Source organism: Mongoliitalea lutea (assembly GCF_014652135.1).
Classification (GTDB): Bacteria; Bacteroidota; Bacteroidia; order Cytophagales; family Cyclobacteriaceae; genus Mongoliitalea; species Mongoliitalea lutea.
Window position 1 is genome coordinate 1 of record NZ_BMYF01000007.1, and the last position, 115343, is coordinate 115343.

Annotated in this window: 87 protein-coding genes and 1 pseudogene (1 of these 88 running past the window's edge); 45 read left to right on the top strand and 43 right to left on the bottom strand. The window is 39.0% G+C overall.

Annotated features, from left to right (window positions below):
* The 6 genes from IE080_RS19630 to IE080_RS06840 all read right to left on the bottom strand — a co-directional run.
* Positions 1–7234 (bottom strand): DUF8202 domain-containing protein (locus IE080_RS19630; RefSeq protein ID WP_189579791.1); only part of this gene is annotated, 7234 nt, incomplete at its 3' end.
* Positions 7235–7835: 601 nt separating this feature from the next.
* On the bottom strand, positions 7836–8819 hold the full coding sequence (locus tag IE080_RS06820) for a PorP/SprF family type IX secretion system membrane protein (RefSeq protein WP_189580194.1): 984 nt from the start codon (positions 8817–8819) through the stop codon (positions 7836–7838).
* A 385-nt stretch (positions 8820–9204) separates the two neighbouring features.
* Entirely contained in the window at positions 9205–9540 is a 336-nt protein-coding gene (locus IE080_RS06825; RefSeq protein ID WP_189579793.1) for a rhodanese-like domain-containing protein, read from the bottom strand.
* Between the two features lie 78 nt (positions 9541–9618).
* Positions 9619–9873 (bottom strand): hypothetical protein, encoded by a 255-nt coding sequence (locus tag IE080_RS06830; protein WP_189579795.1) that lies wholly within the window; start codon positions 9871–9873, stop codon positions 9619–9621.
* The gene (locus IE080_RS06835) at positions 9870–10757 is read right to left on the bottom strand and encodes a sterol desaturase family protein (protein ID WP_189579797.1); all 888 of its coding nucleotides are present in this window, start codon (positions 10755–10757) and stop codon (positions 9870–9872) included. Before IE080_RS06835 ends, IE080_RS06830 begins: the two co-directional genes overlap by 4 nt.
* A gap of 382 nt (positions 10758–11139) precedes the next feature.
* Positions 11140–12576, bottom strand: a complete 1437-nt coding sequence (locus IE080_RS06840) for an MBL fold metallo-hydrolase (protein WP_189579799.1) — start codon at positions 12574–12576, stop codon at positions 11140–11142.
* A 133-nt stretch (positions 12577–12709) separates the two neighbouring features.
* On the opposite strand from IE080_RS06840, the gene IE080_RS06845 reads away from it, so the two are divergent.
* The 4 genes from IE080_RS06845 to IE080_RS06860 all read left to right on the top strand — a co-directional run bounded on the left by IE080_RS06845 (position 12710) and on the right by IE080_RS06860 (position 16849).
* Positions 12710–13312 carry a class I SAM-dependent methyltransferase gene (locus IE080_RS06845; RefSeq protein WP_189579801.1) on the top strand — a complete coding sequence of 201 codons (603 nt, stop codon included), beginning with the start codon at positions 12710–12712 and terminating at the stop codon, positions 13310–13312.
* Positions 13313–13379: 67 nt separating this feature from the next.
* Complete coding sequence (locus tag IE080_RS06850; RefSeq protein WP_189579803.1) at positions 13380–14183, top strand: universal stress protein; 804 nt, start codon at positions 13380–13382, stop codon at positions 14181–14183.
* Between the two features lie 122 nt (positions 14184–14305).
* The gene (locus IE080_RS06855; RefSeq protein ID WP_189579805.1) at positions 14306–15919 is read left to right on the top strand and encodes a S8 family peptidase; all 1614 of its coding nucleotides are present in this window, start codon (positions 14306–14308) and stop codon (positions 15917–15919) included.
* A gap of 330 nt (positions 15920–16249) precedes the next feature.
* The gene (locus IE080_RS06860) at positions 16250–16849 is read left to right on the top strand and encodes a thioredoxin family protein (RefSeq protein ID WP_189579807.1); all 600 of its coding nucleotides are present in this window, start codon (positions 16250–16252) and stop codon (positions 16847–16849) included.
* Between the two features lie 223 nt (positions 16850–17072).
* Here the strand turns inward: IE080_RS06860 and IE080_RS06865 are convergent, their stop codons facing one another.
* Positions 17073–20015 (bottom strand): FAD-binding and (Fe-S)-binding domain-containing protein, encoded by a 2943-nt coding sequence (locus tag IE080_RS06865; RefSeq protein WP_189579809.1) that lies wholly within the window; start codon positions 20013–20015, stop codon positions 17073–17075.
* A 611-nt stretch (positions 20016–20626) separates the two neighbouring features.
* Here IE080_RS06865 and IE080_RS06870 point away from each other — a divergent pair.
* Together IE080_RS06870 and IE080_RS06875 are read left to right on the top strand one after the other, a co-directional pair.
* On the top strand, positions 20627–21400 hold the full coding sequence (locus tag IE080_RS06870) for a YdcF family protein (protein ID WP_189579810.1): 774 nt from the start codon (positions 20627–20629) through the stop codon (positions 21398–21400).
* 107 nt (positions 21401–21507) lie between these two features.
* On the top strand, positions 21508–21897 hold the full coding sequence (locus IE080_RS06875; RefSeq protein ID WP_229800534.1) for a GlcG/HbpS family heme-binding protein: 390 nt from the start codon (positions 21508–21510) through the stop codon (positions 21895–21897).
* A gap of 40 nt (positions 21898–21937) precedes the next feature.
* On the opposite strand, the gene IE080_RS06880 is transcribed toward IE080_RS06875, so the two are convergent.
* From IE080_RS06880 to IE080_RS06915, 9 genes and pseudogenes are all read right to left on the bottom strand, one after another.
* Complete coding sequence (locus tag IE080_RS06880; protein ID WP_189579813.1) at positions 21938–22654, bottom strand: M48 family metallopeptidase; 717 nt, start codon at positions 22652–22654, stop codon at positions 21938–21940.
* Positions 22654–23688, bottom strand: a complete 1035-nt coding sequence (locus IE080_RS19720; protein WP_373295123.1) for a type I restriction enzyme endonuclease domain-containing protein — start codon at positions 23686–23688, stop codon at positions 22654–22656. The genes IE080_RS06880 and IE080_RS19720 overlap by 1 nt, the downstream gene beginning before the upstream one ends.
* Positions 23689–25866, bottom strand: a pseudogene (locus IE080_RS19725) (type I restriction endonuclease subunit R); the annotation flags it as partial.
* A gap of 236 nt (positions 25867–26102) precedes the next feature.
* Complete coding sequence (locus IE080_RS06890; protein ID WP_189579815.1) at positions 26103–27764, bottom strand: DUF8451 domain-containing protein; 1662 nt, start codon at positions 27762–27764, stop codon at positions 26103–26105.
* 76 nt (positions 27765–27840) lie between these two features.
* Complete coding sequence (locus IE080_RS06895) at positions 27841–28599, bottom strand: metallophosphoesterase (RefSeq protein WP_189579817.1); 759 nt, start codon at positions 28597–28599, stop codon at positions 27841–27843.
* A gap of 67 nt (positions 28600–28666) precedes the next feature.
* Positions 28667–29173: a hypothetical protein gene (locus tag IE080_RS06900; RefSeq protein WP_189579819.1), complete on the bottom strand. Its 507-nt coding sequence runs from the start codon at positions 29171–29173 to the stop codon at positions 28667–28669.
* 82 nt (positions 29174–29255) lie between these two features.
* Positions 29256–29828: a hypothetical protein gene (locus IE080_RS06905; RefSeq protein WP_189579821.1), complete on the bottom strand. Its 573-nt coding sequence runs from the start codon at positions 29826–29828 to the stop codon at positions 29256–29258.
* A 199-nt stretch (positions 29829–30027) separates the two neighbouring features.
* Positions 30028–31080 carry a M42 family metallopeptidase gene (locus IE080_RS06910; RefSeq protein ID WP_189579823.1) on the bottom strand — a complete coding sequence of 351 codons (1053 nt, stop codon included), beginning with the start codon at positions 31078–31080 and terminating at the stop codon, positions 30028–30030.
* Between the two features lie 72 nt (positions 31081–31152).
* On the bottom strand, positions 31153–32607 hold the full coding sequence (locus IE080_RS06915) for an NADP-dependent isocitrate dehydrogenase (protein WP_189579825.1): 1455 nt from the start codon (positions 32605–32607) through the stop codon (positions 31153–31155).
* A 226-nt stretch (positions 32608–32833) separates the two neighbouring features.
* Here IE080_RS06915 and IE080_RS06920 point away from each other — a divergent pair, with 226 nt between their 5' ends.
* The 16 genes from IE080_RS06920 to IE080_RS06995 all read left to right on the top strand — a co-directional run bounded on the left by IE080_RS06920 (position 32834) and on the right by IE080_RS06995 (position 55511).
* Positions 32834–33619: an enoyl-CoA hydratase/isomerase family protein gene (locus tag IE080_RS06920; RefSeq protein WP_189579827.1), complete on the top strand. Its 786-nt coding sequence runs from the start codon at positions 32834–32836 to the stop codon at positions 33617–33619.
* A 24-nt stretch (positions 33620–33643) separates the two neighbouring features.
* Positions 33644–35161 carry a lipopolysaccharide biosynthesis protein gene (locus tag IE080_RS06925; RefSeq protein WP_189579829.1) on the top strand — a complete coding sequence of 506 codons (1518 nt, stop codon included), beginning with the start codon at positions 33644–33646 and terminating at the stop codon, positions 35159–35161.
* A gap of 35 nt (positions 35162–35196) precedes the next feature.
* Positions 35197–35631, top strand: coding sequence for a dUTP diphosphatase (gene dut, locus IE080_RS06930; RefSeq protein ID WP_189579831.1), 435 nt, complete (start codon positions 35197–35199; stop codon positions 35629–35631).
* Positions 35632–35752: 121 nt separating this feature from the next.
* Positions 35753–37477, top strand: a complete 1725-nt coding sequence (locus IE080_RS06935; RefSeq protein WP_229800537.1) for a tetratricopeptide repeat protein — start codon at positions 35753–35755, stop codon at positions 37475–37477.
* Positions 37470–38216, top strand: a complete 747-nt coding sequence (gene lolB1, locus IE080_RS06940; protein ID WP_189579835.1) for a lipoprotein insertase outer membrane protein LolB1 — start codon at positions 37470–37472, stop codon at positions 38214–38216. Before IE080_RS06935 ends, lolB1 begins: the two co-directional genes overlap by 8 nt.
* Positions 38216–39457 carry a murein hydrolase activator EnvC family protein gene (locus IE080_RS06945; RefSeq protein WP_189579837.1) on the top strand — a complete coding sequence of 414 codons (1242 nt, stop codon included), beginning with the start codon at positions 38216–38218 and terminating at the stop codon, positions 39455–39457. Before lolB1 ends, IE080_RS06945 begins: the two co-directional genes overlap by 1 nt.
* A gap of 113 nt (positions 39458–39570) precedes the next feature.
* The gene (tatA, locus tag IE080_RS06950) at positions 39571–39774 is read left to right on the top strand and encodes a twin-arginine translocase TatA/TatE family subunit (RefSeq protein ID WP_189579839.1); all 204 of its coding nucleotides are present in this window, start codon (positions 39571–39573) and stop codon (positions 39772–39774) included.
* Positions 39775–39795: 21 nt separating this feature from the next.
* Positions 39796–41226 carry an Asp-tRNA(Asn)/Glu-tRNA(Gln) amidotransferase subunit GatA gene (gene gatA / locus IE080_RS06955; protein ID WP_189579841.1) on the top strand — a complete coding sequence of 477 codons (1431 nt, stop codon included), beginning with the start codon at positions 39796–39798 and terminating at the stop codon, positions 41224–41226.
* Positions 41227–41237: 11 nt separating this feature from the next.
* Complete coding sequence (locus IE080_RS06960) at positions 41238–42635, top strand: transglycosylase SLT domain-containing protein (RefSeq protein WP_189579842.1); 1398 nt, start codon at positions 41238–41240, stop codon at positions 42633–42635.
* Positions 42636–42706: 71 nt separating this feature from the next.
* A complete protein-coding gene (locus IE080_RS06965) occupies positions 42707–43813 on the top strand; it encodes a DUF4837 family protein (protein WP_189579845.1) in 1107 nt (368 codons plus the stop codon).
* A 24-nt stretch (positions 43814–43837) separates the two neighbouring features.
* Positions 43838–46108, top strand: a complete 2271-nt coding sequence (locus IE080_RS06970; RefSeq protein WP_189579847.1) for an NADP-dependent malic enzyme — start codon at positions 43838–43840, stop codon at positions 46106–46108.
* Complete coding sequence (gene ruvA / locus IE080_RS06975) at positions 46105–46704, top strand: Holliday junction branch migration protein RuvA (protein ID WP_189579849.1); 600 nt, start codon at positions 46105–46107, stop codon at positions 46702–46704. Before IE080_RS06970 ends, ruvA begins: the two co-directional genes overlap by 4 nt.
* A gap of 23 nt (positions 46705–46727) precedes the next feature.
* A complete protein-coding gene (gene sov / locus IE080_RS06980; RefSeq protein WP_229800538.1) occupies positions 46728–53957 on the top strand; it encodes a T9SS outer membrane translocon Sov/SprA in 7230 nt (2409 codons plus the stop codon).
* Between the two features lie 53 nt (positions 53958–54010).
* A complete protein-coding gene (gene gcvH / locus IE080_RS06985) occupies positions 54011–54388 on the top strand; it encodes a glycine cleavage system protein GcvH (RefSeq protein ID WP_189579851.1) in 378 nt (125 codons plus the stop codon).
* A 22-nt stretch (positions 54389–54410) separates the two neighbouring features.
* Positions 54411–54770, top strand: a complete 360-nt coding sequence (locus IE080_RS06990; protein WP_229800539.1) for a VanZ family protein — start codon at positions 54411–54413, stop codon at positions 54768–54770.
* A gap of 66 nt (positions 54771–54836) precedes the next feature.
* Positions 54837–55511: an energy transducer TonB gene (locus IE080_RS06995; RefSeq protein WP_189579855.1), complete on the top strand. Its 675-nt coding sequence runs from the start codon at positions 54837–54839 to the stop codon at positions 55509–55511.
* Between the two features lie 31 nt (positions 55512–55542).
* On the opposite strand, the gene IE080_RS07000 is transcribed toward IE080_RS06995, so the two are convergent.
* Genes IE080_RS07000 through IE080_RS07010 form a run of 3 tightly spaced genes read right to left on the bottom strand, consistent with a single transcriptional unit; the run spans position 55543 to position 60949 of the window.
* On the bottom strand, positions 55543–56421 hold the full coding sequence (locus IE080_RS07000; protein ID WP_189579858.1) for a YicC/YloC family endoribonuclease: 879 nt from the start codon (positions 56419–56421) through the stop codon (positions 55543–55545).
* A gap of 16 nt (positions 56422–56437) precedes the next feature.
* Complete coding sequence (locus IE080_RS07005) at positions 56438–59857, bottom strand: BamA/TamA family outer membrane protein (protein WP_189579861.1); 3420 nt, start codon at positions 59855–59857, stop codon at positions 56438–56440.
* Between the two features lie 48 nt (positions 59858–59905).
* The gene (locus IE080_RS07010) at positions 59906–60949 is read right to left on the bottom strand and encodes an NAD(P)/FAD-dependent oxidoreductase (protein ID WP_189579864.1); all 1044 of its coding nucleotides are present in this window, start codon (positions 60947–60949) and stop codon (positions 59906–59908) included.
* Between the two features lie 55 nt (positions 60950–61004).
* Between IE080_RS07010 and IE080_RS07015 the strand changes: the two genes are divergently transcribed.
* The 5 genes from IE080_RS07015 to IE080_RS07035 are packed head-to-tail and all read left to right on the top strand — an operon-like array spanning position 61005 to position 68070.
* Positions 61005–61658, top strand: a complete 654-nt coding sequence (locus tag IE080_RS07015) for an MBL fold metallo-hydrolase (RefSeq protein WP_189579867.1) — start codon at positions 61005–61007, stop codon at positions 61656–61658.
* Positions 61655–62353: a CDP-diacylglycerol--serine O-phosphatidyltransferase gene (pssA, locus tag IE080_RS07020; RefSeq protein ID WP_189579870.1), complete on the top strand. Its 699-nt coding sequence runs from the start codon at positions 61655–61657 to the stop codon at positions 62351–62353. Before IE080_RS07015 ends, pssA begins: the two co-directional genes overlap by 4 nt.
* Entirely contained in the window at positions 62343–65588 is a 3246-nt protein-coding gene (gene porU, locus IE080_RS07025) for a type IX secretion system sortase PorU (protein WP_189579873.1), read from the top strand. The genes pssA and porU overlap by 11 nt, the downstream gene beginning before the upstream one ends.
* Complete coding sequence (gene porV / locus IE080_RS07030; RefSeq protein WP_189579876.1) at positions 65585–66802, top strand: type IX secretion system outer membrane channel protein PorV; 1218 nt, start codon at positions 65585–65587, stop codon at positions 66800–66802. The genes porU and porV overlap by 4 nt, the downstream gene beginning before the upstream one ends.
* Complete coding sequence (locus IE080_RS07035) at positions 66799–68070, top strand: M16 family metallopeptidase (protein ID WP_189579880.1); 1272 nt, start codon at positions 66799–66801, stop codon at positions 68068–68070. The genes porV and IE080_RS07035 overlap by 4 nt, the downstream gene beginning before the upstream one ends.
* Here IE080_RS07035 and IE080_RS07040 read toward each other — a convergent pair.
* Together IE080_RS07040 and IE080_RS07045 are read right to left on the bottom strand one after the other, a co-directional pair.
* Positions 68067–69041, bottom strand: coding sequence for a glycosyltransferase family A protein (locus IE080_RS07040; RefSeq protein WP_189579883.1), 975 nt, complete (start codon positions 69039–69041; stop codon positions 68067–68069). The two genes, IE080_RS07035 and IE080_RS07040, sit on opposite strands and share 4 nt — an antisense overlap.
* A complete protein-coding gene (locus IE080_RS07045) occupies positions 69023–69913 on the bottom strand; it encodes a hypothetical protein (protein ID WP_189579886.1) in 891 nt (296 codons plus the stop codon). The genes IE080_RS07040 and IE080_RS07045 overlap by 19 nt, the downstream gene beginning before the upstream one ends.
* A 325-nt stretch (positions 69914–70238) precedes the next feature.
* Here IE080_RS07045 and IE080_RS07050 point away from each other — a divergent pair, with 325 nt between their 5' ends.
* Entirely contained in the window at positions 70239–70856 is a 618-nt protein-coding gene (locus tag IE080_RS07050; RefSeq protein WP_229800541.1) for an IMPACT family protein, read from the top strand.
* On the opposite strand, the gene IE080_RS07055 is transcribed toward IE080_RS07050, so the two are convergent.
* Genes IE080_RS07055 through IE080_RS07065 form a run of 3 tightly spaced genes read right to left on the bottom strand, consistent with a single transcriptional unit; the run spans position 70853 to position 74109 of the window.
* Entirely contained in the window at positions 70853–71455 is a 603-nt protein-coding gene (locus IE080_RS07055) for a 3'-5' exonuclease (RefSeq protein WP_189579889.1), read from the bottom strand. The two genes, IE080_RS07050 and IE080_RS07055, sit on opposite strands and share 4 nt — an antisense overlap.
* Entirely contained in the window at positions 71452–72933 is a 1482-nt protein-coding gene (gene nhaC, locus IE080_RS07060; protein ID WP_189579892.1) for a Na+/H+ antiporter NhaC, read from the bottom strand. The genes IE080_RS07055 and nhaC overlap by 4 nt, the downstream gene beginning before the upstream one ends.
* A 60-nt stretch (positions 72934–72993) precedes the next feature.
* The gene (locus IE080_RS07065) at positions 72994–74109 is read right to left on the bottom strand and encodes an NAD(P)/FAD-dependent oxidoreductase (RefSeq protein ID WP_189579895.1); all 1116 of its coding nucleotides are present in this window, start codon (positions 74107–74109) and stop codon (positions 72994–72996) included.
* A gap of 83 nt (positions 74110–74192) precedes the next feature.
* On the opposite strand from IE080_RS07065, the gene IE080_RS07070 reads away from it, so the two are divergent.
* Positions 74193–74672 (top strand): Mpo1 family 2-hydroxy fatty acid dioxygenase, encoded by a 480-nt coding sequence (locus tag IE080_RS07070; protein ID WP_189579897.1) that lies wholly within the window; start codon positions 74193–74195, stop codon positions 74670–74672.
* Positions 74673–74871: 199 nt separating this feature from the next.
* Positions 74872–76884, top strand: a complete 2013-nt coding sequence (locus tag IE080_RS07075; protein ID WP_189579900.1) for a monovalent cation:proton antiporter family protein — start codon at positions 74872–74874, stop codon at positions 76882–76884.
* A 1-nt stretch (position 76885) separates the two neighbouring features.
* Here the strand turns inward: IE080_RS07075 and IE080_RS07080 are convergent, their stop codons facing one another.
* Complete coding sequence (locus IE080_RS07080) at positions 76886–79168, bottom strand: patatin-like phospholipase family protein (protein WP_189579903.1); 2283 nt, start codon at positions 79166–79168, stop codon at positions 76886–76888.
* A 122-nt stretch (positions 79169–79290) separates the two neighbouring features.
* On the opposite strand from IE080_RS07080, the gene IE080_RS07085 reads away from it, so the two are divergent.
* On the top strand, positions 79291–79893 hold the full coding sequence (locus tag IE080_RS07085; protein WP_189579906.1) for a DUF4494 domain-containing protein: 603 nt from the start codon (positions 79291–79293) through the stop codon (positions 79891–79893).
* A gap of 53 nt (positions 79894–79946) precedes the next feature.
* Here the strand turns inward: IE080_RS07085 and cdaA are convergent, their stop codons facing one another.
* Positions 79947–80819, bottom strand: coding sequence for a diadenylate cyclase CdaA (gene cdaA, locus IE080_RS07090; protein WP_189579909.1), 873 nt, complete (start codon positions 80817–80819; stop codon positions 79947–79949).
* The gene (gene folP, locus IE080_RS07095) at positions 80816–81700 is read right to left on the bottom strand and encodes a dihydropteroate synthase (RefSeq protein WP_189579912.1); all 885 of its coding nucleotides are present in this window, start codon (positions 81698–81700) and stop codon (positions 80816–80818) included. The genes cdaA and folP overlap by 4 nt, the downstream gene beginning before the upstream one ends.
* A 14-nt stretch (positions 81701–81714) precedes the next feature.
* Here folP and IE080_RS07100 point away from each other — a divergent pair, with 14 nt between their 5' ends.
* Genes IE080_RS07100 through IE080_RS07110 form a run of 3 tightly spaced genes read left to right on the top strand, consistent with a single transcriptional unit; the run spans position 81715 to position 83880 of the window.
* Entirely contained in the window at positions 81715–82260 is a 546-nt protein-coding gene (locus tag IE080_RS07100; protein ID WP_189579915.1) for a DUF1599 domain-containing protein, read from the top strand.
* A complete protein-coding gene (locus tag IE080_RS07105) occupies positions 82253–83353 on the top strand; it encodes a BT_3928 family protein (protein WP_189579918.1) in 1101 nt (366 codons plus the stop codon). Before IE080_RS07100 ends, IE080_RS07105 begins: the two co-directional genes overlap by 8 nt.
* Positions 83350–83880 (top strand): shikimate kinase, encoded by a 531-nt coding sequence (locus tag IE080_RS07110; RefSeq protein WP_189579921.1) that lies wholly within the window; start codon positions 83350–83352, stop codon positions 83878–83880. Before IE080_RS07105 ends, IE080_RS07110 begins: the two co-directional genes overlap by 4 nt.
* Here IE080_RS07110 and IE080_RS07115 read toward each other — a convergent pair.
* Positions 83870–85387, bottom strand: coding sequence for an OmpP1/FadL family transporter (locus tag IE080_RS07115; protein WP_189579924.1), 1518 nt, complete (start codon positions 85385–85387; stop codon positions 83870–83872). The genes IE080_RS07110 and IE080_RS07115 overlap by 11 nt on opposite strands.
* Positions 85388–85458: 71 nt before the next feature.
* The gene (locus tag IE080_RS07120; protein WP_189579927.1) at positions 85459–86895 is read right to left on the bottom strand and encodes a hypothetical protein; all 1437 of its coding nucleotides are present in this window, start codon (positions 86893–86895) and stop codon (positions 85459–85461) included.
* Between the two features lie 126 nt (positions 86896–87021).
* Here IE080_RS07120 and proS point away from each other — a divergent pair, with 126 nt between their 5' ends.
* From proS to floA, 3 genes are all read left to right on the top strand, one after another.
* Positions 87022–88503, top strand: coding sequence for a proline--tRNA ligase (proS, locus tag IE080_RS07125; protein WP_189579930.1), 1482 nt, complete (start codon positions 87022–87024; stop codon positions 88501–88503).
* A gap of 208 nt (positions 88504–88711) precedes the next feature.
* Positions 88712–89128: an NfeD family protein gene (locus IE080_RS07130; protein ID WP_308428153.1), complete on the top strand. Its 417-nt coding sequence runs from the start codon at positions 88712–88714 to the stop codon at positions 89126–89128.
* 3 nt (positions 89129–89131) lie between these two features.
* Complete coding sequence (floA, locus tag IE080_RS07135) at positions 89132–90148, top strand: flotillin-like protein FloA (RefSeq protein ID WP_189579936.1); 1017 nt, start codon at positions 89132–89134, stop codon at positions 90146–90148.
* Between the two features lie 79 nt (positions 90149–90227).
* On the opposite strand, the gene IE080_RS07140 is transcribed toward floA, so the two are convergent.
* Together IE080_RS07140 and hemA are read right to left on the bottom strand one after the other, a co-directional pair.
* On the bottom strand, positions 90228–91796 hold the full coding sequence (locus IE080_RS07140; protein ID WP_189579939.1) for a WG repeat-containing protein: 1569 nt from the start codon (positions 91794–91796) through the stop codon (positions 90228–90230).
* A gap of 76 nt (positions 91797–91872) precedes the next feature.
* Positions 91873–93144 (bottom strand): glutamyl-tRNA reductase, encoded by a 1272-nt coding sequence (gene hemA / locus IE080_RS07145; protein ID WP_189580203.1) that lies wholly within the window; start codon positions 93142–93144, stop codon positions 91873–91875.
* 224 nt (positions 93145–93368) lie between these two features.
* On the opposite strand from hemA, the gene IE080_RS07150 reads away from it, so the two are divergent.
* Positions 93369–94052, top strand: coding sequence for a ComEA family DNA-binding protein (locus IE080_RS07150; protein WP_189579942.1), 684 nt, complete (start codon positions 93369–93371; stop codon positions 94050–94052).
* Here the strand turns inward: IE080_RS07150 and IE080_RS07155 are convergent.
* From IE080_RS07155 to IE080_RS07165, 3 genes are read right to left on the bottom strand one after another with little or no spacing between them, the layout of a single operon-like run.
* Positions 94049–95005: an ABC transporter ATP-binding protein gene (locus IE080_RS07155; RefSeq protein WP_189579944.1), complete on the bottom strand. Its 957-nt coding sequence runs from the start codon at positions 95003–95005 to the stop codon at positions 94049–94051. The genes IE080_RS07150 and IE080_RS07155 overlap by 4 nt on opposite strands.
* Positions 95002–95355: an MmcQ/YjbR family DNA-binding protein gene (locus IE080_RS07160; RefSeq protein ID WP_189579947.1), complete on the bottom strand. Its 354-nt coding sequence runs from the start codon at positions 95353–95355 to the stop codon at positions 95002–95004. The genes IE080_RS07155 and IE080_RS07160 overlap by 4 nt, the downstream gene beginning before the upstream one ends.
* Before the next feature lie 15 nt (positions 95356–95370).
* Positions 95371–95565 (bottom strand): DUF6728 family protein, encoded by a 195-nt coding sequence (locus IE080_RS07165; protein WP_189579950.1) that lies wholly within the window; start codon positions 95563–95565, stop codon positions 95371–95373.
* Positions 95566–95747: 182 nt separating this feature from the next.
* On the opposite strand from IE080_RS07165, the gene IE080_RS07170 reads away from it, so the two are divergent.
* A complete protein-coding gene (locus tag IE080_RS07170; RefSeq protein ID WP_189579953.1) occupies positions 95748–96326 on the top strand; it encodes a YdeI/OmpD-associated family protein in 579 nt (192 codons plus the stop codon).
* 111 nt (positions 96327–96437) lie between these two features.
* On the opposite strand, the gene ispG is transcribed toward IE080_RS07170, so the two are convergent.
* A complete protein-coding gene (gene ispG, locus IE080_RS07175) occupies positions 96438–98417 on the bottom strand; it encodes a (E)-4-hydroxy-3-methylbut-2-enyl-diphosphate synthase (RefSeq protein WP_189579956.1) in 1980 nt (659 codons plus the stop codon).
* 4 nt (positions 98418–98421) lie between these two features.
* Positions 98422–99126 (bottom strand): SDR family oxidoreductase, encoded by a 705-nt coding sequence (locus IE080_RS07180; RefSeq protein WP_189579958.1) that lies wholly within the window; start codon positions 99124–99126, stop codon positions 98422–98424.
* Positions 99127–99254: 128 nt separating this feature from the next.
* Between IE080_RS07180 and IE080_RS07185 the strand changes: the two genes are divergently transcribed.
* From IE080_RS07185 to IE080_RS07205, 5 genes are all read left to right on the top strand, one after another.
* Positions 99255–101522 (top strand): helix-turn-helix domain-containing protein, encoded by a 2268-nt coding sequence (locus IE080_RS07185; protein WP_189579961.1) that lies wholly within the window; start codon positions 99255–99257, stop codon positions 101520–101522.
* A 97-nt stretch (positions 101523–101619) separates the two neighbouring features.
* Positions 101620–104832, top strand: coding sequence for a S41 family peptidase (locus tag IE080_RS07190; protein WP_189579964.1), 3213 nt, complete (start codon positions 101620–101622; stop codon positions 104830–104832).
* Positions 104833–104982: 150 nt separating this feature from the next.
* Entirely contained in the window at positions 104983–105177 is a 195-nt protein-coding gene (locus IE080_RS07195) for a DUF433 domain-containing protein (RefSeq protein WP_189579965.1), read from the top strand.
* A gap of 148 nt (positions 105178–105325) precedes the next feature.
* On the top strand, positions 105326–106135 hold the full coding sequence (locus tag IE080_RS07200) for an OmpA family protein (protein WP_229800542.1): 810 nt from the start codon (positions 105326–105328) through the stop codon (positions 106133–106135).
* Between the two features lie 128 nt (positions 106136–106263).
* A complete protein-coding gene (locus IE080_RS07205) occupies positions 106264–108432 on the top strand; it encodes a S41 family peptidase (protein WP_189579971.1) in 2169 nt (722 codons plus the stop codon).
* Between the two features lie 28 nt (positions 108433–108460).
* Here the strand turns inward: IE080_RS07205 and IE080_RS07210 are convergent, their stop codons facing one another.
* The 7 genes from IE080_RS07210 to IE080_RS07240 form a co-directional block, all read right to left on the bottom strand.
* Entirely contained in the window at positions 108461–109654 is a 1194-nt protein-coding gene (locus tag IE080_RS07210; RefSeq protein ID WP_189579974.1) for a DUF4934 domain-containing protein, read from the bottom strand.
* A gap of 78 nt (positions 109655–109732) precedes the next feature.
* Positions 109733–110653, bottom strand: coding sequence for a SusC/RagA family TonB-linked outer membrane protein (locus tag IE080_RS07215; protein ID WP_189579977.1), 921 nt, complete (start codon positions 110651–110653; stop codon positions 109733–109735).
* Positions 110654–110944: 291 nt separating this feature from the next.
* On the bottom strand, positions 110945–111877 hold the full coding sequence (locus IE080_RS07220) for a carboxypeptidase-like regulatory domain-containing protein (RefSeq protein ID WP_189579980.1): 933 nt from the start codon (positions 111875–111877) through the stop codon (positions 110945–110947).
* On the bottom strand, positions 111874–112428 hold the full coding sequence (locus IE080_RS07225) for a hypothetical protein (RefSeq protein ID WP_189579983.1): 555 nt from the start codon (positions 112426–112428) through the stop codon (positions 111874–111876). The genes IE080_RS07220 and IE080_RS07225 overlap by 4 nt, the downstream gene beginning before the upstream one ends.
* A complete protein-coding gene (locus IE080_RS07230; RefSeq protein WP_189579985.1) occupies positions 112425–113555 on the bottom strand; it encodes a DUF4934 domain-containing protein in 1131 nt (376 codons plus the stop codon). The genes IE080_RS07225 and IE080_RS07230 overlap by 4 nt, the downstream gene beginning before the upstream one ends.
* A 113-nt stretch (positions 113556–113668) precedes the next feature.
* Complete coding sequence (locus IE080_RS07235; protein WP_189579987.1) at positions 113669–113872, bottom strand: hypothetical protein; 204 nt, start codon at positions 113870–113872, stop codon at positions 113669–113671.
* Between the two features lie 121 nt (positions 113873–113993).
* Positions 113994–114545 carry a Crp/Fnr family transcriptional regulator gene (locus IE080_RS07240; RefSeq protein WP_189579990.1) on the bottom strand — a complete coding sequence of 184 codons (552 nt, stop codon included), beginning with the start codon at positions 114543–114545 and terminating at the stop codon, positions 113994–113996.
* A 250-nt stretch (positions 114546–114795) separates the two neighbouring features.
* Between IE080_RS07240 and typA the strand changes: the two genes are divergently transcribed.
* Positions 114796–115343, top strand: the beginning of a protein-coding gene (typA, locus tag IE080_RS07245) for a translational GTPase TypA (RefSeq protein WP_189579993.1). The gene runs 1258 nt beyond the window's last position; only the first 548 of its 1806 coding nucleotides appear in the window; it begins with the start codon at positions 114796–114798; its stop codon lies beyond the right edge, outside the window.

Sequence of the window (115343 nt, forward strand, 5' to 3'; positions counted from 1 at the left end):
CTACCGCTACTCCGTTTAAGGTATCGTTATCCAATACATTAATGCCCGCATCTGATGCACCGGCAAGACCGTTGATCGGTCCTGCAGTATCATTGTTCGCAACTAACACATTGACAGGCTCAGGCGTAACCTCTGATGTATTGTTGCCCGGCGTAGGATCAAACTCAGTAGCAGTAATCGATGCAATATTTGTATAGTCTCCTGTCGCAAGAACTGTAGCTGTAATCTCCAACGTAGCTGTACCGCCGTTTGCAAGGCTACCGATAGTCCAGATACCCGTCACTTCATCATATGTCCCAACTGATGCAATTGCATTTACAAAAGTATAGCCCGAAGGAAGCTGGTCCGTAACAACAACATTCGTCGCTCCGCTAGGACCCGCATTGCTCGCCGTCAATGTAAATACTATATCCTCTCCGACATTTGGATTAAAAACATCAACTGTCTTTAGTATGCTAAAATCAGCCGATAAAGGAGTGATGATCTGATTATCCTGATTATTGGAAGGATTAGTATCAAAGGTAGCTGAGCTTAAAATTTCTGCTAAATTAGTAGCAGAAGGGAGGGTTTCGGCAATAATTTCGACATTGATTAATAGATTAGTGCTTGAACCAGCTGGGATATCTCCTACATTCCAGATGCCTGAAATTGGATCATATGCCCCGCCACTATTATCGGAAACATAAACCAGATTAGAAGGTAATACATCAGAAACAAAAACTTCAGTAGCAAGGTTTGGTCCAAGGTTTTGAACTAATATACTAAAAGTAACCACATCTCCAACATTTGGAGCAGCGTTGTTTACTGACTTAACAACCTGAAGATCTGCTCGTAACGGAACAACCAGAGCCGATGCTGAGTTGTTTCCAGAATTGGGATCTAAAACATCTGATGCTGAAATTACAACAGAATTTGTTACAGATGGCAAAGCATTCTCAGTTACAATAGCACTTACACTAAGCGTAGAAAACTCTCCGACATCTAATGATAAGGTTGACCAAAGGCCAGAGATAGGTGAATAAGAACCCTGACTTGCTTCATGCATAACATAATCCAACCCATTAGGTAATAAGTCAGTCAGTGTTATGCCTGTAGCATTTGCAGGCCCATTATTAAGCACCATAATCTCAAAATTTACAACATCACCAATATTAGGTGAAGGATTATCGACAATTTTGGTAACCTCTAAATCAGCTTTTGCCAACCCAAATACATTATCGCAACTAGCATTATCTACTCCATCAAAAGAAATAGCAAAAAAAGCTGGACTAGTTGTCTGTTGCCAACTGTCAATAATAGGAGATGCAAGTCTAAGGATGTAAGAAACATCAGAAAAATAGCGAATTTGGACATTGTCAAAATTTGCACCTCTCCCGTTATCTGCCATTCCAGCGTTATTAATAGTCCGGAACCTTACTGTTGTGGTAGATGAAACTAAGCTAGCAGGGATAGTAAATGAAAAGGATTGTGCGGTATTATTATTAAAAGATAATATTTGAGTCCAAGAAGCAGGGTTAGCTGATGCCGCAACTTCAACCAAAACAACTCTTGTTGTCTGATTATCTAGATTTACACCCTGATAATCAAATGAAATTATAGGTAAAGAACCCGGGCTAGTACTAGCTCTGGACAAGTCAAAGGTTCTTCTAGCACCTCTATTTTGGTTCCGTATCTCTAATCTATTATTTGCGACCCTAACATTACCGGAACCAAACCCATTAGTTTCTTCAATTTTTACCCATGGATTAATCCAATTAATAGTCCCATTACTTCCTGTAGCCGAACCATTTACGTCAAATTGATCCCTATAAGTCGAATCTTGAGGAAGAATAAATTGAAAATATCCAATATCATTCAAAGTTGAACTTAATGTAGTGGATTCTAATGGTTCACCTGCGTCTAGAATACCATTTCTATTTAAGTCTCTGAAAAGCTGAACTTCTATCCCTCCAATCCCTTCCTCCGCAACTCCTGGTATTCCATTTAAATCAAAATCTCCAAAAACATTCCCACAGATAGTATTAGCCCCATCAATAGTTGCTGGAGAAACTACAACAAACACTCTTGCAATATCACAAACGGTAGTTGCAGATCCCTGAGCACAAACCTGATACTGAAAACTATCCTCGCCAATAAAGCCTGGTCTCGGGGTATACCTAATTGTCCCGTCTAGATTGACAGTAACAGTACCTTCAGAAGGATTGCTGATAATCGCTACACTTAACGGGTCAATTAAAGTCAAAAATGCTCCATCATTTGTCAAAACATTAATATCAATAGGAGTACTTGGGGTGGTATTGGTACGGTCATCAGTTGCAAAAACAAGTTCCGTAAGACACTTTGGTTCCATAGTGTAACCCACATCAATCGCTGGATTTCCAGCAGGCGTTCCACCAAAAGGTCTTTGACCCCAAACAGATGCCATAGGTACATCATCGCAATTATATACAACAATTCCAGAGTTATCATTATTTAAACCAAAGATCAGTTGCGCTTGAAGAGCATTAACAGAAAATGATACATCATAAAACGCACCACAAGGACTTTGAAAAGGTCCAGTAGAAACATTGCCATCATACTTTACATAAATAGTGGTGTTTTCCGCAGGGGTAACCCAAACAGGGTTAAAGTTTCCTGAACCATCGGAACTACCGGGTGCCCATGCTAAAGTTGCAAATGAACTTAATCTACTTTCTGGAATCATATTAAAAGCCCAGTCAAAAGCAGCTCCATCATTATCGGCATCTACAATCCCAACCGCTGTAAATGATTCTCCACCAGCACTCCAAAATCTGGTACCTGTAGCAATATTCATGTTAAAAAATCTAATACCATTATTTGCTGGTATTTCAAAGGACCCAGTGCCCCCAGTTCCTCTTCTCCAATTTATTGTAATTGGAGTACTGTTAGGATTAACAAAATAAGCTACCACTGGGGCATTTGTGTTTGTAGAATATACAGGAGAAAAATAGGAAGGGCCATAGAACTGACTTGGTAAAACAGGAATATTCCGAGTTCCGTAAGAATCAATCCCTCCAAAAACCAAATCAACACCTACATCTTTGTTAGCTCTAAGTCTTGCACCTGCCTTAATATCATTAGCATTGTTTACATCACTAGCAACACCTGGTGTACTACCTGTTCCATTATAAAACCATACTTCCCCTTGGTTGAGCGTGGGAGAAATAACATCAAATGTCCCATTCCCATCATAATCTAGTTCCACAATGGTACCATCTTCCGATGCCCTAACGAAAAGACCCGTATATCTAAACACCGTGGTTGGCCCAGCAGTTACATTTTCTCCAAAAGGTAAAACGAAAAATTGACCGAACCTGGTATTGTCAGAAACATTCGTTTTAACATTTTGAACATCAAATAAAGGTGTGGGTCCTGAGAATCCAGCATCACCTGTAACTTTCGATACAGATATATTCGCTGTTGAATAAATCTTATCCTTTCCGTCAAAAACAATTGTGCTCGTGGGTCTATTCCATGGAAAACTATTATCTAATGTTATAAATCCACCTGGAGGAATAAGGTCGTCTGGATAGCCAGGGGCCACACCATTGGTTAAATCACCATCTCCCCACACTTGAGTGGTAGATTGCTGCGGATTTGTAATATCTGTCTCGTATCCATCTTCCCAATGGTCGTAAATGATTACTGTCCGAGGGTAGGGTATGGAGATGCTGACAATATTTCTTACGTTAGCTGTTAATAAGTTGACACTAGCTGCGCTAAGTAAACTTTGTCTTAGCTGAGTATTGTTTTCTGGAAAAGGTAAGAAATAAGTCTTGGCTTGATTAGCTTCAAAGCACGGATCATCCAAAACTTCTGTCACATCTATGACTACTGTTGCAGTCCTACATTCTACAGGTGAATTGGAACAAACTTGATATACAAATTCATCTTGACCTAAAAATGACCCAAATGAAACATAAACCATTTGTCCATTGACGTTGGTCTGCAAAAAGCCACCTACAGGCTGCTGAACAATGGTTACAGAATTAGGGTTAATATTACATAAATCATTTGCTAAAACATTGAATGCAATAGGACTCCCCTGAGGTGTCATGAAACTATCATCATTTGCAAAAATCACGTCCGTGGTAATCGTATGCGTAGATGTAACAGGGCCATTACATCCAGTAGCAGTTGCTGTTACAATTGATGTACCTGACCAAGAAGCTGCAAAAGTCACTAACCCTGTTGAAGCATTAATAGTATTACCAGCTGCTAAACTTGAGGCATCTAAACTGTAGGAAATACCCGTAGAATTGGCAGCAGTGGCTGTATACGTAAATGAGCCTGCCGCTCTACACCTCTGAGAGTCTCCACCTAAATTGAATACCGGAACTGAAACACTCGGGATTGTCTGAATGGTATGAGTTCCTTCGGGCTCTGTACAGCCCAAAGCTCTTGCTGTAATAACAGATGTTCCACTCCATGTTGGTGAAAAAAACACCTCTCCAGTTTCAGAATTGATGGTGTTTCCCCCAGCAAGACTCGGTTCATCAAGGGAATAAATAAAGGAGGACGCATTTAACGCATTCGCAGAATAAATAACCGATGAGTTACCCTGACAACGCTCTGAGGAACTTCCAAAAACAAAGCTTACTGGTCCAACTTCACACGTAGCAAAGGTGAAATATTGTCCGTTTGAAAAATCAAAATCTGCTTCCCAGTTATCCCCAACCAAAGTCATAGGTACAATCTGTACAGGTGATGAAAAGTTCGAAGAATTACTCACCAACAATACGATACCTTTTGAGGCTTCATCTGGCAAACCATTGGGGCTACTACTGTTTCCGACGCGAACTTTTACAGAACCAACCTGTCCTGTTTCTTGTATCTTCCAATTTCTTGGTAAAAGTTGATATCCAGCAGGAGCGCCCAAAGACGTCCAAGCATTTACTGCACCATTGTTATCTCCCCACAACATTGCGGAGCGATCAAGATCAAAAACTTGACTATTAGCTTGATTAGTTGAAGAAATGGTATTCCCATTACCAATGGTAATTTGGAAACCTGGATTTATTGATCTTGATTGCTTTTGGTTTAATGAAGTAACATCATCTCTTCCAATTCCCGCAATATTATTATTATGGGAAGCATTTGAAGTAGCATTCCAAAAAATAGTCGAACCATCTGCTGCTAAGTAGTTTTGAGGAGTTGCCTGAGATAAGGTCACTCCATATTTGATAGCCAAATAAGAGTTAATTCGCAAACGTTCATTAGCCGTAAGATCTCTATTATAAAGAATTATTTCAGGAATAAAACCATTAAAAAATTCATTCCCACCCACAGCTCCACCGGACCCAATTCTATTGTTAGTTCTATTTATAGTACTTGGGGTAACAAGAGCATTTGAAGATGCAATACTTAATCCATTTGAAAAAACATTTGCTGTTCTACCTATTTGACCACTAGTACCTCCCTGTACGCGGTAACCTAAAATACCTGTTCCATTAGTTGGACTTAATATTGAATTACTTGAAAAAAGAACACCTACATCACCTGGAGTTCCGGAGGTAACTTCAACACCTACGTCATTACTAGAGGCAAATCTAGTAAAGTTTACCATGTTAAAGTTCCCGCTAGTAGATAAATGAAAGATGCGCGACCAATTAGTTGTCGAACCAAAATTGGTATTAACGACTGAAAAAGCACTTACCCCTTGCGTAAAGTTGTTAAATCCTGTAGGAAGATTAAAGAAATTACTAGTTCCATTAAAAGAAACAGATGGGTTAAAGTTAATTCCCTGAGCACTACTTCCAGCTCTAAATTGAGGTTGATTGGTTGATGATGTGGCATTAGCATTGCTACCACTCGCATCCAGCCATGTATTTACTGCCGCTCCATTAGATGTAGTATTGGTGCCAAAATCGGCTTTTAACCAAAGTATATTACCAGCTACTCCTCCAGGCGATGAAGTTACTGTTGAGGAATAAGATATAAGAACTCGACCATTAGCACCATTACCACCAGATTGAGCAGCACCTAACAATCCAAGAATCCCATAACTCCTTGCCCCACTACCTCCTCCTCCGGACAAATTTCCCGAGTTACCTGTTGAACTTGATAAAGAATTAGGAGCCGTTCCTCCATTTCCACCTCCAACTGCAGCACCATTACCGCCGATTTCATTATTCGCATTTCCGCCAGCTCCATTAGATCCAGCTCCACCTCCTCCACCTCGTACACCATTACCTCCTGGAAATAAAACACTTCCAATTGAATTAGCAGTAGACCCTCCAACTCCTCCCGCCCCACTAGTATTGGACGCTCCTCCTAAACCTCCAGCTGCTCTTACTAACGGAGCGCTACCAAAACTAGAAAAACCTCCATTAGTTCCATTATTGTCCCCGGCAGCGCCACCAGACCCAGGAGCGCCTACTACAACAGTATAAACTTCTCCAGGGTTTACAGACAATACACTTCTTGCGTAAGCTCCTCCTCCTCCTCCTCTAGAATCGCGAGTCCCAATTAGGCCACCAGATATCCCTCCACCTCCACCACCAGCACCCCAAGCTTCAACCGTCAAACCAGTAACACCAGCAGGTACTACAAAAGTAAATGTACCGGGTGTGGTAAAGTTGCTTACAGTGGGAGATTGCGCTGTGGCAGGTCTTATTGCCACACCTACAGTTGACCAAGGAGCACTTGTGGAATTTGCTGTCATGGTAGTAGATGTACCGGAGCTTAATCTTACAGACGCTGAACCAGATACACTACTATTGATTGTAGAGTTCCATAAGGATGTCTGTCCAGCAGGAAAAGTATGTGTAGTACCATTATTAAATGCTGTAAGACTATATATTAATTGATCTTGAGCGGAACTTATGTTAACAGACGCGGCTGAACTTGAACCCGATGCAAAAGCAACAGGACCAAAAGGAGAAGTTTGATCGACTCCAGAAAAAGACGTAACCCCAATAACACCATTATCGGATTGGCTGTTATTGACAACAACATTAAAATTACCCACAGGCGGATTAACCAAATACCAGATATTTACTCTTGTCTGACTAGGGTTAAAATGATTAACAAGTGAAGTTAAAGGAATACCATTATAAGTTACACCCGTTACAAAAGCACCAGGTTGCTGCGCAGTTACTCCTACTATTAAAACTTTGTTTGCTCCCGTTGCATTATTAAATGGAATAGTAACAGTACTATTATTATTAAAAAATCCTGTAACAGAAGGGCTTTGTGAGATTTGAGCAAGCAAGCTTAAACTAAATACCAGAAAAACACTCGTTAAAATAATTTTTTTTGAATAAAAATATATAAAAGAACCGTGTCTTTTCATTGAAAAAGAAAAGGTGGCCCTTTTGTTTGTAGTCTTGCAAGTTCTCATACTTGATTTGTAATAAATTGAGACGTTTTCTTCTGATTTGTAGAATTTATTAAATTCTAAAATAAAATATAAATAAAGTATTTTACACTGTTTATTTAGTGAATTTATTATTTTTTACCCCAAAACATTGTATAAACAAAATAAATTTAATACCACTTGTTTTATCTTAACCACCTTTTGAAGTAATGTGGAAATTTTTAGTAAAAGTAACGTAATTCATAAAAGCAAACAAAAAAAAACAAGAATTATTTTACACGTAATGCTTTTTAATTTATTTAAAATACACTTTACTTATTTCAAAATAACAAAGCTAGGCTGTTAAAGAATATTTTAAGTATAAAAATCCTCCAAAAGAAGCGTCTTTTTTAAAAATTAGATCTATTTCAAATGGTAGAAAAACAGCAGATAGCAAACTAATTTTAGCCTATTTTATGCGAAAATTACTGTTTTAAAAATTAGAATTAAACTACGACTAGAACCATCTTGGGTTTTTGAGCTTAACATTTCGAGGTGTTAAATAGTATCCAACAGATAGTTCATGAGAGTTGTTACGAAAAGTATCTAATACATTTAAATTGGTGTCATAAGCGTAACCTAATCTCAAATTATCTGTTGCAAAAATTTCCGCAATAAAAGCTACAGCAGTTCTGTTATTTAGATTTCCTTCTAAATTATCATTCCACAGTTTTATGTTTGAACGGTAACTAGCTCCCAACCATAATCGATCGAAAAATAAAAACATTCCATTGATATCATAGCTGGTTGGAGCACCTTTAACTTCCTTTATCAAAAAACTAGGTTTGAACTCAATTTTTTCATTTAAAGGAATCATCATGCCCGCAGTTAGGTAGTAATGAAAATCATGAAATGCTAAAGATATATCTTCTCTTTCCAGCACTCTCTTTCCCACCATATTAAATGCACTAATACCAGCATAAAATCTGGGAGTATGGAAAAACAAACCAGAATTTAAATTAGGAGTAAAGAGGTTAATCCTTCCATCGGGAAGTAGTGGGTCATTCGCATCTACAGGATTAAGCATACTTCCATCTATCATATACTGACTTGCACCTGCGCTTACACCTAATCCAAGAAAACTTTCATTCCCTAATTGAATTCTATATGTGTAAGTTAACATTCCTGTTGAGGTATTAGTAGGCCCTATTTGATCATTCAACAAAGACAACCCAAAACCCATTTTGCCCTCATTAGCACTTAAGTCGGCAGTAACTGTTAATGTTTTAGGAGCACCAGGAAAACCTAGCCACTGATCTCTGTAAGTACTCTGTATATATCCTTGATTTTTATAACCAGCATAAGCTGGATTAATATGTAAGCCATTAAAAATATATTGACTAAACTGTGGTAACTGTTGTGAAAACAAACTTGAAACAGACAAAACTAAAACAAAAATGAGGAGTAATATCTTTTTTAACCAAACCCTCCAAAGCTCCATAAAAAGCCCATTTTCATAAACAGATGAGTACTTTATTATTGATGTCATTTATTTAAAATCGAATTTTCAAACCGCTCAAATTTCTATTTCTGAAATGATTTAGAAAGTTTATAACAAAAGCCTTAACATGATTAATAATAAATAATTTATTATGCCGTAAATATACATTTATTTGTATTTCAAATCCAACTAATAAAACTACTTTTTTTGAAAAAAAGATTTTTATTGAATGTATTCAACAATTTTAACGATATGAATTGATTTTAAAAACATTAAAAAGTAATGTCGAAGTCAATGCTTTTTAAGAAACCATACAATAAAATTTTAAAAAAAACCACTGCCAGGGTTACTGACAGTGGTTTAATAAAATTTTAATTTACAACCTTTAAACAATCTCAAAAGGCCAACGCATAATCCCACTGGCCAAATTATAAGTAGATTCAAATCCCATATCAGCCATAATTTCACATGCCTGACCACTTCTATTACCGCTTCTGCAATAAATGTAATACTTTTTATCTTTTGGAAGATTCTTTACCTGATTCACAAAGTTTGGATGCATGATATCTATATTTCTAGCACCTTTAAACTTTCCTGAATTGAATTCACCTGCTGTGCGAACATCCAGAATGACAGCATCTTTTTCCTGCATTCCTTTATGGAACTCTTCCGCACCTAAGTCTATGTAATTTTTTGGTTTTGTCTTAAAGAAGTTGAACATGGTTTATTGGTTTTTAATGATTATACACACAAAGGTATCATATGCTATCCCAACGAAAAGTAACCTAAATCACACTGACTATTCTGAACTCGTAGAAGAGGCTTCTTCCTTCTTTAATTTCCCTGTCAACTGTAAGTAAATCAACCGGATCAACAGTACCCATGGTATCCCATGAAACACAAAATCAAACCAATCCAAGAATTCCATACCCTTTGCTCCACCTAGAATCCAACGTACTTTTCCGAAAATATGAGGCTCTGGAACAAAAGGTGCCAGACCAAGAGTTAATGTCAATAAAATAACAAACCTCCAGTTATTGATAGACTGTTTCATAGTTTAACTTTTTGTTTTTTGTTGAAAGGATAGCTGACCTGTTGCCAGAAGGTTTTGGGATATTCTTCCATACCATCAAAACCTAAAGGTTCATCTCTTCCTTCGTGAGGAATATAGTTTGTGCCAAATATGTAATCCCAAACACTTAGTGTAATACCATAATTGACTCCGTATTTTCTATCTTTTGGCAACTCCTTGACATGATGCCACAAATGCATAATAGGATTATTCAAAATATACTTTAATGGACCGTAAGTAATTCTCAGATTTGCATGATTCAAATGCCCAATAGCGGTTGTGAATATATGCACGATAAAGAAATCAGTTAGACCGAACCCAATCATTGCCAAGGGGATATATTGAGCAGTCTTGTATAAAATGGTCTCCATCCAGTGGAATCTCAAATGTGCAGCAAAGCCCATTTCTTCCACGGAGTGGTGTAGTTTATGAAACTCCCATAAAGCAGGAACTCGATGAAGTAAGCGATGCACATTCCACTGTATAAAATCAGCAAGAATAAATAAAAGCAAAAACTGCCCCCATCTTGGCCAAGTATCAATATGAAGTGCAACAATATTTGTTATTCCAAATATCCCTAAGAAATCATTGAATGCCTCCACTGCTACATTGGATATTGCGTTGTATGCAATCAATGAAAAAAGGAAATAATTGAAGAACATGTAAAACCCATCCAGCCAAAAATCCTTTCGGAAAATTGCCTGCTGCTTTCTCCACGGAAACACGATTTCAAGCAACCAAACGACTACCGATAGCCCCAATAACCACCAGAAATAATTTTCCCAAGAAGGATAAAACATCTCATTTATCAGGTAATTAAAGTACCCGTAGTAAGAGTCTGCGATGATTTGAATGTATTTCGACACGGTATTAGTGATTAAGTGATTTGTGAACAGTTAGCAGTGGGTAGTGAACAGTTGAACAGTTAGCATTGACAGTGGGTAGAGCCACGATAGCTGAAGCGGAGCCGAAACCAATAGTGAACAATAAACTCATTGAGACTAAATATCCCTAAATCTGAAATCTACCCTCTAAAATCTTAAATTATCAAGAGTGAACAATTAGCAGTTAGCAGTGAACAGTGCACGATGCGTAACCAGATAATCGAAAGTCCCACACACGCCCTTGTTCTTGATTCTTGTTTCTGGCTTCTCGTTTCTCGTCTCTCGTTTCTTGCGTCTCGCTTCTAAAGAAAAGGGACAATCCACACGACTGCCCCCTTTCGACATTCCCATAAACCACAACTAATTATTTTTGGTTATATTCTTTAATATAGGCACCCATATCAATAACCTTGTTATCTTTTAATGCATTTTGAATAATGCTGGATCCAGCTGCTGAGCGATATCCGGTACCACAATGCACTACCACAGGTTTATCCGTTGGAATCTCCGAAATCCGCTGCATCAATTCCGGTAATGGAATATTGATCGCATTAGCAAACACCTGATGCTGAGCAACCTCTCCTTCATTTCTAATATCTATGATGGTAAACAAGTCAGGATTTGCATCAAAAGCATCTTTATTAAAGAAACTCATGGAATTACCATTCGATTCGGTATAAATGCCTGCACCAGCAATCAATAACTCATAACCTATTTTGGCTGCTTTTGAAATCAGTTCATCCAATGACTCCTGAGTTTCTGCTATTAAGTAATATCGTTCTTGAGGTGAAACCAAACTTCCTAACCAAGTCTCAAACTTGGCCCCTTTCATAATATTAATAGCCTCAGGTAAGTGTGATTGCTTAAAAATATCCTGATTTCGACCATCGATAATGGTTGTCCCTTCTTGTATATCATTCAAATCAGCCAACACCGGAACTGATTCTTTGGAATCAAGGTATGCGGGTGCACCTATTTTATTCAGATCTACATTATATGGGAAATATTGAGGAATAAATGGCTGATCTTGCAATAACAATTCCATAAAAGCTTCCTCACTCATCTCCTGCAAAGCATAATTGGTCAATTTTTCCTGACCAATCGTACTACTTTTGGCATCTGAAATAGCTTTTCCACACAAAGAACCGGCTCCATGCGCAGGATAAACAACCACGTCTTCATCCAATTTCATCAACTTCTTACGAGTACTGTAATACATCATCCGAGCTAACTCTTTGCGCTGCATCATAATAGCACCAGCAGACTCCCTTAAGTCAGGCCTTCCAACATCTCCTATAAATAAAGTATCCCCCGTAAACACGGCCATATCTTTTCCATCTTCACTCAACACAACACTGATTCCATCTGGTGAATGCCCTGGTGTAAACATAGCTCTCAGGGTTACTCCATTACCCAAATCGATGATATCACCCTCATCAAAAGTTTGATGAGGATAGTTGGCTTCTGCTAACTTACTAATGTAAATGGTTGCTCCTTTTTCATGGTGAATCTGTAGATGGGAGCTTACAAAGTCAGCGTGTGGATGTGTTTCAACAACACCAACAATGGATGCTCCGTGCTTCTCTGCAAAATCATAATAGGGTTGAGGGTTTCTTCCAGGATCCACCAAAATTACTTGATTACCAACAAGTATAGCATAGCTAAAATGTGCCAAGCCATCATCTTCAAATTGGTGAATAATGGTTTTCTGTGGCTGAGCAGGTTGAATCAGTGGTGTAAATTGGGCCTTTGCAAAACCGAAACTCAGAAGAAAACTTACTATAACTAATATGTATTTCATAAGGTGTGGTTTAATTCGAATAATCAAAATTAGGAAATCAGAGAGGCATTAATTGTGACTCAAGTTACATCTCAAGACAAGGAATATTGAATACTTTTGAAGACAACAATGAAATACTACTAACGAAAAACTTATGAACCCGGACTTTTGGAATGAAAAATTCTTAGCTGCAACCAATCTTTATGGCGTGGAGCCAAACACATATTTTAAAGATAAAATTGATCAGTTAAGCCCGGGGAAATTACTTTTACCTGGAGAAGGGGAAGGCAGAAATGCACTGTACGCTGCATCTTGTGGATGGAGTATTGAAGCTATTGACCAAAGTGAAGTTGCCAAAAATACTGCTCTATCACATGCAAAAAAGTTTGGATTGTCTTTCAATTACCATGTTTGCGATATTCAAAAGTTTATTCCAGAAATTGCCTGCTATGATGCATTAGGGTTAATTTATTTTCACCTGCCTAAAGACATTATCGAAACTGTTTACACAAAATTGGCAAAATCACTCAAAACAGGAGGAAAATTGATTGTTGAGGGCTTTGGAAAAAATCAGCTTCAATACACCTCTGGAGGACCCAAAAACATCGACATGCTGTATGAACTGAAGAATTTAAAATCCATGCTTCCAAACTTTTATTGGGAAGAGGAGTTTGACGGGATCATTGAATTAAATGAGGGAACTGGACATGTAGGGAAAGCACATGTTATTAGATTACTGGGAATAAAAATCAGTTAAACTGATTTTTATCAGCTTAAAAAATGCATTTATGCTGTATATTTAAGCATCAATAAATCCCAAAATTATGAAAATCCTTGTCCCGACCGATTTTTCCGAAAATGCCTCCAATGCGCTGACATTTGCAAAGAACATTGCTAGAAAACAAGGTTCTTCCATTACCTTGTTCTATGCATTTTATGCTGTGTATGATTTTGCTGCTCAAGCCACTGAAATCATCGCACAAATTGAGGATGATGCTAAAAAAGCCATGAAAAAACTGGTAAAAGAGGGCATAGAAGAAGGATTGACGATTGACTACAAAATCCAACATGGCTCCATAGCTACGGCTGTGACATCCTATGCCTACCAAAACGACTATGATCTTATTATCATGGGAACCCAAGGAGCCAGTGGAATTAAAAAAACTTTAATGGGCTCCAATACTGGTCATGTAATCAAAGAAAGTATGGTACCTGTTATAGCTGTTCCTGCATCTGCATCCTTACCAAAAGAAAATAAGGTTGCCGTGGCACTTGAACTCAAAAAAGAATCGAAAGAAAACTTTCAAAAGCTATTCCGTCTAACAGAAGCCCTAAGTTTACCATACGATTTTTTCCATGTGGGCGAAAAACTAAGCTTCGACCAAGAGATTGAATTCAAAGGACTGGAGTCTTACTTAAAAAGCAATCATCCAAATAAATCTTTTGAATTTACAACTATTAAGGCTTCAACCATTCAAAGTGGCATACAAAATTATCTAGAAAATAATGGAAACTCACTCTTGGTCATGTTTTCAAAACAAAAATCCTTTTTCGAATACCTTTTCAATAAAAGCGACACACTTGAAATGGCTTATCACACCCATACCCCTTTATTAATAATCAAATAATTAATATAATAAAAACATATTTGAGCTCCTTCGGATATTTGTTGTTTTCATGTCTAAAGACAAAGTTTATTCATCAAATTTCTAAAAATTTAACCAACTTGTGGTTTCGAAAATATTAACACATGATTAAGCGTAACAATAGCCTTCGGGCACAACTCAAAAATGGATTGGCCCTGCTGATTCTTGTAGGTTTTTTAGCATCCTGCGGTGGTTCTAAAAGTATCTTTGACAAAAACCCAGAAGCCATACAATCATGGGCACACCTAGACCCAAAAAAAGATAAAGTCCCCGGAATGTCTGTGGATAAAGCTTACAAAAAAATCATCAAAAATCAATCTGTAAATCAAGTTGTTGTTGCGGTGATTGATTCGGGAATTGACTTGGGGCATGAGGATTTATCCACCGTTCTTTGGACAAATACCAAAGAGATAGCAGAAGATTTGCAAGACAATGATGGAAATGGGTACATCGATGACATTCATGGGTACAACTTTTTGGGTGAATCCTATAATGAACAATTAGAGGCAACCCGTATCGTTAACTTGGGGATTGGAGATGCTTCTCTACAAGAAAAGGCCCGTGCACGCTTTGAAAAAGATTTGACCAAAGCAGCCTCATCTGCGGAAGAAATGCTAATGATGAGTCAAATTTTCCAAATAACGGATCAACTCATCAGGAACAAACTAGGAAAAAACTCCTACACAGTTAGTGACTTAGAAAACTTCCCTACAGATGCGGAAGTCACGCCCATGCACATCGAGCTGATGCAAGAGATTCTAACAGAAGAAGGATCTATTCAGGTGGTCTTTGATCAAATCGATGAGGCCATCAAATATTACAAGGACCAATTGGACTACAATCTGAAGTTGGACTTTGACGGAAGAGCCTTGGTAGGCGATGATCCTTATGACATCACTGATACCAAGTACGGCAATGGTGACCCTATGCATCGGGTAAAAGACGAAAGTCATGGAACCCATGTGGCAGGTATCATTGCGGCAGACAGAAACAATAACCAGGGTATCAAAGGAGTTGCCAATAACGCCCAAATCATGGCTATCCGAGCAGTACCTAATGGAGATGAATACGATAAAGACATTGCATTAGCCATTCGTTATGCAGCTGATAATGGCGCTAAGGTAATTAATATGAGTTTTGGAAAGCCTTTCTCTCCCAATGCAGAGTGGGTTTATGAGGCTATTAAGTACGCCGCAGAAAAAGATGTACTCTTGGTACATGCTGCTGGAAATGACGGGATGGACTTGGATGACCCTGAAAATCCTAATTTCCCGAACGATCACAAATTATTGAATGAGCCAGAATTCGCTCCTAATGTAATTACGGTAGGCGCCTTAGCTCCTTCGTGGGGTAAAAATATGATTGCTTCATTCAGCAATTATGGCCGATTGAATGTGGATGTATTTGCACCTGGAGCAAGAATCTACTCTACAATGCCTGAAAATGAATATGAGTTTCAGAGTGGGACCTCCATGGCTGCACCCGCTGTAGCTGGTATTGCGGCCAAAATCAGGGGGCTCTACCCAGAACTGACAGCTGTTCAAGTCAAGCAAATCATCATGCAATCTGGTATTAGTCCCAAGTTCGAAGTTTTTGTTAATGGAGATAACCCTCAAAAAGTAATGCTCAATCAAGTTTCCCGTTCAGGCAAAATCGCCAACTTATATGAGGCATTGAAATTGGCTAAAGCTGTAAATAGTGGAAAAGCTGCACTATGACACATAAATATTGATCGCATAATGTAGTGACTTTTCCAAGGTTTTGACAATACCTTGTAAGCCAATCAAGACCTTTCAATAAACTTTGGAAAAGCTTATCACAGCTATTAAAACTGATCATCTAGATTTTAAAAGCTTATAACACCCTCAACAAGTAGGCTTGGCTTATTTGGTTGAGGGGTTGTTTTTTTATTTAATGCTGACAGGTGACTCTGTATTTCCAGAACTTTTTCAATGTGTTTTTTGAACTTTCATGCTAATCAAGTGATTTATCAAGGGTGATGGAAAAATCCTTATCCATAAAAACAAATTACTAAACCAACGAATAGAATGAATACCGAACAGTATCTCGCTTACATGAATGCTATTGTCCAAACTAATTTGGAAGACCAAGTCGCCCCTTATGCTAAAGCTGAATATTTAGAATACACGCGGTTAAATACCAGCAGGCAATCGCGGTGGATGAAAACTCAGACCGTATCAGAAGACTTACAAACTGTCTTAAAAGAAATCAAAAGTCCGCAGCAATGGTTGGTAATCACCGAACCTTGGTGCGGAGATGCAGCTCATGTGAATCCATTTATCATGTTGGCAGCTAAAGAAAACAGCCTCATCAACCTCACATTTGAATTGAGGGATTCTGCACCTTTTAGCATAGAGAAGTATCTGACGAATGGCTCGAAATCTATCCCGAAATTGATTATCCGAGATGAGCATGGAAATGATTTGGCTACTTGGGGGCCACGACCTGCAGGTTGCCAAGCGGTTTACAATGAATTGAAAGAGCGCAATGCAGGTTTTGATGAAGTATTGACGGCTGTTCAAAACTGGTATAACAGCAACAAAGGTCAAGAAATCCAAGAGGAATTGACTAAGCTGCTAAATGAGGTAATGGTTAGAGTTAAAGCTGTTGAACTGAACTTGGTATAAAATAAATCCTAGTCTAGAATAGTTTCTGATAAACATCGCCTTGCAATTTAAATCTAAATCTTATCAAGTTAGTACTCTAAAATTCCTTGTGTCTTTGAGCCTTTGTGGCAATTTAAATTTGTTTATAGCCACAAAGGCACTAGGACACAAAGCGTTTAGCGCTAAACTAAAGCATTGTTAGTAAAACCATTTTTAAACATTACCTAAAAGAAAGCCAATTTTATCAAAGCAATGCTCCATAAAGCACCTCCACGGGATGCAAAGCCTTTCGTTGGGTACCGTCTGCGATCTGATGACGGCAGGAAGTTCCAGGAGCTACGATTATTGTCTCTTCATTTGCGGACCTCACCGCAGGAAATAAGACCATCTCCCCTATTTGCATGCTTAGTTCATAATGTTCTACCTCATAACCAAAAGATCCGGCCATGCCACAACAACCCGAAGGAATCGTTTCAACGGAATAATTCTGAGGTAGACTTAATAACTTTTGGGTCCAGTTTAAGGATGACAACGCCTTTTGATGGCAGTGCCCGTGCAATTTGATGGTCTTGGATTCTTTTGTAAAGGATTCAGCTGTGATATTACCAGCCGCAATCTCGCGACCGATAAATTCATCTATCAATAAGGTATGAAACTTGACTTTCTTAGCAGCCTCCACCAAATGCTTATCCACCAAGCGTGGGTATTCATCACGGAAACTCAAAATTGCTGATGGTTCGATTCCTACCAAGGGACGATCTCCGCTGACCAAATCTTTGAAGGTGTTGATATTTGCATTCGCATGTTTCTTTGCTTTTTCAAGCAGTCCCTTCGATAAAGCTGAGCGACCACTTTCTTCATGGTCTACCAGCAGCACCTCATAACCCAATTTCTTCAATAACTTCACCGTAGTAATGCCAATACTAGGCTCATTGAAATTGATAAACTCATCTACAAAAAGGTAAATTTCTTTAATCACTGGCTGTTTCACAGGTATGCTGCTGGCAGATTTTTTCAGCCACTGACGAAAACTCTCTTTGGAGATAGCCGGCAGTTCCCGTTGAGGCGCAACACCTAGAACTTTTTTCAGTAAGCCTCCGGTCAAGGAATTACTTAAAGAAAAATTGGTGAGTCCTGGAACCAACGAACCCAATTTATTCAATTCATTGATATGCGCAAAAGCTTTGGAGCGAAGTGGAACGCCATGCGTTTGCTGATATTGGTACAAAAATTCCGCTTTCATGGATGCCATATCCACATTGGAAGGGCACTCAGCGGTACAGCCTTTACAGGAAAGACACAAATCCAAGGCCTCTTTGATCTCGGGATGATCGAAAGGATTGGAAGGCTTGTCCTTGGTCAGAAACTCCCGTAAGGTATTAGCACGTCCACGGGTAGTATCTTTTTCATTGCGGGTAGCCTGATAACTTGGACACATGGTTCCACCTGAACTTGGTAGCTTTCGGCAATCTCCACTTCCATTGCACTTTTCTGCCATGCGAAGAATCCCTCCCACCTGAGAAAAATCCAAGGCTGTATCATGCTCTGGGGTTTGCATACCAACTTCATACCTCAGGGAAGTATTCATTGGAGCAGTATCCACTATTTTCCCTGGATTGAAAATATTATCGGGATCCCATGTGTATTTGATGCGTCTGAACAACTGATAGTTTTTCTCCCCAACCATCATTGGGATAAAAGGTGCTCTTACACGACCATCTCCATGTTCGCCGGAAAGTGAACCATTGAATTTCTTGACCAGCTTTGCGGAAGCTTCTGAAATCTTATAAAATTCCTCCACATCTTCCGCCTTTTTCAGATCCAAAATTGGACGCATGTGGATTTCCCCTGCACCCGCATGGGCATAGTGAACCGGATCTTGATTGAACCCTTTAAGGATTTCATCCAGTTCGTCAATATAATCGGCTAAGTCCTCGATATCCACTGCTGTGTCTTCAATACAGGCAACTGCCTTAGGGTCACCGGGGATATTTGCCAACAACCCCAAACCGGCACTTCGAAGCGCCCAAGCAGCTTTGGTTTTATCTGGACCAATAACTGGATAGGCATACCCTAAGCCACTAGCTTTTAAATCCTCAATCAATAATTCTCCCTTCGCCCTTGCTTCCTCCTCTGTTTTACCCGTAAACTCTATCATCAAGAGGGCCTTCGGATCACCTTCCACGAAGTACCGGTTTTTACTGTATTCAATACTCTCCTTGGTGCAATCCAAAATAATTTTATCCATCAATTCCACGGCAGTTGCCGGATGCTTCATGGCCACCTGGGCTGCCTTCATGCTTTGATGAATACTTTCAAAGTGAGCTGCAACGACGATTTCTATAGGATCTGGAAGCGGATCCAAACTGATCTTTATTTCCGTGGTAAATGCTAGAGTCCCCTCAGATCCACTTAATAACTTACAAAAATTAAAAGGTTCATCTCCTTCGAATAGCTCAGACTTGAGAAGTTCGTCTACAGCATAACCCGTATTTCTTCGATGAATACTTTTTTTGGGAAATTGTTCATGAATTTCTTTCCTGGCTTCTTCCGATTGGAGTTCTTCCCAAATCTGCTGATATACTTTTCCTTCTAGATCGGACTGATTTCGTTTTTGTTCAAATGCTTCCAAAGTCAGTGAACCAAAAACCGCAGGACTCCCATCACTCAAGAGCACTTGAAGTTCCATGACCTTATCTCTGGTAACTCCGTAAACGATGGAAGTAGTGCCGGATGAATTGTTACCCACCATCCCACCTATCATGGCACGGTTAGCGGTAGATGTGATCGGGCTAAAAAACAGTCCATGAGGTTTCAAAAAACGATTCAACTCATCTCTCACCACCCCCGGTTGTACACGAACCCATTTTTCCTCTGCATTAAACTCAATGATAGAAGTAAAATGCTTGGAAACATCCACCACAATACCATTGCCCACGCATTGACCTGCCAAGGAAGTTCCCGCTGTACGAGGAATCAGGGAGGTTTGGTGTTCTTTGGCAAAGGCTATAAGCAGCTGAATATCCTTTTCAGACTTTGGAAAGGCCACTGCCAAAGGTATCTCACGATAGACGGAAGCATCCGTAGCATAGAGGGTCTTACTCAAGGAATCAAACTTCAATTCTCCTTCCAAAGAAGAGGCAAGTGCTTGCAAAAAAGGCAATAGGTTTGTGGAATTTGTACTCATGTGTCAAAAATACACAGAGAATTTTGTGAGTATTGAAAATTAGGGAATTATTTCTCGAGGAATACTCGGAATTCACAGAAAAAATAGGATTGTTCAAGTCTAAAGACTTGGACTAAAATTATTGCAGTTTTCAGACTGCTGGTAAACAGTCTGAAAACTATTAAAAGTGTAGGCCAAAGACTAAGTCTTGAACCAATGTAAACTTACGCTTTGTTACTTTATGGTCTATTCAACTTATAGCTTTGTTTTTCTTAGTAAACTGCCTTATAAAATCGATATTAAAAGACTGAATTTCAGGATTTAATATATCTCAATCCATCAACGATAAATCAAGCGTTAAAAGAATAGCCAATTCATCAAAATATTATCCAAAAAAAAATAGAAAGGCTACATAAACCAGAAAGTAAGCCCGACTATCTATCTTACACTTATAGAAGTGCGCACACTTATAAAAGAGCGGAATAACTGAAAGGCATTCAGAAAAATTGAGTCAAGAGTATTTTTATTAATAGTACTAAAGACTCTGCTTCCTAATTTATTCTTCAATAAATTCATTTTTCAGGAGTTTAGTTTTTATTGATTGATTACATTTGATAATAAATCAACAACCTATGTTTTTCATACTATCTCAATTACTTAGTTTCTTGATAATGCCACTATCACTTGTGTTCATAGGTTTGATATCAGGATACCTATTACGTGCAAAAAAAACTGGCAAAAGATTAATTATCATCAGTATTTTATCCCTATACCTTTTTAGTAATCAATTTATTATCAATGTAGTACTTCTTCAATGGGAATATAAAATAGTACCAATGGCTGAAGTTCCTAAGCATGACTTTGCCATAGTACTAACAGGTGTTGTAAACCTAAGTAAAACAACAGATGACCGCACATTTTTCCATAAAGGAGCAGATAGAATAACCCATACATTGCAATTATATCAAGATAAAAAAATAGACAAAATACTGATTACTGGTGGCCAAGGATTTAACCCAATAAATGACAACACTGAGGCCAAGCTTTTAAAAGATTTCTTATTGATGGCGGGGGTTCCTCAAGAAGCAATCATTATTGAAGATAAGGCTAAAAACACATATCAAAATGCCATATTTACAAAAGAAATATTAAACGAATTGGAAATTCTGCAAGAAAAATCCTCATTCATACTAGTAACTTCAGCCTTTCACATGAAAAGGGCGAAAGCTTGTTTTGACAAAGCAGGAATAAAGACATTCCCTTTCCCCACTGACTATTACACCAGTGATGTAAAATGGGACCTGCCGCATCTTTTATACCCAGACCCAACGAGTATAGCTAAATGGCACACATTATTTAAAGAAATCGTTGGTCTAATAATGTATAAAATCGCTGGATATATTTAATTATGTTCTTAATCACAATCTTAAATCATATGAAAAGACCACTTATTCCCTTAATCATAATTTTCACCTTTATTATTATAAACACGAATGCGCAAACCCAGGAGACTATGAATTTGGACTGGGCTACGAAAATTGCGGATGCTGCACAGGAGAAGGCTGTGAATGAAAACTGGAATGTAGTGATTGCAATTCTGGATCAGGGAGGAAACCTTATTCTGCTCAAAAGGATGGATGGTACCCAGATAGGTAGTATTGAAATTGCTCAGTTAAAAGCAAAAACAGCCTTCGAATTCAAACGCTCGACGAAAGTATTTGAGGATATGATCAAAAATGGGGCTGTTCACCTGACCACCATGCCTATAACAGCTGTGGAAGGTGGCTTGCCGATATTCAAAAACGGAGACCTTATTGGCGCTATTGGTATCTCAGGAGTCACTTCTGCTCAAGACGGTATCATCGCTGAGGCAGCGCTGAAGGCTGTGGGTTTGATGGAATAGCGATACTTAATTGAAAACTAATTTTTGGAGAAAAATTCGATTAGGCGAGTATTTTCTCCAGTTTTGATTTCCACTTTTTCCAGTCTTTCATTTCCCTCGTCTGCAAATCTAAAAATTTTTGGGTGTGGTCATGGTAAACCAGATAACAAAGCTCATGAACGATAACATACTCAATACTTCCCTTAGGTGCTTTGATCAATTCGGGATTTAAAATTATTTTCCCTTTAGCTGTACAGCTCCCCCAACGTGTAGGCATTTCGCGAATAGACAATTGAATAGTAGGAATTGATAACTTATGACGAATTAGGAAAGAATCGATTAAGGGGCTAGCTATCTCTTTTAGCTTCTGCTCTGCTTTCTTACGATACCAGTTTTTGACTAATGATTCAGCTTTTTGTTTTTCTAATGTATACACCTTCAAAAAACCACCTTCTAATTTTACTCGTTCATTATCAATTCCTAATTCATCATTATTAATTAACAATCGGTACTGTCTGCCAAGGTACAAATGGGTTTCCCCGCTGATATATTTACGCTGAGGGGTTTTAGGATGGAAAGAAAGGAAATAGCTTTGTTGTTTGATGACCCAAGGTGCTTTCTTTCTGATTTTTTCTTTGATTTTGTCAATGCCCGTATTATAAGGAGCTTTGACGATTACTTCCATGTCCGGAGTCACAGTAATCCCTAGTGATTTTCTATCTGAATATTCCAAATGAAAGTCAATGGTTCTACTTCCAAATACAATCGTCTGTTTCATTATTTGTATCGGATTTTTGCCACTTCAATACAGTCGTCTGCAATTTTATCCATTTCTTGGAATGACAATTCAAGGTTGTATTTGTCTCTTACTTCATCGATCAGATGATCCCCAATATCTATCAGCAATTTGCCAGTGATATTGGTTTTAAACTGCCAATCAATAATTGGCTTGCCATTATCCAATACAGATTCTTGAATAAGGTTATCAATTTGTAAAGCTGTTTGGATTGAAACTTCCCGCAAAATTACATAATCATTCGTTTTTTCTTTAAGCGATTCAATTGTCAATCCATAAAAGGCCTTAGCAACATCTCTTGATTTTAATTGCTCAGGGATCTCATTATCCGTATGAGCCAAGACATTGTCCATGATCTCCTGAACCCTAGTCAGGTATTGTGCTTCATTGATTCGTTTGGCTTCATATTCGGCAATGGTGTCTTTCAGCATCTGGGAGAACTTTTTGTAGAAAGCAGGATCCTCATCCATTTTTTCTGAAATATGCTTGGCTGTTCTGCTGGCGATTTTATCTGCTTTTGCTTCTTTTTCAATAGTATTTTCGAGTTCCTGTTGGAATTTGTCCTTATCGAATATGTTTACCAGTTCTATAATTGTATCAATTTTCTCTACGGTAATATGGGTGTCAATCAATTTTTGAATTTGACCTTCATATTGTTTATAGTCAATTTCATCACTGTATCGCTCCACAACAGCTGCCCGTAGTTTCATAAACATCTTCAAATCATCCCTGTAACGGTTGATGGTTTTTTCGTCTACATCCTTGTGGAATTGAAGGGAGGATAAAGCCAATTTCAAACTCTTGGCAAATGCAGCGAGTTTGTCATAAAATAAAACCCTGATGGCTTCATCTTTCAGCAGTTGTTGGTAGGCCTCAGCATCTCTTTTATTGGCAATAGTTTTGAAAATATCCCAGAGGTCAGAATGCTTCTGGGGGAGTTTGTTGACTTCATCTGTGATGTTGGTAAGGGTGCCCGCCAAATCTTCTTCGTCGAAATCTTCAAAAGAGGAATACATCTTCAGAGCATCATCTAAGTTTTCAATAACCCCATAATAATCGATGACGTACCCAAACTCCTTGTCAGGATAGATTCGGTTTACTCTGGCAATGGCCTGTAAGAGTTTGTGGCTTTGTAAATTCCTTGTGAGATATAAAACGGTGTTTTTTGGTTCATCAAATCCAGTAAGTAGTTTATCTACTACAATAATGATTTCCGGGTCTTTTTGATTCTTAAATCGGCTGATGATATTTTTCTCATAGCTTTTTGCATTGCCATGTTCGTCCATCATTTTTTTCCAAAACCGATTTTCCTTTTCAGTTGACTTTTCATAAGCACTGTCTTCTCCCTCACGCTCATCAATGGATGAAATCAAGACTTCCGTACTCACAATACCAATTTCGTCAAGAAACTCTTTATACTTGATGGCATTGATTTTTTTGTCACAAACCAACTGGGCTTTGAATCCTGTCCCTTGCCAGTTGTCTCTAAAATGTCTGCTAATATCCCAGCAAATGGCATATATCTTTTGCTCCGCGCTATTCAATTGATCGTAGCGTGAAAATTTCTTCTTAAAGTCGGCTTTTTGATAATCAGAAAAGGGCTCCGTCACTAAATTAAAATACGTGTCCATGGGTCCCTCATTTACATGCTGTATGGCCACCCTTCCCTCATAAAGTAGTGGGACAACAGCTTGGTCAATCACAGCTTGGTCAACGGTGTAGGCGTCTATAATGCCTCCAAACTTTGCTGCGGTGCTTTTGTCCTTTTTGAAAAGTGGCGTTCCGGTCATGGCTATGAAACAAGCATTCGGCAAGGTCTTTTGCATGTCAATATTGAACATGCCATGTTGGGTCCTATGGCCTTCATCCACCAGCACAAAAATGTCATGACTTTCTAAGGGCTTACTGATTTTTTTTACAGCAGCATTGAATTTATTGATAATGGTGGTGACTACTGCATCGCTGTTACTTTCCAATAATTCCACCAATCGCTGACCTGTGGTCGCATTTTCCACAAATTTCCCGCACTTTCGGAAGGTTTTGGTGATCTGATCATCCAAATCTGTCCTATCAGTCACGAGAACAATTTTTGGATTACGAATACTTGGTTCCATGGCAATTGCCTGAGCCAGCATCACCATGGTTAGAGACTTCCCACTTCCTTGGGTGTGCCAAATAACACCACCTTTTCTTTTTCCCTCCTCTACATTTCTGACACGGTGAAGTGACTTCTTAATTGTAAAAAATTGCTGATAGCGTGCTACCTTTTTGGTGCCATTATCAAATAAAATAAAATTGAAGATTATGTCCATCAATCGCTCAGGACTACAGAGACCAAAAAGATAATTGTCTTGTTCTGTGGGAAGAATTTGTTGCTGTTCTAAAGCATCAAAATATTGGCGAACATACCTGAAGCGATCAGAAAACAATTGCTCTTTTACTTTCTCAGGTAATGGCTTATTCTTAAGAGCAAGTAACGTCTCACTATTCTCTTTTTCGTTTTCACTTTCTTTCCACTTTGCCCAGAATTTTTCAGGGGTTGCATTGGTGGCATAAGAAGCTTCTTGAGTGGCTATGCTCAAAGTCAATTGCGCATACACATACAAATTCCTGATGCCATCTTCCTGCTGATTGCGCAAATGCTGGCTGATAGCCTGCTTTAGAGGCTCCTTCATATCCGGACGCTTGCATTCGATAATGCAGAGCGGAATACCATTCACGAACAAGACCAAGTCCGGACGATAATGGTCCTTGGTAGTACTCCGCATCACACTGAACTCTTCCGTTACATGAAATTTATTGTGATGGATATTTTTCCAATCGATGTACTGTAGGGTAAAACTCTTTTTGTCTCCATCCACACTTTGTTCCAATGCATGTCACAAAGTCAGCAGGTTATAGGCTTTTTCACTGGCAGCAATGTAGCCTTCGTTCATGGGAAGGTTTTTCAATGCCTGGATGCCGCGTTCGATATTTTCATCCGTAAAAATACTGGTCTTGCTGGCACTTACCCGTATGCTGTTGATTTCTTTCAACTGTTTCCGCAGCACTTCTTCCAACAAGACATTTGTCGTTTTTCCACCCCTAAGACGGTCCGTTTCTACTGGATTTATGTATGTATAACCCAAATTCACCAGCATCTGCAATGCGGGTATCTGGCTGATATGGTCTTCTTTAAAGCTTGGTGTTTCCATAACTTTTTAATTTTTTAAAGAATTGGATACCTGATACAGAGAATCATTAACGGTATATAGATAATTTGTTGCTTATTCATTTCTTCAAATTGAGTTTCTAATTTCACTCGATTTATTAGAACCTCCTTTTTTCTAGTTCATTGTTTTTCAATTTTATAGCTACTTTTCTTATATCAACTTTCCCTTAAATCTTCTCTTAAATTCTCTCTTAAATTCTCTCTTAAACCATTACTATGTCACTTTTTAAGAGACCATTTTGGCTTACTAAAACTTCCTGTATTTTGAATCTTTTCTTTCATTCGCAACTCTGACAGCAAGTTCCCTATCTTATTTTTTTTCTGCTTTTCATCCATCCAATCCGGCAGCTTATTCCATAGCAACTCATCTACATCACTTCTTTCTAAACTTGTATGTTCTCTTATTGCTTTTTCAATTAAATCCAGATAATAGCTCTTATCAAAAGCCTTATTTTTAGAGTAAGCAGCTTTCTGACCTGTTTTTTCAACTACTTTTAATCCGATGTAATAATTAGGCTTTCTGCCTTCAATCAGCTTTTTGCTCTTTAGGTGCTTTTCTTCAAATTCAGTTAAAATCTGTTTTTTCTGCACTTTGTCCAGCATGATGATTTCTTCCAAAGTCAGGTCTTTGTTTCTGGCCAGCAAGCGAGCATATTCCATGTCAAGAATCTTACCGGAAATGGTCACCTTAACCTTACCACCGGAAAGATCGTAATCCGGCATTGGGAAAAAGCGTTCACGTTGGTAATTGAAAATCTTCTTAATTCCACCCCCGGCAGTATCAACCATTTTGAGGTTGAACATAGCTGAGGCCAAAAACCTATTACGGTAATGCTCTTCTGGAGCATCTTCTTTCACCACTTTCTCTACACTTCCGGGGATAAAAGACCCAAGATTGGTAAATATCAATTGATCATCCATCTCAACTACATTGATGCGACCATGTTTGGTATAATCCTGATGGGCTATGCAGTTGTTTAAGGCCTCTCGAATGGAGTAAGGCTCATATTGATTTACTTCGTCTGGAAATAATGTTCCGTCTTTGATGTAGCGGTATTTCAGGTTACGGATTTTAGCATATACTTTATCTACCGCCAAAATAAGTGGACAACCAAAAATGGCATAGTCTTTATCATTACCCTGGGCATCTTTCAACAGCCATCTTACTTTAGCTTCGGCAGGATTGATAAAATGTTCTGATTCTTCTTTCCCTAGTAGAATAATAGCTGTACGGGTAATCTTCCCTTTAATGGTAATTTTCGCCTTGTTTAAAAAAGTAATGTTGTCCCACACTTCAACCTCACTGGCTTTTTCAGGAAATTTATTCTTAAAATTTTTTCTGGCTAATGCAATGGCTTCTTCGTCTAAATCATCAATAGTAGCATCGGGTACCAAAGCCGCACTCCAGTCTTCAGTAGTAGCTTGTGCACGAATGCGTTCAATTTCTTCTAAATTCAATGGTGAAAGCTCTTCATCATCCCGGCCGTAGTAATGCCCATCAAAAGCAATAGGAAAACCTTTGGGAGCAGCCGGTATTTGAAACATCACTACACGACCATCAGGCTCATTTAGTTCATAGATTTCAATAAACGTAATTCGGTTGGTGGTTTTATTAGCTATCTCACTTTTCAGGCTATCCAAATCTTTTCGCTGTTGGCGAAACTGACTTCCTACTATACTATGCTTCTTATTTTCCACACCAAAAACTAACCATGCATAGGGCTTACCCTTTAGGTTGGCCTCGTTGCTCAAGGCAGAAAAATACTTCCCCAATTTTGTAAAGTCATAGCCTGTTTTGGCTTCCTTAAACTCCACAATTTCATTCTCTGCCGTGAGATTGCGGAGTGAGTCTAGTGTATGTTTTAGTTCTGCTATAGTCATAGGCATTGTATTTTTCGTTTTTACATAATAAAGCCAGCCACTTTTTTGTGCAGATTTTGCTTTATTATTCTGATTTTCATATCTCAATCACTTTATTTGGTTCAAAAAGCAAATGCTCGTTTCTCTGTACGTAGCCTAACTGATTGGTCAATAGCCTTGTGTCTCCAATTTGGAATGCAGCGGTATTGCTATGATGATGCCCATACACCCAAGTGTCTATTCTGGATGTATCAATTAGGTCGTACAGCTCCACTGCAAAGGCTTCATTGAGAATACTATCCTTGTATTGTTGAGGATAATTGAGAAAGGTTGGACAATGATGGGTAAAAACAGCTACCTGGTCCACTTTCCTGTCATTTAATTCATCGGTCAAAAACTCCAAACTTTCCAAATGCAGCTGATTGTATTTCTCCGCTGAAAGACGATAACCTTTATTTTTGATCACATGAAAATCACTCAAGCTACGTTCAATCTGCCATTGATATTCTGGACTAATATGACTCCACAGGGTAGAGAAAATAAGCTGCACATGATCATGAACTACCGAAGTATTGTTCACCAAAGACACGTTACTTCTAATGGTTTCATGCAACACACCACTTTTTTGGGCTATATCAAAATGGTAATATTCGTGATTGCCCGGTAGCCAATAAGTAGCTTTAAAATGATCCGAAAGAAAACTAAAAAACTCCTGATGCTTAACCATGAGCACAAAAGGGACAATATCTCCCGACAATACCAAAACATCTGCCATTGGCTGCAAAAGATTCCTCTTCAAAAATTGCTCGTTGGCAGGGAATTCTAGATGAAGATCTGAGGCATATTGGATTGTCATAGTTAAATATAATATTCGTTTAATGATTGATTATCCAATTTTTTCAATGTAACATTCAAAGTAAACCTTAGTCAATAATCCCCCAATGGCGCTTCAAGTCTTCCAATTTCTTACTATCCAAAAATGAACGAAGCCTAAAACGCATAGTTACCTCTTGACCATTAGTAATAAACGAAAGATGATTCCATGAACCACTGGACCGCATAGGATATTTAACCAAAAAGACATAACCTGTATTATCCCTTCCCTCATAGTCATAACAAATAAGTTTGGTTATTTTGACTTCATCTATCCTAAAAACTTCTCCATCTAAGTTAAATCTATCGGAATAAAAGTTCAATTTAACTGGAAATGATCCAAATACCTTTTCTTTTTGCCCCCATTTTAAAAACGCTTGAAAATAGCAAATTGAAAATATAGAAAGACCTATGGCCAATCCAACAAAGGCATAATCAAGTATGAAAAGTAGTACAGCTAGTAAAACGAAAAACCAACCAATTAAATTTTTTCGCTTATCCAACAACTCTAATCGTTCACTTGGCTTGAAAACATGAGCTTGAACTATTTCTGACATCAGATTTAACAAATCAATAAGATAAATTTTCAGAATAATCTAATATGCAAAAGATTAAATTGACTGAATTGAAATTCAGCAATTAAGCAACATCCACCTCCCGCAAAATCCTCCTTGCCTCTACTACCAAAGGTTCCTGTCTAGTCTTCCAAATTCGATAACCAACATAAGCAAAAATGAAGATTACTAACAAGAATAAACCGAAGACCAGCCAAAAGTTGACCCAATTTAAGTCGTCTCCTTTAGGATTGTTGACTACCAAAGATAATGCGGCTCCTATACTTAGCAATGGAGGAATGAGTGCTACAATTTGACTGCTCCGTATATCAAATCGCTGTATAATCAAGGGTAAAAGCTTAGCTGCAGCAACATCATAGCTGAAATTTGCCTTTTTTCTCTGCTCCCAAAAAAGATACCCTAGAAAGTAGCCAATTCCAAACAAGAAAGAATATGCAATTGCACGGTCATATGTACAATCGCAGGATTCAAGAGATACAACCCAAGTTGCTAAAAGTGCTATCCCTCCAAACAGGCTATACACCCACTTCATGGTTTTCGAACCGGCAGAATTGTAAGCATCTTCTTGCCTACAAGCTTCAATTAGCTTTTCTACAGATTCCGTCAAAGAAGTCTCATTTGAGTGCTGTTGATTCATCTCCCTATAATCTCACCATTAAAAACACAAACTAAATCCGAGTTCACGCAGCGGCCGCAACGACACGCGCTACGACCGCAGCATACTTCAATATACTCTCTCAAATAATTTTGACGATTTTCAAGTGTCTCTCGATTCTCGCCTCTCGCTTCTCGTCTCTCCCAACTCGATCCTGCTTGCAGCAGGCAAGTCTAGTATCTCAATGCTTCCAATCCCACACATCCATCTCCTCCAGACATGCTTTCAATAAGCGGATTGAATTTGCAATATCATCCTTATGCGCCATCTCAATCACCTGATGCAAGTGACGGGTGGGGATGGAAATAGCGCCTGCAATTGCTCCCTGTTTACCCATACGCTGAACACCCGCGGTGTCTGTCCCTCCGGCGGTGAGGATTTCGGGCTGCCATAGAATCTGATGCTTATCAGCAGTAGCTTTCATAAAAGCCACCATGCGGTAATCGCAAATAGTCATGGCATCCATGATTTTGATAGCTGTACCTTTACCCAATTCGGTCACCTTCTCATGTGGCTGTGCACCTGGCACATCAAATGCTATGGTAGTATCTAAAGCAATTCCAAAATCAGGATTGATCTGATGGGCTGCTACATTGGCTCCACGGATACCCACTTCTTCCTGCACCGTAAAGGCAGCATACACATCATAAGCAGGATTTTCCAATTGTTTCAATGTCTCCAATTGAATATACACAGCCACTCTATTATCTATAGACTTACAGTTCACACAATCCCCCATCTCAATCAATTCTCGATCTCGGGTGATAGGGTCGCCTATACTGATATACTTTTCCACTTCGGCTTTGGACATCCCCATATCTATGAAAAAGTCTGTCACCTGCGGCATTTTGGTTCGCTCCTCAGGAGACATCACATGGATTGGCTTGGTACCCATGACTCCAATCAGGTCTTCCTTTCCATGCACAATTACACGCTGAGCAACCAATGTTTTGGGATCAAATCCACCTAAAGTGTGAAATCTCAAGAATCCATTTTCATCAATATGCTTTACTATAAAGCCTATCTCATCCATGTGTGCGGCTAACATCACACGTTTCCCTTCAGGGTTATTGGATGCTTTTTTGATAGCAATCACATTCCCTAGATTATCCACTTGAACCTCATCCACAAATGGACTCACTTGCTCTATAATAAAATCGCGAATTCTTTTTTCAAAACCTGGAGCACCTGCGATCTCACAGGTTTTACTCAACAATGAAACATCTATATTCATGTTCTTTAATTTTTCTTGACCAACAATGATAAAAAAAAGCTCCGAAGATTAACTCCGGAGCTTCCTGTTTTTTTATTCTCCTTGTGCCAGACTATATCCTCTGACACCATCGAAGGTATATAAATGCTCTGTTTTGATAAAGTCAAAACCAAGGGCTTTTATTTGTTTCAATAATTCCAACACATCATCGTGAGAAATAGCACGCTGATCGTCTGTCTTGAATCTGCATCTCCAATGATCCGTGCAGAAAGTTTCAGGCTGTCCTTCAGGGAATACTTTCACACCTCTATTGGTGATTAAGTGCAACTGTAGGCCGTTTGCATTGGCTTTTCTCAATCCTTCACCGATTACATCCGGATTTCTACCGACTTCGTCCCAATCGATAAATACATCTACACCTACCAACTCTTTCTTAGCCTTAGTTACCGGTCTTAATTTAATATTGATTGGGGTAGTGTCTGATTTATCAAACTTAGCTGGAACCATATTCACAGGAACTTGACCCAAGCGATCAATTACTGCTTGCGCAAAAGCTTTAGTACCTACTTTCTGGGAAGAAAGCCCCTCTTGATAGATATCACCGGTATGAATACCATCTTCCAAAGTCTTCATCCAAGCATTAGCAACTTTCTCAGCCACCTCAGGCTGACCGATATGCACTAACATAGAAATAGCACCATTCAACAAACCGGAAGGATTGGCCATATCCATACCTGCGATATCAGGAGCTGAACCGTGGATAGCTTCAAACATCGCTACTTCAGCACCCACATTCGCAGATCCTCCCAAACCAACAGAACCAGTTACTTGAGCCGCAATATCAGAAATGATATCGCCGTACAAGTTCAATGTAACGATCACGTCGAAAATCTCTGGTCTTTCAGCGATCAAGGCAGAACCTATATCGATGATTTTGTGATCTGTTTCGATTTCAGGATATTCTTTAGCGATTTCGTCAAACGTTTTATGGAATAGACCATCAGCCAATTTCATGATATTGTCCTTCGTCATACAGGTTACTTTCTTTCTGCCATATTTTTTGGCATACTCAAAAGCATATCGAACAATTTTTTCAGAACCTGGCTGAGAGATCAATTTCAAGGTTTGATACACTTCTTCGGTTTGTCTATGCTCAATACCTGCATATAAATCTTCCTCATTCTCACGGATGATGACCATATCCGTTTTTGGGAAATGGGTTTTTACGAAAGGATGGTAAGCTTTACAAGGTCTAACATTGGCAAAAAGTCCAAAAGATTTTCTGGTAGTAACATTCAAACTTTTGAAACCTCCACCTTGAGGGGTAGTGATGGGAGATTTTAAAAAAACTTTGGTATCTCTCAAGGACTGGAACGCCTTAGGCTCCATGCCTGAACTGATTCCCTTCAAATATACTTTTTCACCGATTTCGATAACATCATATTCCAACTGAGCTCCTGCCGCTTCCAAGATATCCAAGGTCGCTTGCATGATTTCCGGTCCAATACCGTCACCGTAGGCTACTGTAATTTTCGTTTTTGAAGACATATATAATTGGGTTTTGTGATTTTTATTTGGCGCTGCAAAAATACAAAATTTAAGCAGAAAGGCAGGGTAAACCTATGATAAATTAGCAGTTAAACGAAAGAAATGTAAGGTAGCTGTTAATATTCATTTTAATCCGTTTGCTTCTCAATCATTGTATTTTTCTAAGAAATCCTTTGGGAATGCTCGCCTCACTCGTATATTTGACCTCCAACATTCACCTTTTATCATGGCTGAAAGTAAAAACATCTTATCGGAAGAACGTGACGGGATTTTATATTTGACCGTCAACCGTGAATCCAAATTGAATGCACTCAACTTTGCAACTCTTGAAGAACTACGTACAATTTTCGAAGAGGTTGTCGATAACAAAAACATTAAAGCAGTCATCATCACTGGTTCTGGTGAAAAAGCCTTTATCGCAGGTGCAGATATTAGTGAAATCGCAGAATTGAGTGAGCTAAATGCTCGAAAATTTGCTGAAAATGGTCAGGAGATCTTTAGCCTAATTGAAACTTGCCCTAAGCCGGTTATCGCTGTTATCAATGGTTTTGCCCTTGGTGGTGGTTGTGAATTGGCTATGGCCTGCCACATGCGTGTAGCAGCTGCTCATGCGAAATTCGGTCAACCGGAAGTAAATTTGGGTATCATTCCGGGATATGGAGGAACTCAGCGATTAACTGTCCTTGTAGGAAGAGGAAAAGCCAATGAGTTGATGATGACGGGAGATATGATTGATGCTACCGAAGCAAAAGCACTAGGTTTGGTCAATCATGTTTGCGATACCAAAGATGATGCAATGGCAAAAGCAGAAGAAATCATCCGTAAAATCATGAGCAAAGCACCGCTCGCCATAGGGATGATTGTCGATTGTGTCAATGCAGTCTACAGCACCAATGAAGATGGCTATCAAATTGAAGCCAATAGCTTTGCTCGCTGCGTGAAATCAGGGGATTACAAAGAAGGAACAAGCGCATTCCTCGAAAAGAGAAAACCAGTCTTTAAAGGGGAGTAATTTCCCCTTTTTTATTTTTAAACCATGGGTCAATTAAAAAAACTTGCTGGCCAAACGGCTATCTACGGCATCAGCAGCATCCTTGGCCGCACAGTCAATTTTTTACTCATACCTCTATACACTGCTTACCTTTCCAAGGACGGAATGGGTGCTTACACGGCATTGTATGCTAACATTGCGCTATTCAATGTTATTTTCACCTACGGTATGGAAACCACCTATTTCAGGTTTGCCACGGGGAAAGGTTTGGATCCTACCAAAGTCTATCATCAGATCCAATCATTATTGATTACCAGTTCGCTAAGTTTGGGCGCATTGATCTATTTTTCTGCACCCTGGTTGGCAGAGGTTATGAATTACCCGGGCCAAGAATACCTTTTTCAGTGGATTGCCTGGATTTTGGCAATTGATGCAATTTTAGCGATTCCCTATGCAAGACTCAGAAAAGAAAACAAATCCCTGCAATTTGCACTGACCAAATTCTCCAATATTCTTATCAACGTTGGTCTCAATATTCTCTTTATTGTAGTCTTTCGAAAAATCTATTTAGGCGAATGGCTTTCAGTCTTGCAGCCTTCCATCAGCAGTTTTTACAGACCTGATTGGGAAGTCGAATACATTCTCCTTTCCAATTTGATCGCCAATGCATTGATGATTCCAATACTTTTTAAATACATGGGGAAATTTAGTTTCCAGTTAGACCGCAGTTACCTATCGCCCATGTGGCATTATGCTTTCCCGCTTTTATTTATGGGCCTGGCAGGAGTGGTCAACGAGGCGATGTCACGAAATTTATTTGAATACTTGGTTCCTGAAAATTTCTATCCCGGACTTACAGGCAGAGAGGCTGGAGGGATTTTTGGAGCAAACTTCAAGCTAGCGATCTTAATGAATCTGATCATTCAAGCATTCAAATATGCTGCTGAACCCTTTTTCTTTAATCAAAGTGCAGACAAAAACAGTCCTGCACTGTTCGCTCGTGTCATGCATGCATTTATCATCTTTTGCAGCACCTTGATGATAGCTGTTTCGGTCAACTTAGGGCTTTTGGGCAATTTATTACTGAGAAACGAAGGCTATAGTATGGCTACCCATATAGTACCTGTTTTACTCATGGGCTACTTATTGTTAGGGATTTACTTTAATTTGAGCATTTGGTTTAAATTGACTGATAAAACAAAATACAGCTTCTACATTACGTTCATCGGTGCTTTGGTCACTATGATCATCCTATTTACAGCCATACCTATCCTTGGCTTTATGGGCGGTGCTTTGAGTACTTTAGGCTGCTACTTAGTCATGAGTATCCTGTGTTATTGGTGGGGACAAAAGCACTTCCCTATCCCCTATCAGACAGGTAAGGGGATTTTATATCTGCTACTAGCCTTTGGTCTAAGTTATGCGGGATATTTTATGAATTTAGAAAATCCAATCGTAGAATTCATCAGTCAAAATAGCCTCGTACTACTATTCTTAGTACTGGTACTTGTTATTGAAAAGGAGGAAGTGAAGACCATCCTCCAACGATTCAAGAAAAGATAAAACTCCTTTAGAACCTCATTTTCAATTTTAAACATATGAAAGTAAACGTAATCAACCGATCTAAACACGAATTACCTGCCTATCAGACTGAAGCTTCTGCGGGTATGGATCTTCGTGCCAATTTAGGAGAGCCCGTGATTTTACAACCGTTGGAAAGAAAATTAATCGGTACAGGTTTATTTATCGAGCTTCCTGTGGGTTTTGAAGCTCAGATCCGTCCTAGGAGTGGATTGGCTTTCAAACAAGGGTTGACTGTCCTCAATAGTCCAGGTACAGTGGATGCTGATTATAGGGGTGAAATCAAAGTGCTCTTGGTGAACCTATCCCAAGAAGTATTTGAAATACAAGATGGGGAGCGGATTGCACAAATGGTCATAGCCCGACATGAGCAAATTTCCTGGCAGCTAACAGACAGCTTATCAGATACCGAACGCGGAGCTGGAGGATATGGAAGCACAGGAAAATCCTGACGCTAACATCTTTTATGATTTTGCTAAACAAAAAGGCATTAAGTTTGCGTTAGAAAAGAAATTAAGGGCTATGCTGTACAAATGTCAATAGCCAAGAAACCATACTTAATAGTTGCTACGAGTGAAAATCCTTCAAATCAGTATATTTTTAATTATCACCCTATCATTTCCCTCCTTGCTTTCGGCGCAACAGCCTACACGGAAAGCCAAGAAAAAGGAATTGGAACAGATCAGGGCCAATAGGCTATTTATCGATGGTCAGCGCTACATGATGCTGGAGGACTTCGATCGTGCGTATTTTTATTTCAAAAAATCACTTGAAATTGCTCCAAAAGAGCCAGCCACAAACTTCAAGATAGCAGAAATACTATTACGTGCCAATCAAGTGGATGAAGCTTTGGATTATGGAATGAAAGCAGTGGCAGCTGATCCGGGCAACAAGTATTATCGTTTGGTCATGGCTGAAGTTTACACCAAGCAGGGCCAACCACTCAAAGCAGCAGAAATCCTAGAGGATTTGATGGCCAATACTACGGAAAATCAAAATTACATCTTGGATTTGGCTTCTTTGTACCTATCAGCTGGAGACATGGATAATGCCTTAAGTGCATTGGACAGAGCTGAGGAGTACTATGGAGTGATTGATCAGCTTATTTTCCAAAAGCAACGCATTTACTTAAGGAGGAATAATTTGAAAGCCGCTGTAGAAGAAGGTAAAAAGCTTATCAATTCCAGCCCAGGTAATGCACAATATGTAATCAGTTTGGTAGAAATTCTATTCAACAATGGCAAATCAGATGATGCCATAGCTTTGATCGAAGAAAATCTAACTGCTTATCCCAATCAGGCAGAATTACAAATGGCCGCTTATGCCCTCTACAGGGAAAGAGGTGATATACCCACAGCAGAAGATTTTATCAAAACAGCATTTGCTAATCCTGATTTGGATCCATCTATCAAAGCGAAGGCATTCGCCGAAATCTTGCAAGAAATGCGAACGGAAAGAAGAGAGCGTTTGCTGGATAATTTGCAAGAGTCTATGCTGGCACACAATTCAACCGATGCAGATATATTGACTGTGGTAGGTGACCGACTGCTCTTTTCAAACAAAAAAGAGGAAGCTCTAGCGCTTTACAGAAAATCTCTTCAGATCAACCCTTCCAATGCGCAAGTATTGCAAGGCGTTATTACGAATCTTTTTGAATCCACTCAAGATTTTGCCACGATAGAAACCTATACCATCATGGCTGTAGATGAATTTCCCGAAAGACCGGAGTTTTGGTTCTTTGATGGCACAGCAAAGCTTGCGCAAAAAAAAGGAGAGCCTGCTGTAGAATCCTTGGAAAAAGCGATAGAATTGAATCGTGGAAGAAACAAACAGCTAGAACTTCTGGCCAGGGCTTCTTTGGGTGATGCATTGCATCAAGCAGGAAAAAAAGAAGAAGCATTTGAAGCCTATGACAAAGTATTGGCAGAAAAACCTGACGATGAACATGTGCTGAACAATTACGCATATTTTCTTTCTTTATCGAAGCGAGACCTAGAAAAAGCAAAAAAAATGTCTGAAGGGTTAGTGAAACGATTTCCTAAAAATGCTACTTATTTAGATACACACGCTTGGGTATTATTTCAGTTGAAAGAGTATGAAGATGCGAGAAAATACATGGAGCGAGCCTTGGAAAATGAAGAGAGCCCCAGCGGAGTCATGTTTGAGCACTATGGGGATATTCTATACCATTTAGGCAAAAGAAACGAAGCACTTACCTACTGGAAAAAAGCAGAAGGTGGAGATGATATCTCCGAGTTTTTACACAAGAAAATTAGAGATCAAAAGTATTATGATTAAGCAGTGGTTTCGCGGACTTTTGATGTCCGGACTTGTATTAGTTATCTTCTCCTGCGCCAAAAAACCTAACCTCTACACCTCAGATGAGATTATGCAGGAGTTTGAAGGTATTTACTTTGATTTCACTTACCTGAGTTCAAGGGGCAGGATTGTATTGGAGGAATCCAATGGAAAAGTCACTAAAGGCACCATCAATTTCCGAGCAAAAAAGGATAGTGTGATTTGGTTTTCTGTCACCCCTGGCTTAGGACTTGAGGCCCTGCGCGGCATTGTCACCAAAGATTATATCCGAATCAAAGACCGCTTGAATGGAGAGGATGTAAACATGAGTTTCGCCGAGCTAAAAGATCGATTTGATTTAACTCTTTCTTTTGATTTGATTCAAAACTTAGCTTATGCCAATGTTCCCCATGAATTCAGCTACCGAGATCGGCTAATTCGTATAGGAAGCTCTTTTGATTTGACACAAGTCAGAGAAGGCGTACGCTATCATTCCAAAATCAGTACAAGTCATGGTAAAGTTACCGAACTAACCAGTAATCCTCTCAATGAAAAGGGAGGATTAACAGCAAGTTATCGTACCTTTGAAGATGTTGATGGACAGCCTTTCCCAAATAATATGCTTTTCAAATTGATGTTGGGAGAAGGCACTGATACGCAGAATACAATCGTACACTTGGAAATATCCAGAATCGAGCGAAGTAACAATTCCTTGACCTTTCCATTTCAGTTTAACTAATGAAGAAGCTTTTTCTTTTTCTTTTTTTGGTATTCCTTGGGTTCTCTATTCAAGGACAAAACATCGTTCAGACGAAAAAATCACGTGCAGAACTCGAACGGGAAAAAGCTGAGATTCAAAAAAAACTATTAGAATTTGATAAAATCTTAAAGAGAACAACTGAAACCAAAAAAGTATCTGTTGGACAACTGAACGCGGTCAACCGACAACTGCAAGCACGAGTCACCTACATCAACACCCTTAGCAGAGAAGTACAGCTGATAGATAGAGAAATCACCAATACCGAACTCAAAATCAAAGCCTTGGAAAATGAACTTCAAAGCTTAAAAGACGAGTATTCGAAGATGATTTACACAAGTGCTAAGCTCAATCAAGGGATGACCATGACTGCTTTTGTATTTAGCTCGAACACTTTTAAGCAATTTTATATGCGCTTAAAATATCTGAAACAATACTCAGATGCCCGTAAAAAGCAAGCAGAACAAATCGAAAAGGTTACAGACGAATTAGTAGTAGCACGCGAAAATCTGGCCTCTAAAAAAGAAGAAAAACAACAAGTTCTACAAAAAGAGCAACAGCAGAAACGAGAACTTGATAAAGCGAAGCAAGAACAACAGGGGATCGTAAATACACTCAATAAGCAGGAACAAGACCTGAGGCGACAAATTGAAGCTGCCCGTAAACAACAGGAGAACCTGAACCGATTGATACGTTCCATCATCGAGGAGGAAATTAGGAGAGCAGAAGCAGAAGCTAAAAAAGCAAACTCGACCGCTACACGAGCCTCCGGAAGTTCCATTCCGCTTACACCTGAGGCGGCAGCCCTTTCGACTTCATTTGCAGGGAACCGAGGGAAACTTCCATGGCCTGTGGAATCTGGCTTTGTTTCTAAGCGATTTGGTAATCAGCCCCATCCTACCCTCAAAGGTGTGGTGGAACCTAATGATGGTATTGATATCCAAACCACTCCAAATGCTAATGTAAGAGCAGTGTTCGATGGAGAAGTCACCAAAGTCGCTACTGTACCAGGTTATGGCGGTACCATCCTGATCAAACATGGGGAATATTACACCCTTTACAGCAAGCTGAAAGTCATTTCGGTCAAAACAGGTGATAAAGTGAAAGCCAAACAAGTGATTGGCCAAGTTTACACAAATAAGGATGGGGTATCTGAGGTCCATTTCGAAACTTGGAAGGGTCTATCTCCTATGGATCCATCCATTTGGCTAGCAGGACGATAAAATAAATAATCCGTATATTTACAAAAAAAGAAACAGTTGTGACAAGCTTTCCTTTGTGTTAGCTCTCTAGTTCTGTATCTTTGCAAGGAATATTCATCTAAAACAGATCTATTATGACTACATTAGGATTTATCGGAGGAATGAGCCCAGGTTCTATGATTCTCATCCTATTCGTGATTCTTCTTTTGTTCGGAGCAAAAAGAATCCCTGAATTAGCGAGAGGATTGGGTAAAGGAATCCGTGAGTTCAAAGACGCTACCAAGGAAATCCAAAATGACTTGGAAGAAGGACTCAATGATAAAAAGAAAAAAGACTAACGCTTAGCAATTATTTTGATTTTGGAAAAATTTCTTTCTTTTGACGATATACAAAAATCGCTGGAGAATGGGGAAACCTCTGTGACCGCGATTGTAAATTATTATCTCCAAAACATTCAGACGAAGGCGCACCTCAACGCCTTCGTTGAAGTTTATACGGATTCAGCCTTAGCTCAAGCAGCTGCGGTGGATCAAAAAATTTCAGAAGGCAAAGCAGGCCGATTGGCAGGTATGGTCATCGGTATCAAGGATGTGTTGGTCTACAAAGACCATGAGGTCAATGCCTCAAGTAACATCCTCAAAGGCTTTGTATCACAGTTTACCGCTACAGCTGTACAACGCTTAATCGATGAAGACGCTGTCATTGTCGGTAGACTTAACTGTGATGAATTTGGAATGGGTAGTTCCAATGAAAATACTTGCCATGGAAAAGTACTGAATGCAGCTGACGAAACCCGAGTACCAGGTGGTTCTTCGGGTGGTTCTGCAGTAGCCGTTCAAGCAAATCTTTGTACTGTTTCCTTGGGAACCGATACAGGTGGATCTGTACGCCAGCCAGCAGCATTTACAGGACTTGTAGGTATCAAGCCTACCTACTCCAGAGTTTCTCGTTGGGGTTTGATTGCTTATGCATCTTCGTTCGATACCATCGGTATTTTTTCAAGGAATGTCAAAGACAATGCCCTAGTCATGGAAATTATGGCAGGACCTGATAATTTTGACAGTACTTCCTCCAAAAAGCCCGTCCCTCCTTACAGTGAACTTTTACACTTCGATAAACGCGTAAAAGTTGCTTACTTGAGAGAAACTATCGAGTCTCCAGCCTTGCAACCGGAAATCAAGGCTAATACATTGGCTTTGTTGGATAAATTGAGAAAAGAAGGACATGAGGTAGAGGAAGTAGAGTTTCCTTTACTGAAATATGTATTGCCCACATATTACATCCTAACTACAGCCGAAGCCAGTTCGAACCTGTCCCGCTTTGATGGCGTAAAATACGGTTATAGAACCAGTGCAGCTCACAATTTGGAGAGCATGTACAAAAAAACACGCTCAGAAGGTTTCGGTGAAGAAGTTAAAAGAAGGATCATGTTAGGCACTTTTGTATTGAGTGCAAGTTACTATGATGCTTACTTTACCAAAGCCCAAAAAGTCAGAAGATTAATTAAGGAGTTTACAGAGAATTTATTGAACAAATTTGACTACATTGTTATGCCGACTACGCCTTCTACAGCGTTTAAGTTTGGAGAGCATAGCAATGATCCAGTAGCGATGTATTTGGAAGATTTATTCACTGTACAAGCTTCTGTTTCCGGAGTGCCAGCCATTTCTATTCCAAACGGAACAGACGAAAAAGGCTTGCCGATCGGAATTCAAATTATTGCTAACTCCTTTAAAGAAGCAGAGCTATATGCTTTTGCAGACTATTTAATGGACATTAATCAAGCTTAAATTCAATGCGCATGAAAAAATCTATCTATCTCTTCGCCTTGACATGGTTTACAGTTGTCTTGACAAGTACAGATATCCTTCATGCGCAGGAATTATATGGTTTCAATGAGATTGGCCTCGAGGAACCACTATTACAGCCAGTATACAGCTACGACTACATTCCTGATTTCACTTATGACCAAGTAGCCAAGCGCGTACGTGCCATGGAGACGAGTATGCCATTCGAATTGAATGAGCGGGTATTTGCTTTTATCAATTATTTCGTGGTAAGAAATAGAGATTATACCCGCATGGTCATGCAGCGGCAATACACTTATTTTCCGCTTTTTGAAGAGATCTTAGAGGAACATGACATGCCAGACGATATTAAGTATTTGGCAATTATAGAATCAGGATTAAATCCAAAAGCAAAATCCAGAGTTGGCGCCATGGGTTTATGGCAATTTATGCCAGCTACGGGAAAAATGTACAACCTGAATGCAAACCGTGACATTGATGATCGCATGGATCCAGAAATGTCCACAGAAGCAGCCGCCAAATACTTGAAATCGCTTTATCGTATGTTTGGAGATTGGGAGGTTGCCTTAGCTGCTTACAATTGTGGTCCAGGAAATGTACGAAAAGCAATTACTAGATCCGGTGGAAAACGTACATTTTGGGAAATCTACAACTGGCTTCCAAGAGAGACTAGAAGTTATGTTCCTCAAATCCAAGCTATGATGTATATTTTCCGGTATGCCGACGAACATAACCTGGCTTTGGAGAATCCGACCTTCCCTATTGCTTACGACCGTATCAAATTCAATCAGGAAATTGATTTGGAGCAACTTGCCCAATTGGCAGATATCTGCTTAAGTGATCTGGAAGCACTGAATCCGTCCATTCAAAATAAGCTCATTCCAAGCAGTAATAAACACATGGCAGTAAGAGTGCCAAAAACCAAATCCACCTATATCACAGAAAACAAATCGCTGTTTAAGGAAGCCATTGAGTTAAAACCTGAGCGAGCAGTAGCCCTTCGTACCTCCACGCCTGTGAATCCCACAGTCGCAGCTACCTCCACAGCAGGACAAACAAGAATTGCTTACAAAGTACGCTCAGGAGATGTGCTAGGGAAAATTGCTTCCAATCATGGTACCAGCGTACAAAACATTAAAAACTGGAACAACCTGAGTTCAAATACTATCCGTGTTGGGCAGACATTATATATTTACACAAACCAACCCACGAACTCAACCATTGCCGACAACTCACCCAGCGGCAGTCCTAAATTCTACACCGTTCAGCCAGGAGATTCCTTGTGGACGATATCCAGAAAATCCAATGGTTTATCCGTGGAACAAATCAAACAATTGAACAACTTACAAAACACTACCATCAAGCCAGGTCAAAAATTAATCATAGGTTAAACTAAAAAAATAGTAAAAAACTTTTTATTCCTCGGTTGATTCTTTACCTTAGAGCGGTAAACTAGTGTCTTATGAAAAAAATCCTTAGTATATCCAGTTTGTTGAGCCTATTCTTAGTAATGGGTCTTTTGAGTGCTTGTGAACCTGAAGGTGAGGGAGGGTCCTCCTCTACCAAGCCAAAAGCAAGAGGTGCCATCGGAGAAATCATTTTAGCCATTGATTCTGCTAAATGGGAAGGTCCCGTTGGAAAAGCGTTAAAAGAAGTATTCCAAGAAGACCAAAAGGGCCTCATCCGAGACGAATACCTTTTTGATGTTCGTAAAGTTGATCCAAGAGGAATGACCAGAATCCTCAAAATGGCCACTAACATTGTCTATGTCACCACTTTTGATGACAGAAGTTCAGCTAGTCAAAACATCAATGCTACCTTCACCAAAGAAGCGAAAGAAAAGGCAGCAGCTGATCCAAGCTTATACATGTTACGAAGTAAAGATGAGTTTGCACAAGGGCAAGAGGTGGTGTATCTTTTTGGAAGAGATGAGGAAACATTGATTCAAAATATCAAGGAAAACAAAACCAGATTACAAAATCTTTTCCAGGTTAGAGAAAGAGCTCGATTGGAAAAAATTCTTTTATCCCGTAAAAACTCTGCCGCAAAGGTGGCTGGAAGAGAATTTGGATTGGAAATCAATGTCCCTGCATCGTACCAAATTGCCAAATCAGATAATAATTTTCTTTGGTTGAGACAACCAACTCCCCGTAGCGACAAGCCGGATATTAGTCTGTTTTTCTACAGTACAGACTATACTTCTGAAGATCAGGTCTTTCCACAAAACGTATTAGCACTCAGGGAAAGTATTACGAAGCAACACATTTTTGGAGACCCCAGCAATCGCAACTCATACATTGTCACAGAGCGTGTAGATCCAAGCCCTGTTTTTAATAACTTCAAAATAAATGATAATTTTGCGGTCGAAATCAGAGGAGGATGGAAAACAAACAACCTAAGTATGGGAGGTTCGTTTCTAGGCTATTTACTGGTGGACAATGAAAATGGTAAAATGTATTACATGGAGGGTTTCGTGTATTATCCAAATGAAGCACACAGAGAAGCTATCCGTGAAATTGAAACTATCTTGCTAGCGACAGAACTCTCTAATCAGCTGGCAACAGACTAAGAAACTATCAAACAATAAACCTATATGGCAATTAAAATTCGTAAAGAAGACGCCCTTAATTACCACACTCAAGGAAAACCCGGAAAAATCGAAGTGGTACCTACAAAACCACTTTCCAGCCAACTAGACTTGGCTTTGGCTTATTCACCAGGAGTTGCAGAACCCTGTCTCGAGATAAAAGAAAATAAGGAAAACGTTTATAAATACACCTCCAAAGGCAACTTGGTAGCTGTTATCTCCAATGGTACTGCTGTACTGGGATTGGGAGATATTGGCCCTGAAGCATCTAAACCAGTCATGGAAGGTAAAGGGGTTTTATTCAAGAAATTTGCCGGTATCGATGTATTTGACATCGAAATCGATGAAAAAGACCCAAAGAAACTTATTCAGATAATCAAATCACTTGAGCCTACGTTTGGCGGAGTGAATTTGGAAGATATCAAAGCTCCTGAATGCTTCGAAATCGAAACTACCTTAAAAGAGGAAATGAATATTCCTTTGATGCACGATGATCAGCATGGAACTGCCATCATTTCGGGGGCTGCATTATTGAATGCATTAGAAGTAGTTGGGAAAAATATCGAAGACATTAAGCTTGTGGTTAACGGTGCAGGTGCATCTGCTGTTTCTTGCACCCGTTTTTATATGAGTTTAGGTGTCAAAAGAGAAAATATTGTCATGTGCGATAGAGATGGTGCTATCCGTGCTGATCGTGATAACCTGGATGCAATTAAAAGCGAATTTGCTACTACTCGTGATGTCAACACACTTACAGAAGCATTAATTGGTGCTGACGTTTTTCTTGGTTTATCCGCAGGTAATATCATGCAACCGGAGCAAATCCTACAAATGGCTGAAAATCCAATTGTATTTGCTTTAGCAAACCCGGATCCTGAAATTGCCTATGATTTAGCAATGGCCACGAGAGATGATATCATCATGGCTACCGGCCGCTCTGACTTTCCTAATCAAGTCAACAATGTATTAGGATTTCCTTATATCTTCAGAGGAGCTTTGGATGTAAGAGCGACAGCCATCAATGAAGAAATGAAATTGGCAGCTGCTAAAGCAATTGCTGCTTTAGCAAAAGAGCCTGTTCCTGAAATTGTCAACAAAGCTTATGGCAACCAAAAACTTTCCTTCGGTAAGTTTTACTTGATTCCAAAACCATTTGACCCACGTTTAATCACAACCATCGCTCCTGCTGTAGCCAAAGCTGCTATGGAATCCGGTGTTGCCAAATACCATATCACAGATTGGGAATCTTATGAATTGGAATTACAAGAGCGTATCGGTATCGATCAGCGATTGATGCTTCGTGTGATTACCAGAGCTAAAAAAGATCCAAAACGTGTTGTTTTTGCTGAGGCTGATAATGTTAAAATTTTGAAGGCAGCACAACTCCTTTGGACAGAAAAAGTGGCTATTCCAATTTTGTTGGGTAATAGTGAGAAAATTGACCGATTGATCGAGGAGCATGGACTTGACTTATCAGGAGTCACTATTATTGATCCTTACAAAGAAGAAGAAAAGCTTCAGCATTACGCTAATATCCTACATCAAAAACGCCAAAGAAAAGGCTTGACTCCTAGAGAGTGTCTACGTCTGATGAGAGACCGTAACTACTACGGTGCCATGATGGTGGAATTGGGTGAGGCAGATGCCTTAATTTCTGGTTTGACCAAAGACTATCCAAAAACCATTCTACCGGCATTGCATGTGATTGGTGTGAAAAAAGGAACTGACCGTGTGGCAGGTATGTACATTATGAACACCTCTAAAGGTCCTTTCTTCTTCTCTGATACTACTGTAAATGTTAATCCAAATGCAGATCAATTGGTGGAAATTATCGGTCTGACAGCTAAAGGTGTAAGATTCTTTGATATCGAACCCCGAGTAGCTGTTTTATCCTACTCTAACTTCGGTTCTGCCAAGGGTGAGATTGCCAGCAAAACAGCAGAAGCAACCATCAAAGCAAAAGAGAAATATCCAAACCTCATCATAGAAGGAGAAATGCAAGCGAATGTTGCGTTGAATGAAGAAATTCAGCGTGAAAATTATCCGTTCTCTTCCTTGATTGGCCAAAAGGCAAACACCTTGATTTTCCCTGATTTAAGTTCCGGTAATATCGCGTATAAGCTACTGGCTGAACTTGGAAATGCGGAAGCAATTGGTCCAGTACTCTTGGGAATGAACAAACCTGTGCATATATTACAGCTTGGTAGCTCCATCCGAGAAATCGTGAACATGGTGGCCATCGCAGTAGTAGATGCTCAAAGTCAGGAACAATTATGATCGCCTATCTCAAGGGAAAATTAGCTTACAAGGATCCAACATTTGTAATCATTGACATCAACGGTGTCGGTTATCAAGTCAAAATATCCTTACAAACATATTCAAAGATTAAGGATGAGGAGCAGGTGATGCTCCTCACCTTTTTACATATCAAAGAAGACGCCCATACGCTCTATGGGTTTAAAGAAGAAACAGAAAAAAAACTTTTTTTACACCTCTTATCTATTTCCGGAGTTGGCCCTAATACAGCCTTGATGATTTTATCTTCCTTGAGTTCAGAAGAACTGGAAGTTGCTATTATTCAAGGGGATGTACGAGTGATTCAGGGAGTAAAAGGTGTAGGTGCAAAAACTGCACAACGGATTATTTTAGAACTCAAAGACAAAATAGGAAAAGAGACGAGTTTGGATACTGCAAGTCTTGGAAAAGGATTTGACGTAACGCATACGAATTTGAAAGAAGAAGCGTTACAAGCCTTGGTTACTCTTGGTTTTCCAAAAGCTGCCGCCGAAAAAAATATTGCCTCTGTACTCAAAAAAACAGGTTCAAATATTTCTTTGGAAGAATTAATTAAGGCATCTTTAAAGACAACTTAACATCTCTTAACATTTCGAGTCTTTTGCATTACCTAGATTTTTTTTTAAAAGACAGCTTCGCCAAGCATCCATCAGTACAGATAGTATTGTTGGCATGTATGTTTTTGTGTATTTCAACCGAGACTTTTGCCCAACAAACAAACGTAGATAGTCTGAATATCAGTAGAGTAGACTCTCTAGAACGAGGAAGAATCCAACTACGTGAGCAAGCGCGCAAAGATTCTATTGAGAGAGCTGCCCTCGAACGAGCGAGATTAGACTCCTTGGAAAGAAGAACACGCATTCCTTCTTACCTACTATGGCCTACGTATAGAACGAACCCTTTATTCCCAAATACCAATCCTTATAACCCAAGTTTTTCACCTTTTTATCCGAATTCTTCATTTGAACAACGTGTTCGTGTAGAAATAGACTCCACATTACTATACAAAATTCAAGACGAATTGGATAGTTCCCTTGTCAATCAAGGGGTCATGTATGATTTTGATGAATTTTCGAGGATTCAAGAGTATAAAATAAGGCAGGAATATTGGCGTAGTAGAGCTAGAGGTAGAGATGGAAATAGCCCTGTGGGTGGATGGGATTTAATTCCTCCTTTGGTAATGACCCCTGAATTTGACAGACTTTTTGGAGGGGATGAAATCAATATTACACCGAATGGATTTGTCAATCTAGACTTAGGTGGGATTTTTCGGAGAATTGACAATCCCGCGATTCCTATACGGCAACAGCAGAACGGGAACTTTAATTTCAATCAGCAAATTCAAATGGCTGTCACAGGAAATATTGGAGAAAAAATCCGATTAGGTGCAAACTTTGACTCCAACAACTCATTTGACTTTCAAAACCAGCTGAAATTAGAGTACAATGGCTTTAAGGAAGACATCTTGAAGTCAGTAGAAATTGGTAATGTGAGTATGCCTGTACAAAACAGTTTGATTCAGGGAGCTCAAAATCTCTTTGGGGTAAAAACTCAAATGCAGTTTGGCAATCTCTTTGTCACCGCCGTTGCGTCAACCCAACGAGGCCGGAGGGATGAATTGGTATTGGAAGGTGGTACGCAAGGAAGAATGTTTGAAATCCAAGGCTCTCAATACGATGAAAATAGACACTTTTTCTTGGCTCACTTTTTTAGGGATAATTACGAGCGTTGGCTGAGAGGCTTACCGCAGATTCTTTCAGGTGTAAACATTACTCGTGTAGAGGTATATGTGATGAACCGCGCAAATAATACTGAGACCCTTAGAAATTTCATGGCATTTATGGATTTAGGGGAAGGTCGAAGAATTTTCAACCCTAACAATCCAAATGTGGGGCAAGGTACTCCTAACGCACCTGCTGGTAATTCCGCTAATTTACTTTTTCGAAACTTAACAAGTAACACTGCATTTAGACCTTTTGATACAGGAGCTGGAGCAATTGAAAGCAATTTAAATATTATTAGGGGGGTTGATTACGAGCAAGTAAATGGCGCACGACTTCTCGCACCTTCTGAGTATATTTTTCATAGGGAACTAGGCTACATAAGCTTAAACCGAAGACTTCAAAATGATGAGGTTCTTGGGGTTTCTTTTGAATATACCTTCAACGGACAGGTTTTCAAGGTAGGTGAACTTTCTGAGGATTATCAAAGCAGACCTGCCAATGAAGTGATTTTCTTAAAAATGCTTCGTCCCGCAAGAATCAATATACGCATCCCTACTTGGGATTTGATGATGAAAAACATCTACAATCTTAACGCCAATCAAATACAGCAGGACGGTTTCCAGTTGCAGGTAATCTACAGAGATGACCGTACAGGTTTGGATAACCCTACCCTATTGGAAGGCGAAAATGTAAGAAACAGACCATTGATCCGATTGATGGGTTTGGACCGGTTAAATCCTCAAAATGACCCCGCTCCTGATGGAAATTTCGACTTCATCCCAGGTATTACCATTTTCCCTGATAGGGGTTTAATTGCTTTTCCAGTACTGGAACCTTTGGGTCGAACTCTCAGTGATCTATTCCTACCAAACGAAGCCAATTTAGTCGATAGATATGTCTTTGACACCCTATATAGGACAACTTTGGCAGATGCAGAGTTGGTAACCCGATTGGATAAATTCTTTATCAAAGGAAGATTGACAGCAGGTTCTGCTTCAGAAATCCTACTACCAGGTTTGAATATTTCGCCTGGTTCTGTCATTGTATCAGCTGGTAATATCCCTCTAACGGAAGGAGTTGACTACACTGTTGATTACAATATAGGCCGGGTAAATATTATCAATGAAGCAATTTTACAATCTGGTAAACGAATCACTATTGGTTTTGAAAAAGCAGATTTGGTTTCTTTCCAAACTCGAAGCATGCTCGGAACACGTTTGGATTATATGGTCAATCCAAAACTTAATGTCGGAGGCACCTTCCTTTACCTCAACGAACGGCCAAACATTACCAGGATTGCTGTAGGCTCGGAAACACTTCGCAACAGCATGTGGGGCCTAGACGCCAACTTCAATGATGAATCGCGATTCCTGACAAAATTAGCGGACGCCTTGCCGTTTACTAATACCAAAGAAAAATCCATCGTACAATTCAGTGGTGAGTTTGCACAATTACTCCCAGGAACATCTGTACAAGTACAAGGCGAGCCTGCCATCTATATTGATGACTTCGAAACGGCAATTACACCGTTTGGACTGGGAAGTGCCGCTGCTCAAACATGGCATTTGGCAGCAACTCCCAAAACAGATAATGATGCTTTTGATCTCAGTAACCAAACAGAAGATAGACTTGGAAATGCATACAGAAGAGCTAAAGTAGCCTGGTATAATATCGATAACATCTTCTACAGGGAAGGAGGACAAGGCGTACCCGGAAACCTAAATAGAGAAGATCGGCAAAATCATTATGTACGAAGGGTTATTCCACAGGAAATTTTCCAGCAACGGGATCGTGATCAGATTATAGTTCCAGAGCCTCTTTTTGAATTAGCTTATTTTCCTCATGAAAGAGGAATGTACAATTACAATCCGGCATTGACCACTAATGGACTATTACCAAATCCTAGACAAAATTATGGAGGAATAACAAGAGCTATTACCACAGAAGTAGATTTTGACAGAACCAATATTGAATATATAGAATTCTGGCTTCTAGACCCTTTTATTGAAGGACAAAACGGCCGCGTTTTGGATGGGATTTTCAATCAAAACAACACTACTGGAGGTACTTTACGCTTCAACCTAGGAGAGATCTCAGAAGATGTCATTCGAGACGGTAGACATGGATTCGAAAATGGATTGCCTGCCGATGGAAATCCACTCGATGCCAATACCACCGAATGGGGGCGAATCACCAGAAATCAGTTTTTACTACCGGCTTTTGATAATTCCCCTGAAGCTCGAGCCAATCAAGATGTGGGATTGGATGGTTTACGAAATCAGGACGAAGCGGAATTCTTCCGTGATCGATTTATTAATCGATTAAATGTCAGTCAGCAAGCTTTACAGGAAATTATCCGTGATCCTTCGGCAGATGATTTCAGATATTATCTAGATGAGCGCTTTGATCAAGAAGACGCAAAAATTCTTGAAAGACATAAATTCTTCAACGGTATGGAAGGCAATACTCCTGTTGCAGGAAATGTCAATCTAGGCTTTACCCCAGCAGGATCCAACTTGCCGAATAATGAAGACTTGAACAGTGACAATACTATCAATGACTTAGAAGCATACTATGAATACGAAATCGACCTCCGCCCAGGACAATTAGAAGTAGGAAGAAACTACATTGTAGATAAAGTAACTACAGTACCCATCAATGGACAACAAGTAGACTGGTATTTATTCAGGATTCCTATCCGTACCCCTGACCGTGTTCAGGGAGATATCAGCGGTTTCAAGTCGATCCGATTTATGAGAACCTACTTGACAGACTTTGAGCAGCCCGTGGTATTGCGTATGGCCAACTTCCGTTTGGTAGCAAGTCAGTGGCGTGTATTCCAAGAGTCCTTGTTTGAAAGAGGTTTCTTTGAAATCCCTGAACCGGATAATTCCAACTTGGTAGTAGGTGTGGTCAATATTGAAGAAAATAGCCAAGGAGGTCCTGGACAAAGTCCTTATGTACTTCCTCCTGGCATTGTCCGGGATAGAGACAACTTAGCGGCAGTAGAGCGGCAATTGAATGAGCAATCCCTTCGCTTATGCGTTGATAATCTACAAGCAAGGGATGCCCGAGCTGTATTCAAGAATGCCAGTTCCTTGAATTTGGTACAGTATGAACGTCTACGGATGTTTTTTCATGCAGATTCTGATGATGCGCAGGATGGTGAATTGACCGCCTTCTTACGATTGGGAACGGATTACACAGACAATTACTACGAAATTGAAGTACCGCTATTGATCACACCAAGAGGGACACGAAACCCGCGTGATATTTGGCCTTTAGAAAACGAAATAGACTTAGCTATTTCTGAAATTGTCGGAGTCAAAGTAGATCGTGATGCTCAACGGGTACCATTGAATTTGGCCTTTACACAAGATATAAGACAGTACAAAGTAACTGTTGTGGGAAGGCCTGAATTGAGTCTTGTACAGGCCCTAATGATAGGTATTCGAAATCCCGGGGAGACTGGCACAGCCTCACGTTCAGTATGTGTTTGGGCTAACGAACTACGCGCCACAGGATTCATTCAGTCCAGTGGATGGGCTGCAAACGCTATATTAAATGCCCAAATTGCAGATGTAGCTACAATTTCGACATCCATTCGCCATAGTACAGTTGGATTTGGTGGCTTAGAAACTCGACTTTCACAACGGAGCTTAGCAGATATGACACAGTATGATCTATCCGCTAACGTTAGCATTGAAAAGCTTTTACCAGAAGGGTTGAATATGACTATCCCTATGTATCTAAGCTTAGAAAATTCCATAATTAGACCAGAGTTTGACCCTCTAAATCCAGACGTCCCTTTGAATTTAGCCTTGAGCAAATTTGAAACAGATTCAGAGAGAGCACTATACCGGGAATTAGTTTTAGACCGTGTAAAACGAAGAAATATAGGTTTCTCAAACATTCGAAAAAATAGAAACCCAGAAGCAAGCGGAGCTCCAAAGCCTTGGGATATTAGTAATTTTTCGGTATCCTACGCTTATGGTTCGGTTAGACAAACCAACATAAATACAGAAAGTTATTCATTTGAAACTTATTTGGGGAACATTGCTTATATCTACCAGCCTAAACCACTTGTATTGGAACCCTTTAAAAATTTCAATATACTCGGTGGAGAAAAATTTAGACTAGTCAGAGATTTTAACTTCAATTTTGTTCCAAGTTCTATTGCAGTCCGCGCAGATGTTGATCGAAAGTTTATGCGAACTCAATTCCGAAACGACCAATTAACTACGGATGGGGTTGATCCATTTGTTCAAAAAAGCTTCTTTTTAAACAGAAGTTATAATCTAAATTGGGACTTTACTAAAAATCTCCGGGTTGACTTTTCATCAAGAGTACTTGCAGTCATTGATGAGCCTGAAGGAGATGCCTCAAGAGATATAGCGAGGGATTCCATTTTAGTTAATCTAAGAAATTTTGGCAGGCCAACCAACTATAGCCATAACCTGAATGCAAACTATAAACTTCCCTTGGATAAGGTTGAAGCGACAAACTGGATCAATGCAAATTACCGCTATGCAGCAAACTATGCTTGGCTGACAGGAGCTATAGGACAGCGAGATACTTTAGGAAACGTTATCCAAAATACGCGAGAACAATCGATTGATGGAAAGTTAGATTTTGTGAAACTTTACAATAAAAACGCGAAAATCAGGGCACTAAATGCTCCTAGGAGACCGAGTATTCCTGGAAGAACCGTGGTCACAGCAGAGGATACCATTGGCACCCCATTTACTAGAAGGTTGCTGAAATTCGCTACTATGGTAAAAGATATTAACTTTAGGTACTCTGTGATTGAAGGGACTTTTCTACCAGGTTTTATGCAAAACACTGGCTTAATGGGACTTGATAGAAGCTTTTTGAACCCTGGTCTAGGTTTCATTTTTGGTGCACAAAATCCAGGAGTAAGAACAGATTTTGCAGACAGAGGAATTATGGCTCCAAGTCCCGAGCTAACTCAGCAGTTTAGGCAAAACATGACTAAAAACCTCAATATAAATGCGCTGGCAGAACCATTTAGGGATTTTAGAATCACCCTAGAAGCTGCGAAGAGAGAAACTGGTGAATATTCGGAAATATTTAGAGCTTCCGAAGAATTCCCAGGGGAATTTAACTCTTTGAGTCCGAATAGACTTGCTGGATACAGTATTAGTTATTCTATATTACGAACTACATTTGCCCGAGATGATAGGAATAACAACTCTCCAATTTTTGAACAGTTTGCAAGAAATAGATTTATTATTCAAGAACGATTAAATGCAGCGAACCCTGGAGGGGAGTTTACCCTTAATGGTCAAGATGTCATGACATTAGCGTTTCTTTCAGCCTATTCAGGTAGAAATGCTAACAAAATAGAATTAAACCCATTCCCTCAAATCCCAATTCCTAATTGGAGAATAGATTACAAAGGTTTATCAAACATCCCTGCATTGCGAGAGTACTTTTCTAGTATCAACTTAATGCATGCTTATCGGTCCAGCTATGAAGTTAGTAATTTCAGTAGCTCCCTCCTCTACCGAGACGGCTTAGAATTATTTAATCGTGTGAGACAGATACCTGGGGCTACACTAACCAATGAGTTTGGTGAATTTATTCCTGTTTTTATTCTGAATCAAGTGATCCTTACAGAAGGATTTTTCCCTTTGGTACAAGTGGACTTATTAACCAAGAGTCGACTCAACATTACCATGGAATACAATACAGAGCGCACCTTAGGTTTAAACTTCTCTAACGCGCAAGTTACAGAACAAAGCAGTAGAGATTTTGGATTTGACTTGGGATATACCAAAGCTGGTGTTAAAATCCCTTTTAAAATACAAGGTAGACAAGAAGTATTAAAGAATGACCTTCAAGTTCGGTTAAATACCCGTATTGTGGATACCAGACAAATACAGAGAACATTAGAAGAGGGATCAACAGTCACCAATGGAAATCTAAATCTTCAAATAAAACCTACGGTGAGTTATATAATTAATCAAAATCTAAATATCCAATTTTATTTTGATCGAATCGTCAATGATCCACGAGTTACTACTGCCTTCCGAAGAAGTTCTACTGCCTTTGGTGGACAATTGCGATTTAATTTAGCACAATAGGTTTTTAGATTTGTTTTATCCTTGTATTTTTGGAGACCTTAAAAAAACCAAATATGAATTTTCCTCAAGAACTAAAGTACACCAAAGACCATGAGTGGGTACGAATCGAAGGCGATGTGGCTATTATTGGCATCACAGAGTTTGCTCAAAGAGAATTGGGTGATATTGTGTATGTAGAAGTGGAAACTGTAGGTGATAGTATTGCCGCTGGAGAGGTATTTGGAACTGTGGAAGCAGTAAAAACTGTATCTGACCTCTTCATGCCATTAGAAGGCGAAATCATTGAATTCAATGAGGAACTAGAGTCTTCACCAGAAATGGTAAATGAATCCCCTTACGAAAAAGGGTGGATGATTAAAGTCAAAATCACAGGAAATCTTCCTGATGACTTATTGAGTTCTGAAGAATATACTGAACTCATTGGGGCTTAATCAGCAACGAATCAAACCATACGTGGCAATTGGTTGGCTTATTATTGTCAACCTTTTGCTTCTCACACCTGGGCATAATCTCCCGAAAGGACCTTCTATACCTCATTTAGATAAAGTTGTGCATATTAGTGTTTTTGCAGTTCTAACATTCTTATGGGCACAGGTGGGTACGGTGGATTCACAAAAAAAAATCATTTGGGAAAAATTATTGACTAATTTATTAGTATTTACAATAATCTTTCCTATCTTTGTTGAGTACGTACAGGCTTATGTTCCAAATAGGTCGTTTGAGTATGAAGACATTGTTGCCAATTTAATTGGCGGTACAATTGGGTTTATTGGTTTCATAATTTTATATAAGGTCAAACCTTCGCTTGTATAATTGAAAATTAATAACTACAATTGTTATTCGTAACCGTGAAATTATTAACCTTTATAAAGTACAACCATGGAAGCTAAAAAGACGCCACAAGCGGATTTATCCAAGAAGTCAAGTATGTTCTTGAACTTGGGACTTCTAGTAAGCGTTGGTATCGTTCTATTTGCTTTCGAATACAAGTCATATGATGACAGAAATTTGAAAGACTTAGGGCAGCTAGACGTTGAAATAGAAGAACTGTTAGACATCCCAATCACAGAACAACCACCACCGCCACCGCCGCCAGTAGAGCAGCCTGTGATCCAAGAGATTCCAGATGAAGTGGAAATCGAAGAAAAAATCGAAGTTAATTTCGACGTCGATGTTAAAGAAGAGACTGTAATCAGAGAAGTTGTTATTGCTGATGCTCCAGTAGTAGAGAAAGCAGACGAAATCTTCGATGTAGTAGAAAATGCTCCTGAATTTCCAGGAGGTATGGAAGCTTGGTATCAATACTTGAGCAAAAATCTAAAGTATCCAACTCAAGCTAGAAGAATGGGTATTGAAGGTACAGTTTATGTGGTATTCGTTGTAAATACAGATGGTTCCATCCAAGATGTAGAATTATTGAGAGGTATTGGAGGCGGATGTGACGAAGAAGCAATTAGAGTAGTTTCAGCTGCACCAAAATGGACACCTGGTAAGCAAAGAGGTAGACCTGTACGAGTTCGTATGAGACTCCCTGTGAGATTCAAACTAGGATAAAAAAAGAGGGGTTTTGAAACCCCTCTTTTTTTTATAGAATATTCAAAGCTTGCTCTTTGATTTTTTCGAGCTCATCTTTCATAATAACCACTGATTGCTGCATCTCTGCATCATTCGCTTTTGATCCGATTGTATTGATCTCTCTTCCGATTTCTTGTGAAATAAAACCCAACTTTTTACCTTGATTCACTTCCTCTATCAGATTTTTCTCAAAATAGTTCAGGTGCATTTCCAATCGGACAATTTCTTCGGTAATATCAATTTTCTCAAAATAGTAGATCAATTCCTGTTCGAAACGATTTTGATCAAAACTATTTTCCTCTAACCAATCTTTGAAGTTATTACGAATCCTTCCACGTACACGTTCTTTCCTTATGGGGTCTAACACCTTTACTTGCTCTAGATTCTTTCGAATGATAGCCACATTGGAAAGAAACTTCTCCTGAAGGGAATGTCCCTCATCAATTCTAAACTTATCACAATTGAGCAAGGCTTGATGAATTGTACTTTTAAGACTATTCCACTCATCCTCAGAGGATGACTTCTCCACTACTGAGGTCATTACATTAGGAGATTGTAATGCTAATTTGAAAAGATCTACAACCTCTACTCCACTCCTCTCACCCATTTCTTGGTACTTCAGAACATAGGATTGGAATAATTCATGATTGAATGAAACTGGAAGATCTACTCCAGCTTTTTGAACCAATTCAATAGTCAAATTGACTTTCCCACGGTCCAATACCTGTCCAACCAAATTCCTAATCTCTAACTCTTTGTCAGAGTACTGACGAGGACTTCTGATGGTTAGGTCTAAAAACTTTGAATTAAGTGTTTTTACTTCTGCGGTGATGATCAGTTCATCATTTTCATACATTGCCTGGCCGTAGCCAGTCATAGATTTAATCATAAGTGATAGGGGTAACTTAGAAATTATACCCTAAGGTAACATAAAATCTTACATTTTCTGTTTCAAAGTTCCTTACAGGTCTTGCTACATCTAGCTTACAATAATAATTCAAGAAGATGGTACGCAAACCAGCTCCATAACTTTGTAACCACGCATTACCAAAATTATTCAATGTAATGACAAATGGAGAACCTGGAGTTCGAATAATTTCTGTATTTCTGTCGTTGTTTCTTTCCCAAGGAGCGGCTTCATTCCATGCAGATCCGACATCATAGAATGCAACCATCTGGAAATTTTTAATAAAATTAGAAGTTATGTTACCTCTCGATAGATAAGAGAATAGTGGTAAACGCAATTCACTGGTAAAGGTAATTACATTTCTTCCCCGGATTTCGTCAAAAAGGAATCCTCTCAAATCCACAAACTCCGCAAAAAGAATATTAGAATTTTCTGCTCCCTCTGGATTACGAACAGGGGACTGTTCTGGCCTATTGGCAGGCGGTGTTCTAAATTGATTAAACAACCAATTATTCATTCCTCCTACAAGGTAGTTCTGAGGATTTTGCCCAAAGAAAGAGCCGGCAAATACACGAGAAGCAAAAATTATGTTTTTATGGATCTTTTGATAATTTCTAAAATCAAGATAGAAGTTCGAGAACGAACGCTCCCCTAAATTGAGCCCTTGATAATGTCTGATACCAACCTTACCCTTCATACCTTCTTGAGCAAAGAGACCAATTTGTTGGGTTTTATCCAATACAAATTCAGCTGTACCCCCCACATAATTTACATCCAAACGATTTCTATCGGGGAACTGTCCACGCAAAATAGAATCAGGATTCAAATTGAAATATTGGGTGCGAGCCAGGAATGGAGCAGCAGTAAATCTTGCATGTACACTTACTGGGTAAGAAAAACCAAATTCTGCTTTATTCAATACGTATCGTTGGAATGTCAAATCACCTTGGCTAACCTGAATTGCTCTTCGGTCATACCGGAAACGGGCATCTACCCGTTGCTTCAAATATTCATATTCAAAAGAAATATCACTTCCTGATCTAAAGTCCAAAGGAGTCATAATTGAACCTCGGAATACATGGTTATCCAATAAATCGGTCATTTCTCCATTTAACCTAATACCAAAGCCACGTAGAGGATCTACTATCCAATCAGTATTCAAACTGCTGGTGATAAATTGCTGTTCCATTCTTCTCGGTCCAATCACACGCTTTTGCAGACCTTGTCTACGGAAACTTTCCAATAAATTACTTCTAGCTGTTGTTACTTGATTTCTAGAAGCTTCTAATAAAGTAGTTCCCGATGGAATCGTGTCAAAAACATAATTATCAGTGTCAATAGCACCACTTCTTTCAAATCGTAGTCGATCTACATTAATACTACCTGTTAAATTTTGAGGAATTGGCAGGGAGTCTGTTATTACAGGAGGAATTGTATCAGTGAGTGTAGTGACAACTACTCTGTCTCCTTGGCTAGTCACCCTTCCACTCATAATATCTTCTAGTGTTACATTAAGTGTAGAATCTGGTTTTACTGTACTGGGACGTACATTTCGCTCAAACATGGGTCGTTGTTCTTCAACCTGTGATCGCTCTTCTGCATCCATTTCCGTTCTCCTAATGGATATACGTTCGGATAAATTTTTAGCCTGCAATAGCTGAACCCGAGGAGTACTTGGTGTAAACTGATCTGCATTGGAAAAACTCTCCAAAATTAACTTACTTTGATTGCCATCCCTTACAGCATAAGCAATTCTATTGATTCTCGAGCTGTAATCAAAGGCTTCAATACTTTTATTGAAAGCAGAAACCTGACTCATTATTCCATTAGATATGGTCAAGCGGTTCAGGTTCATAATACCACTTTGATCACTTAAGACCAAAATATTGTTACTATTCAGTACCTTGGGTTTACTATTGATATTGTTCTGATTAGTCAAGCGCTGCATCTGATTGGTCGTATCATTCAGATCTACCTTGTATAGATTAAAATAATCCGGCAACAACTTCACATCAGGTGTGCGCGTGAGCACAGAATCAGGTAAATCTGTGCGATTAGATGCGAAAATTACTGTAGAATCATTCAGGAATACAGGATAAATATTGTCAAACACATCATTGGTCAGCCTTCTACCCACCCCGCGAATATTGAGTGTATAAATATCTGTTCTTCCATTGGAGATGGCAGACAACACCATATTCCGTCCAGTGGAGTTGAAATCCAAATTGAGGATTTGAGTAATATTTCGTAGAAAAATTCTGTCTTGATAAGAACCATCGATTGCTCGTGAACGAAGGGTGGTAGTACCTCTTCTAAAAGTGGCAATAGTCAAGTTTAAGGTATCTCTCCAAGCAATAACAGGCGAGGTTAGATTAGCAGGTTGGTCTGGAGTTGAAGATCCTCCTGAGAAAATCGTCCGCTCTCTTCCTGAGGATATTTCCCTTACTTGAACTCTATATTTTCCACCATTATTAATCACATATGCTAAGTGCTTTGCGTCAGGACTGAATTTTATATCGTTGATTGCTCCTGTTACGTTTGGTTTGGTGACATTAATCTGATTGGATTTATTGATATCCTTAAAGGAAGAAAACACAGGCTCACTTGTAGAAACATAGAACTGTCTCCATTGCTCCTGAAAAGACTTATAGTTTAAGCCAATCGTATTGGCAATCGAATTTTCTTCATTTCTATTAATTCTGCTTAAGTTAAGAATACTTGAAACATAGCGACGTCCATATTTTTCTACAATAAAGTTCCAAACCGATTGCCCAATCAAGGCTGCTTCTTTTTCTTTCAACTTATGAAGCTTTATGTTTTTGTTTCCTTTAAAATAATGTCGGACGAAATCATCCATATCGCTACTCCACCCATAACCTATGTATCTGGCTGCTCCTTCAATATACCAATCTGGGAAACTATTGATTAAATTTGATTGAAATGCATCTACAATAGTGGAACCGTAAAGCATTTCTTCAATAATAATTTTAGAAGTAGTGTATAGGAGGTCTTTTTTAAATTTTTCCCAGGTTCCTTCAAAGGCTACTTCTCCTATCAATCGGCTAAAATAGGTCTGCCCATCAATCGTATACTCATCTTTATTAAGATTCAAGTTACTTTGGAGTAATTCCTCAGGAGAGTTGTAGATAAATACCTTAGGTTTAGTATAGGCAACGTAACCAATCATCTGGGTTAGTCGATCGAATTCACCTTCCAAAAAATCAATCGCCATTCTGGCATTATTCATTCCTCCACCAAAATAATATACCTCAAAATTATTAGATGAGTACAAATACCATTCGATATTTTTGTGCTGCACACGGTTTTTACCAAAACGCTCTCTATCAAATTGGGCTAAGACCAAGCTTGGAGCAAGGAAAAATAGAAGTATGAAAAGAGGTAAAGTTCTTTGTTTCATGTACCAATCACATTGACTTTTAAATATACTTAAAAAATCCACTTATGTTTATTTCCAACGGCTAATGTTCACTTCTTTTTCAGGATTCTTTCCGCGAAGCAATAAATCTGCCATAACCCAACTGAAATATGGGGTCAAAGATACGCCTTTAGCACCAAATCCATTGAACATATAAACGCCTGAATGCTCGGGATGTTTTCCTAAAAAGGGCTTTCTGTCTTTTGTAGCAGGACGAATACCCGTACGGTGCTGCATAAGCACTTTTTCATTAGAAATAATTAATTTGTCCAACTTCTCAAAAATCTCTTCTTTCGCTCGTTCAGTAGGCCCAATGTCCAAATCATGCCAAGTGTATGTGGAACCTACTCTCAGTTGCCCGTTTGGTAAAGGAATTCTGAATACCCCACGATTAATAATTTCATCTGGAACAAAATCCTGTTGCAGGTCCAAAATCTCCCCTTTTACTGGAGCAAACGGAGCGTTTGGAAAAAGCTTGCTTTCCATAGCGCCTAGACCATTGCAGTAAATGACCCCTTGAGCATGAATATCTTCATATACAATTCCTTCAGATAAAAATTCAAGTCTGGATTCCTCAAATTTCTCTTCTCTGTATGCGTCAAGTTTGATCAAATAATCCCTGTAAGCATCTAAATACACAGGAATATCCAAATATCCTGACATGGAAAGTAATATACCTCCAAAAGGATTGAGTACTTCTGGAAACAAAGAAGTTTGATAGATTTGTTTGAAATATCCTCGGAAACTCTCCTCCCCACTGTAACCCATCCACTCATTTTGTTCCTCAATGGATAAAAAGGGTCGATAAATTGATTTTTTGTATAAAAACTTAACCCCAAGCTCTTTTTCAAGTGCTTCATAAAAGGGTTCAATTACTGGAAATAATTGATCTCCTTTCCATGTTTTGACCATTTTCTTACCTGTAATAGGATTGTATAAGCCTGCCGCAACCCTACTGCTCTTATTTTCATGCGGAAGGTCCATGACCATCACTTTACAGCCTTCTTTGATCAATCGATAGGATAGCGCAGAACCCGCTAGTCCTTGCCCAATGAGTAAAAAGTCAATTTTCATACCCAAAAATAGATGCTTTCTTCGTTATTTTGAGTTTTCTAAGAAACAATTGTCCATGCTCTATCTTAAATCCTTCACATTTAATCCCTTTCTGGAAAACACGTACATCGTATATGATGACAGCAAAAAGGCCGTCATCTTTGATCCTGGCTGTTATGAAAAATACGAAAGGGATGAGTTGACATTTTTTATCCATGATCAAGAATTAGAAGTAGTCGCTTTGATCAATACCCATTGCCATATAGATCACGTTTTGGGAAATGCTTTTATAAAACAGACTTATGGAGTCCCTTTATGGATTCACTCCAAAGAAAAACCTGTTTTAAAGTCGGTTTCTGTATATGCCCCAAGCTATGGTTTTCATGCCTATCAAGAAACAGAAGCCGATGAATTATTGGATAATCATCAAACCTTCAAAGTAGGCAATGAGGAATTAGAAATAAGGTTTGTGCCAGGTCATGCTCCTGGTCACTTGGTGTTTCACCATGCTGGTACAGGCATATGTATTGCAGGTGATACGCTTTTTCAGGGAAGTATTGGTAGAACGGATTTACCTGGAGGTGATCATCAAACCCTCTTGCAATCAATCCGACAAGAAATGTTTACATTGCCAGATGAAACCAAGGTATATCCTGGTCATGGTCCTTCAACTACCATTGGATTTGAAAAAATCCATAATCCTTTCGTAGGCAAAAACGCACGATTTTGAGCATCAAAAAACATATCCCCAATAGTTTAACCAGTTTAAACCTATTTTCAGGCATGGTAGGTATATACTTTGCCAATACTGGAAATTTGGAATGGGCAGCTTATTGCATTTTTATTGCAGCGGTTTTTGATTTCTTGGACGGGTTCGCCGCCCGATTGCTTAGCGTGAGCAGCGAAATAGGCAAGCAATTAGATTCGCTAGCTGACCTCGTTACGTTTGGTGTACTACCAGCATTTATCTTATTTCAACTTATCCAAACTCAAACTTCCATTGATTATTTGCCCTTTGCAGCATTTCTAATTGGAATTTTTTCAGCTATCCGATTGGCGAAGTTTAATATCGATGAGCGGCAATCGGATCGGTTTATAGGTGTACCTACCCCTGCTAATGCCTTATTGATAGCAACCTTACCATTTTTAATTCAGCGATTTGGAGCTAGTGTTTCCTTTTTGGAAAACCCCTTTGTACTAGTGCTACTAGCGGTTATCATGTCTTTGTTATTGGTGGCAGAATTGCCCCTAATTGCGTTGAAATTCAAAACAAAAGGATGGAAAGGCAATGAATTTCGGTTCATACTGATTGGCTTAGGAGGATTATTTCTTGTCAGTCTAGGCTGGGCAGGTGTTCCTTTACTAATTATTACTTATATTGTGTTGTCTGTAGTGGAGGGAATAGTACATAAGAATGCACAGTAGCTTACGATTTTGTTTCATAGTTTGGGCCTGTTGGCTAGGCACCTTGGCTAGGGCTCAGGAAGTTTTTGTGAAATTTCCTGTTACGGCAGAAGGCATGTATGCTATTAGCTTGGATGATTTGCGCCAACAAGGCTTTCAAAACCTATCGGAAGTAGGTATTTTTGGTCAACATGGACCCCTTGAACAATTGATAACGGAAGAATTCAGGGAACTGAATCAACTCCCAAGCCAAATCTTGGGGAATAGAATCATTTTTTATGCACAAGGACCTCACCGGATTGAATCTTCTGAACACTCACTGCATCTTCATGCTAATCCATACTCAGACACCTTATATTACTTGGTAGGCAGGACAACTCAACCGAGAAGAATCACCCTTGCAGCAAGCCCCATATCTAATAGCCCTGCAATCAGTCAGCTTTCTTTTGTTCAGTTTCGGAAATGGCAAGAAGACAACATTCTAAATTCAGGCAGAAGTTGGTATTCCCGTCCTTTCTTTGGTGGACAGACTTTTACGTTTACACTAGCTCTGCCAAGCAAGCTGGGGAATACACACCAATTATTCGTGCAATACTTAGGACAAGCGATTTCAGAGAACCGTTTTCAAATAAGTATTGCTGGTCAAAACTTTGAAACATTTACCATACCCCCAATCCCAAATACTACCTTTGGTATAAAAGGTATTGAATCAAAATTTCAACGTCCAGTAACTTTTTCAGGTCAAGAACTTCAGGTTCGGACACGTTATGAATCTGCTGACTTCAATGGTGCCGGCTTTTTAGATTTTGCTATACTGGATTCACAGACGCCAATTAGTAATCTTACCAACGCCGTCTACTGGCATAGGGGAAGCCCGGGTAGAATTGTTACTTCTGAGAATCACATTTTTTGGAAAATTCGCCCAAATTTTGATGTATCATTAATTGAAGGTGAAGCCGAATTACAAACAAATGACCGTCTTGCTGTTTACCAAGAAAATCAAATTCCAGTCATTCGAAACTTTGTCAAGGTAAATATGGAGGCTAGAAGATCGCATCAACAAGCCGAATTACTAATTATCACCCATCCAATCCTTTTAAGTCAAGCTAGCCGATTAGCCAATCATAAACACAACCGGGGTGTGTCTACATCTGTCGTATTAATTCAAGACATCTTCGACGCATATGCTTATGGAAATAAAGATGTCACAGGTATTCGTAATTTCATAGCTGATAAGTACCATTCAAGTGGCAATGTCAGCAATGTACTGTTTTTTGGTAAAGGCACTTATGATTACAAAGGACTCTTTCAAGGTAGACCAAACTTGATCCCAATATATACCTCAAGAAATAGCTTAAACCCCCTGACTACCTATAGTTCAGATGATTACTTCGGTATGTTAGAATTAGGCATGGGTGCTTGGGAAGAATCAATAGCAGGAGATACACCCATGCAAATTGGTGTGGGTAGAATACCTGCTATTAATACCCGGGAAGGACGGGAGGCAGTAGATAAAATTATTTCCTACGAAAACCCTGAATTAGCGCTAGGCAATTGGAAAACTCAACTAGCTTTTGTGGCAGATGACGGAGATAACAATATCCATGTAACAGATTCAGAAAACCATATTCGTTATTTGGAAGAAAACCATCCTGAATTTTTTATACAGAAAATCTATTTAGATAGATTTGAACAAACCCAAGATGCGTCAAACAGGCAGCGATCCCCTCAAGCCCAAGAAGCCTTTAGAGAAGCTATTGAAGATGGAGTTTTATTTTTAAATTTTATCGGACATGGAAATGAAAACACTTTAACAGCAGAAGAGATTTTTACTGTTTCACAATTAAACGATTGGAGAAGGCACCCCCACTTCCCTTTGATTATTACGGCTACCTGTGAATTTGGCAGGCATGATAGTCCGCTTTTACGTTCTGCTGCTGAAGAACTACTATTTGCTGATGGTAAAGGAGCTATAGGCCTATTGACCACCGGCAGACCTGTATTTTCTTCCATCAATTTCCGCTTAAATAGTGCATTTATCCAAGCAGTCTTCAAACAAGATGATGGAGAATGGCGTGATTTAGGCACCGTTTTTAAACTAACAAAAAACAATAGCCTCAATGGAACACTCAACAGAAACTTTTCTTTGTTAGGCGACCCGTCCCTCAAACTAGCTTTACCTGAATTGAGAAGCCGGACTGAACAAATCAATGATATCCAATTGGAAACAGAAATATCAAGCGTATCTGCCGGGCAATTGATTAGTGTTAAAGGTTCTATTGTAGATCCTTTAACCAGTGCTCTCATAGGAAATCAACATGGAGCATATGAGTTATTGTTCCTTGATAGAGCTTCTGAGTTTAGTCTTTTAGGGAATGAAAACCCACCAATGACTTTAAAAGAACGAAATAATTTTCTTTTTCAAGGGAAAGGCCAGATTATAGATGGAAGATTTAAAGCAGAAATTTTTATCCCAAGCCATATGGATGAAACATTAGCGAATGGACAAATAAAAGTATTCGCTAGTTTAAACAATGGTATGGAAGCATTTGGCCATGACGAAGTGGGTTTAGAAGGAAGATTTAAAAATGATGGTGATAAAGAGGGCCCTCAAGTGGTCATGAAGTTTGGTCTTGAAGAAGACCCTTCTGTCCGAGTCTTTGAAACAGCATTTATTCCAATATTGATTGAATTGGAAGACCAAAGCGGTATCAATGTACTCTTTACAAACCCAACAAAAAATATCGTGTTAACAATTAATGGGGATCGATCTATCATCTTAAATTCTGAATATAGGGCACTGGATAATCAGTTTAGGAAAGGTATTATCCGGACAGCCTTAAATGGTTTAAGAGATGGTATAAATGAACTGCAATTAGAGGTCTGGGATAATGTAGGTAACCAAACAATTTTCAATCTATCAATAGAAATTAAAAACACCAACCAGCTTAGAATAATCGAACTACTGAATTACCCAAACCCATCAACAACATTTAGTAGATTTAGAATTGTACAAAATAGACCAGGCGAAAACCTAATTCTAAATTTGCGTGTTTATTCTTTGTTGGGACAAGAAATATATACCGAGGAAAAACGTTATATTGGAGCTGAATTTGTGATCGATGATTTGGAATGGAAATTTTTCCAAAGACAGACAAAATTTCCAGCGAAAGGAACTTATATTTACAAATTACAGCTGACCTCTGAACTCGATGGTAGTTCTGACAGTAGGTCTGGAAAAATACTGATTAGATGAAAATAAGTAATAAATCATTTCTGAAGGGTTGGATTTTTTTTGGAATCACATCACTTTCTTTTGCTGTGAAAGCACAAAACTCTTCTTTGATTTCGGGGCAAGACCCAAATAACCGCGTTATTACAACGGCGGTTCCATTTTTGAATTTTGCTCCAGATAGCAGACACTCAGCAATGGGTGATGCAGGTGTAGCATCTTCCCCAGATGCATTCTCTGCTCATTGGAATGCCGGTAAATTAGCATTTATTAATAATGATATGGGATTTTCATTGTCTTACTCGCCTTGGCTAGGAAGGCTTGTTAATGACATGTCTGTAAGTTACTTAACTGCCTATAAACGTATAGACGAGGTATCTGCTTGGGGCTTAGACATACGTTATTTCAACATGGGTGAATTACAACTCACTGACGGTAGAGGAAATGAATTGGGGGAGTTTACTCCAAGAGACATTGCAATTGGAGGAACATATTCAAGAAAACTTTCTGATAAACTTGGCTTAGGGCTTTCTGCAAGATTCATTCATTCGAACTTATCCGGCAATATTTCATCAGCGGGTGGAGCTGAAAGTAGACCAGGTATTACCGTTGGTACAGATGTGGGGCTTTACTACTCCAAAGACATCTATCCAGGCGATAAGTCAGGCACCTTTTCTTGGGGTTTGACCATTTCAAACATAGGTCCAAAAATCACCTATAACAGTGCTGAGGATTTGGATTTCATTCCGACCAATCTTAGAGTCGGCGTAGGTTACTCCATCAACATGAATGATTTCAATAAAATCACCTTCTTATTTGACGTAAATAAATTGATGGTACCTTCTCCTCCTATCTTTAGAAGAGACGAGAATGGCTTGATTATCATGAGACCTGATGGTACCCCTGATATAGAAGCAGGAAGAGACCCTAACAGACCTTTACTTTCAGGTATGTTTGGTTCATTCTTTGATGCTCCTGGTGGATTCAGAGAGGAAATTCAGGAATTAATGATTTCTGCAGGAGTAGAATTCCTACACAAAGAAATGTTTGCATTGAGAACAGGGTACTTTTATGAAAATCCAAATAAAGGTGGGAGACGTTTCTTTACTATGGGGGTAGGTTTTAAATACCAAGAAAAATTCAACTTTGACTTCTCTTATTTGGTTCCACAAATTCAAAACCACCCGCTTGGAGAAACATTGCGTCTTTCACTAAGCTATAATATTCCTACTAGATGAGTTTAGACAGATCTATTGCTCCTGCATTTGTCATACCGGAGGAGATATCATTCATACAACCGATGCAAAGGACTCTACCCAATGGAGTCCGTTTGTATTTTAACCCTACACCTTCTATTGGAGCTGTAAGGATCGAAGTTAACGCAGAGTCTCTTCGAGGTGAACTGAAAATTGCTAAAAAACTGGTTTCTTTCTTTACCCTCCACATGTTGTTAGAGGGAACTAAAACCAAGACAGCTTCCGAATTGGATGACTTTTTTGATTACTATGCATCTGAAGTCGAAATTATATCCAGCTTTGAACATCAAGGCCTTGCCCTACTGACTACCAAAAAACATTTTTCTCAAGTTTTCCCTGTATTTAGAGAGCTGATGACTGAGGCTGTTTTTCCTGAGAAAGAACTTCAAAAGCGAAAGTCTCAAAAAGCACTTAACATCAGCATACAATTCGAGAAGAATGCAATCCGAGCTTCTCACCTGTTTCGCCAACAGCTCTTTGGCGACTCTCATCCGTATGGGATGATTTCCACTGAACAAGATGTGGAATTGATTGAGCGAGAAGATTTATTGGATTACTATCAAAACTATTTATGGGTCAATACAGAGATTTTCGTTACTGGAGATTTATCAGAAACCGACTTACAGTTGATTGAATCCATGCTGGGAGATTTACCTGTGCACATGTATGACAGCACTCCATCGGAATTCAGCAACATGGGTAATGAAATCTTTATTGAAGCTCGTGAAAAGTCCGTACAATCAAGTATTCGGCTAGGGTGCCATTTAATCCCCAAATCTAACCCTGATTATCATGCATTAGCTGTATTTAACACTTTTTTGGGAGGTTACTTTGGAAGCCGATTAATAAAAAATATCCGGGAAGATAAGGGGCATACGTATGGCATTTATAGCAGTATTGGTAGTCTTAGAAGTGCTGACTATTGGTTAATTGCAGCAGACGTTAAAAAAGAATTTACATCAGAAGTAATCGATGAGATTTACAAAGAAATCGAAATCCTTCAGCATCAAGCCATCCCAAAAGAAGAGTTGGAAACAGTCAGAAATTACTTGATAGGGAATCTGCTATCTTCCTTCAGTTCCTCATTTGAACTCATCACCCGATTTAAAGGAATTCATCAAGCTGGATTAGATTTGAGATTTTATGAAGATCGCTTTGAATTTTTGAAAAAATTCACTGGAGAGGATATTCAAAAAGTTGGAAAACGTCTGATTCAAAAAGATTGGTTTGTTGGAACTGTGGTAGGTTAACTCTTCCACAGCCTTTGCTTCCACTCTATCACTAAAGATAGATCCCATTGAATCTGGCTTATCAATCGGTACCCTAGCAATTGAAGGCTGGGTATACCTAGCTCTTCGGCTAGTCCAATCAAATCTTTCGCAACTTTAAAATTCGCAGAAAAAGCTGCCATTTTCAATTCATACATCACACGAACTTTTAGAGCTTCCTGCTCTTCCTCATTTCGATTCATCGCTAGGATTTTTCTGCAAACTTGATAAGTAGAAGGTAACATCTTAGACTGCCTTGCCTGGTACTGCTGGGAGGAAAAAGAAAACGGATGGATGTTCTTCTTCACACCAATTTCTCCTGTATAAAAAAGAGGATACTTTCTGCTCATACGCACCATCAAATCAAAATCTTCGTAGTTCAATGATTCATCATAAAACCCTTCTTGACGAAATTTCTCCGAGGAGATAACCAAGGATACAGATGATATGGGATTACCCTTAACAAGAGATTGATAAATATCACCTTCAAGAACTATACTATTCAACGTACAATCATAAAACAACTTGGTTTGCTTTGTTACTTGATTCACTAATTCAACATTGGAGAATACAGCCCAAGCATTAGGTTTTTCAAGTAACTTCTTGACAGATACTTCTACATGTTGTGGAAATAACATATCATCCCCAGAAAGGTCAATAAAATAAAGACCTTTAGTTTTTCTGAATACATTATTAAATGAGTAACAGTAGTTTTCAGTATTTGAATATGAAATTATTGAAAAGCTTATTGTTGAAGGACATTCTTCCAGTACTTTTTGGCAAACATGTATACTGGAATCACTGCTGCCATTATCTATTACAAATAATTCAATCGAAGGATAGGATTGATTAAAAACACTCCTCAAAGAAGCTTCAACAGTCTTTTCTTGATTAAAAACAGTACAGATAATAGATACAAGCGGAAGCTTTTGACTCACAGGTTCTTGCTCCATATAGATTTTGTTTGATAAGTATTAGAAAATTTACTTTTAAAAAAAATTAGGGAATGATTTGCATGTTTACCCAAATCAGATGAACCCAGGTCTATAAAATCTACTTTAAGGGTCTTGCCTAATTGAACTAAATACTCTAACATATATTCTCCTAAATTTTTCACAGGAACATTAGAATCAAAACCCGAATATGCATAATAAAGTGAATTTGAAGTTAGTTGGACAGCAAGTGTATGTGCTACCATGTTACCTTTATAATTAAGCGAAATGTGGAAGTACCGCTCTGGAAACTGTGAAATTTGAATTGCCAAAAGTTCTATTGGAATCAGCGAATCATATCTTTTTTGTTGATTCCATAATTGTATCTGATTCAAAAATTCCAAAGATATTACTGGCCCATATGAAATTTCAAGTTTTTCATTTCTAGACAGTTTTGAACCAAATTCTTGCGCAAGCTTCTGTACATTTTTTTTCCCTTCAATCATTTGATGTATAACCATGCTTTTGAATTCAAAGCCTTGGATATGAAATATGTATTGGATTAGGTCTGAATGATGCTCATAAGCTAAAGGAGGCTGTAGAATAGTAAGCTTTTTACAGGATAGATTTTTAAGTTCTTGGCAAATATATGCCAACCAGTTCTCCAAAATTAAAGAACCTACTTTTCCGATAACCCAAACCCCTCCAAAAGGAAGATTTGGTAAAGAAATTGCTTCTTTTTCAATAGAAATAGAGATGTAGCAAAAGGCCCTCACTTTTCCATTTTTCACTATTGTAGCCTTGTAAAGTGGTTGCGGACTAAATTGGATAAGAAAAAAATCTTCTTTTTGATTTATTACCTTTTCAAATTTAAAATCAATTCCAATATTCATAATGCTTCTTTAATTGAATGATATTCTATTTTCTTCAATACAATTATATTCCTCAAATCGCAGATCATATTCAGCACTAAAAGAATACCAGATTTTCTTTCAAAGATGAAGGTACTCCTCAATAGTACCTATTGGAGGAACTTTAATCCAAAATTTCAGATTTGCTGTCATATTAACCAAGTTTTCTTTTCTATAAATGAGATAGATCCTATTGCATTTGCTTAATGAGGAAAGTCAATCAAGTAAGGAGTTTAAAACTTAATTCATAGCTTAAAATTACGCTTATCAGAGAATAAATGGCTTAAAAAATTCTTAATTCTTACTTTTGCATGCACCAATTATCAAAGCCTTGGAAGCAACAGATAGTTACCTAACCTTAGCAGGCACATCCGAAGCCATTTTCAAAGAGAAGGGAAGCAAGTTTCTTGCCTTTGCATTTCCTGTAACCTCAGAGGATGACATCAAAGAAGCCTTGGAAGACCTTCGAAAAAAATACTTTGATGCAAGGCATCATTGCTATGCCTATATGCTAGGGCAAGAGATGAAAATATTCCGGGCAAATGACGACGGTGAACCCAATCACTCCGCAGGCGACCCCATTCTTGGACAGATTCGTTCACATAATTTGACTAATGTATTGATAGTGGTGGTCAGGTATTTTGGGGGTACAAAATTAGGAGTCAGCGGATTGATTCAGGCTTATCGTACAGCTGCTGCCGATGCAATAGCAGCAAATACCATTATCACAGAAATCGTCTGTGCTACCATTACTTTTTCCTTTGATTACATTGAAATGAATGCCGTTATGAAAATCATCAAAGACTATCAATTAGAGATTATTGATCAGATTTTTGATAATACCTGTCAAATGAAAATCAAGGTGAGGGAGGCATTAGAAGGAGAGGTTCTCGCAAAACTTGAAGAAATTGCTAGGGTAGATTAGCGATTAAACAAGGTATCTAAATAGCCTTGGTACTGCAATTTTTTGTAAATCTCCAGACATGCCCAAGCATCTGTTGCCGCGTATACTTGCTGTTTGCTTGTCAACTCTAAGGCTTCCCAGTTGGACACCTGCTCATTTTTACTGATCCGGATATTCAAAACCATTCCGCAGAGATTTCTCACACCTACATTTTCAAAACCAACTTTCTTCAATTCTTCGTTGAGGTCAAAAAAACTCTTGGGCTCAAAACCAATGGAAATTTTTTTCAAGGCCCGCAGGTCATCTAAGACCGCTGCACCAACTTTGACAATTTCAGGATTTTCCAAAATTCGTTGGATGGGCTTGGGAAGCCCAACTTTATTGAGCCTGAAAAGAAAAGCCTGATCTGTGGTAGCCAATTGTAACAAGGAAACCTGATACTGAACTCCTTTACGGAATGCAGGCCTTGTCTCCGTATCAAAACCCAAAATTTGTACACCTCGAAGCTGTTCTAAGACTTCCTCTACCTGATCTAAGGCTTCGACAAGGATGATTTCACCTTCAAATTGACCAAGGGGTAATTCATTAATCTCCTCTTTGCTGATACGCATAGGAATCATACCGCAAACTCTTTTTTAATCTCCAACATTTCCTCCTCCGAGTAATAGTTAATTCCCAATTTCAAATACCCATAAAGAATTGTCATAAAGGGCGATATGATATTGAAAAAACAATAAGGTGCATAGGTTAGCGTCGCTACTCCCAGCACAGAGGCCTGTGTAGCTCCACAGGTATTCCACGGAATCAATACAGAAGTTACTGTAGCCGAATCTTCCAAGGTACGGCTCAAGTTTTCTCCTTTCAATCCTTTTTTACGATAAATATCTGCGTACATTCTTCCAGGAACCAAAATCGCCAAGTATTGATCCGATGTGGTGACGTTGAAAAACATACAAGTAGCAGCTGTAGAAGCAATCAAGGAACCTATGGAGTGCACTTTTGCGATCACGGCTTCTGCCAGCACTCTCAACATGCCACTTTCTTCCATAATCCCTCCAAAAGCCATCGCACACAAAATCAACCATATAGTATTCAACATTCCTGACATACCTCCCGTCACCAACAATTCATTGACTACCTCGTTACTCGTCACGATACTAATCTCTCCGTACAATGCCATCATCACCGCTTTGAAAGAGTGAAACGCATAATCCACCGCTTCTGTATTGGAAATTGTCAGGATAATTTCGGGTTGGAAAATAATGGCAAATACACCACCTAATACTGCACCCGAAAGTAACGCAGGAACGGCAGGTACTTTTTTGATAATCATCCCCAACACCACCAATGGCACAATAAATAGCCATCCATTGATATTGAAGGTATCCACAATGATGGCTGAAATTTCTTTTACCTGATCCACAGAGCCCTCTGCACCTGCTGTAAACCCAATTACACCAAAAATAACCAAGGTGATTAAAATGGATGGGAAGGTAGTTTTGGTCATATGGCGTATATGGGTAAATAAATCTGTTCCCGCCATAGCAGGGGCAAGATTGGTGGTATCCGAAAGCGGGGACATTTTATCTCCAAAATAAGCACCGGAGATAATCGCTCCTGCTATAATCCCTTCTCCAAAACCCAATGCTTTCCCGATTCCTAAAAGTGCTACTCCAACTGTAGCAACTGTGGTCCAACTACTTCCTGTAGAAATCGATACAATCGCAGAAACGATACATGCAGCAATCAAAAATATGGTAGGATTAAGAATCTGCAAACCATAGTAAATCATCGCAGGTACTATTCCACTCAATAACCAAGTACCCGCCAAAGCCCCTATCAATAACAAGATCAAAATACTGGACATGGCTGAAGAAATACTCTTAACAATCCCATCCTGCAGATGCTCCCACTTGATTTTCAATCGGAAAGTAGCAACCATGGCTGCTACTGCTGATGACAATACGAGTACCACTTGATTGGAACCCGACAATCCTTCTGTACCAAAAATCCAGATGTTGACTACCAATAAAATGATCAAGAATAAGATCGGAAAAAGCGCTTCCGACAAGGTGGGTTCTTTCCGTTGAACAGCCATTCAATAGGTTTTAAAATTTTTGAAAACTGAAATTAATAAAATTTTACCAATGTAACACGATTAAAGTAAATCTACCAACTCACTTGCTGTCTGCCAACCGATCGCCACACCCATTCCACCAAGTCGTACAGCACAGAAGGTGCGCTCATTAATTTGTTCAATGATAGGCATTTTGGTAGAGCCAAAAGCCATAATACCTGTCCACTCAAGATCTATCTCTATTGATTGATTGGGTAGAATTACTTCATCCAGGAGTTTGACCAAATAATCATGAATAAGCGGATTAATTTCAAAATTTTCTGTTTGTTCGCCTGTATAGTCCTTGTTTCTTCCTCCTCCCAGCAGTAATCGATTGTCAATACACCTAAAATAAACATATCCTTTATCATAGTGAAACGAACCTGACCAAGGCAATGGATTATCTAATGGCTTGGTTACAAAAACCAGCCCTCTTCCAGGAACAAGTTCCAAATGGCTTAGAAATTTCCGCGTAAATGCATTGGTACAAATCGCAAGTTGATTCGCTTCAAAAGTCCTTTCTCCGCCATTCGCCTCTTTTACAATCAACAGTCCTTCCTCCTGATCAATATCCATTACCTCGGCACCAGTAAGAATAAAAACACCCAAACGCTGAGCTTCCTGCCAAAGACTTTGGATAAATTTCCCCGTGTCCAGCTCTCCTTCAAACTGATTTTTGACTACAGCTCGGACAGAAGGACCGAATCTAAATTGCCCGATATTTTCCACCTTTGAAAAAACATCTGCTTGAAACAGCGGAAAAAGAAATTGATTGATTTTCTTCATGCTATCCAAAGCAGGCATTTCGGCATCGGTAAAGAGTTCAAAACCACCTGTATGCTGATAGCCCAAGGATTCATCTCCAAATCTTTCCCGAATAGCACACAATCCCTTGTATCTTTTTTCTACTGTGGCCAGTACCAACTCATCATTCATCACCTGCAAGTCATCTAGTATCTCTGTGAGACTGCCAAAACAAGCAAATCCCGCATTTTTGGTACTTGCCCCTGTTGGCAAGAGGCCTCTTTCCAGCACCAAAACCTTTCTTTGGGGATACTTTTCCTTATATTGGATAGCTGTGGACAAGCCAACAATGCCGGCACCTACGATCACCAAATCGTATTTTCTAAAATTTTTCCATTCCCAATAACTCCACATACAGCAATATATTTCAATTTGTAAAGGTGATTGTTTAACTTGTAAGCTATTCTACAAATAAACTCAAAATCACCTGATAACCCATGAGAAAAATTGATGATTTACTGCATGAATATGGTTTAAGTCACCAAAACGAAACCAATAAATTAATCCATTGGATATGCGTGCCTGCTATTTTCTTTAGTATCGTTGGTTTGATTTTCTCGATCCCAGCAGGGCCTTTACCAAATCTACTCCCTTTCTTGCACGGCTTTGCTAATTGGGCCACGATTACCTTGATTATTGTCCTTTTTTATTACGTGTCCATTTCTCCTCCATTAGCTTTAGGAATGTTATTCTTTTCAGCTATTTGTTTAGCATTAGCCAACTTTATCCAGCTTTCACTTGATATTCCACTATGGTTAGTCAGTGTAATTATTTTTGTACTAGCATGGATTTTCCAATTTTACGGCCACAAAATCGAGGGGAAAAAACCATCGTTTCTAAAAGACGTGCAATTTCTCTTAATCGGCCCTGCATGGTTAATGCATTTTATCTATAAAAAATTAGGCTTGGCTTATTAAGCCCATTTAGTAAAGCTGCAATAAGCAGTAAGCCTGGTAGTTTACATCATAGAAGAGGACAATAAGCTCAAAATTCTAAGTAGAAAACTACCGGGGTTTTTACTGATTTTTTAAAATTCGAAGATTTATCCTGCACAGATTAGCCTATTCCCCGAGAAAGCTTGTATTTTTAACATTAGTAACCACAAATTTTTATTGCATGCTACAATTAATACTCGCAGCCGCAGAATTACCCATGCTTTCAGATCTAGTATGGATCTTTGGATTAGCTACTTTGGTAATCTTGGTCTTTATGCGCTTCAAGGTACCTACCATTATTGGCTTTTTATTTACAGGAGCTCTCGCAGGGCCATATGGCTTATCACTCGTACAGGCGTCAACGACAGTTGAGGTACTTTCAGAGATAGGAGTCATCTTATTACTATTTGTGATTGGAATGGAGTTTTCCCTCAAAAGCCTGATGGCCATCAAAAAAGCAGTTTTTATTGGGGGGTCCTTGCAGGTATTTATCACAATTGCTGTGACCACCTTTGTATCCTATTTTTTAGGATTTGACTGGAATGTGGCTGTTTTTATTGGCTTTTTGATCTCACTTAGTAGTACCGCGATCGTCTTAAAACTCTTACAAGAAGCAGGGCAAGTCAATACGATTTCGGGAAGGACAACACTCGCTGTTCTCATTTTTCAAGATATTGTCATCGTACCTTTGATGTTATTAACTCCCATGCTTGCTGGAGAGTCTGATAATGTGGCTTTATCATTGGTATTGATGCTGGTAAAAGGAGTTGCCGTCATAGCAATTACCATCTTAAGTGCTAAATACTTAATGCCTCAATTGCTGTTCAGAATTGCCAAGACAAGAAATGAGGAGTTATTCCTATTAAGTATTATCGTCATCTGTTTTGCTATTGCTTACTTGACTTCTTTGTTGGGATTGTCTCTAGGATTAGGAGCATTCCTTGCTGGATTGATTATTTCTGAATCGGACTATTCCCATCATGCTACTGGTAAGATCTTACCATTTAGGGAGGTATTTCTCAGTTTCTTCTTTGTATCTGTGGGGATGCTTTTTGACATTACTTTCCTGTATTCCAACATTCTAATTATTTTAGGTTTAACTGCCCTGACATTCTTCGTCAAATTTATCATTGCAGTAGTATCGGTCAAGTCAATCGGTCAAAATCTGAAAGATTCTCTCATCGTCGGTTTTTCAATTTTTCAAATCGGTGAATTTTCCCTTTTGTTAGCAAAAGAGGGTATGCGGTATAATCTCTTAGACCCAGAGACCTACCAGTACTTTTTGGCTATTTCCATTCTTACAATGACCCTGACTCCATTTCTCCTCAATAACCGGGAGAAATTAGCCTTCAAAATTATTAACCTACCTGTTTCGAGCAGACTTAATAAACGCTTCAATATCAATCCAGCAACCACGATTGCCATCAATGAGGAAGAACTGAAAGATCACTTGGTAATCATAGGATATGGCTTAAATGGAAGAAACCTATCTTTGGCAGCCAAATCAGCCAAAATCCCTTATGCCATTATTGAGATGAACCCGGAAACAGTCAAGGTGGAATCTTCCAATGGTGAACCTATTATCTATGGCGATGCGGGCAATGAAGCTGTATTGGAGCATGTAAATATCAATAAGGCTAGGGTAGCAGTCATTGCAATCTCAAACGCAGATGCAACCAAACGGATTGTAGCCACCATTCGACATATGACTTCCAATCCTTATATCATCGTAAGGACTCGTTATGTCAATGAAATTGAAGAAAACATCAACCTTGGTGCGGATGAAGTGATACCAGAGGAGTTTGAAACATCCATTGAAATCTTTTACAGAGTTCTGGATAAGTACTTAGTGGCCAGACATGACATTGAAAACTTTACCGAAGAAATCCGCTCTCATAATTACGAGCTTTTCCGAACTCCCCTTAGCCCTAAACCTCAAATGAAAATCGATCTTCCAGACATTAATTTTGTTTGTCTGAAAGTTGAAAAAGATAGTGGTCAATACATCAATATTCCCTTGAAGGATGCAAGACTACGAGATAAACTCGGTATCAACATCGTAGCAATCAAGCGAGATGGGAAGACGATTACGGATATACAAGCTGACCAAGAGCTCCGCTATGGAGATGCCGTGTATGTAGTTGGCAAACCAGATGCTATTGAGGAATTGGAAAATGAACTTGAGGTAGATTGATTTAATCCATCCACTTTACTTCTGACACCCTTCTGAGGGATGCTTGGTTGAATGGATAATGAATCGTTTCCAAGATTGATTTCTTTTCCTGTGCTGTTAAGCGCCAGTTTAGAGAAGCCCGTTGAATGTCTCGGAGATTAGTGGGAACCTCACCACCAGCATCGACAATCCCTCTTTCTCTTAAAAACTCTTCTGTGGAGTATTCAAACTCTATACGTTGTATATGAAAAGGGGCTTTTTCTTTAAATCGCGTAAACAAGGCTTCATTATGGAGTGTCTGCACGTTATCCCAATTCACATAGATATTTTGAAGAGGTGTGAATAACTTTTGAAGAAACCTTGGGTTGGGCTTTTCCTTGATTTCTGTAAATTTCTCAGAATCCCTGATGGTCACTAAGATTACTCCTGAAGTATTTTTGGTAATCCAATCTCGAAAGATATGCATAAACTTCAAGGCATCCTGTACACCGAAATTATCAGACAAGCCAGCGTCCATCGTCTCCATCCGAGGATTAGTAGGTAACTGCACATTAGGTGTGATAAAGGGAAAAGAAGCGCCCATGCGTAAAGCAGAAATGAAGCGTAGCTGCATCGCATCCTTTTCAACAAAAAATCGCTGAAAATCTATTCCCTGATTTTTTTCATTCCACCCTTCCAAGCGTTCATCCGAAATCGCCAAAAAAGACATGGGGGTTGGTGAAATAATGAGTTTTCTTCCATCATTGGTAATCAAAGGGGTGATCGGCAATAAAGGAATAAGCGCTTGCCTTTCCGGACCTTGATAATCCGAAATCGGCTTATCCAAGACCCCTTTTGTATTGATGCTCAACTGATTTTCAAAAGCAAAGCCTCGATCTTTTAAATATCGCTTCCCATCAAACTCAGCATATTGAGTTCTGAAAATCAAATCATTGACCAATAAAGAGAAAATGATAGGATTGAGATTATCTGCTGCAATTTGATCCAAAAACTCCGGTGTGAGATAGGAACTAGTAGGATTTAATTGGTGTCTCAAATACAGTTCTCTAAAAAATGCCGCTCCAATCATGCCACCTGATGCGCCAGTGACCATTTGGGTATGCTTAAAAAGATTTTCATCAGAAGCGAGCTGCATCTGTTGCAATACATGCAAAGTCCATAAGGCTGAACGCTGCCCTCCCCCGCTTGTAGCAATAAAAACCATTTTGGGATTTTTATCCGCAGGAAACTTCCCTCTCCAATTATTCAGAACCTTCAACATGTACTCCTTATCTAATTTGACGGAATCCTCATGTAAATGTGCGCGGATTTGGTCCATATTGTATGCTAACGGCTCACCGCTATAATCCATCCCGAAAGCAGCATGTGGACGATTGAATAAAGGGATGTCAGAAAAATAATTGAATAAAATCAACGCTCCCAGTACGGCAGGAATCGCCCAACTTCTCAGCCAAAATGTAATCGCTCCTATCATCATGGTCAAGATAGCCATCAATAAAATAGCGCTCGCAGCAGCAGGAATCTGAACATATGGATTTTCCCTAAAAATACTCAGCAGGAATATGGAGCTTATCAATACTGTCTGTATAATGACCAGGTTTAGGTGATTTTGATCAAAAACTTTCAACAATTTTTGAGCTTCAAACTTGGACAAATCCTGACGAACAGGAATGAAGTTAAAACTGATATCGAAATAATAAAGTACTTTATCTCTGCTATGTTGCGTATCTTTAATTCTACGGAGCATATTCGCTCGTGGTATTTTAGTTTTCCGCAGTCTTTTTTCTACCGAATCTGCAAATAAGATGAAAAAATCTTTGTTGGTAGCCCCAAAATAGACAAGCAAGATGATGTAGGTAAATAAATTACCTATAAGAAAGCCTAAGATCAATTTCCAAACCGCTTGTTGGGTATCTACCTCATTATTTTGCTGAAATTGAAAAATCGCGATCAAATAGATGACATGAAAAATTACAGGGATTATAGAATTATTCAGACAAAATTGTAAAAATGGCCGATTAGAAACAGCCAGAAACTTAAATCTAGCACCATCCAAAATATAAGTAGTCATCTGAAAAGCCATGGTAAAAATGGCAAGGGTAACACCCACAATAAAGAAGCTTCTCCATGAAACCTCATTGAGGTATTCAGGATCTAAAAAGAGGAAAGGAATACCTAGCACCGTCCCAAAGCTCTGTACTACAATTAGAAACAGTACAAACCAAAAAGACAGCAACAGCAGGTTCTTTTTTAGGTGTAAAAAGAATAACTGCACAGGAAAACTGTATAAAAACTTATCCCACATGTACACTTTTGATCATATTGGAATATACGAGAAAAGTTTAAAATAAATCTATTGGATTCCTTTTGTTTTTCATTGTGGCTTTTCACATTATGCCTTACCTTCGCTTCCTTAAATGAATAAACATGAGAGTCTGGTTTTTGTGCAAGGTAAAATACGCCAAAGAAAATGAACAAGGGTTGCTTAAAAATGTCTCTGAGCAATATTTGGTAGATGCAGTATCATTTACGGAGGCAGAGGCACGTATTTATGATATGTTGGGTTCCACTATCCGTGGAGATTTTCAAGTCACCAATATCAGTAAAAGTAATTTTGTCGATGTTTTTCCTTATGAAGACATCGATATTTGGCATAAGTGTAAAATCACCTACACCGTAGCAGACGGAGATAGTGGAAAAGAAAAAAAAGTAACCCAATACATGTTGGTTACCGCTCACGATGTGAAAGAAGCGTATGAGCGTATTCACGAAAGTCTCAGCAACATGTTGGTTACATTCCGTGTACCCGATATTACTGAAAGCCCAATTGTGGAAGTTTTCCCTTACGAACATGAGGATGAAGAATTATTGCCTCCTCCCCCATCCAATTTGAAGCCTTTGAGCGAAGTGAAAGCAGAGCAAGAGCGAAGAGAGGCAGCAAGGCAAGAAACACAAGAGCGTTTGGAAGCTATAGAAGAGCCAAAACTCGTTGAATATGAAGAAGAAGAGGAGGGAAATTTAGATAATTGATTTTTCGTCCACCTATGAAAAAAAAGGGAGCTGATTGATATCAGCTCCCTTTTTTAGTTACTCGTCTTCACAGCAGATTTTTTGAACTGTGGACGTTCGTACACAGAAATTGGATCAAATTTATCATCAATATCAACTCCTGAAAGGTAATCGTTCAAAAACTCCCTTACCTCTTGGAAAGATAGGTTATGAAGAATCTTGCCATTTTTTGCTAATGAAACCTGTCCTGTTTCTTCGGACACTATCAATACCAAGGTATCTGTAGCTTCAGACATCCCGATTGCTGCCCTATGACGCAATCCAAACTGTGCAGGCACATCCCGCTCAGTCACCGGAAGAATACAGCGTGCTGCTTTTACCTTTCCATTGTAAATGATTACGGCACCATCGTGTAATGGACTGTATTTGTTAAAAATGGATATTAGCAAACGCTTGGAAAGAATAGCATCCATCAAGTCTCCACTTTCCGAATAAAACTTAAGCTCAGAGTTTCTGGAAAGTACCATCAAAGCCCCTGTATTGGTTCCTGAAAGTGACTTAGTGGCTTCTATAATCGGACTGATATTAAATGCATTAGACTCCCGCTTTCTCCAAAATAACAATTCTTGCCAGATACTTTCATTGGACAGAAAGGAAGACTTTCCGATAATTAATAAGAACTTCCGAATTTCCGGTGCGAATATGATAATGGCAGCAATCACACCCACTCCCATAAACTGCCCTAAAATGATGGTAAGCAGCTCCATTCGAAGGGCATTGACAAATAAATAAACCAAATAAATGGATAAGAATCCAAGAAAAATCTTGATGGCTACGCTTCCACGCAACAGCTTATATACTTGATAAATCAAGATACTGACCAACGAGATATCAATAAGATTCACGATGGAGATTTCTAAAAATCCTATTTTAAATAAAAAGATCAATGGTATACTTGTTTATATAATTCAATGGTTTGTTTCGCTTCCAATACGTCGTGTACTCTCAAAACTTGTGCCCCACTTATCAAAGACACCATATGAAGTGCAGTAGTTCCATTTAACGAATTTTCAGCATTCACACCTAATTTTTTGTAAATCATAGACTTCCTTGAAAGCCCTACTAAAATTGGCCGTGAAATATTCTTAAAATAAGATAAATTTTTCAGAATCCAATAGTTTTGCTCTAAAGTTTTTGCAAATCCAAATCCTGGATCCAAAATTATATCCCGAATTCCTGCTGCGATACATTCCTGATTTTTTTTGTGAAAAAACAGCAACATCTCTTTTAGAATATCCTCATATGTTGTCAGGTTTTGCATGGTCTGAGGATTGCCTCGCATATGCATAGCTATATAGGGAACGTTCAGCTGACCAACTGTTGGGATCATGGCTGAATCCAATTCTCCGGCAGCTATATCATTTACGATATCTGCACCTGCATGGACTGCTTCTTTGGCAACTTTGGCACGAAAAGTATCTATTGAAATCCATTTTTCTGGAAATTTTTCTTTGATCAAGGATACCGCCCAAACTGTACGCTGACACTCTTCATCTTCTGAAACCTCTGATGCACCAGGACGAGTACTGTATCCACCAATATCGAAAATATCAACGCCCTCTTCAACCATTTGAGTAGCTTTCTGTAAAAGTGCAGCTTCTTCCAATTTAACTCTACTACCTTCAAAGAAAGAGTCAGGAGTCAGATTTAGAATCCCCATTACTCTGGGCTCATCCAACAAAAAAAGCTTTCCTTTGGATTGAAGTGTTATTTTTGATGTAAAAGATTTATCTTCGATTTTCGAAGAAAGAAGAGAATTTGAACCCATTAAACTGAAAACCTTTGAAAACGCAAACTATCAGCGAATATAATGAAGTTATCACCCATTGTAAAGAACTTTTTAAGAAGAAAACCTTGGATTATGGAACTGCCTGGAGAATCCTAAGACTTCCATCTATTACAGATCAAATTTTTATCAAGGCACAACGTATCCGGTCCATCCAAGAAAAAGGAAACCAAAAAGTAAATGACCCGATTGCAGATGAATTTATCGGCATCATCAATTATTGTATCATCGCATTGATTCAATTGCAACTCCAACAGGATGAACGCTTGGAAATTCCTTTTGATGAATTGGAACCACTTTATGACCATTGGGCCAATGCAACCCGAGGCTTGTTAGAAAATAAAAATCATGATTACGGAGAGGCTTGGCGAGATATGCGGGTATCTTCCATTACTGATATCATCTTAATGAAATTGTACCGGGTAAAACAAATTGAAGACAATTCCGGTAAAACCTTGGTATCAGAAGGCATTGAAGCCAACTACCAAGATATGATCAATTATGCAGTTTTCTGTTTAATCAAATTGAAAGACCATGCTTAAAAATACGGCAATCTTACTTGTACGCTTATTTGTCGGAGGCGTTTTCATCTTCTCAGGAATGATCAAAGTCAATGACCCTGTGGGCACTGCCATTAAGCTAGAGGAATACTTCGATGTATTTTCCAATGACATTGCCTCTTTCTTCCACATATTCAAAGATATCGCCTTACCATTAGCAGTATTTTTGGTGGTATTGGAGGTTGTATTAGGGGTCATGATAATCGTAGGTTCACGGCTAAAATGGACTTTGTACACGTTATTAGCTTTGACAGTCTTTTTTACATTTCTGACATTTTACTCTGCCTATTTTAATAAAGTCACCGATTGCGGATGTTTTGGAGATGCCATCAAACTCACTCCTTGGGAATCTTTCACCAAAGACATCATACTTTTGGTCCTACTGGGTTTTCTATTCATTTTCAGAAAAGATCTAGGCAACAACAGTCCTACCTGGGCATCCTGGACCACACGAGTAAGCTTGGTGCTTTCGTTTATTTTAGCAATCACCGCCATTCGAAACCTTCCATTCATCGATTTTCGAGCATACAAAGAAGGGGTAAACATTCCTGAAGCAATGTTACCGTCTGCTCCATTGCAATACGAATATGTTATGACCAAGGATGGAGATGAATTTGTATTTGAATCTTACCCTATGGAGGACGGATACGAGTTTGTTGAAATGCGCCTTGTAAATGAAGATGCACTACCAAAAATCACTGATTTTGCTATTTGGAATAGTGAGGGAGATTTTACGGAAGCGATTCTGCAAGGAAATCAAGTCTTGATTTTGATTGCTAATAGTAGGAAATTAAATGTTGCCGACTTAAGAAAGATGAACGATTTGGTAGAAGAACTCGCCAATAGTCCCATTCAGGTTTCGCTGATTGCTGCATCTTCTCAGGAAGAAATAGATGCGCTCATGCGTCAGATGAAATGGGATATCCCTACCTATCAAGGAGACGCTACTGTAATCAAAACTATCATGCGACCCAATCCAGGAATCATGTTGCTTCAAGACGGTACAGTTTTAAAAAAATACCATCACAGGAACACTCCTTCTGGCTATGATGTCAAAAGTCTATATGTTCAATGAATCGACCAACCCTTAAAATCGTTTTGGTAGGCCTTCCTGGCTCAGGAAAGTCGACTTTTGGAAAAAAATTGGCGATGGAGCTCAACTTCGCCTTTATTGACTTAGACGAATATGTGGAGGCGAAAGAAGGTAAAAGCATTCCAAGTATCTTTTACGAACATGGTGAAGGTGCTTTTAGAAATCTAGAAACTAAGTATTTAAATGAAACATTAGATTTAATTGAAGGCTTTGTTTTATCAACAGGTGGTGGCACGCCATGTTTTAATGACAATATGGAGCTCATCAATACAAAATCAATCTCCGTTTTCTTAGATATTCCGATCGAAACAATTCACAAGCGACTATTGCATTCAGAAGGTGACCGCCCACTTTTTAATGGTCTCGACAGTACCGAACTTAAAACCAAGCTAGAAGACTTGGCACAGATACGAACACCTTATTACAATCAAGCAAAAATAAAGCTCAGTGGAGAAGAAATCTCTACTGAGCTTGTACTATCTGAGCTTTTAGGATTTTTTAAAAGTTGATTCCGAAAGTTAAACTTCCCGAGTTGATCGTATTCCTAATTTCTGTTATTGGACCTATGTTAATTCCGTTCTCAATAAAAGGAAAGGAATTATACAATTGATCAAACATCATGACTGAATACGAGAAGTCAATATAAAACTTATTGAATCGTACGCCAGCACCACCAGAAAATTGTTGTGCAGATCTATCGAAGTCTGAGGTTCTAAATGGATCTCCATAGAATCCATAACCACCTCTTAATCGGAAAATATCTTTTCTAAATTCCCCACCGAAACGGTAATTCACTGTCTGACCGTATAAGCGTCTTATCTCCAAATTGTCATCTGATGGATTAAAATCTCTGGAATTTATTCTGGCTGTACTATAATCTAAGAAATCAACGTCTGCCGTCAAAAACCCATGCTTTCCAACAAAGAAGGTAGCTCCACCGCTCACTCGTAAAGGAGTATTCAAGTTAAAAGTACCCAAAACTATATCTGTCCGCGCCTCTTCTCTTCCAAGCGTAATGTTTTCAGGCTCAAAAAAGAAGTTGTCAAACAAATTCACCATGCCTGCTTCATATTGCTCATTGAATCGATACCAAGTAGGTGATTGGAAATTAAATCCAATATTCACTTGATCTATCGGCTTGTAGATTGCACCAAAATTCAAACTCACTCCACCTCCGGTCATTTCCAGAAACTCTGTAAGGGTTGAAGTAATCAATGGTTCATTAAAGAATTCTTCTGTATACCTTCTATCTCTTCGGAAGTTAGCAGCTGTAAACATTACCCCTGCCCCTACGAACAGTTTGTTGTAAAAATTGGCTCCATACGAGAAGGTCGTTTGAGAAGTTCTACCCGTAGTTATGATCGTTTCATCCTGAAATGGAAAGCCGAGGACAAATGAATCATACTGAGTAGGGTTTGTGATAGGACTACCACCTTGATCCACAGTTATAGGGTTAATCAAAAAAGTTTCGTAAGCTAGGCCTGTTAATCCTGCATTTTGGATCTGGCTTTCAGGAATTCCATTAGACCTTTGTAGGAAAAAGTCAATGATTGAAATATCCCCTTCAATATCTGAGAAATACCCAAAGTCTGTATTGAAATAATTACTTCTATTGAAGCTGATACCAAAGGAACCACCTCTAAATGCTCCGCTTTGTAAGGGACCTTTTGGGTTAGCAATGACTACTCCAATATTTGGTAAGGCAAAATTGCTTGTTCTATTTTCCTGTACTTGATCCAAAAAATTGGATTCTGTGATCCAATTATTGATCGTAGGAGTCATACTGAATTCTGATCTTCTAAAGAATCCCAAACCTGCGGGATTCATATGAATATTAGAAATATCTCCTCCTAAGGACATTTGAGCTCCTCCTAAGCCGTTGATACGGGCGGAACCTGAGGAACGAAACTGACTGAAACGTAAAGCATCTTCAAAATATCCGAATTGTGCAAATGCCTGTTGATAATCAAAGACATACATCACAAGGATCAAAAAAAAGATTTTTAAGATTCTCATATAGGTTAATGAATAGTATTGGTTAGTTTTCTTACTTGTTGGGGCAAAATTCGAGCCAAAAAAAGGGGGAATTAATTCCCCCTTCCTCCTCGTGAGCCTCCGCCACCGCCGGAGCTAACACCTCCGCCGCCACTTCTCATTCCGCCACCGCCGGAGCTAAATCCTCCGCTGCTTGCACCAGAACTTCTGGATGGAGCAGAACCAAACGATGAGCTTCTATTAGAAGGAGCTGTCATACCTGATGACCTGGAAGGTGCAGCCTGTCTTTGGAAGGAATTGGTATTTCCTCTATTGTACGAAGGACTTGCACTTCTAGTGTTTGTTCTATTATATGAAGGACTAGCTGAACGGTTTGCTGGCATAGCACCTCTATTGTTAAATCCTGTGTTATTACCTCTTGCAGCCGCTGGATTAACAGCTGAACCTCTGTTTCCAGCTGATCTAGTATATGCTGGATTAGCGCTATTTACTGCTGAATTTCTGCTTGGTCTAGTTGCAGCAGCTGAACTAGTAGTTCTATTTCCTGCTCCCGGAGCACTAGCTACTCTACTTCTATTGCTGTAAAGATCGTTTTGAGACCTTGCGAAATCTCTGTTAGAGTTCACTCTATTATTAGGTGTGGAAGCGTTTGCGCTACTTGCAGCATCTCTTCTTGCAGCTCTAGCAGTAGCTGGAGCGCCAGAAGTTGCACCTCCTCTATAACCTGGAGCCATAGAAGCACCTGTTCCTGGACGAGCACCTCTTACAATCCTACGCTGTCCTTCAGCACCACCCCATCCTGGATTTACTACGATCAAACCTGGAGCTCCCCAGCCCCATCCTGGGCCAAAGCCTCCCCAGCCAAAGCCAGGTCTCATCCATGGGTTACCCCACATACCGCCCCAACCAAAGCCAGCATGCATACCCCAACCTGGTCTCATACCCCAGCCCCAACCTGGACCAAAGCCCATGCCGAATCCAGGACCGAAGCCCATACCAGGCCAGAATGGATCCCAGAAAGGATCCCACATGCCCATCATGCCCATGCCTCCCCAGCCCATGCCAGGCATCATCCATGGATTGCCCCACATACCTCCACCAAAGCCAAAGCCAAGACCAAGGTTGAAGTTCATTCGGGGTTGATTCCATCCCATGCCATTAGCACCGGCACCATAGAAATTATTGTAGACATTTACATTTGGAGCAGCCTGCGTTTCAACGTCATCAAAATAAACAGTCTCATTGTCTTGGACATTTTGTTCTGAATAACGTGCGATGTACTCAGGATTCACATTTCTTGCCGAAAAATTTTCTTGCTGAAAACTCTCCTGCGTCAGAGAATTGAAAGATCTGAAGTTTTCTGGATTGTTGTTACGTACAGCGAATTCAGTTGCCACACGAGCATCTGAAGCCATGAAGTAAAGGTCGTCAGTTTCACCACCTTTCATGGCATTGAATGAAGTACTACAGGATGTTAATGCGATCACTGCAGCTACTCCAAAGGGCAAGAAATTGTTTAATCGTTTCATTTGTTTGGCTTTTACTTGTACTCTTTTTATACGAGGCAAATACCTGAGGGTTGTAATATTTCCCATATATTTGCCTGAAATATAGTTGAGCGAATATAAATAGATTTTTCAAATCAAAAAAATACTATGAGCAAAGGATTGCCAAAAAGAAGTGAAGACTACTCTTTGTGGTACAATGAATTAGTAAAAAGGGCTGATTTGGCAGAAAACTCTGCCGTCAGAGGATGCATGGTCATCAAACCTTATGGCTATTCTATTTGGGAAAAGATGCAGGCTGAATTAGACCGGATGTTTAAAGAAACCGGTCATACCAATGCCTACTTCCCTCTCTTTATCCCCAAATCATACCTCTCTAAAGAAGCTAGCCACGTGGAAGGCTTCGCAAAGGAGTGCGCTGTAGTCACCCATTACAGACTCAAAAACTCGGAAGATGGTAAAGGAGTAGTCGTCGACCCTGACGCTAAATTGGAGGAAGAACTGATCGTAAGACCAACTTCTGAAACAGTTATTTGGAGTACCTATAAAAATTGGATTCAGTCTTATAGAGATTTGCCTTTATTAGTAAATCAATGGGCAAACGTCGTAAGATGGGAAATGAGAACCAGGCTATTCTTACGTACGACTGAATTCCTTTGGCAAGAAGGTCATACTGCACACGCCTCTAAGGAAGAAGCAATAGCTGAAACAGTACAAATGATGAATGTCTATGCACAGTTTGCAGAAGAATTCATGGCACTTCCTGTCGTGAAAGGTGTAAAAAGTGAAAATGAGCGCTTTGCAGGTGCAGAAGACACCTATTGCATTGAAGCTTTGATGCAGGATGGAAAAGCATTACAGGCAGGGACTTCACATTTCTTGGGACAAAACTTCGCGAAAGCATTTGATGTAAAGTTTGCTACTAAAGAGGGTGGATTAGACCATGTCTGGGGTACAAGCTGGGGAGTAAGCACACGCTTGATGGGTGCTTTGATCATGGCACACTCTGATGACAACGGATTGGTATTACCTCCTAAATTAGCTCCTATTCAAGTAGTGATTGTTCCTATTTATAAAGGAGAAGAAGAACTACAAAAAATCTCTGAAAAAGCTCATGATATCATGAAGCAACTCAGAAGAGTAGGTATCACAGTAAAGTTTGACGATCGGGACACGCACAAGCCAGGATGGAAATTTGCGGAATATGAACTAAAGGGAGTGCCTTTGAGAATTGCGATGGGACCTAGAGATCTGGAGAACAACACAGTAGAACTTGCCCGAAGAGATACATTGACAAAGTCAACACTTTCTTTAGAAGGTATTTCTATCACAGATTACATCTTAGACTTATTGGATGAAATTCAGGCAACGATTTATTCCAAGGCCTTAAATTTCCGCACAGAAATGACTAGCGAAGCCAATTCTTGGGAGGAATTTCAAGAAATATTGGAATCTAAAGGTGGCTTTATCGCTGCCCATTGGGATGGCACAACCGAAACGGAAGAAAAAATTAAAGAACTGACCAAAGCAACAATACGCTGCATTCCAATTGATGCAAAAGAAGAGGAAGGCGCTTGTATTCTTACAGGTAAACCATCAAATAAGCGAGTCCTATTTGCAAGAGCTTACTAATCGTATTCGGTCATAATTAAGACTACATATTCAATTCACGCTTTAAAAAATTAATTCAATTTAAACGCCGGACTTAAACGTCTGGCGTTTTTTTTCGGATAAAATCCCTATATTGGATTGCTTTTCAAAACACGTCGTGTGTTTCACCTTTAGTTGACTGAAAATGACTTGGTTTATTTTAATTAGCCTTTTATCAATTGGGCTAATCTTGGTAGTAGCAGAAGTTTTATTTGTGCCGGGCACCACACTTGTTGGTATCTTAGGTGCTTTAGTAACGATCGCAGGTGTATATTATGCCTTTATCAGCTTGGAAAAAAATATTGCTTACGCAGTAACAGCAGGAGCATTGACAGTTAATCTGGCAGCCCTAGTCTACGGTTTACGTTCAGGGGTTTGGAATAAATTTGCGTTAAAAAATTCCATGCAAAGCAGAGCTTTTGACAACCGTTTGGATGGTTTATACGTCCAAATGGAGGGTGTTGCCACATCCGACATCAAACCTATTGGAAAGGCAGAATTCGCCGACAAAATTTATGAAGTGAAATCCGACGCAGGATTTATCCGGGTCGGCACCAAAGTTTGGATTAGTAAATTAGAAAATAATACAATCACCGTAAAAGTATAACTTATGGAAATAACCAATTCAGCATTTATATTATTTGCTGCCTTTGCAGGCTTAACCCTGCTTTTTATCTTCTTGTACTTTGTCCCTGTTAACCTATGGATTACAGCCATATTTGCCAATGTAAAGGTAGGTATTGGAGAATTGATCGGGATGCGTATCCGAAAAGTACCACCAAGTGTAATCGTAAATGCTATGATTACAGCCACAAAAGCAGGGCTTGATTTGACAACCAATGACCTTGAAACGCACTATTTGGCAGGAGGGAACGTCCCTAATGTAATCCGAGCACTGATTTCTGCAGATAAAGCGAATATCAACTTGAGTTTCAAACAGGCTACCGCTATTGACCTTGCAGGTAGAGATGTATTCGAAGCGGTACAAATATCTGTAAATCCAAAAGTAATCAACACGCCTTCAGTAGCGGCAGTTGCAGCAGATGGTATTCAATTGATTGCCAAAGCTCGTGTAACCGTTCGCGCTAATATTGCTCAGTTGGTCGGTGGTGCCGGTGAGGACACCATATTGGCAAGAGTTGGTGAAGGTATCGTAACTTCCATCGGTTCTGCTCAAAACCACAAAATGGTTCTTGAAAACCCGGATAAAATCTCCAAACTAGTTTTGGAAAGAGGTTTAGATGCAGGTACCGCTTTTGAAATACTTTCTATTGATATCGCAGATATCGATGTGGGTACCAACATTGGCGCAAAATTACAAATAGATCAAGCCTCTGCTGACTTAAAAGTTGCAGAAGCCAAAGCAGAAGAAAGACGTGCGATGGCCGTTGCATTGGAGCAGGAGATGAAGGCTAAAGCCGTTGAAATGAGAGCTAAAGTTATCGAAGCTGAGGCAGAGGTTCCAAAAGCTATTTCAGAAGCCTTCAGATCAGGAAATTTAGGAGTAATGGATTATTACAAAATGGAAAACATCAAGTCTGATACTGAAATGAGGTCATCAATTGCTGACCCGGGAAGTAGCAGTTCATCTTCTTCCTCTACTTCCAGTCTAGACCCGAACAAATAATAGTTTCTACCTAGATTAAAAAAAGCCAGTCAAATAAAAATTGACTGGCTTTTTTCTTTTTAACAACTATACATTTGGATTACGAACCCTTTCTTTTTCTTCCTTGAGTTGATGGAGCAGCAGTAGCTGCGTCTTCAACTTGAAACTGATAGGAATCTTCCGCAAGAATCTGCTGGGAGCCTTGATCGAAAATGATATTCCGATAATAAAGTGGAAGCAAAAACTCTCCATCTTCATTTAGAATTCCAAACTTATCTCCTTGCCTGGCAATTATCCGATCAAACTCTTCTCTTCTAATCTCCTGAAAGGCCGTCTCTGCGATAACTTTCCCTGATGGTGCTAGCAATCCAAGCAAGCCGTCTCGCTCTGTTAGGTAATAATTGCCTTCGGTTGGAAATATTCTATCAAACCCATGCTCAAATAACAGCTGTCCATTACTATCCAAGAGGTTAAATAGACCTTGATCCTGCACAATCGCAACTCCTTGGACAAAGCCTTGACCTTGATCAAATCGAAAATCCGTTAACGTTTCTCCTTGGGCATTAATAAACGCCCATCTACTTCCAGAGCGTACAGCTGCCTTCCCTTGATTAAACTGCCCTGCCTGATCGTAGGAGGGCTGAACTACCCATCGCCCTTGTTTGTCTATAAAGCCTACTTTGCCACTTTTATATGCAGGGTATAGCCCTTCTGAACCGGGAAGTATTTTATCAACCTGCGAAACTGGGCTGACCTCCCAACCTTTTGGTCCTAAAAGCCCGATTTTAGCATCTCTTAAGCGCACATTGTAATGCTTCTCTCCTACGCTTGTTACTTCCTCCATGCCCACTTGATCTAAAAGAATCCCATCATAATTCATGACTCTTCTAAGCTTACCGTGGATGTATTCCAATATCACATCATTTTCTACTGTAATCTTGTGGTAAGAAGTGTAACGAATATCTGCTTTTCCTTCCCTGCCTCTTATCAGCATGTATTGATTACCGTCATAACCAAAAAAATAATCCCCGTTCAAATGCTCCAAACGATCAATTACAGGCTCTAATACATAATCCCCCTCTCTATTGATCAATCCATACCCGGTGGGTTGCTGAACAAACAAGAAATTCTCATTGACTTGGGTGATATTTTGAAAGCTTCTATCAGGATTACTCGATAAAGGCAAGAAGTACCCCTGGGAGTTTTTAGCAACCACTTGCCCATTTAAAGCCATAAATGCTTCCTCGAATACCCCAATCTGCTTAGTTTGCTTGGTCGCATGATCATATACAAAATACCGATTCCCTTTTTTTGCAAGTACTCTGGTGAAATAGGTTTGAATATCATCATAGGTAGTCGGGAAAACTTCAATTCCATACTCATGAAATGCTCCCATACCTTCATTCCCCTTGACTACGATCCATGGCTGATCGTAAGCAATCACCTGATTTGCTTTTAAGTCGAAATAGGGCTTGTACTCTCTACTCAATAATTTCAACTCATTGTTGACTGTACTGATGCGTACTGCCTCTCCCAAAACATTGATTTGGTCGTATTCTACCCTGAACTTAAGCTTCAGGTCTTTATCAAAAACCTCGTATGTCTGAGCGTAAGAAACGAACACCGACGTCCACGCTAACAGCACCAATGATGCTTTTTTCAATCCCATAATTCCTATTCTGATTAAAAAGTAAAGAAACAAGATTGCCGTGGGATTTCAATAAAAAAACTGGAGAAGCTCCAGTTTATTTTTTCTCATCTGAGACTTTTTCCAAATCAAATAGATCTGTAATGATATCTATCATCTGATCAGCATCATCTCGTTGACATGCAGCTCTTAATTGTACCACAGGTACCTTTAAGATCTTTTGCATCATGCTTTTTGTAACTTTCTCAATGATAGCAGCCTCTTTCTCGTCTACATTTTTCAGGTATCTAGACAACTCTTCTTGTCTGATTTGCTCTAAGGCATTTTTCAATTTATTGATGGTAGGGAATACCATCATTTCTTTTTTCCAATTGAAAAAGTCAGCAACAGACTCATCAATGATTTGTTCGACCATTGGGATAGCTGCCAAGCGCTTTTCTAAGGTAGCGGAAGCCTTGCTTCTAATATTATCAACATTGTACAACAATGCTCCTGGAACTTCTTCTATAGATGTTTCTATACTTCTAGGCACAGAAAGATCTACAAATAGCTTGTAACTAGGGATGTCCAAGGATTGAACCAATGCTTTGGTAATAAATGGCTCAGATTTCATGATAGAACATACGATAACATCCGCCTCTTGCACATAATCAAAGCACTTGTCGAAAGGCACTACTTCAAAGCCTAATTCATCTGCCAAAGCCTTTGCTTTTTCAAAAGTCCTGTTGGTAATGGTAACTTTTGCTTCAGGAATATGCACCATATTTCTGGCAACATCTTCACCAATCTCTCCCACTCCTATAAGCAAAACTCTAGGTTGGTAAGTATTGGATGTAATCTCTTCAATCAATTCAACAGCAGCATATGAAACAGAAGCAGCACCATCACGGAAAGCTGTCTCTTGAACTACTCGCTTGCTTGTATAGAATACGGAATGCATCAAACGATGCAAGAAAGGTCCAGCCATGTCCAAATCCGCAGATAACTGATAAGCTTTCTTCACTTGACTTGCAATTTGCTGATCACCTACTACCTGAGCTTCCAATCCCATAGACACTCTAAATAGATGATTAATAGAATCTTGATCATCGTTCATCACCTTAAAGTAATGCTGATATTCAATAATATTAGTCAATCCCTTTTCTAAACCAATTAGTTTGATGATCTCAGTACTAAGATCCAATTCATGAGAATAGTAAACTTCTGTGCGGTTGCAGGTAGATAAAATCAAGGTGTCCTGAATACTGAAAAATTCTTTAAATTTTACCAAAAGTGAATGAATAGAACGTTCATCTAAAGCAATGACCTCTCTTATTTGAACAGGAGCACTCTTATGAGATAAACTTATAGCTCTAAACTTATTGGACATTTGATTAATTTTTAACATACAAATTTATATCAGAAAGATGAGAGAGGAAAACCGAGAGTATTGTATTACACAATTTATAATTTGTCTAAATAATTATTCCTGTTCATAAATTCTGTTTTGAGATACAAAATTCGTGAAAATTGGAAAATTATTCCAATTGTATTAACTTATGACTCATAGATACGAGCAATGATGGGTGATTGGATTTCCAACTTCTCAATTTTATGAAAAACAAACTGCTTTTTTGGCTTAAAACCTATCTAGGGTTTTCCAAACGGGAATCCCAAGGCTTTGTTTTAGTTTTGCCTATTTTAATAGCTCTTTACACAATTCCTAAAATTTACGACAATTATATCCTCCACTCAAGTGAAGCGGATTACCTAGTCTATCAAGGGACCGTCGACAGCCTTTTGAAGGCAGGATTTGTAATTTCTCCCATTAAAACTACAGAGCCCGGACAAGACAGCAGTAGAAAATCAACCTCGTCTCCTAGGCTAAGAACAGCTACTCTAAATAAACTTGATTTTAATGAAGCCGACTCTATAGTCCTGCAAATAGTACCCGGAATAGGTCAAACAATGGCGGGAAGAATTGTTAAATTCAGAGAAGGACTTGGCGGCATGTGGGAAAAAGAGCAACTCTTGGATGTATTTGGTATGAGCCCAGAAGTGATGGAGCGTGTTTTTGATTATTTTGAGTTTTCCCCAGGCATCTATCGAAAAGTAGCCATCAATGAATGGGATGCCTCTACCCTAGCCAATCATCCTTATATCACTTATGGTGCTGCTAAAGTAATTGTAGCCTACCGTACACAGCATGGCCCCTATCAGCAAGCAGAGGATTTGATGAAAGTGAAAATTTTCACAGAAGATTGGGTGGAGAAAGTGAAGCCTTACTTAGAATTCTAAGCAAAATTCAAAACAGCTTCTTCATCCCATTGCAAGAAAACAGCATCCCCTATAGCAAAGACTCTAGACTGATCCTCTAAACGCCACTGAACACCATCAGCTAACTCTACAAACAACTGATTATAGTGAATCAAGTATTGCACATCGGTGACTTTAACTTTCAGACCCTTTGTTTTGAATAAGCGCACTTCGGATGGCCGTATATAAGCGTCCTTAGTATTAGGAATTGGATTCAAATGACTGAATAAATGCGCTGCATATTTATTGGCAGGAGACTTAAAAATCTCCGCAGCAGTCCCTCTCTGTATTAATTTTCCATTTTTTATCAGCGCCAGTTGGTCGGTCAATTGCAAGGCATCATCCAAATCGTGAGTAACGAATACCACAGTCACACCCAACTCCCGAAACATAGTCTTCAACTCTACTAAAAGCTCTCTGCGCTGAATGGTATCCAAACTTGAAAAAGGCTCATCTAAGAGAATCAGTTCAGGCTCCAAACTTAGTGCCCGTCCAATGGCTACTTTTTGTTGTTGCCCTCCTGACAAGTTACGGGGTAACTTATCCTTAAAGGATTCAAGCTTCAACAATTTCAAAAGAAATTTCACACGCTTTTCACGATAAGCTTTGTCATACAACAACAGGGGTCGTGCGATATTCTCCTCCACCGTAGCATTGGGATAAAGCTTATAATCCTGATACACCAACTGCACTTCATCATATCCCGGAACCAAGCGCTCCGAAGGATTAGCTATTTTTAAATCGCCCACATAGATTGCTCCTGCATCCTTGTTTTCCAAGCCCGCAATCATTTTCAAAAGGGTGGATTTCCCCGACCCACTTTCTCCAATCAAGGCCAACAAGGCTGATTTTTCAACTGTTAAAGAAAAATCCTTGATAACGCCTTTCTGATTAGGGTAATCTTTTTTTACATGCTGGATTTTCAGAAAACTCATAGATTGAAAAGTTCTTGTTGGAGTTTCTTAGGTAGCGATTTTACGACTAGTTCATAGGAGTGGTCAACCAACTCTAAGATTTTTTTATCAGAGACTGATTTATTAAAAAATACAGTATTCCAGTGTTTTTTACTCATATGATACCCTGGCACGATGTCTGAAAATTGCTCCCTAAGTGCAATCGCATATTCCGGTTCACATTTTAAATTAACGGATTCGAAAAGCTCAATATCAATGATTGCAAATATTTTACCTACCACTTTAAAACATAGCGTATTAGCATCGAAGGGAGTATCTTCGGTAGCACCTTTTTTGCTGAGGCAATACTCTCTGAAATAAACTATATCCAATGGATTTTAAGCTAGTTACAAAATCACTTTTCGTATAAAGATAATGATCAGGGCGCCTAAAAACATCAAAATAGAAATTTTATTAATTCCATGCATCATGCGAAGGTTGAAATTACTTGGCTTGGATGGATCCGGTTTTTGAAACATCCTGATAAAATAGTTGCCTACTTCTCCTAGTTTGAAAAACTCTTTCACTCTACTATTTGCCATGGGATTATTGGTTTAATTTTTTTAAGAACAAATACAAAACATACTTCTCAATAGTTATGTTTCACATGTGATATATTTCTTTTGGTACAAATGTACTATAAAAGATCAAGGGAAAATCAACCAAACACTTTTTTAGCTCATATGCTTATGGCTGTCAGATATGCAATGAATAACAACAAGCAATGATTCAAACAGATAATTTTAAAAAAGTGGAAGTCAGTTCCCAACAGGACCTGAGAATTTGGCTTGAAAAACATCACCAAAAAGAAGAAAGTGTCTGGTTAGTAACCTTTAAAAAATCAGTTCCTGAAAAGTATGTATCTACTTCGGAAGTTTTGGACGAATTACTTTGTTATGGCTGGATTGATGGCATCCGAAGAAAGCTTGATGAAGATAGAACCATGCAATTAATATCACCCCGTAAAGCAGAACACTGGGCAAAAAGCTATAAAGATCGGGCGGCAAAGCTAATGGAAAATGGAAAAATGACCGAAGCAGGCATGAAATGTATAGAACTCTCCAAGCAAGCAGGGTTATGGGATTTCATGGATGATGTGGACAAGTTAATTATACCAGAAGATTTGCTGAAGGGCTTAAATCAATATCAGGGAGCTGAAGAATTTTTCCATTCCATCAATGACTCCAGCAAGCGATTTGTCCTGAGATGGTTGAAACTAGCAAAAACCGAAAAAACTCGAAATACTAGAATACAACAACTCTCGGAACTCTCTGCCAAAAGAGAAAAACTCAAGGGGAGCTAAGGATGAGTTGGAAATGCCCAACGTAAAATACCTGCAAACAAATGTCCACAGGTATTTTAAATTTATTCATAATATGTGTAGGATAAATCAAAAGCTTTTTCAAGTTTCTATTTAAACCTCCGGCTCTATCCACATACCATCTTTTCGGATAATCTCAATCAATTCATCTACTGCTTTTTCGGAAGGAACAGATTTCTTCACCACTTCTTTTCCCTTGTAGAGGGTAATTTTTCCTTTTCCAGAACCCACATATCCATAATCCGCATCGGCCATTTCTCCCGGTCCATTGACAATACACCCCATGATTCCAATTTTTACTCCCTTTAAATGATCGGTACGCTTACGAATCATTGCTGTAGTTTCTTGTAAATCAAATAAGGTTCTCCCACAAGAAGGACAGGAAATGTATTCGGTTTTGGACATTCGTGTTCTTGCTGCCTGTAATACTCCAAAGCTCACAGAATTATGCAATTTGATCTGAGCTTCTTTTTCAGCCCTCTCTACATCATTATAGGTATCCGCACTGATGAAAATCCCTTCGCCCAAACCATCAATCAGCAAACCTCCTACATCCGTAGCCGCATGCAACATGGTTTTGTCTTGAGGCTGTATAGCATACTGCACCTTCACGACTACAGGAGTCATCAAATGCGCTTCCATCATGCTCACAAATGCTCGACGAAGTGCAGGTAAGTTAGGGTCATTATCACTACTTAAGATAACTACAACATCCTTACGATTTTCCAAGACTGGGATAGCCGCCTCAACTTCAGTATCCTTGATAGCTAAGAAATTTAATCCGTAATGGATTTCTTCCGCTTGTTTAAACTCTTCCAGTGAGAACAGTGGAAACTTGTTGGTTTTATCCTCTACAGACTGCCAAACAGCGTAATCTTGGATTTCCTTCATGCCATTTGGCAACATGAAAGGAATAGAACTTTTCCCCGAATACACATAATCAGCTCCCTGATCGTTCATTTTCCACTTATCCAATTCAGGTAGATAAAAATGTCCCACCGCCTTCATCTCCTTCTCAGTAATGTTTGGCATGATGGAAATATCCGTGATCACACGAGGAACATTTCCCCCTCCAAAATTGAATACCTCTACACTCTCACGCTTGTTGTATTCAAAAGGAGTAATTGGATAATTGACAATCGGCTTGATAACGGCATGATTCCCTCTATCTAGGTAGCGATCCACTAATGCTTGAGCAACCGGAGGCTCAAATTCTGGATCTTCTGTCAAGGATACACGTACGGTATCTCCCAAACCATCCTCCAACAATGCCCCGATACCTACAGCAGACTTGATTCGTCCATCTTCTCCATCTCCGGCTTCCGTCACACCCAAATGCAATGGATACGGCTTGAATCCTCCTTCTTCTAACTTCTGCACCAACAAACGATAAGCCTGCACCATCACCTGAGTATTGGAAGACTTCATAGAAATGACGATATCATGGAAGTTTTCATCCTCACAAATGCGTAAAAACTCCAAGGCAGATTCCACCATACCCAGCGGTGTATCACCATATCGGCTCATGATTCTATCCGACAAGGAACCATGGTTGGTACCGATACGCATTGCGGTACCATGTTCCTTGCATATTTTCACCAATGGCAAAAAGCGTTCACGGATCCTATCTAACTCCTCCTGATAGCTCTCATCCGTATATTCAATGACTTCGAATTTCTTCTTATCCGCATAATTACCTGGATTGATACGTACCTTCTCAACTATCTTGGCCGCAATCTCAGCAGCATTTGGAGTAAAGTGAATATCGGCAACCAAGGGCGTTTGAAAGCCTCTTGCACGGAGCTCTTTTCTGATTTCACGAAGGTTTTCAGCCTCTTTGATGCTTGGGGCAGTAATTCTGATCAATTGACAACCTGCCTCAATCATGCGAATACACTGCTCCACAGAGCCCATGGTATCCATGGTATCCACCGTTGTCATGGACTGAACCACGATAGGATTGTCTCCCCCGATGACTACATCTCCCACTTTGACAGGAATGGTTTTTCTTCGCGAGTACTGCGTAAGGCTATTACAATACTTAATGCTTGCTAAAAGGTCCTTGGTGTGCATAGGTTTATATATCTCCTAATTGAGGTCTAATGATCATTTCTTCAACTACTGAATAAGCAGAAAGGTTATACGCCGCCCAAACAGCCTCTGCAACATCCTCTGCTTTCATAAATCGATCCACAGGCAACTCTACTCCTTCCCAACTAGCTGTGTAAGTAGCTCCGGGAAGAATAGAAGTCACTCGGATATTAAATTCTTTCAACTCTTGTCTGAGGCATTTGGTAAATCCTAACATGGCCCACTTCGATATGGCATAAGAGCCACCATTGGCATATGCAGTAATTCCTGCAATGGATCCTATGGAAAAGATATGTCCAGACTTTCGAGTAATCATGTCTTCAGCAAATGCTCTAGTCAAATGATACGCAGAAAAAAGATTGGTCTGCATCATGAATTCCAGATTACCCTCCGGTTCATTATGAATAGACCCTGGTAAAAAAACGCCTGTGTTATTGACCAAAATATCCGGAGTAGTCAGTTCTTTGACTGCTGCTGCAAAAGCTTTCACCTCATCCATTTTAGATAAGTCAGCTTTCATCGTAAAAACCTGAATAGAAGGAAACTGAGCTAACAGTTCTTGTTTCATAGCTTCCAAACCTGCCGCATTTCGGGCGCAGGTGTAGATATCGTAACCCTCTCGGGCAAATCGCTCGACGATGGCGCGGCCAATACCTTTGGTACCACCGGTAACGAGAATTGATTGAGGCATTTGATTAGTGCTTTAATAGTTAGTATAACAACTATCTTCAGGAGACAAAGTTACATTTTTTTAAAAACTTCCCACATTTAAACGTTTATTTCCCCGCGCATCCCAAATCCATTCCTTAATTTTAGTCCATGGAATTTGAACTGACCGATAAAATTGAAGTTGCTGCCCAATTTGTCAACAGCACCAATCGCCCGATTTTTCTCACCGGAAAAGCCGGAACGGGTAAGACTACCTTTTTGCGAAAGCTCACCAGCATCACGCATAAAAATTTCATCATCGTAGCTCCGACTGGTATTGCATCATTAAATGCCAAGGGTGTAACCATACATTCTCAATTTCTTTTGCCCTTTGGTTCCTTTATTCCAAGTAAAGAACCTGAAGGAAATTTCTCCCAATCAGGTAATTTTTATTCACAATTTACTTTGGGAAGAAGGCACGCACTCAACGGAACCAGAAGAAAGGTTTTAAGGTCGGTTGATTTAATTATCATCGATGAAGTATCCATGTTGCGGGCAGATATTTTGGACGCGATCGACTATCGTATGAAAAGCCTCAAACGTAATTTCGATGAGCCTTTTGGCGGCGTGCAGGTATTGATGATTGGAGACTTGTTTCAGCTCCCTCCTATTGTAAAAAATGAAGAATGGGCTGTGCTAGGGAAATTCTACAAGGGCATGCACTTTTTTGAAGCATTGGCTATACAGAATTCAGGGATGGTTTATATCGAGTTGGACAAAATTTTCCGTCAAAAAGACCAAACCTTCATCGATATTCTCAACAAACTGCGACTGAATAAAATCGAGCGCTCGGATGTAGACTTTTTGAATCGCTTTTTCAAAACTGAGGCAGAAATAGAAAAGGAGAAAGAAGTCATCACCATCACCACCCATAATTACAAAGCAGACCAACAGAACCGGAAAGAATTAGACGCCCTACCTGGTAAACCTCAGTTTTTTGAAGCAGTGGTGGAAAAGGATTTCCCGGAATCCTTGTATCCCGTTCCTTACAGTTTGGAACTCAAGGTTGGTGCCCAAATTATGTTTATCAAAAATGATTCCAGTGGAGAAGGTGCCTATTACAATGGGAAAATGGCCACAGTCACCAATATGGATGATGAAGGCATAGAGGTAAGGATGAGTGACAGCCGAATAACCTATTACCTAACGCGCGAGGTATGGGAAAATAAGCGCTATGCCGTGCAAGATGACACCAAGGAAATCCAAGAAGAAGTCATTGGGACATTTCAGCAATACCCCATCAAATTGGCTTGGGCAGTCACGGTACACAAAAGCCAAGGGCTGACGTTTGACAAGGCCATCATCGATGTGGGGCAGGCATTTGCACCGGGACAGGTGTATGTGGCCTTATCCCGCTTAAGGAGTTTGGATGGGCTAATCCTCCGTACCAAAATCCAACCAACAGTTATTTCATCAGACCCAGAAGCCAGTCAATTTACCAAAAGTACCGAAAGCCAAGAACCCTTGGATAGTTTATTGAGCAAAGGGCAACAGGCATATATGTTGGATATCTTGGAAAAGACATTCAATTTTTACGAAATCATGTTAGGTATCCAAGAATTTCAAAAGGATTCGGACAGTAGCCTAGCCTTTGAAGATGAGGAAATGAATACAGCTATCCCTCAATTGCTGAGTTTATTGGCTACTGAATCTGAAAACACACTTAAATTCCAACGGCAATTAGCTTACCTCGCCCACCATCAACAGCACGATCATTTGACCGAACGGTTGGAAAAAGGAAGTGCGTACTATCAGAAATTCCTCTTGGAAGCACTTGCTGCCCTTTACAAGCATATGTCCGAGGTGGAGCGCTTTAGTCAGACCAAGCAATATTTGGAAAAACTGGAGGAAATCGATGTATTGATTTTTAGAAAACTTTTGGAAATACTCCGAACCAATACACTCGTGGCATGCATCATCAATGGGGAGGAAATTCCAAAAATGGAACATTTCTCCCGGGAGCTCAGCAACCAAACCAAGGACATGCGAAATGCAGCAAAGGAGACTGCTAAGGCCAATCCAAAATTCACCAAAAACAAAACTGGTAAAAAGAAAAAAGAGGGCGGTCCCAATCTCAAAAAAGTCAAAGGAGAAACGTATGAAATCACCTTTGAACTGCATGATGCAGGTCTCAATTTTCTTCAAATTGCCGAAATGCGGGGATTAGCTGAATCCACTATCAAAACTCACTTGGCCAAAGGAATCCAAGAAGGACGCGTGGATATCTCCCAACACTTTTCAGAAGAATACATTGACGAACTCAAAAAACTACTCGTCATTCATGACTTTGATTTGTCGGCAATTCGACAAGAGTATCCAGGCAAATATGATTTCGGGAGTTTGAAAATGGTCTTGGCTCACATCAATCAGGAAGAATAAGGGCTTTAAATGGTTTTTTGCTGCTTTGTATGATTGCTTTTGCAGAGCGCTCAGATTAGGGGTATATTCCCACTTGTAATTGTAATCTGAAGCAATCATGAAATTCTTACTAAAAATTGTTTGTGCCATTCTCCTTGTTGGGAGTTTGCAAGCCCAAGAGATGGGCTACTATATGCAACCTTCCATTCATGGAGAAACCATTGTATTTGTGTCCGAGGGGGACCTTTGGAAAGTATCCACTACTGGAGGAAAAGCAATCCGCTTGACCACTCACCATGGGGAAGAATCCTCTCCAAAAATCTCTCCTGATGGGAAATGGGTAGCTTACGCCGCTTCTTATGAGGGCCCGACCGAGGTCTATATCATCCCTATCGATGGAGGCTTACCCAGAAGATTGACTTACGAAACAGCAGCATCCATCCCAACTGCCTGGAAGTCTGCAGAAGTGGTTGCTTACACCACCAATCAATACGCCACCTTACCCAGGTTACAAACGGTAACTGTGAACATCCAAACCGGAAAACGTGACATCCTTCCCTTGGAGATGGCGGCAGAAGGCAGTTTCACAGAGGATGGCAGCACCTACTTTTTCGTTCGGCCAACCTTCCATAACAATGTCACCAAACGCTACGAAGGTGGAACAGCCCGTCAAGTATGGAAATACACGGAAAATACTCCCGAAGCCGTTAAACTGACCAAAGATTACAAGGGAGAAGATCACCACCCTACTTTTCATCAGGGAAGAGTGTACTTCATTTCCTCCCGTGATGGTATCCAAAATGTATGGTCCATGACAGCCGATGGTGCAGATCTCCGTCAACACACCAAGCAAGAAACGTATGATGTGCGAGAATTTTCCCTTTATGGCAATTCTTTGGCTTATCGAGTAGGCGCAGATATCCATGTAATGGACCTGAGTGCCAATACCGACAAGCAACTTGCCATTCACCTGAGTTCTGATTTTGAGCAAATGCGGGAAAAATGGATCAATAATCCTGAATCCTATATCACAGGCATTTCAGTCAGCAACGATGGACAACATGTAGCCTTGACTGCAAGAGGAAGAAGCTTTGTACTACCTGCCAAAGAGGGTAGGATTGTGCGCTTGGACAGGAAGGATGGGGTGCGCTTGAGAGACGCAGAGTTCTCCCCGGATGGCAAGAGCATTTACGTATTTTCAGATGAAAGTGGTGAATTTGAAATCCATCAGTACGATAGTAAAGGTATGGACAAAGGAAAGCAGCTGACCAAAGACGGTAGCACGCTACGGTTTAACCTAACTCCCTCTCCTGATGGAAAGAAACTTGCCTTTACAGACCTGAACAGAGATTTATGGATTTTGGAACTTGCTACGGGTAAACAAGTAAAAGCCTCCACCAATCGAGAAGGCATCAGCGGATCCATGGCTTGGTCTCCTGACAGTCAATGGCTGGCATTTTCCCAATCTGCTTCCAATACTTTTAATCAGATTTTCGCTTATGAATTTGCTACAGGCAAGCGCATTGCCATGACTTCAGATCGGGCCAATAGTGTCAGTCCACAATGGAGTCCTGATGGCAATTGGTTTTATTTCCTCTCTGATAGAAATTTCGAAACCAAAGTGGGTTCGCCATGGGGTACCCGTCAGCCGGAACCTTATTGGCACAAGCAGATGAAGATTTACCACATATCCTTGAAAAAGGGCCTCATCTCCCCTTTCCATTTCAATCATGAATTGAAAATAGAGGAGAAAAAGGCAGAAGGCCCAGTAAGAGTAAGCATTGATGAAGACGGCTTGATGCAGCGATTGAGAGAAGTGCCCGTACCTGCCGGGAATTACCGTAATTTGGTGGTTACCGACAAGGCCCTTTATTACCTCAACGATGTCAACGATGATGGTAAAAACAACATCACGATGGTTACCATCGGTTCGAAGGTAGAACCAAAGACTTTCATCGATAATGTCAGAAGGTTTGTCACTTCGGCAAATAACCAATATATGTTGGTGACGGTAGGTAGTAATCACCATGTGGTAGAACTCAAGACCTCCCCTATTTCTAATTTGGCTGAATTTAAATTGGATTTGAGTAAGTGGAATTTCTCCATCGATCCAAGAGAAGATTGGATTCAATTATACACCGATGCTTGGAGAATGGAAAGAGACTATTATTATGACCCCAATATGCATGGCGTCAATTGGGATAAGATGTATGAAAAATATTTACCGCTTGCCAAGCGCGTAACAACTCGTTCAGAATTATCCGATGTCATGGGTGAATTGATTGGTGAATTAAGTGTATTGCACGCAAGTGTTGGGGGCGGGGACCTGAGAAGAGGTCAAGATCAAGTGACCATGGGATTATTAGGTGCTAGGCTATCAAAGAATGAGCAACACCAAGGCTTCCAAATTGATTACATCTATCAAACCGATCCTGATTACCCAGATGAACAATCTCCACTTTCCCATCCGGATATTGATATTCCTGTGGGCACCATCATTACGCACGTTGATGGTCAAGCAGTTGCGGGAGCCTACGATCTGAATTATTTCTTGAGGGATAAAGCCGGCAAGCAGGTAAGGCTATCGTTGAAAAACAGTACAGGAGCCACCTTGGATGATAAAATTCTAATACCCATGAATGCTAGGGCCGAATCCAACCTACGCTACAACGATTGGGAATATACCCGTAGACTGGAAGTAGAAAAGGCCTCAGATGGAGCGCTGGGCTATGTGCATTTACGAGCTATGGGAGCCAGCGACATCAATCAGTGGTTTAGAGATTTCTATCCACAATTCAAAAAACAAGGCTTGGTCATCGATGTCCGACATAACAGAGGAGGAAATATTGACAGCTTTATCCTATCAAGATTGATGCGAGAAGCCTTCTTCTATTGGAAAAACCGGGAAGGTGAGCCTTACTGGAATATGCAATACGCCTTCAGAGGACATTTAGTACTGCTAGTGGATGAGTTTACGGCTTCCGACGGAGAAGCCTTTGCCGAAGGTTTCCGAAGACTCGAACTAGGACAAAGCATCGGTGCGAGGACATGGGGCGGAGAAGTGTGGTTATCTGGGGTCAATACCCTATCCGATAATGGTATTGCCAGAGCGCCAATGATGGGGGTCTATGGGGAAGAAGGAGAATGGTTGATTGAAGGAGAAGGGTTTATTCCAGACATCGAGGTAATCAATTTGCCCAAAGCCACTTTTGAGGGAAAAGATGCTCAACTGGAAGCAGCCATTGAGCATTTGAAGGAATTGATCAAAAAAGACCCACGACCGGTGTCAAACCCTCCAGCCTATCCAGATAAGTCGTTTAGGAATAATTAGTCAATTAAAATTGAAATAATTTCATCTAGAAGCTGGGACCTTTTCCTAGCTTCTTCTTGTTTAAAGTGACATTAAACAAAGTACAAATAGCAAAAGCCACCAATTGTTTTAATCGATATTTATTAGTTATTTTGGATAAATCGTAAACGTGTGGAAGAGCTACTAGATAGAATAACAATAGACCCTGAAATTTGTCATGGAAAACCAACCATTAGAGGGCTAAGATATCCCGTCGAGCACATTTTAGAACTAATGGCAGCAGGAATGTCAATTCAAGAACTACTAGAAGATTATCCAGACTTGGAAAAGGAAGATTTCCTCGCATGTCTTCAGTTTGATTTTTAAATTAATTGAAAGAAGTGATCTAATAGAAATTAATAGAGAAACAATTACAGAACAATAACAGAATCTCCCAAAAGCTTATTTTATATAAGATAATTTAAATTCTTCTTCAAAACCCATAAAATATTTTAAAATGACTAGGTTTTTGATTATGTCAATTTTATTAACTTTCTCCTTTCAAGTATCCTTTTCTCAGTCACCATGTAACCCACACCCACTATTCAACATACTACCCAATCACAGCATATCCGGATGTGAAGAAAAAGAGTATGACAAAATGAGGATGGAGTTTACTGATAAAGACGGTACTTGGATTCAATATGAAAAAGCTGGATATTTTCTAAAAACCTATTACAGCTTCGATGGAGATTGGGAAAAGAGACCTTCCAATGCAATGATTTTTCAAAATTATATCCAAGCTGTTGCATCCAAGGGTGGCACAGTGATTAATGAATCTAAATCAGTAGTCTTGCTAACCCTAAAATCTGGCGGTGATACTTGGTGGATACAGATCCAAAGTGACCAAAGTGGAACTTTCTCGGTTAGCACTGTAAAAGAAGAATCGATGCACCAGTACATTGTTCTTTCTGCAGAAGACATTGCTAAAGAAATGAAGGCTAATGGTAAGGCTACTTTTTATGGGATCTTTTTCGATACAGACAAATCAGATATCAAGCCTGAATCCAAGGAAACTTTGGAGCAAATGGCTAACTATTTAAAATCGAATGCACAAGTTAATGTCTTTATAGTAGGTCATACAGATAACACCGGCGCTTTCGAACACAATCAACAATTATCCGAAAAAAGAGCTGAAGCAGTGGTTAACTATTTAATTGAGAATTATCAAATTGCTGCAAATAGATTAAAAGGTTATGGCGTATCTTCTCTCTCTCCAGTTTCAGCCAACACCTCGGAAGAAGGGAAAAGCAAAAATAGGAGAGTGGAGATGGTGTTAAAATAAACTTACATTTGAACTTAGCATACCACATTTGTCCAATAAGAAATCCATTTTAATATTGCTTCAAAAAGCCTCTGATGTATAAAAATTCAATTGCAAAGATTTGCTTCTATTTTTTATGTTTTTCAATTGTGCTTCAAAATTGCACATCTAAAAATCCTGACCTACTAGCTCAACATAATTTGGGGTTTGAAGTCTGGACTAATAAATCGGATTTATCAGATGGTTGGAGTACCTGGGGAGATAAAAAGGTAGAAATCGACTCTACATTTTCTTATGAAGGGAAATATTCGGGCAAAATTTCATCAATTTCGGATAAAGAGTCTTTTGGTGGAATAGTTTATAAAATCCCAATAAAAGGCATAATAGGTGACAGTGTTCGATTGGAGGGGAAAATCCGATTTGAAAATATTTCAGAGGGTTTTGTTAGTTTAATCCTTAGAGTTGAAGATAATGGAAATACCATATACTTTGAAAATCTTCAAGACCTAAATCTGAACGGAACTAAAGATTGGAGCACTTATCGAATTACATTACCACTTGGATTTGGAAAAGATAATTTAACAATAGCAGGTATTATACAAGGAAAAGGAACAGCTTGGTTTGATGACTTTATGGTTGAGATAGATGGTAAGGATATCAATAACTTCGAAATACCTAATTTAAGACCAGAAATTTTTGAATCGGATTCTATTTTTGATAAAGGATCTGAAATTATTTTGAGCCAGATCACGGACCAACAAATTAACAACTTGGCAATCACTGCCAAAATATGGTCTTTCCTTAAGTACTATCATCCCGAGGTGAATGCAGGTAAGTTTAATTGGGATTATGAGTTATTTAGGGTTTTACCTGAAATACTTAAAGCAAAAAATGATAAACAGAGAGACCAATCCTTTTTAAAATGGATCAAAAATTTAGGTGCCGTGCCGACATGTGGCCCTTGCGTTGAAGTATCTCCTGACTCTTTTTCTATTGGGAATTTTGATTGGGTTGAGCAGGAAAATATTTCAAATGAGTTGAAAACGGCTTTAAAATGGATTTTTAAAAATAGAACCAGTGAGGAAAAATTTTATGTCGGACCAGCAGAATATGGTCCTGCCCCTGTCTTTACAAATGAGTTAGATTACAAACAGTTTGCATACCCTGATGATGGGTTTAGATTACTTGCCCTTTTTAGATATTGGGGAGTTATTGAATACTTCTTTCCTTACAAACATCTTATGGATGAAGATTGGAATATTGTCTTAAAAACATTTATCCCTATTTTTCTAAATGCCAAAAATGCTCTCGAATATGAATTGGCTTTGCTTCAATTAATCACTATGATTAATGATAGCCATGCAAGTTTGAATACAAGATTGATTGATCGAGAGCTCCGTGGAGACTATTACCCACCATTCAAAGTGGATTTTATTGAAAATAATTTAGTTGTAACCCAGCCATTGGTGGATAGCTTATCCCATCTAAGTGGTACAGTGGTCAGCCATTTCAATGGCAAAGAAATCCATAGTATTGTGGACAGTATAAGACCATTTTTTCCAGCCTCTAATGAAGCTGCACTGAAAAGAGATATGGCTTGGCAAATTCTTAGGAGTAAAACGAAATCATCAACTATCACTTTTAAAAAAAAGGGATTAGCAACTATGGATTTTATTCATGCTAATTCATTCAACTCGATTTATTCGAATAAAAATCCAGATCCAGAGTCATTTAAAATGCTAACTCCTAATATTGCTTACTTGAATATCAAAAAATTAACTCCTACTGAGTTAGCGTCTGCTTTTGAGAAAATTCAGTCAACAAATGGGCTTATCATCGATTTAAGGACTTATCCTGAACATACCTTGGTCTATGATCTTGGAGCATTCCTAGTCAAAACTCCCAAGGGATTTGTCAAAGGGAGTTTGCCCCAATATAATACACCAGGAAAATTCTATTTTACACAAATACTACAAATTAATCCTAACCCAACAGCCTTTTACTTGGGTAAGGTCATTCTTCTAGTAGACGAAAACACTCAAAGTGCTCCTGAATTTCATGCAATGGGGCTTCAGGTTGGAGAAAACGTAATGACAATAGGTAGTCAAACGGCAGGAGCAGATGGAAATGTTGCAACTATTAAAATTCCAGGCGGCTATTCAACTTTTTTCTCAGGAGTAGGAATCTATTACCCTGATGGAACAGAAACCCAAAGAGTCGGAATCAAAATAGACTTAGAGGTAAAACCTACCATCCAAGGTGTCAAAGAAGGTAGAGACGAAGTACTGGAAAAAGCGATTGAACTCTTAAAAAAATAAAATTATGATAAAATGGTTCCTTTAGCAACTAATTAATATTAACATCAAAAAAAACAAGCACAGGATTTCCTTCAATTTCATATGAATCGATGACATTTCGAACTTTTTCATTTGTTAAGTTTTGATCAGTAATTTTACCTTCCAAATCTAATTTTTTAAGATTGTTTAATACCGGATCTGGTCCCCTCATAATAAACCTGTTTCCAGAAACCCCAATTATTTCACCTACCAAGCCAAAATTAATCTCGCTAGAAAGGTTACCAAATGATATATAATCCTCTGACAATAAGGATACAAAACAATGAAACAACCGTCCCCCCTTCTGTCCTTGTATAAATAAAACCTCGTTAGTAGCAAAAATATTCCTAAAGCCTATAAACAAATTTTTATCTATAGCATAATTTGTGGCTTGTAACTGATCACTTTTAAACCTCTTTAAATAGTTTTGTGGAATTGATTCACCGTCAATCAGTATCTCATACGACCTTAGAAATGAAGAATCAGTTACTTTAAATATTTCATTGGAAAAATTTTGATACAAAAAAATACCTTGGTCATTTTTGGACATATAGTTAGTAGAACTGTAGGAATTGTTTCTTCGATCTTTCTCTTGAAATAGATATTGATATTTCCTTTCTAAAAAAACACTATCCCAGATCACTACATTAAATTGATTAGTTTTATCATAAGCATCATTTAAATGCCCCACCCAATTACCATTTAATGATTCAAATTCATTGATATAATTCTTATTTGTATCAAGAACCCCTATTAAATTACCATTTAAATCGTAAGTAAATACAGATGATGAAGGATTAGTTAAGACCAGAATTTCGTCCTCCTGAATAAAAAAATCTGAAATGCCATTATATTTCCCAGGACCATCACCAAAATCATCGATTTTTGAAATAAATTTCCCGCTAAAATCAAACAAAAAAATGGCTTTTTGAATTCTACTAAAAATAGCTATCAAATTCTCATTAGTTTCAATTTTTGTAATTTCAGCAATCAAACCATTTGAGTTTGATTCCAAAACAACGTAATCTAAATTTTTTCCAATATCCTCAAATTTCTTTTCAGTAGATGTTAACTGTAATCTTCTAAAGTCCTTTGCATCAACCAAATCTTCATCATAATCTGGTTTGGAGCATGAACCAAATAAGACAAAAATAAAGGAGAGCATAGTAAATGTTTTCCCAAAGCAAAATTTAGTGGTTTTCATATTTTCACCCAATTTTGATGAAGTAAAAGGAGCAAGACACGCCCAAGTTACAACGAATAATAAAACACCCTACTCAACTTAAAAATTCAACTGAAGTTGAACCATTAACGATCTTGCGGGCAGCCAGGTATTAGCATCGGCTACACCTGAAGCGTAGTATGCATAAAATGTCTCCACATGGTCGTCAACATTCCAAACAGGCCTCCCATGTAGGCGTGGCTCTGGGTCCGCACCTGAAAATCGGGTGAGGTAAAACAAATTGTTTCCAATCACAGACAGTTTGCTATTAATCTTAGTACGTCCGAAGGTGAGGTCAAAACTTAGTGAGACAGATAAATATTGAAGGTTAAGAAAACTGGAATTTTCTACAAAATACGAATTGAAGGTATTTTGGTCTGTCAAACCTAGATTCACTAATTCTTGGGAACTCCTAACCCTATTTAATGCGAAAAAGTTGATATTTCCATAGCGATAATTCGTTTCATGGGCCAAGACATGGCCAAATACCCCCCTGAAAAAGGCATCCATAGACCATTTTCCAAAGCTTAATCCATGATTCCATCCCATCCACCAACGAGGAATCACCCTTCCTGTAGGTCTGTATGCATCTTGCCAATTGGTACCACTTGGGTTTTGATTGAATACCCAATGCCCTGTATTTCGATCAATTCGCTGAAATTCTAGCGCACGTACTGTCCCAAGGGCCTCCCCTGTGCGGAGCGTATTGAATTGGAAATAGGGATTACCCCCAACTTGGCGGCTTACGCCAACATCTCTTCCCTCCCAAGAGACTAGATCAGCGTCCAAATTTGTCCATTCGGAATGCATCCAAGTAAGATTCAACCCGGATTGATACTTGAACCTTTTCCGCTCTATCAACTTTAAAAGCCAATAAGATTCAAAACCATAGTTTTCTATGGATGCAAAATTTTGGTAAGAAAAAGATACAAAGGATTGCCCTTGAGAATCGAAAATGACCTCATCAGGAACCAAAGCCATATGGCCTTATGCTTGATTTCGGAAGATGGTATTTCGTGCCACAACCTTTCCCTTGGCAAAAACTGTTTTAAAAAAAGAACTTTAAATTTCTCCATTGAAGGCTTCCCTTAACCCAAAAATCATTTCGAATGGATGAATCAAATCCAAGTGACATCGGCACGGACGAAATCTTATCCGTCGGATTCAGCCCTTGGCCCCAAAGATATCACACCTCATCCAAAGTCCCGTAAGGATGAACAACACTACACTTAATATCTGTCATGCCTGCATTCTGAAGGAAGGCTTTTGTCATTATGCTCGGAAAATACTCCTTAACCACCTAAACCTTGCTTTTTTTTCCTCAACCTCTGCATAGCGGAATCCAATTAGATATTTAGGTAAAAAAGGTGGAAATATGGTAAAATGGCTAGGTGACAAGGAAAACCTAAGAATATCTTTCCCCCCTGACTTTTCCTGATACAAAGCCAGCTTTTTTTGAGGAATATCATTGATATCAGCTGTAAAAGCTATGATTAGGTACCCAGGAACAGCTAACATGTTTTCGCCTGAGACATCAATAATATTCAACCCATCTTTTAGGTTATCTAATACAATAGTTTTTGAAGTCAGTTCATTTAATCCATTTAAGGACATGTTCTTAGAAAACTCTGGCTTATCATCTGTACTGAATACCCTCATGTATAGTTTATCAGGAAAGTCTGTACCCTTGAAAAAATGAAAGCTGATATCGTTAAGCTTAATCATTTTTTTCAACCTGAACGCATTACCATGAAATTCTCCACTACTATTCAGTTTCATCATCATTGGTAGAAAACCTTCATTTTTATCAATAGAGCCATACAGTTTCAATCCATCCGAATGCTCATTCCAATTGATTTCCCCTTCTTTAAGTGGCACTACTTCTACTTCACCTAATTCAAAAATCCGCTCCTCCAATTTTATCAATTGTGCATCTTTTGTACTTTGGAGGTAAATATTTTGATAATGATAAGCAGATGCGCTTACATGAACATATAGAGAATCAATATATTCAGTCAATTGTATTTTAAAATTTCCATCATTATCAGAAATGGCACCAAGATTTAGATAATCAATTGCCCTAATTGTAGCAAAAGAAATCCCCTTTCCGGTTTGACTGTCTAATATTTGACCGGAAATAACATGTTGAGCTTCACTAGTTCTAATTCCCAACAAAAACACAAATAAAAAACAAATAACTTTCATGGTTTCTCAAGGTTTTCGACAACACTTTTGAAATAATTAAAATGGTTTATACCAGATTTAACAGCTCCGTAGTTCAAATAGGTTCCTTCGCTATGATGATAAAACACAATATGGGGAAGTAAAACCAAATTCTTAAAATCATCTTTATTTTGAATAACGAAAAATCCTTTTATTTCTGGATACCGCCGCTTAAGGTCTAATAAATAATTATTGTTAGTATTTAATCCTAAAATGTATTTATCTACAGAAATATCCCATTCTAAGAATTTGTTAAGTTCTCTATCCAAACAAGAATGACATGTATCTCCTGGGAGTAAAAAAATCAAAGCATCACCTTCAATAAAGTAATTTAGATTTCTATAACTAACGAAGTCATGCACCTGAATCTTATTCAAATTGAATTTTGCTCCTAATCTCCATGATTCAATCAAGCTGCTCATGACTTCTTCATATATCATTCTTTCTTCCTGAATTGAGGACCTTGAACATGCCGCCACAGTAATTAAGCAAAGCAAAATCAAATTGCGAATAATCAATTTGTAAATATTCATTTCAAATAGAATTTAAATAAAAACAACTTTTCTTTAAAATCTGGAAATTCAACATCAGCTGCATTTTGTCCCAAAACCTTAGATATCAATTCATAATCAACTTTGGACAAATACCCCACACCGTAATAAAAACCATCCCCTGAGCCATAAGGCACAGGTACATTTACTTCACTAAATAATTCATTCCATGAAATTGAAACATTGTCTCTGAAATCTGATTTATTGACTCTTGCTAGGCCATGATTTTCTATTCCACGGTGGTAAAGGAAAAAATAATGTTCACCATACTCCATTCCATTGAAAGTACAGCACTTTTTTTCAGACTCTTGGATATATGCATTTACTTCATAAATGTCAGTTGTTTTGAGCATCTTGGAAGGAATCCCTTCCCCGTCGAATAATACCTGGAATAAAGGCATGAATTCATCATTACTGTCATCATAACGTACAAGTTTGTCTTCCAAGGAGAGGTGAAAAATACGGGAATGACTGTTGAAAAACCTAGGTTCCATTGAGAATGGAATGATAGGAAATTTTGTGTATAATATAGGTTCTAGTTTACCTTCTATTTTCTTGAAGGCTAACACATAACCATCTGGTTCTTTGATTAGATCATCGGGAAACAACAATAATCCTTTACCCTTTTTCAAATGGGCAATATTGCTGTAATATTTATCAAGCTTTTCTGATCCTATAAAATTGAAATTAGAATCATAATAAACTAATTTTAATAAGGATCGATCCAAAATCAACATTTCATTCCTAGCATCATCAACGCTAAAAATGTAGGGACTATTAAACCCTTCAGGGGCATCATTAACAGAATTAATCTCGGCAATAAAATTTCCTTGAAGATCAAATTTTACAATCTTCTTACCCTGAAACTCATCCATTAAATAAATGTAATCCCTAACAATTTTGTAAGAATCGATATTTCCTATCCAAAATTCTTCATCGCTAAACTTTAGCTCAAAAAAATCAATTTCCCGAAAGAAATCCTTAAAGTTCATTTTAGAATTTTCCTCTGTGAGCTCAACTTTTTCAAACTCAATTTGCTGAGTTACTTTCCAGCAAGAGTTTAAAAATATGACCATTATAGAAAGTAAAATCAAGTTTCTAATTTTCATGATCTTAATTTTTTGTCCACCAATACCCTAAAATTTAAAATTACTTTCAATTTAGGTTTAAAACAAAGTAGGATATCTCGTCAGGGATATCCTACAAAACCTAAACAAAATATTTACTTTACTATAATTGGACATCTAATGATGATACAATCATGGCCAGGCTTATCTTTACAACCCGATAAACTAAATAATTTATTTTTTGATTCTGGTTTGTGGAAAGGTTCAGTGCAACCACCTGCCATAACATTTCCAATCGTAAACACCCCTACATTAAGTAGAAAGAATGTTAAAAGAGATAAAATAAGTTTGTTTTTCATAATTGAATAAATTTTGTTGTGAAAATTGATTTTCTAACCTGGGAACAATACAAATTTACCCCCCCCCACAACAAAATTTAGTTAAACTAGATTAAAAAAGAACTTCAACTAGTTGAATAAATCATAGTTTTCTTTCAGCTTTTAATTTCGAAATATATTGGGGAGTGACGTTGAAGAAGGTAGCCAGATGTTTTTGGGGAATTCTTATCCATAATGCTGGATAACCCTGTTTAAAGCTTTCCCATTTTTCAAGAAACAACTTCTTCCCATTGATCAATTTCCATTGGAGGTTATATTGGTATTTTAACATGGAGATTTCTTTGAAAACCTCCAGCAAAAGCCGGGGCTCCAAGTCCCACTCTTGGAAAAAAACCATTGAAAAGCTTATTATTTTACTGTCTTCCAATGCTTCAACTGTAAATGAAGACCTGAGGTGAGCTCCAAAATAAAATCCCGTCAAATAATAATTACCTTCAAAAATAAACGAATTGGTAAACTCACCCTCCCCTTCTTGATGATACTCCCTCAAAATCCCAGATTCCACGAAAAACAAATGTGTTAATTTCTGTCCTTGTGAAACCAACAACTGTCCTTTTTTTACTTCGATTACATCCATCCATCGGTCCACATGATCATTTGAGAACCTTTTTAAAACAAAATCAAAACTTTTCATAAAAATCAATTTAAAAACAAAACTAATATATGAAAATTAGTTGAAACCAAAAATTCATAGTCTTACCAAATCTTAATACAGCCAAACATTTATCTATTACTAAAGAGGACACCTCTTTACAGATAAAATTTATCATTGCTTATCCCAGAAACTCTTACATGACTAACTCATTAATTCTTAGCAAGTTTCTCACATTAACGATTTGAAACCAAATTTTCTTCTTACCTTTGCACCTTAATTCAATTTTACAATGCAGAATATTCGGAATATCGCGATTATCGCACACGTTGACCACGGTAAGACCACCCTGGTGGACAAAATTATCCACGCTTCTAAAATCTTCCGTGAAAACCAACAATTTGACGATTTAATCCTGGATAACAACGACTTGGAAAGAGAAAGAGGAATTACCATTCTTTCCAAAAACGTATCCGTTCGATATAAAGACCATAAAATCAATATCATCGACACACCTGGTCACGCCGATTTCGGTGGTGAAGTAGAGCGTGTATTGAAAATGGCCGATGGAGTTATCCTGTTGGTGGATGCTTTCGAAGGTCCTATGCCTCAAACCCGTTTCGTTTTGGGTAAAGCCTTGAATCTTGGCTTGACTCCTATCGTAGTAGTCAACAAAGTGGATAAGCCAAACTGTCGCCCAGATGAAGTTCATGAGGCTGTATTTGACCTGATGTTCAACTTGGATGCGACTGAAGAGCAGTTGGAATTTCAAACTTTATATGGTTCTGCTAAGCAAAACTGGATGGGACCAGATTGGCAAAACCCAACTGATTCTATCCT

Bases quoted from the DNA above. Each gene is read 5' to 3' on its own strand.
- IE080_RS06820 (WP_189580194.1), bottom strand. From the start codon at position 8,819: ATGGAGCTTTGGAGGGTTTGGTTAAAAAAGATATTACTCCTCATTTTT.
- IE080_RS06825 (WP_189579793.1), bottom strand. From the start codon at position 9,540: ATGTTCAACTTCTTTAAGACAAAACCAAAAAATTACATAGACTTAGGT.
- IE080_RS06830 (WP_189579795.1), bottom strand. From the start codon at position 9,873: ATGAAACAGTCTATCAATAACTGGAGGTTTGTTATTTTATTGACATTA.
- IE080_RS06840 (WP_189579799.1), bottom strand. From the start codon at position 12,576: ATGAAATACATATTAGTTATAGTAAGTTTTCTTCTGAGTTTCGGTTTT.
- IE080_RS06845 (WP_189579801.1), top strand. From the start codon at position 12,710: ATGAACCCGGACTTTTGGAATGAAAAATTCTTAGCTGCAACCAATCTT.
- IE080_RS06850 (WP_189579803.1), top strand. From the start codon at position 13,380: ATGAAAATCCTTGTCCCGACCGATTTTTCCGAAAATGCCTCCAATGCG.
- IE080_RS06855 (WP_189579805.1), top strand. From the start codon at position 14,306: ATGATTAAGCGTAACAATAGCCTTCGGGCACAACTCAAAAATGGATTG.
- IE080_RS06860 (WP_189579807.1), top strand. From the start codon at position 16,250: ATGAATACCGAACAGTATCTCGCTTACATGAATGCTATTGTCCAAACT.
- IE080_RS06865 (WP_189579809.1), bottom strand. From the start codon at position 20,015: ATGAGTACAAATTCCACAAACCTATTGCCTTTTTTGCAAGCACTTGCC.
- IE080_RS06870 (WP_189579810.1), top strand. From the start codon at position 20,627: ATGTTTTTCATACTATCTCAATTACTTAGTTTCTTGATAATGCCACTA.
- IE080_RS06875 (WP_229800534.1), top strand. From the start codon at position 21,508: ATGAATTTGGACTGGGCTACGAAAATTGCGGATGCTGCACAGGAGAAG.
- IE080_RS06880 (WP_189579813.1), bottom strand. From the start codon at position 22,654: ATGAAACAGACGATTGTATTTGGAAGTAGAACCATTGACTTTCATTTG.
- IE080_RS19720 (WP_373295123.1), bottom strand. From the start codon at position 23,688: ATGTATTCCTCTTTTGAAGATTTCGACGAAGAAGATTTGGCGGGCACC.
- IE080_RS06890 (WP_189579815.1), bottom strand. From the start codon at position 27,764: ATGACTATAGCAGAACTAAAACATACACTAGACTCACTCCGCAATCTC.
- IE080_RS06895 (WP_189579817.1), bottom strand. From the start codon at position 28,599: ATGACAATCCAATATGCCTCAGATCTTCATCTAGAATTCCCTGCCAAC.
- IE080_RS06900 (WP_189579819.1), bottom strand. From the start codon at position 29,173: ATGTCAGAAATAGTTCAAGCTCATGTTTTCAAGCCAAGTGAACGATTA.
- IE080_RS06905 (WP_189579821.1), bottom strand. From the start codon at position 29,828: ATGAATCAACAGCACTCAAATGAGACTTCTTTGACGGAATCTGTAGAA.
- IE080_RS06910 (WP_189579823.1), bottom strand. From the start codon at position 31,080: ATGAATATAGATGTTTCATTGTTGAGTAAAACCTGTGAGATCGCAGGT.
- IE080_RS06915 (WP_189579825.1), bottom strand. From the start codon at position 32,607: ATGTCTTCAAAAACGAAAATTACAGTAGCCTACGGTGACGGTATTGGA.
- IE080_RS06920 (WP_189579827.1), top strand. From the start codon at position 32,834: ATGGCTGAAAGTAAAAACATCTTATCGGAAGAACGTGACGGGATTTTA.
- IE080_RS06925 (WP_189579829.1), top strand. From the start codon at position 33,644: ATGGGTCAATTAAAAAAACTTGCTGGCCAAACGGCTATCTACGGCATC.
- dut (WP_189579831.1), top strand. From the start codon at position 35,197: ATGAAAGTAAACGTAATCAACCGATCTAAACACGAATTACCTGCCTAT.
- lolB1 (WP_189579835.1), top strand. From the start codon at position 37,470: ATGATTAAGCAGTGGTTTCGCGGACTTTTGATGTCCGGACTTGTATTA.
- IE080_RS06945 (WP_189579837.1), top strand. From the start codon at position 38,216: ATGAAGAAGCTTTTTCTTTTTCTTTTTTTGGTATTCCTTGGGTTCTCT.
- tatA (WP_189579839.1), top strand. From the start codon at position 39,571: ATGACTACATTAGGATTTATCGGAGGAATGAGCCCAGGTTCTATGATT.
- IE080_RS06960 (WP_189579842.1), top strand. From the start codon at position 41,238: ATGAAAAAATCTATCTATCTCTTCGCCTTGACATGGTTTACAGTTGTC.
- IE080_RS06965 (WP_189579845.1), top strand. From the start codon at position 42,707: ATGAAAAAAATCCTTAGTATATCCAGTTTGTTGAGCCTATTCTTAGTA.
- IE080_RS06970 (WP_189579847.1), top strand. From the start codon at position 43,838: ATGGCAATTAAAATTCGTAAAGAAGACGCCCTTAATTACCACACTCAA.
- ruvA (WP_189579849.1), top strand. From the start codon at position 46,105: ATGATCGCCTATCTCAAGGGAAAATTAGCTTACAAGGATCCAACATTT.
- gcvH (WP_189579851.1), top strand. From the start codon at position 54,011: ATGAATTTTCCTCAAGAACTAAAGTACACCAAAGACCATGAGTGGGTA.
- IE080_RS06995 (WP_189579855.1), top strand. From the start codon at position 54,837: ATGGAAGCTAAAAAGACGCCACAAGCGGATTTATCCAAGAAGTCAAGT.
- IE080_RS07000 (WP_189579858.1), bottom strand. From the start codon at position 56,421: ATGATTAAATCTATGACTGGCTACGGCCAGGCAATGTATGAAAATGAT.
- IE080_RS07005 (WP_189579861.1), bottom strand. From the start codon at position 59,857: ATGAAACAAAGAACTTTACCTCTTTTCATACTTCTATTTTTCCTTGCT.
- IE080_RS07010 (WP_189579864.1), bottom strand. From the start codon at position 60,949: ATGAAAATTGACTTTTTACTCATTGGGCAAGGACTAGCGGGTTCTGCG.
- IE080_RS07015 (WP_189579867.1), top strand. From the start codon at position 61,005: ATGCTCTATCTTAAATCCTTCACATTTAATCCCTTTCTGGAAAACACG.
- porU (WP_189579873.1), top strand. From the start codon at position 62,343: ATGCACAGTAGCTTACGATTTTGTTTCATAGTTTGGGCCTGTTGGCTA.
- porV (WP_189579876.1), top strand. From the start codon at position 65,585: ATGAAAATAAGTAATAAATCATTTCTGAAGGGTTGGATTTTTTTTGGA.
- IE080_RS07035 (WP_189579880.1), top strand. From the start codon at position 66,799: ATGAGTTTAGACAGATCTATTGCTCCTGCATTTGTCATACCGGAGGAG.
- IE080_RS07040 (WP_189579883.1), bottom strand. From the start codon at position 69,041: ATGGAGCAAGAACCTGTGAGTCAAAAGCTTCCGCTTGTATCTATTATC.
- IE080_RS07045 (WP_189579886.1), bottom strand. From the start codon at position 69,913: ATGAATATTGGAATTGATTTTAAATTTGAAAAGGTAATAAATCAAAAA.
- IE080_RS07055 (WP_189579889.1), bottom strand. From the start codon at position 71,455: ATGATTCCTATGCGTATCAGCAAAGAGGAGATTAATGAATTACCCCTT.
- nhaC (WP_189579892.1), bottom strand. From the start codon at position 72,933: ATGGCTGTTCAACGGAAAGAACCCACCTTGTCGGAAGCGCTTTTTCCG.
- IE080_RS07065 (WP_189579895.1), bottom strand. From the start codon at position 74,109: ATGTGGAGTTATTGGGAATGGAAAAATTTTAGAAAATACGATTTGGTG.
- IE080_RS07070 (WP_189579897.1), top strand. From the start codon at position 74,193: ATGAGAAAAATTGATGATTTACTGCATGAATATGGTTTAAGTCACCAA.
- IE080_RS07075 (WP_189579900.1), top strand. From the start codon at position 74,872: ATGCTACAATTAATACTCGCAGCCGCAGAATTACCCATGCTTTCAGAT.
- IE080_RS07080 (WP_189579903.1), bottom strand. From the start codon at position 79,168: ATGTGGGATAAGTTTTTATACAGTTTTCCTGTGCAGTTATTCTTTTTA.
- IE080_RS07085 (WP_189579906.1), top strand. From the start codon at position 79,291: ATGAGAGTCTGGTTTTTGTGCAAGGTAAAATACGCCAAAGAAAATGAA.
- folP (WP_189579912.1), bottom strand. From the start codon at position 81,700: ATGGGTTCAAATTCTCTTCTTTCTTCGAAAATCGAAGATAAATCTTTT.
- IE080_RS07105 (WP_189579918.1), top strand. From the start codon at position 82,253: ATGCTTAAAAATACGGCAATCTTACTTGTACGCTTATTTGTCGGAGGC.
- IE080_RS07110 (WP_189579921.1), top strand. From the start codon at position 83,350: ATGAATCGACCAACCCTTAAAATCGTTTTGGTAGGCCTTCCTGGCTCA.
- IE080_RS07115 (WP_189579924.1), bottom strand. From the start codon at position 85,387: ATGAGAATCTTAAAAATCTTTTTTTTGATCCTTGTGATGTATGTCTTT.
- IE080_RS07120 (WP_189579927.1), bottom strand. From the start codon at position 86,895: ATGAAACGATTAAACAATTTCTTGCCCTTTGGAGTAGCTGCAGTGATC.
- proS (WP_189579930.1), top strand. From the start codon at position 87,022: ATGAGCAAAGGATTGCCAAAAAGAAGTGAAGACTACTCTTTGTGGTAC.
- floA (WP_189579936.1), top strand. From the start codon at position 89,132: ATGGAAATAACCAATTCAGCATTTATATTATTTGCTGCCTTTGCAGGC.
- IE080_RS07140 (WP_189579939.1), bottom strand. From the start codon at position 91,796: ATGGGATTGAAAAAAGCATCATTGGTGCTGTTAGCGTGGACGTCGGTG.
- hemA (WP_189580203.1), bottom strand. From the start codon at position 93,144: ATGTCCAATAAGTTTAGAGCTATAAGTTTATCTCATAAGAGTGCTCCT.
- IE080_RS07150 (WP_189579942.1), top strand. From the start codon at position 93,369: ATGAAAAACAAACTGCTTTTTTGGCTTAAAACCTATCTAGGGTTTTCC.
- IE080_RS07155 (WP_189579944.1), bottom strand. From the start codon at position 95,005: ATGAGTTTTCTGAAAATCCAGCATGTAAAAAAAGATTACCCTAATCAG.
- IE080_RS07165 (WP_189579950.1), bottom strand. From the start codon at position 95,565: ATGGCAAATAGTAGAGTGAAAGAGTTTTTCAAACTAGGAGAAGTAGGC.
- IE080_RS07170 (WP_189579953.1), top strand. From the start codon at position 95,748: ATGATTCAAACAGATAATTTTAAAAAAGTGGAAGTCAGTTCCCAACAG.
- ispG (WP_189579956.1), bottom strand. From the start codon at position 98,417: ATGCACACCAAGGACCTTTTAGCAAGCATTAAGTATTGTAATAGCCTT.
- IE080_RS07180 (WP_189579958.1), bottom strand. From the start codon at position 99,126: ATGCCTCAATCAATTCTCGTTACCGGTGGTACCAAAGGTATTGGCCGC.
- IE080_RS07185 (WP_189579961.1), top strand. From the start codon at position 99,255: ATGGAATTTGAACTGACCGATAAAATTGAAGTTGCTGCCCAATTTGTC.
- IE080_RS07190 (WP_189579964.1), top strand. From the start codon at position 101,620: ATGAAATTCTTACTAAAAATTGTTTGTGCCATTCTCCTTGTTGGGAGT.
- IE080_RS07200 (WP_229800542.1), top strand. From the start codon at position 105,326: ATGTCAATTTTATTAACTTTCTCCTTTCAAGTATCCTTTTCTCAGTCA.
- IE080_RS07210 (WP_189579974.1), bottom strand. From the start codon at position 109,654: ATGAAAACCACTAAATTTTGCTTTGGGAAAACATTTACTATGCTCTCC.
- IE080_RS07215 (WP_189579977.1), bottom strand. From the start codon at position 110,653: ATGGCTTTGGTTCCTGATGAGGTCATTTTCGATTCTCAAGGGCAATCC.
- IE080_RS07220 (WP_189579980.1), bottom strand. From the start codon at position 111,877: ATGAAAGTTATTTGTTTTTTATTTGTGTTTTTGTTGGGAATTAGAACT.
- IE080_RS07225 (WP_189579983.1), bottom strand. From the start codon at position 112,428: ATGAATATTTACAAATTGATTATTCGCAATTTGATTTTGCTTTGCTTA.
- IE080_RS07230 (WP_189579985.1), bottom strand. From the start codon at position 113,555: ATGAAAATTAGAAACTTGATTTTACTTTCTATAATGGTCATATTTTTA.
- IE080_RS07235 (WP_189579987.1), bottom strand. From the start codon at position 113,872: ATGAAAAACAAACTTATTTTATCTCTTTTAACATTCTTTCTACTTAAT.
- IE080_RS07240 (WP_189579990.1), bottom strand. From the start codon at position 114,545: ATGAAAAGTTTTGATTTTGTTTTAAAAAGGTTCTCAAATGATCATGTG.